The sequence below is a fragment of the Sphingomonas yabuuchiae genome, from assembly GCF_014199595.1.
Lineage (GTDB): Bacteria > Pseudomonadota > Alphaproteobacteria > Sphingomonadales > Sphingomonadaceae > Sphingomonas > Sphingomonas yabuuchiae.
This window is the reverse complement of record NZ_JACHNX010000002.1, coordinates 115344-226120: the sequence shown is the minus strand read 5'-3', so window position 1 is coordinate 226120 and position 110777 is coordinate 115344. Positions and strand designations below refer to the sequence as shown.

Annotated in this window: 108 protein-coding genes and 1 tRNA gene (1 of these 109 only partly in view); 41 read left to right on the top strand and 68 right to left on the bottom strand. The window is 66.0% G+C overall.

All coding sequences use genetic code 11. The features are described from left to right. Together GGQ89_RS04235 and mazG are read left to right on the top strand one after the other, a co-directional pair. A protein-coding gene (locus tag GGQ89_RS04235; RefSeq protein ID WP_184104346.1) for a retropepsin-like aspartic protease family protein crosses the window boundary here: on the top strand, positions 1-109 show its end. Its footprint begins 449 nt before the window's first position; 109 of the gene's 558 nt are visible here — the last part of the coding sequence; its start codon lies off the left edge, out of view; the stop codon is at positions 107-109. Between the two features lie 66 nt (positions 110-175). Further along, positions 176-892, top strand: coding sequence for a nucleoside triphosphate pyrophosphohydrolase (mazG, locus tag GGQ89_RS04230; protein WP_240456506.1), 717 nt, complete (start codon positions 176-178; stop codon positions 890-892). Here mazG and hflX read toward each other — a convergent pair. The 7 genes from hflX to dusB form a co-directional block, all read right to left on the bottom strand. Continuing rightward, complete coding sequence (gene hflX / locus GGQ89_RS04225; RefSeq protein WP_184104342.1) at positions 873-2165, bottom strand: GTPase HflX; 1293 nt, start codon at positions 2163-2165, stop codon at positions 873-875. The two genes, mazG and hflX, sit on opposite strands and share 20 nt — an antisense overlap. After that, positions 2162-2716, bottom strand: a complete 555-nt coding sequence (hfq, locus tag GGQ89_RS04220; RefSeq protein ID WP_380773317.1) for an RNA chaperone Hfq — start codon at positions 2714-2716, stop codon at positions 2162-2164. Before hfq ends, hflX begins: the two co-directional genes overlap by 4 nt. Positions 2717-2781: 65 nt before the next feature. Beyond that, the gene (gene ntrX, locus GGQ89_RS04215) at positions 2782-4158 is read right to left on the bottom strand and encodes a nitrogen assimilation response regulator NtrX (RefSeq protein ID WP_056434891.1); all 1377 of its coding nucleotides are present in this window, start codon (positions 4156-4158) and stop codon (positions 2782-2784) included. 7 nt (positions 4159-4165) lie between these two features. Further along, positions 4166-6400 (bottom strand): sensor histidine kinase NtrY-like, encoded by a 2235-nt coding sequence (locus GGQ89_RS04210; RefSeq protein WP_338112333.1) that lies wholly within the window; start codon positions 6398-6400, stop codon positions 4166-4168. A 64-nt stretch (positions 6401-6464) separates the two neighbouring features. After that, positions 6465-7919, bottom strand: coding sequence for a nitrogen regulation protein NR(I) (ntrC, locus tag GGQ89_RS04205; protein ID WP_184104340.1), 1455 nt, complete (start codon positions 7917-7919; stop codon positions 6465-6467). A 24-nt stretch (positions 7920-7943) separates the two neighbouring features. Further along, on the bottom strand, positions 7944-9011 hold the full coding sequence (locus tag GGQ89_RS04200; protein ID WP_184104338.1) for a two-component system sensor histidine kinase NtrB: 1068 nt from the start codon (positions 9009-9011) through the stop codon (positions 7944-7946). Continuing rightward, the gene (gene dusB, locus GGQ89_RS04195) at positions 8995-9996 is read right to left on the bottom strand and encodes a tRNA dihydrouridine synthase DusB (protein WP_056435336.1); all 1002 of its coding nucleotides are present in this window, start codon (positions 9994-9996) and stop codon (positions 8995-8997) included. Before dusB ends, GGQ89_RS04200 begins: the two co-directional genes overlap by 17 nt. A 92-nt stretch (positions 9997-10088) precedes the next feature. On the opposite strand from dusB, the gene GGQ89_RS04190 reads away from it, so the two are divergent. Genes GGQ89_RS04190 through GGQ89_RS04180 form a run of 3 tightly spaced genes read left to right on the top strand, consistent with a single transcriptional unit; the run spans position 10089 to position 12272 of the window. Further along, positions 10089-11249: a bifunctional 2-C-methyl-D-erythritol 4-phosphate cytidylyltransferase/2-C-methyl-D-erythritol 2,4-cyclodiphosphate synthase gene (locus GGQ89_RS04190; protein ID WP_184104336.1), complete on the top strand. Its 1161-nt coding sequence runs from the start codon at positions 10089-10091 to the stop codon at positions 11247-11249. Further along, positions 11246-11770, top strand: a complete 525-nt coding sequence (locus GGQ89_RS04185; RefSeq protein ID WP_184104334.1) for a hypothetical protein — start codon at positions 11246-11248, stop codon at positions 11768-11770. Before GGQ89_RS04190 ends, GGQ89_RS04185 begins: the two co-directional genes overlap by 4 nt. A gap of 1 nt (position 11771) precedes the next feature. Further along, positions 11772-12272: a CinA family protein gene (locus GGQ89_RS04180; RefSeq protein WP_184104332.1), complete on the top strand. Its 501-nt coding sequence runs from the start codon at positions 11772-11774 to the stop codon at positions 12270-12272. Here GGQ89_RS04180 and GGQ89_RS04175 read toward each other — a convergent pair. Together GGQ89_RS04175 and lipA are read right to left on the bottom strand one after the other, a co-directional pair. After that, complete coding sequence (locus tag GGQ89_RS04175; RefSeq protein ID WP_184104330.1) at positions 12233-12691, bottom strand: type II toxin-antitoxin system RatA family toxin; 459 nt, start codon at positions 12689-12691, stop codon at positions 12233-12235. The genes GGQ89_RS04180 and GGQ89_RS04175 overlap by 40 nt on opposite strands. Beyond that, positions 12691-13614 carry a lipoyl synthase gene (gene lipA, locus GGQ89_RS04170; protein ID WP_076718178.1) on the bottom strand — a complete coding sequence of 308 codons (924 nt, stop codon included), beginning with the start codon at positions 13612-13614 and terminating at the stop codon, positions 12691-12693. Before lipA ends, GGQ89_RS04175 begins: the two co-directional genes overlap by 1 nt. Positions 13615-13766: 152 nt before the next feature. Between lipA and GGQ89_RS04165 the strand changes: the two genes are divergently transcribed. Next, on the top strand, positions 13767-14417 hold the full coding sequence (locus GGQ89_RS04165; protein ID WP_056434883.1) for a carbonic anhydrase: 651 nt from the start codon (positions 13767-13769) through the stop codon (positions 14415-14417). A 92-nt stretch (positions 14418-14509) separates the two neighbouring features. Here GGQ89_RS04165 and aspS read toward each other — a convergent pair whose 3' ends face one another. Next, positions 14510-16321 (bottom strand): aspartate--tRNA ligase, encoded by a 1812-nt coding sequence (gene aspS, locus GGQ89_RS04160; protein ID WP_076718179.1) that lies wholly within the window; start codon positions 16319-16321, stop codon positions 14510-14512. Between the two features lie 138 nt (positions 16322-16459). On the opposite strand from aspS, the gene rnd reads away from it, so the two are divergent. Together rnd and GGQ89_RS04150 are read left to right on the top strand one after the other, a co-directional pair. After that, positions 16460-17638 carry a ribonuclease D gene (rnd, locus tag GGQ89_RS04155; RefSeq protein ID WP_184104328.1) on the top strand — a complete coding sequence of 393 codons (1179 nt, stop codon included), beginning with the start codon at positions 16460-16462 and terminating at the stop codon, positions 17636-17638. Beyond that, positions 17635-17922 carry an I78 family peptidase inhibitor gene (locus GGQ89_RS04150; protein WP_184104326.1) on the top strand — a complete coding sequence of 96 codons (288 nt, stop codon included), beginning with the start codon at positions 17635-17637 and terminating at the stop codon, positions 17920-17922. Before rnd ends, GGQ89_RS04150 begins: the two co-directional genes overlap by 4 nt. On the opposite strand, the gene GGQ89_RS04145 is transcribed toward GGQ89_RS04150, so the two are convergent. Genes GGQ89_RS04145 through GGQ89_RS04130 form a run of 4 tightly spaced genes read right to left on the bottom strand, consistent with a single transcriptional unit; the run spans position 17909 to position 23452 of the window. Continuing rightward, the gene (locus tag GGQ89_RS04145; protein ID WP_184104324.1) at positions 17909-19381 is read right to left on the bottom strand and encodes a Ppx/GppA family phosphatase; all 1473 of its coding nucleotides are present in this window, start codon (positions 19379-19381) and stop codon (positions 17909-17911) included. The genes GGQ89_RS04150 and GGQ89_RS04145 overlap by 14 nt on opposite strands. Positions 19382-19398: 17 nt before the next feature. Continuing rightward, positions 19399-21567, bottom strand: coding sequence for an RNA degradosome polyphosphate kinase (locus tag GGQ89_RS04140; protein ID WP_076718181.1), 2169 nt, complete (start codon positions 21565-21567; stop codon positions 19399-19401). Between the two features lie 17 nt (positions 21568-21584). Continuing rightward, positions 21585-22193, bottom strand: a complete 609-nt coding sequence (locus GGQ89_RS04135) for an HdaA/DnaA family protein (protein WP_076716374.1) — start codon at positions 22191-22193, stop codon at positions 21585-21587. Beyond that, on the bottom strand, positions 22190-23452 hold the full coding sequence (locus GGQ89_RS04130; RefSeq protein WP_184104322.1) for a heavy-metal-associated domain-containing protein: 1263 nt from the start codon (positions 23450-23452) through the stop codon (positions 22190-22192). Before GGQ89_RS04130 ends, GGQ89_RS04135 begins: the two co-directional genes overlap by 4 nt. 59 nt (positions 23453-23511) lie before the next feature. Here GGQ89_RS04130 and purM point away from each other — a divergent pair, with 59 nt between their 5' ends. Genes purM through GGQ89_RS04110 form a run of 4 tightly spaced genes read left to right on the top strand, consistent with a single transcriptional unit; the run spans position 23512 to position 26093 of the window. Further along, the gene (gene purM / locus GGQ89_RS04125) at positions 23512-24645 is read left to right on the top strand and encodes a phosphoribosylformylglycinamidine cyclo-ligase (RefSeq protein WP_184104320.1); all 1134 of its coding nucleotides are present in this window, start codon (positions 23512-23514) and stop codon (positions 24643-24645) included. Further along, on the top strand, positions 24635-25213 hold the full coding sequence (purN, locus tag GGQ89_RS04120; RefSeq protein WP_184104318.1) for a phosphoribosylglycinamide formyltransferase: 579 nt from the start codon (positions 24635-24637) through the stop codon (positions 25211-25213). The genes purM and purN overlap by 11 nt, the downstream gene beginning before the upstream one ends. Beyond that, a complete protein-coding gene (locus GGQ89_RS04115) occupies positions 25210-25497 on the top strand; it encodes an MmcQ/YjbR family DNA-binding protein (protein WP_184104315.1) in 288 nt (95 codons plus the stop codon). The genes purN and GGQ89_RS04115 overlap by 4 nt, the downstream gene beginning before the upstream one ends. Further along, positions 25494-26093: a hypothetical protein gene (locus GGQ89_RS04110; RefSeq protein WP_184104313.1), complete on the top strand. Its 600-nt coding sequence runs from the start codon at positions 25494-25496 to the stop codon at positions 26091-26093. Before GGQ89_RS04115 ends, GGQ89_RS04110 begins: the two co-directional genes overlap by 4 nt. A gap of 148 nt (positions 26094-26241) precedes the next feature. Here the strand turns inward: GGQ89_RS04110 and GGQ89_RS04105 are convergent, their stop codons facing one another. From GGQ89_RS04105 to GGQ89_RS04090, 4 genes are all read right to left on the bottom strand, one after another. Next, the gene (locus tag GGQ89_RS04105; RefSeq protein ID WP_184104311.1) at positions 26242-26760 is read right to left on the bottom strand and encodes a GNAT family N-acetyltransferase; all 519 of its coding nucleotides are present in this window, start codon (positions 26758-26760) and stop codon (positions 26242-26244) included. Continuing rightward, positions 26760-27182 carry a nucleoside-diphosphate kinase gene (gene ndk / locus GGQ89_RS04100; protein ID WP_007403624.1) on the bottom strand — a complete coding sequence of 141 codons (423 nt, stop codon included), beginning with the start codon at positions 27180-27182 and terminating at the stop codon, positions 26760-26762. The genes GGQ89_RS04105 and ndk overlap by 1 nt, the downstream gene beginning before the upstream one ends. A gap of 219 nt (positions 27183-27401) precedes the next feature. Continuing rightward, entirely contained in the window at positions 27402-27842 is a 441-nt protein-coding gene (locus tag GGQ89_RS04095; RefSeq protein WP_184104309.1) for a DNA polymerase III subunit chi, read from the bottom strand. Positions 27843-27862: 20 nt separating this feature from the next. Further along, positions 27863-29329, bottom strand: a complete 1467-nt coding sequence (locus GGQ89_RS04090) for a leucyl aminopeptidase (protein ID WP_184104307.1) — start codon at positions 29327-29329, stop codon at positions 27863-27865. 181 nt (positions 29330-29510) lie between these two features. Between GGQ89_RS04090 and GGQ89_RS04085 the strand changes: the two genes are divergently transcribed. Genes GGQ89_RS04085 through rsmA form a run of 4 tightly spaced genes read left to right on the top strand, consistent with a single transcriptional unit; the run spans position 29511 to position 35003 of the window. After that, entirely contained in the window at positions 29511-31739 is a 2229-nt protein-coding gene (locus tag GGQ89_RS04085) for an LPS-assembly protein LptD (protein ID WP_184104305.1), read from the top strand. 13 nt (positions 31740-31752) lie between these two features. Further along, positions 31753-33180 (top strand): peptidylprolyl isomerase, encoded by a 1428-nt coding sequence (locus tag GGQ89_RS04080; RefSeq protein ID WP_172839666.1) that lies wholly within the window; start codon positions 31753-31755, stop codon positions 33178-33180. 1 nt (position 33181) lies between these two features. Beyond that, entirely contained in the window at positions 33182-34177 is a 996-nt protein-coding gene (gene pdxA / locus GGQ89_RS04075; protein WP_184104303.1) for a 4-hydroxythreonine-4-phosphate dehydrogenase PdxA, read from the top strand. A 1-nt stretch (position 34178) separates the two neighbouring features. Continuing rightward, a complete protein-coding gene (gene rsmA, locus GGQ89_RS04070; RefSeq protein WP_184104301.1) occupies positions 34179-35003 on the top strand; it encodes a 16S rRNA (adenine(1518)-N(6)/adenine(1519)-N(6))-dimethyltransferase RsmA in 825 nt (274 codons plus the stop codon). 260 nt (positions 35004-35263) lie between these two features. Here rsmA and GGQ89_RS04065 read toward each other — a convergent pair whose 3' ends face one another. Genes GGQ89_RS04065 through guaB form a run of 3 tightly spaced genes read right to left on the bottom strand, consistent with a single transcriptional unit; the run spans position 35264 to position 38463 of the window. Further along, the gene (locus GGQ89_RS04065; protein WP_156361155.1) at positions 35264-35767 is read right to left on the bottom strand and encodes a tetratricopeptide repeat protein; all 504 of its coding nucleotides are present in this window, start codon (positions 35765-35767) and stop codon (positions 35264-35266) included. Between the two features lie 32 nt (positions 35768-35799). Beyond that, a complete protein-coding gene (locus GGQ89_RS04060) occupies positions 35800-36987 on the bottom strand; it encodes an RsmB/NOP family class I SAM-dependent RNA methyltransferase (protein ID WP_184104299.1) in 1188 nt (395 codons plus the stop codon). Between the two features lie 18 nt (positions 36988-37005). Continuing rightward, positions 37006-38463, bottom strand: coding sequence for an IMP dehydrogenase (guaB, locus tag GGQ89_RS04055; protein ID WP_184104297.1), 1458 nt, complete (start codon positions 38461-38463; stop codon positions 37006-37008). 126 nt (positions 38464-38589) lie between these two features. Between guaB and GGQ89_RS04050 the strand changes: the two genes are divergently transcribed. Together GGQ89_RS04050 and GGQ89_RS04045 are read left to right on the top strand one after the other, a co-directional pair. Further along, positions 38590-39564, top strand: a complete 975-nt coding sequence (locus GGQ89_RS04050; protein WP_076716393.1) for an SPFH domain-containing protein — start codon at positions 38590-38592, stop codon at positions 39562-39564. Beyond that, a complete protein-coding gene (locus GGQ89_RS04045) occupies positions 39561-40016 on the top strand; it encodes an NfeD family protein (protein WP_184104295.1) in 456 nt (151 codons plus the stop codon). The genes GGQ89_RS04050 and GGQ89_RS04045 overlap by 4 nt, the downstream gene beginning before the upstream one ends. Positions 40017-40025: 9 nt before the next feature. Here GGQ89_RS04045 and GGQ89_RS04040 read toward each other — a convergent pair whose 3' ends face one another. From GGQ89_RS04040 to GGQ89_RS04010, 7 genes are read right to left on the bottom strand one after another with little or no spacing between them, the layout of a single operon-like run. Then, a complete protein-coding gene (locus tag GGQ89_RS04040) occupies positions 40026-40826 on the bottom strand; it encodes a TrmH family RNA methyltransferase (protein WP_184104293.1) in 801 nt (266 codons plus the stop codon). After that, positions 40826-41098: an HPr family phosphocarrier protein gene (locus GGQ89_RS04035; protein ID WP_056434862.1), complete on the bottom strand. Its 273-nt coding sequence runs from the start codon at positions 41096-41098 to the stop codon at positions 40826-40828. The genes GGQ89_RS04040 and GGQ89_RS04035 overlap by 1 nt, the downstream gene beginning before the upstream one ends. Further along, complete coding sequence (locus tag GGQ89_RS04030) at positions 41095-41502, bottom strand: PTS sugar transporter subunit IIA (RefSeq protein ID WP_042482384.1); 408 nt, start codon at positions 41500-41502, stop codon at positions 41095-41097. Before GGQ89_RS04030 ends, GGQ89_RS04035 begins: the two co-directional genes overlap by 4 nt. An 18-nt stretch (positions 41503-41520) precedes the next feature. Next, entirely contained in the window at positions 41521-42432 is a 912-nt protein-coding gene (gene rapZ / locus GGQ89_RS04025; protein WP_184104291.1) for an RNase adapter RapZ, read from the bottom strand. After that, complete coding sequence (locus GGQ89_RS04020; RefSeq protein WP_184104289.1) at positions 42432-42860, bottom strand: HPr kinase/phosphorylase; 429 nt, start codon at positions 42858-42860, stop codon at positions 42432-42434. The genes rapZ and GGQ89_RS04020 overlap by 1 nt, the downstream gene beginning before the upstream one ends. Continuing rightward, positions 42860-44425 carry a sensor histidine kinase gene (locus GGQ89_RS04015; RefSeq protein WP_184104287.1) on the bottom strand — a complete coding sequence of 522 codons (1566 nt, stop codon included), beginning with the start codon at positions 44423-44425 and terminating at the stop codon, positions 42860-42862. The genes GGQ89_RS04020 and GGQ89_RS04015 overlap by 1 nt, the downstream gene beginning before the upstream one ends. Next, positions 44394-45101 (bottom strand): response regulator transcription factor, encoded by a 708-nt coding sequence (locus GGQ89_RS04010; protein WP_184104285.1) that lies wholly within the window; start codon positions 45099-45101, stop codon positions 44394-44396. Before GGQ89_RS04010 ends, GGQ89_RS04015 begins: the two co-directional genes overlap by 32 nt. A gap of 210 nt (positions 45102-45311) precedes the next feature. Between GGQ89_RS04010 and GGQ89_RS04005 the strand changes: the two genes are divergently transcribed. Further along, positions 45312-46919: a phosphoenolpyruvate carboxykinase gene (locus GGQ89_RS04005; RefSeq protein WP_056434857.1), complete on the top strand. Its 1608-nt coding sequence runs from the start codon at positions 45312-45314 to the stop codon at positions 46917-46919. A gap of 331 nt (positions 46920-47250) precedes the next feature. Here GGQ89_RS04005 and GGQ89_RS04000 read toward each other — a convergent pair whose 3' ends face one another. From GGQ89_RS04000 to recR, 3 genes are all read right to left on the bottom strand, one after another. Next, positions 47251-48705, bottom strand: coding sequence for a DNA recombination protein RmuC (locus GGQ89_RS04000; RefSeq protein WP_184104283.1), 1455 nt, complete (start codon positions 48703-48705; stop codon positions 47251-47253). Between the two features lie 92 nt (positions 48706-48797). After that, positions 48798-49319, bottom strand: a complete 522-nt coding sequence (gene def, locus GGQ89_RS03995; protein WP_184104281.1) for a peptide deformylase — start codon at positions 49317-49319, stop codon at positions 48798-48800. A gap of 45 nt (positions 49320-49364) precedes the next feature. Next, positions 49365-49961, bottom strand: coding sequence for a recombination mediator RecR (recR, locus tag GGQ89_RS03990; protein WP_184104279.1), 597 nt, complete (start codon positions 49959-49961; stop codon positions 49365-49367). A gap of 54 nt (positions 49962-50015) precedes the next feature. Between recR and fmt the strand changes: the two genes are divergently transcribed. Both fmt and truA read left to right on the top strand, forming a co-directional pair. After that, positions 50016-50921: a methionyl-tRNA formyltransferase gene (gene fmt / locus GGQ89_RS03985; RefSeq protein ID WP_184104278.1), complete on the top strand. Its 906-nt coding sequence runs from the start codon at positions 50016-50018 to the stop codon at positions 50919-50921. Continuing rightward, positions 50918-51667, top strand: coding sequence for a tRNA pseudouridine(38-40) synthase TruA (truA, locus tag GGQ89_RS03980; protein WP_184104276.1), 750 nt, complete (start codon positions 50918-50920; stop codon positions 51665-51667). The genes fmt and truA overlap by 4 nt, the downstream gene beginning before the upstream one ends. On the opposite strand, the gene GGQ89_RS03975 is transcribed toward truA, so the two are convergent. From GGQ89_RS03975 to dapA, 12 genes are all read right to left on the bottom strand, one after another. Beyond that, the gene (locus GGQ89_RS03975) at positions 51649-52845 is read right to left on the bottom strand and encodes a class I SAM-dependent RNA methyltransferase (protein ID WP_184104274.1); all 1197 of its coding nucleotides are present in this window, start codon (positions 52843-52845) and stop codon (positions 51649-51651) included. The two genes, truA and GGQ89_RS03975, sit on opposite strands and share 19 nt — an antisense overlap. Positions 52846-52849: 4 nt before the next feature. Beyond that, complete coding sequence (locus GGQ89_RS03970) at positions 52850-54232, bottom strand: NAD(P)H-hydrate dehydratase (protein ID WP_184104272.1); 1383 nt, start codon at positions 54230-54232, stop codon at positions 52850-52852. Beyond that, positions 54229-54615: a hypothetical protein gene (locus GGQ89_RS03965; RefSeq protein ID WP_184104271.1), complete on the bottom strand. Its 387-nt coding sequence runs from the start codon at positions 54613-54615 to the stop codon at positions 54229-54231. Before GGQ89_RS03965 ends, GGQ89_RS03970 begins: the two co-directional genes overlap by 4 nt. Beyond that, positions 54602-56323 carry a dihydroxy-acid dehydratase gene (gene ilvD, locus GGQ89_RS03960; protein WP_184104269.1) on the bottom strand — a complete coding sequence of 574 codons (1722 nt, stop codon included), beginning with the start codon at positions 56321-56323 and terminating at the stop codon, positions 54602-54604. Before ilvD ends, GGQ89_RS03965 begins: the two co-directional genes overlap by 14 nt. An 88-nt stretch (positions 56324-56411) precedes the next feature. After that, positions 56412-56774 (bottom strand): response regulator, encoded by a 363-nt coding sequence (locus GGQ89_RS03955; protein ID WP_425326512.1) that lies wholly within the window; start codon positions 56772-56774, stop codon positions 56412-56414. Positions 56775-56801: 27 nt separating this feature from the next. After that, complete coding sequence (locus GGQ89_RS03950; protein WP_184104267.1) at positions 56802-59222, bottom strand: hybrid sensor histidine kinase/response regulator; 2421 nt, start codon at positions 59220-59222, stop codon at positions 56802-56804. An 81-nt stretch (positions 59223-59303) separates the two neighbouring features. Further along, positions 59304-61331, bottom strand: coding sequence for a M13 family metallopeptidase (locus GGQ89_RS03945; protein ID WP_184104265.1), 2028 nt, complete (start codon positions 61329-61331; stop codon positions 59304-59306). A gap of 63 nt (positions 61332-61394) precedes the next feature. Beyond that, on the bottom strand, positions 61395-63452 hold the full coding sequence (locus GGQ89_RS03940) for a M13 family metallopeptidase (protein WP_184104263.1): 2058 nt from the start codon (positions 63450-63452) through the stop codon (positions 61395-61397). Between the two features lie 95 nt (positions 63453-63547). Next, positions 63548-64123 carry a DUF2062 domain-containing protein gene (locus GGQ89_RS03935; protein WP_056434844.1) on the bottom strand — a complete coding sequence of 192 codons (576 nt, stop codon included), beginning with the start codon at positions 64121-64123 and terminating at the stop codon, positions 63548-63550. Continuing rightward, positions 64123-64602 (bottom strand): SsrA-binding protein SmpB, encoded by a 480-nt coding sequence (gene smpB, locus GGQ89_RS03930; RefSeq protein ID WP_007403364.1) that lies wholly within the window; start codon positions 64600-64602, stop codon positions 64123-64125. The genes GGQ89_RS03935 and smpB overlap by 1 nt, the downstream gene beginning before the upstream one ends. 79 nt (positions 64603-64681) lie before the next feature. Beyond that, positions 64682-65008, bottom strand: coding sequence for a hypothetical protein (locus GGQ89_RS03925; protein ID WP_184104261.1), 327 nt, complete (start codon positions 65006-65008; stop codon positions 64682-64684). A gap of 84 nt (positions 65009-65092) precedes the next feature. Beyond that, positions 65093-65992, bottom strand: a complete 900-nt coding sequence (gene dapA, locus GGQ89_RS03920; protein ID WP_184104259.1) for a 4-hydroxy-tetrahydrodipicolinate synthase — start codon at positions 65990-65992, stop codon at positions 65093-65095. Positions 65993-66072: 80 nt separating this feature from the next. On the opposite strand from dapA, the gene GGQ89_RS03915 reads away from it, so the two are divergent. The 4 genes from GGQ89_RS03915 (at position 66073) to GGQ89_RS03900 (ending at position 69891) form a co-directional block, all read left to right on the top strand. Then, complete coding sequence (locus GGQ89_RS03915; RefSeq protein WP_184104257.1) at positions 66073-68082, top strand: lytic transglycosylase domain-containing protein; 2010 nt, start codon at positions 66073-66075, stop codon at positions 68080-68082. A 30-nt stretch (positions 68083-68112) separates the two neighbouring features. Further along, the gene (greB, locus tag GGQ89_RS03910) at positions 68113-68595 is read left to right on the top strand and encodes a transcription elongation factor GreB (RefSeq protein WP_184104255.1); all 483 of its coding nucleotides are present in this window, start codon (positions 68113-68115) and stop codon (positions 68593-68595) included. A 112-nt stretch (positions 68596-68707) separates the two neighbouring features. Continuing rightward, the gene (locus tag GGQ89_RS03905) at positions 68708-69088 is read left to right on the top strand and encodes a DoxX family protein (RefSeq protein WP_184104253.1); all 381 of its coding nucleotides are present in this window, start codon (positions 68708-68710) and stop codon (positions 69086-69088) included. A gap of 26 nt (positions 69089-69114) precedes the next feature. Next, entirely contained in the window at positions 69115-69891 is a 777-nt protein-coding gene (locus GGQ89_RS03900; protein ID WP_076716427.1) for an NYN domain-containing protein, read from the top strand. 34 nt (positions 69892-69925) lie between these two features. Here GGQ89_RS03900 and GGQ89_RS03895 read toward each other — a convergent pair whose 3' ends face one another. Both GGQ89_RS03895 and ettA read right to left on the bottom strand, forming a co-directional pair. Next, positions 69926-71110, bottom strand: a complete 1185-nt coding sequence (locus GGQ89_RS03895) for a sensor histidine kinase (RefSeq protein ID WP_221238843.1) — start codon at positions 71108-71110, stop codon at positions 69926-69928. A 148-nt stretch (positions 71111-71258) separates the two neighbouring features. Beyond that, entirely contained in the window at positions 71259-72938 is a 1680-nt protein-coding gene (gene ettA / locus GGQ89_RS03890; protein WP_056434837.1) for an energy-dependent translational throttle protein EttA, read from the bottom strand. 106 nt (positions 72939-73044) lie between these two features. On the opposite strand from ettA, the gene GGQ89_RS03885 reads away from it, so the two are divergent. The 3 genes from GGQ89_RS03885 to GGQ89_RS03875 all read left to right on the top strand — a co-directional run bounded on the left by GGQ89_RS03885 (position 73045) and on the right by GGQ89_RS03875 (position 75136). Beyond that, the gene (locus GGQ89_RS03885) at positions 73045-74442 is read left to right on the top strand and encodes a M20/M25/M40 family metallo-hydrolase (RefSeq protein ID WP_184104251.1); all 1398 of its coding nucleotides are present in this window, start codon (positions 73045-73047) and stop codon (positions 74440-74442) included. Between the two features lie 192 nt (positions 74443-74634). Next, a complete protein-coding gene (locus tag GGQ89_RS03880; protein ID WP_056434835.1) occupies positions 74635-74901 on the top strand; it encodes a hypothetical protein in 267 nt (88 codons plus the stop codon). Between the two features lie 159 nt (positions 74902-75060). Then, a tRNA-Ile gene (locus GGQ89_RS03875) sits at positions 75061-75136 on the top strand. 1298 nt (positions 75137-76434) lie between these two features. Here the strand turns inward: GGQ89_RS03875 and GGQ89_RS20225 are convergent. Continuing rightward, a complete protein-coding gene (locus tag GGQ89_RS20225; protein WP_184104249.1) occupies positions 76435-77082 on the bottom strand; it encodes a PAS-domain containing protein in 648 nt (215 codons plus the stop codon). Positions 77083-77221: 139 nt separating this feature from the next. On the opposite strand from GGQ89_RS20225, the gene bfr reads away from it, so the two are divergent. Next, a complete protein-coding gene (gene bfr, locus GGQ89_RS03865) occupies positions 77222-77743 on the top strand; it encodes a bacterioferritin (protein ID WP_056437268.1) in 522 nt (173 codons plus the stop codon). A gap of 185 nt (positions 77744-77928) precedes the next feature. Here bfr and der read toward each other — a convergent pair whose 3' ends face one another. The 5 genes from der to GGQ89_RS03840 form a co-directional block, all read right to left on the bottom strand. Next, the gene (der, locus tag GGQ89_RS03860) at positions 77929-79299 is read right to left on the bottom strand and encodes a ribosome biogenesis GTPase Der (RefSeq protein ID WP_056437271.1); all 1371 of its coding nucleotides are present in this window, start codon (positions 79297-79299) and stop codon (positions 77929-77931) included. Positions 79300-79395: 96 nt separating this feature from the next. Then, complete coding sequence (locus GGQ89_RS03855) at positions 79396-80718, bottom strand: outer membrane protein assembly factor BamB family protein (RefSeq protein WP_056437274.1); 1323 nt, start codon at positions 80716-80718, stop codon at positions 79396-79398. Further along, positions 80715-81383 carry a tetratricopeptide repeat protein gene (locus GGQ89_RS03850; protein WP_240456488.1) on the bottom strand — a complete coding sequence of 223 codons (669 nt, stop codon included), beginning with the start codon at positions 81381-81383 and terminating at the stop codon, positions 80715-80717. Before GGQ89_RS03850 ends, GGQ89_RS03855 begins: the two co-directional genes overlap by 4 nt. Before the next feature lie 117 nt (positions 81384-81500). Further along, positions 81501-82379 carry a 3-methyl-2-oxobutanoate hydroxymethyltransferase gene (gene panB / locus GGQ89_RS03845; protein ID WP_184104245.1) on the bottom strand — a complete coding sequence of 293 codons (879 nt, stop codon included), beginning with the start codon at positions 82377-82379 and terminating at the stop codon, positions 81501-81503. 49 nt (positions 82380-82428) lie between these two features. Further along, a complete protein-coding gene (locus tag GGQ89_RS03840) occupies positions 82429-82773 on the bottom strand; it encodes an ArsC family reductase (protein ID WP_184104243.1) in 345 nt (114 codons plus the stop codon). Positions 82774-82918: 145 nt separating this feature from the next. On the opposite strand from GGQ89_RS03840, the gene GGQ89_RS03835 reads away from it, so the two are divergent. Together GGQ89_RS03835 and GGQ89_RS03830 are read left to right on the top strand one after the other, a co-directional pair. Beyond that, positions 82919-84976 (top strand): NAD(+) synthase, encoded by a 2058-nt coding sequence (locus tag GGQ89_RS03835; RefSeq protein ID WP_184104241.1) that lies wholly within the window; start codon positions 82919-82921, stop codon positions 84974-84976. A gap of 106 nt (positions 84977-85082) precedes the next feature. Then, positions 85083-85727: a GntR family transcriptional regulator gene (locus GGQ89_RS03830; protein ID WP_076716439.1), complete on the top strand. Its 645-nt coding sequence runs from the start codon at positions 85083-85085 to the stop codon at positions 85725-85727. Positions 85728-85733: 6 nt separating this feature from the next. On the opposite strand, the gene GGQ89_RS03825 is transcribed toward GGQ89_RS03830, so the two are convergent. The 3 genes from GGQ89_RS03825 to GGQ89_RS03815 form a co-directional block, all read right to left on the bottom strand. Beyond that, positions 85734-87014 carry an NAD(P)/FAD-dependent oxidoreductase gene (locus tag GGQ89_RS03825; protein ID WP_184104239.1) on the bottom strand — a complete coding sequence of 427 codons (1281 nt, stop codon included), beginning with the start codon at positions 87012-87014 and terminating at the stop codon, positions 85734-85736. Between the two features lie 16 nt (positions 87015-87030). Next, positions 87031-88035 (bottom strand): zinc-dependent alcohol dehydrogenase family protein, encoded by a 1005-nt coding sequence (locus GGQ89_RS03820; RefSeq protein ID WP_184104237.1) that lies wholly within the window; start codon positions 88033-88035, stop codon positions 87031-87033. A gap of 63 nt (positions 88036-88098) precedes the next feature. After that, on the bottom strand, positions 88099-89280 hold the full coding sequence (locus GGQ89_RS03815) for a chymotrypsin family serine protease (protein ID WP_338112330.1): 1182 nt from the start codon (positions 89278-89280) through the stop codon (positions 88099-88101). 132 nt (positions 89281-89412) lie between these two features. Between GGQ89_RS03815 and GGQ89_RS03810 the strand changes: the two genes are divergently transcribed. Beyond that, positions 89413-89637 (top strand): hypothetical protein, encoded by a 225-nt coding sequence (locus tag GGQ89_RS03810; protein WP_184104235.1) that lies wholly within the window; start codon positions 89413-89415, stop codon positions 89635-89637. Between the two features lie 122 nt (positions 89638-89759). On the opposite strand, the gene GGQ89_RS03805 is transcribed toward GGQ89_RS03810, so the two are convergent. The 3 genes from GGQ89_RS03805 to GGQ89_RS03795 form a co-directional block, all read right to left on the bottom strand. After that, positions 89760-90377, bottom strand: a complete 618-nt coding sequence (locus GGQ89_RS03805) for an alpha/beta hydrolase (protein ID WP_221238842.1) — start codon at positions 90375-90377, stop codon at positions 89760-89762. Between the two features lie 75 nt (positions 90378-90452). After that, a complete protein-coding gene (locus GGQ89_RS03800) occupies positions 90453-90869 on the bottom strand; it encodes a hypothetical protein (protein ID WP_184104231.1) in 417 nt (138 codons plus the stop codon). 199 nt (positions 90870-91068) lie between these two features. Then, entirely contained in the window at positions 91069-91677 is a 609-nt protein-coding gene (locus tag GGQ89_RS03795; protein ID WP_184104229.1) for a TetR/AcrR family transcriptional regulator, read from the bottom strand. 134 nt (positions 91678-91811) lie between these two features. Between GGQ89_RS03795 and GGQ89_RS03790 the strand changes: the two genes are divergently transcribed. The 3 genes from GGQ89_RS03790 (at position 91812) to GGQ89_RS19830 (ending at position 92653) form a co-directional block, all read left to right on the top strand. After that, positions 91812-92066: an MHYT domain-containing protein gene (locus GGQ89_RS03790; protein WP_184104227.1), complete on the top strand. Its 255-nt coding sequence runs from the start codon at positions 91812-91814 to the stop codon at positions 92064-92066. Positions 92067-92171: 105 nt separating this feature from the next. After that, positions 92172-92288 carry an MHYT domain-containing protein gene (locus GGQ89_RS03785; protein ID WP_184104225.1) on the top strand — a complete coding sequence of 39 codons (117 nt, stop codon included), beginning with the start codon at positions 92172-92174 and terminating at the stop codon, positions 92286-92288. 26 nt (positions 92289-92314) lie between these two features. Continuing rightward, on the top strand, positions 92315-92653 hold the full coding sequence (locus tag GGQ89_RS19830) for an MHYT domain-containing protein (protein WP_221238841.1): 339 nt from the start codon (positions 92315-92317) through the stop codon (positions 92651-92653). Positions 92654-92774: 121 nt separating this feature from the next. On the opposite strand, the gene GGQ89_RS03775 is transcribed toward GGQ89_RS19830, so the two are convergent. Genes GGQ89_RS03775 through GGQ89_RS03750 form a run of 6 tightly spaced genes read right to left on the bottom strand, consistent with a single transcriptional unit; the run spans position 92775 to position 101097 of the window. After that, positions 92775-94178, bottom strand: coding sequence for an amino acid permease (locus tag GGQ89_RS03775; RefSeq protein WP_184104221.1), 1404 nt, complete (start codon positions 94176-94178; stop codon positions 92775-92777). 37 nt (positions 94179-94215) lie between these two features. Next, a complete protein-coding gene (locus GGQ89_RS03770; protein ID WP_184104219.1) occupies positions 94216-94926 on the bottom strand; it encodes a GntR family transcriptional regulator in 711 nt (236 codons plus the stop codon). Beyond that, positions 94926-95858, bottom strand: a complete 933-nt coding sequence (locus GGQ89_RS03765; protein ID WP_201780610.1) for a dihydrodipicolinate synthase family protein — start codon at positions 95856-95858, stop codon at positions 94926-94928. Before GGQ89_RS03765 ends, GGQ89_RS03770 begins: the two co-directional genes overlap by 1 nt. 51 nt (positions 95859-95909) lie before the next feature. Next, positions 95910-97703: a DUF885 domain-containing protein gene (locus GGQ89_RS03760; protein ID WP_184104217.1), complete on the bottom strand. Its 1794-nt coding sequence runs from the start codon at positions 97701-97703 to the stop codon at positions 95910-95912. An 11-nt stretch (positions 97704-97714) separates the two neighbouring features. Continuing rightward, complete coding sequence (locus GGQ89_RS03755) at positions 97715-98710, bottom strand: Ldh family oxidoreductase (RefSeq protein WP_184104699.1); 996 nt, start codon at positions 98708-98710, stop codon at positions 97715-97717. A gap of 11 nt (positions 98711-98721) precedes the next feature. Then, positions 98722-101097 (bottom strand): glycoside hydrolase family 127 protein, encoded by a 2376-nt coding sequence (locus GGQ89_RS03750; protein WP_240456487.1) that lies wholly within the window; start codon positions 101095-101097, stop codon positions 98722-98724. A 104-nt stretch (positions 101098-101201) separates the two neighbouring features. On the opposite strand from GGQ89_RS03750, the gene GGQ89_RS03745 reads away from it, so the two are divergent. Next, positions 101202-103949, top strand: coding sequence for a DUF5695 domain-containing protein (locus tag GGQ89_RS03745; protein ID WP_184104215.1), 2748 nt, complete (start codon positions 101202-101204; stop codon positions 103947-103949). On the opposite strand, the gene GGQ89_RS03740 is transcribed toward GGQ89_RS03745, so the two are convergent. Further along, positions 103895-104359: a (deoxy)nucleoside triphosphate pyrophosphohydrolase gene (locus GGQ89_RS03740; protein ID WP_184104213.1), complete on the bottom strand. Its 465-nt coding sequence runs from the start codon at positions 104357-104359 to the stop codon at positions 103895-103897. The genes GGQ89_RS03745 and GGQ89_RS03740 overlap by 55 nt on opposite strands. A gap of 57 nt (positions 104360-104416) precedes the next feature. On the opposite strand from GGQ89_RS03740, the gene GGQ89_RS03735 reads away from it, so the two are divergent. Both GGQ89_RS03735 and GGQ89_RS03730 read left to right on the top strand, forming a co-directional pair. Then, positions 104417-104584 carry a Flp family type IVb pilin gene (locus GGQ89_RS03735; protein WP_240456486.1) on the top strand — a complete coding sequence of 56 codons (168 nt, stop codon included), beginning with the start codon at positions 104417-104419 and terminating at the stop codon, positions 104582-104584. 124 nt (positions 104585-104708) lie between these two features. Then, complete coding sequence (locus GGQ89_RS03730) at positions 104709-104882, top strand: Flp family type IVb pilin (protein ID WP_058744148.1); 174 nt, start codon at positions 104709-104711, stop codon at positions 104880-104882. Between the two features lie 102 nt (positions 104883-104984). On the opposite strand, the gene GGQ89_RS03725 is transcribed toward GGQ89_RS03730, so the two are convergent. The 4 genes from GGQ89_RS03725 to GGQ89_RS20215 are packed head-to-tail and all read right to left on the bottom strand — an operon-like array spanning position 104985 to position 108793. Beyond that, positions 104985-105935, bottom strand: a complete 951-nt coding sequence (locus GGQ89_RS03725) for an acetyl-CoA carboxylase carboxyltransferase subunit alpha (RefSeq protein WP_184104209.1) — start codon at positions 105933-105935, stop codon at positions 104985-104987. An 11-nt stretch (positions 105936-105946) separates the two neighbouring features. Beyond that, a complete protein-coding gene (locus tag GGQ89_RS03720) occupies positions 105947-106846 on the bottom strand; it encodes a tyrosine-type recombinase/integrase (RefSeq protein WP_184104207.1) in 900 nt (299 codons plus the stop codon). Then, a complete protein-coding gene (locus GGQ89_RS20220; protein WP_276208916.1) occupies positions 106843-108612 on the bottom strand; it encodes a hypothetical protein in 1770 nt (589 codons plus the stop codon). The genes GGQ89_RS03720 and GGQ89_RS20220 overlap by 4 nt, the downstream gene beginning before the upstream one ends. 46 nt (positions 108613-108658) lie before the next feature. Further along, positions 108659-108793: a hypothetical protein gene (locus tag GGQ89_RS20215; protein WP_257575576.1), complete on the bottom strand. Its 135-nt coding sequence runs from the start codon at positions 108791-108793 to the stop codon at positions 108659-108661. A gap of 81 nt (positions 108794-108874) precedes the next feature. Between GGQ89_RS20215 and GGQ89_RS03710 the strand changes: the two genes are divergently transcribed. From GGQ89_RS03710 to GGQ89_RS03700, 3 genes are read left to right on the top strand one after another with little or no spacing between them, the layout of a single operon-like run. After that, on the top strand, positions 108875-109417 hold the full coding sequence (locus GGQ89_RS03710) for a shikimate kinase (protein ID WP_056437338.1): 543 nt from the start codon (positions 108875-108877) through the stop codon (positions 109415-109417). Beyond that, a complete protein-coding gene (gene aroB, locus GGQ89_RS03705) occupies positions 109414-110514 on the top strand; it encodes a 3-dehydroquinate synthase (RefSeq protein ID WP_184104205.1) in 1101 nt (366 codons plus the stop codon). The genes GGQ89_RS03710 and aroB overlap by 4 nt, the downstream gene beginning before the upstream one ends. Then, the gene (locus tag GGQ89_RS03700) at positions 110514-110654 is read left to right on the top strand and encodes a DUF2256 domain-containing protein (protein WP_184104203.1); all 141 of its coding nucleotides are present in this window, start codon (positions 110514-110516) and stop codon (positions 110652-110654) included. The genes aroB and GGQ89_RS03700 overlap by 1 nt, the downstream gene beginning before the upstream one ends. Positions 110655-110777: the final 123 nt, after the last annotated feature.

Genomic DNA, 110777 nt, shown 5'->3' with positions numbered 1-110777 from the left:
CGTGTCGTCGAGCTTCGGCGACCAGGATATTATCGGCATGAACGTGCTGAGGCGGTTGCGCTCATGGCGAGTGGAGCGAGGACTACTGATCCTGAACACCTCGCCCTAAGCATATTTTACATAATATATATTATCAATTTGAAGGAATACCGAGTTGGAACGCCTGCTGGCCATCATGAAACGCCTCCGCGACCCGCAGACCGGCTGCGAATGGGATGTGGCGCAGAGCTTCGAGAGCATCGCGCCTTACACCATCGAGGAAGCGCATGAAGTCGCCGACGCGATCGCGCGCGGTGACATGGCGGACCTGAAGGACGAACTCGGCGATCTGCTCCTGCAAGTGGTCTTCCATGCCCAGATCGCCGAGGATCATGGGCAGTTCGCCTTTCCCGATGTCGTTGCGGCGATCAGCGACAAGATGGAGCGGCGTCACCCGCATATCTTTGGCGATCAGGCCGAAGGTGGTCATCACCTATGGGAGCAGATCAAGGCCGAAGAACGTCAGGCCAAGGCGGCGGGCGGTACGCTGGATGGCGTCGCGCTTGGCCTCCCCGCCCTGATGCGGGCGGACAAGCTTCAGAAGCGTGCCGCCCGGGTCGGGTTCGACTGGCCCGATGCCGAAGGATCGCGCGCGAAGGTAGACGAGGAAATTCAGGAAATTACCGAAGCCCCGCCCGAGACACTGGCGGAGGAATTTGGCGATCTGCTATTCTCGGTCGTCAACTGGGCGCGCCATTGCGGCGTCGATGCCGAAGCGGCGCTCCGTTATGCCAATGGCAAATTCGAGCGCCGCTTTCGCGCGATGGAAGCCGAGGCGGGCGATGGTTTCCCCGCGCTCGAACTGGACGCGAAGGAAGCCCTATGGCAGGCCGTCAAGCGTCGCGACGGGTGAACCGCTCATAATCGGACTCGGCCAGGCGGACATCATAGACCGCCTGATCGCCCTCGATCACCTGATCCAGCACTTCGCCATGCGCGTGAAGCCAAGCGGCCCCCGCCCCGTCGCCTGCGTCCAGCGTGACGCGATACCGCCGATGCCCGGAGGTCAGCGCAGCCGCGACCTGCTCGATCAGGTCGTCAATGCCCTCCCCCGTCATCGCCGACACTGCGACGATGTTAGGACGGCGTTCGGCGTCGACCAGCACATCCTGGCGCGCATCACCCTCGATCAGGTCGATCTTGTTCCACGCCTCAAACCGCGGCGTTTCGGGATCGACACCGATCTCGGTCAGCACCGCTTCGACATCGGCGCGCTGCGCCTCCGTATCGGGATGCGCAATGTCACGGACATGGATCAGCAGGTCGGCCGATACCACTTCCTCCAACGTCGCCTTGAATGCGGCAACCAGCTGGGTCGGCAGGTCGGAGACGAAGCCCACCGTGTCGGACAGGATCGCCTTGTCGATGCCGGGCAATGAAATCTGGCGCAAGGTCGGATCGAGCGTGGCGAAAAGAAGATCCTTCGCCATGACATGAGCGCCGGTCAACCGATTGAAAAGCGTTGATTTTCCCGCATTGGTGTAGCCGACCAGCGCGATGACCGGCCACGGCGCGCGCTGACGCCGCTCGCGATGAAGCCCACGCGTCCGGCTGACCTGATCCAGCTCGCGCCGGAGCCTTGCCATGCGATCGCGGATCATCCGGCGATCGGCTTCGATCTGCGTTTCACCGGGACCGCCGAGGAAGCCGAAGCCGCCGCGCTGCCGTTCCAGGTGGGTCCAGCTGCGCACCAGACGACCCGCCTGATAGTCGAGATGCGCGAGTTCGACCTGCAACCGCCCCTCGGCAGTGGCGGCGCGCTCGCCAAAGATTTCCAGGATCAGGCCGGTGCGGTCGATGACCTTGGCCTCCAGCGCGGTTTCGAGGTTACGCTGCTGCACCGGGGTCAGCGAGGCGTCGAAGACCACCAGCTGGGCTTCTTCCATCCGCACCTGCTGGGCGATCTGCTCGACTTGGCCGCTGCCGATCAGCGTGGCGGGCTTGGGCGCACGAACGCGCAGCGCCACGCGCTCGACCACGTCCAGGCCGATCGCCATGGCAAGTCCGGCGGTTTCCTCCAGCCGCGCCTCGGCGTCACGCGCGGCATCGCCCTGGTCGGGCAGGACGATGACCGTGCGGGCACCGCGGGCGAATTCGCCGCGGTCGCGATCGAAACCCGTACTCAATCCTCGGCCGATCCCGCCTGCTCTTCGGCCAGATTCAGCGGACGGGCCGGCTGAATGGTCGAGACAGCGTGCTTGTAGACAAGCTGGGCCATGCCCTCACGCTGAAGCAGCATGCAGAACAGGTCGAAGCCCGCAATCTGCCCCTGCAGCATGACGCCGTTGATCAGGAACATGGTAACGGGGTCTTCGGACTTGCGCACCGCATTCAGGAAGATTTCCTGCAAAAGCGGGTTCTTGCGCTGCTGTTCGTTCACGCCGTCGACGATCGCGGCAACGTCCAGCGGGCCCGAGGGCATGATGGTCGAGATGGCATGCTTATAGATCAGCTGCGACTGACCGTCGCGGCGCAGCAATACCGAGAAATTGTCGAACCAGGTGACGATACCCTGGAGTTTCACGCCCTTCACGAGGAACATGGTCACCGGCGCCTTGGAGCGGCGCAGTGCATTCAGAAACAGGTCCTGCAGTGAACCCGATTTGTCGGCCATGGTCGAGCCCTTGTTCTTGGCGGGTCCGTGCCCGCAAGTAGCGCCGTTTCCCGGCGTCGGAATTGCGCCCGTGTACCGGGCGCGACCGATATCTATGGTCTCGACAGGCGTTCGTCCAGAGGTAGCGATCAATCCTCTCGCGTCTCGCTGATACCCAGCAGCTTCAGCTTGCGGTGCAATGCCGAGCGCTCCATCCCGATGAAACTGGCCGTGCGTGAGATATTACCGGAAAAACGCCGGATTTGGACACGCAGATATTCACGCTCCCAGCTTTCGCGGGCCTCACGGAGCGGAGCGCCCATGATCGCCGTCGCACCGCCGCCGCCCATATCGGCCCCCTCCCCCAGCACCTCGGCGGGCAGCAGGTCCAGGTCGATCCGCCCGACCCGGTCGCCCGGCGCCAGGATGATCGTCCGCTCGACGACATTGCGGAGCTGGCGAACATTGCCCGGCCAATCATAAGATTGCATCGCAACCATGGCGTCGGCCGCGATCTCAGGCGTGCGGACGCGGCGCTCGCTGGCGTAATGGGCCATGAAATGCTCGACCAGCGGCGGAATGTCCTCGCGCCGTTCCGCCAGCGACGGGATGGTCACGGGCACCACATTGAGGCGGTAGTAGAGATCTTCCCGGAAGCGCCCCTCGGCGATTTCCTGGGTCAGGTCCCGCGCGGTGGCGGAGACGACGCGGACATCGACCTTGACGACGCGGGTGCCACCGACGCGGGTAAAACTCTGGTCGGTCAGCACACGCAGGATACGTGCCTGGGTCGCGATCGGCATGTCCGCGATCTCGTCGAGGAACAGCGTGCCGCCATGTGCCTGTTCGAGAAGGCCGGTACGGACCAGATCGCCTCCCTCCTCCACGCCGAACAATTCTTCCTCGACCCGCTCGGGCGTCATGCGCGCGGCGCTGACCACCACGAATGGCGCATCGGCGCGGTTGCTCCAGCCGTGGAGCAGGCGTGCGGCGACCTCCTTGCCGACGCCTGCCGACCCCATGATGAGCACCCGGCTGCCCGTTGCGGCCACACGCTTCAGGGTCGCGCGAATGCCGTTGATGGCGCTCGATGATCCGGTCAGATCGGTCTCCCGCCCGGCCGACGCCCGCAGCGAGGCGTTTTCGCGACGCAGCCTTTCGGTCTCGGTCGCGCGTGCGACCATCAAGAGCAGGCGTTCGGCCTCGAACGGCTTTTCGATGAAGTCGGCCGCACCCTTTCGGATCGCGGCGACGGCCGTGTCGAGATTGCCATGACCGGAGATGACGAGGACCGGAATAGACGGATCGCGCCGCTTGATCTCGTCGAGCAGCTCCAGCCCGTCGAGCTTCGACCCCTGTAGCCACACGTCGAGAAGAACGAGCGACGGACGTCGCACCGCCACCGCCTCCAGCGCGGAATCGCTATCGGCCGCGACGCGGGCGTCATAGCCCTCGTCCTCCAGCACGCCCGCGACAAGTTCGCGGATATCGAGTTCGTCGTCGACGACGAGGATGTCCAAAGCCATGATCTTTTTACGTCCGGGTACGAGTCAATGCGGTGAGCTGGCCCTCCCCAGCCAGTTCGGGTTCGGCGCCCCCCTGATCCAGCGCCGCCAGGGCACCGGCGTCGAACATCATCGAAACGATGGTCCCACCGGCGGGATTGTCGGAAAAGCCGATCGTGCCGGCATGTTCCGCAATGATCTTGTTGACGATGGCGAGGCCCAGTCCGGTGCCGCGCGCGCGCGTCGTCATATAGGGCTCGATGATGCGGTCGCGCTCCGGCGGCAGGCCGATGCCATTGTCGGTCACCGTGATCGTGACCATGCCGCCCTGCTGGCCGACGGTCATCACAACCTCTCCGCCCGTCAGGCCTTCCGGACGGGACTCGATGGCTTCCACCGCATTCTTGACGATGTTCGTCAGCGCCTGGCTCATCTGACGACGGTCGCAGACAAGGGTCGGGGCGGGCTCCTCCTGATCCAGCTGGAACCGGACCTCCGGATGCGCGACTTCGTGCAGGAACATCGCCTGGGCGCAGATATCGGCGATGGCCTCTTCGCGGAACACGGGCTTGGGCATCCGGGCGAAGGATGAGAATTCGTCAACCATGCGGCGAAGGTCGCCGACCTGACGGACGATGGTCTCGGTCAGGCGGCCAAACGTCGGATCTTCCGGCCCGACGACCTTTCCATAGCGTCGCTGGAGTCGTTCGGCGGCAAGCTGGATCGGGGTCAGGGGGTTCTTGATCTCATGCGCGATGCGGCGCGCGACGTCCGACCAGGCGGCTCGGCGCTGGTCGAGCAATTGCTGGGTGATGTCGTCAAAGGTCAGGATCGGACCGTCGCCGGTCTGCGCAATGCGCACCGCGAGGGTGCGCATGTCGCCATGGAGCGCCACCTGCACCGTCGCTTCACGCCGTCCCTGGTCGAGAAGCTCGTCAAGCTCGGGCGCGACCTCGCCCAGCTTGCGCCCGACCAGACCTCCCTGATCGGCACCGAGCAGTAAATCCGCGGAGTTGTTCGCGATCCGCACCTGCCGATCCCGTCCGATCGCAACGACACCAGCGGAAACGCCTGCCATCACCGCCTCGATCAATGCACGACGATTGTTGAGCTGGGCATTGGCGGTAACCAATTCCGTGTTCTGGCGCTCCAACTGGCCGGTCATCTGGTTGAAGGCGTTGGCGAGCGTCCCGACCTCGTCGCGGGTCTTGGGATCGGGCACGCGGGCGGTCAGGTCACCGCCCGCGATCCGCCGTGCAGCGTCGACCAGCTCGCCCACGGGGCGGACGAGACGGTCCGCCACGGCCAAGGCGATCCAGACCGCAATGCCGACGATCAGAAGCGCGATCGCGAACAGGACGAGGTTGAATTTCAACTGGAGCGACCGGGCACGCCCCTGAAGCGCACGATAATCGTCGAACACGTCCTCGGCGGCGAAATGCTGCTTGCTGAGGAATTCGGCATTCACTGGCGTGCCGATATAGAGCATCAGGCCACTACCCTCAGGCAAAGGCGTGACCACCCAGACGCGCTGCTCGTTGATGCCCACTTCGGGCCGGCTCAGCTTGCTCGCCTGCTGGATCATTTCCGGCGTCACCAACTCGCGAAAGGTCGTGTCCGACGGCTGGTTGAAGAAGTCGTAGAATTTGAAGCCCTGCTTCCGATCGTAGGAGAAGAGGACCGACTCCACCGTATCGCGCACGACCGTCTGCTGGACGAGATAGTCGTGGAAATCGCGCCGGTTCTCGCGCAGCGCGGGCAGGTTACGGCCGAGGTCCTGCGACATGGCACGGCCGGTATCGACCCAGCGCTTGATGATCTGCTGCTGCGACTGGCGGGCAATGTCCATGGCGTCACCGAACGCCTGGCGGGCGCGATCGGAAATCCAGAATTCGGCCGAGGACTGGAACAGAACCGAAGCGGTGACGACGGTCAACAGGATCGGAATGCTCGCGGTCAGCGAGAACAGCGCGACCAGTCGCACGTGCAGACGCCCACCGCCGCCGACCGCCGACTGGGCCGCCCGTCGCATCGCGACCCGCCGCCCGAGCAACATCAAAAGAAGCACGCCCGGCACCAGATTGAGCGCGAGCAACCCCGCCATCACGGGCGGTGCGATAAGCCCCTGCGCATCATGGCGACTGTCGATATAGACATAGGTCCCGACCGCGATCACGACCGCCCCCAGGACGACCGCAACCTCCATGACCGGAGTGACCGCGAAGCGAGAGCGCGGCCCTTCGGCAGGTTCAGCGGGCTTCACGGACGCCAACATCGTTGCAATCGTACAACGTGAAGCGTGTCCTGCAAGCCACAATTCGTGAAAATTATCCCAAGGCCTCTCCACCCTCGTCATCGCCATTGACGGGGATGTTCAGCGTATCGAGCCGCTTGCGAAGCGTATTGCGGTTGATGCCCATGGCGCGCGCTGCACGAAGCTGGTTGCCGCCGTGGCGTGCGAGCATCGCCTCGATCAGGGGGCGTTCGACCTCGCCGATGATCCGGTCATAGAGCGTGCCGTCATCCAGCGATGTCGGCTGCGACATGGCGAGACGCGCGATATAAGCACGCACCGCCGCCGACAGGTCGCCATCCGCAGCCGCAGCGCCGACCGCTGCGGAAGACGAACGCGCCTCCCCCAACATCGTCCGCACCGCTTCGGCATCGATCACCTCGTCGCGCGCGAGCACGGCGAGGCGCCGCATCATATTCTCAAGCTCACGGACATTGCCCGGCCAGTCATGGGTGACCAGCACATCGAGCGCATGGGTATCGATCCGGCGCTTGGGCAGTCCCTGTAGCGCGGCATTCTCCAGGAAATGCCGGGCGAGCAGCGGAATATCCTGCCGTCGTTCGCGAAGGGCCGGCAAGGCGATCGGCACGACGTTCAGGCGATAGAACAGGTCCTCGCGGAATTGCCCCGAGGCCACCTGCTGGCTGAGATCGCGGTTGGTCGCCGCCACGATGCGGACATCGGTGCGGATCGTCCGCGCGCCGCCGACCGTCGTGAACTCACCCGATTGCAGGACGCGGAGCAGCCGCGTCTGCGCCTCCATCGGCATGTCACCGATCTCGTCGAGGAACAGCGTACCGCCCGCCGCCTGCTCGAACCGGCCAGCATTGCGCTGGGCCGCGCCGGTGAAAGCGCCACGTTCGTGCCCGAACAGCTCGGCCTCGATCAGTTCGCGGGGGATCGCGGCCATGTTGAGCGCGACGAAGGGCGCGGCGCGGCGGGGGCCAAGGTCGTGGATCGCCCGCGCGACCAGTTCCTTGCCGGTCCCCGACTCGCCCGAGACGAGAACGGTCAGGTCGGTGGACACGACACGGGCGATCACGCGGTACACGCCCTGCATCGCCTGCGACCGGCCGATCAGCGGCAGCGCACGGTCATCTTCGCCCAACCCGTCCTCGACCAGCACGCCGCGCCGGGCGAGCGCGCCGGCGACGGCATGGGTCAGCGCATCGAGGTCGAAGGGTTTGGGAAGATACTCATACGCCCCGACTTCCGCCGCGCGGACGGCGGTGGTCAGCGTGTTCTGCGCCGACAGGACGATGATCGGTAGGGCAGGAAACCGCTCGGCCACGCCCCGGATATGATCGATACCGTCGCCGTCCGGCAGGATCACGTCGGTGACCAGCACGTCCGGCGCGCCACCCGCAAGGATACGGTCGAGCCGCGCCAGCGTCTCGACCGTCGTCACCTCGTGCCCAGCCCGCCGCAGGGCCTGACCGACGACGGTACGGATCGCGGCGTCGTCATCGACGACGAGGACATGACTCATGATTGGGGGCTCATGGATGGGCTCTCATGGGTGGGCTCTGGGTAGAAGCAGGCGGAAGACGGTCATTTCCGGCGTGCCCTCCCTGGCATATTGGATGATCCCGTTCATGTCGCGAACGAGCTTGTCGACGAGCGCGAGGCCAAGCCCCTGCCCCTCGCGCCGCCCCGACACGAACGGGTCGAACAAATGGTCGACGATATCGGCGGGCGCGCCGAGGCCATTGTCGATCACGCAAATCTCGATCGGCAGCGGCAGACGGGGCTGCCCCTCTCCTGCGCTGACCGACATGCCGTGACGATAGGCGGTGGTCAGGACGATATGCGGGTTGCGAACCGCACGGACGGCCTCTCGCGCATTCTTCAGCAGGTTGATGACGATCTGGAGCAGCGCGTCGCGATTGATCCGTGCCGGCGGCAGCGAAGGGTCGAACCGCTCCTCGATCGGAATGCCCCGCGCAAAGCCTGCCAGGGCAACACCACGGGCATGGCCGAGCAACGGATAGATATTCTCCGACGCCAGCGGCAGCGGCCGGGTATCGCTGAAATCCTGCATCCGGTCGATCAGCGCGGCGATGCGGTCGACCTCGGTCGTGATGAGCGTGGTCAGCTCGCCGCCATTGAGCAGCTGCGCCGCGCCTCGGATGCCCGACAGCGGGTTCTTGATCTCATGCGCCAGCATCGCGGCGGCCCCAACCGCCGCCCGCGCGCCCGCGCTGCGATCCGAAGCATGGGCCAACCGACGCGAAGGCCCCGCACTATGCAAGGTGATGGCGCGCCAGCCGGGATAGTCGGGGATCTGCGCCTCGACGAAATCGACCCTGATCTTCGGACCGTGCGGTATGGCGATCACCGTGTCGTAGACGGCAAAGCCATGTCCATCGCGACTGCGCGGCGCATCGGGCGGCGGCAGGATCGCGGCGAGCGGCTGCCCGGTCATCAACCGCTCGGACAGGTTGAGCAGTTGCTCGGCCAATCCATTGGCATGGCCGATACGATCGTCGGGATCGACCACGACCACGGCGACCGGCAGCGCGCCGAACAGCGCGCCGAAACCGGGTCGACCGTGACCGGCCGTGTCAGGCAGCCGCTGCAAGCTCGATCTGCGGCATGTAGAAATCGTACAGCATCGCCTTGACCCGCTCGGCGCTGGCTTCGTGGTTCACCGTGTTGCGGAACTCGGCCGAGCCATGCAGGCCACGGGTGTACCAGCCGATATGCTTGCGGGCCATGTTGACGCCCGTCTCGGTGCCATAATGATCCAGCATCGCATCGTAATGCTCGGTAACGGCGCGATATTGTTCGTCGAGCGCCGGGTCCTCGCGGCGTTCGCCGGTGGCGAACCAGTGCATCACCTGCCCCAGCAGCCAGGGACGGCCATAGGCTCCGCGCCCGATCATGATGCCATCCGCCCCCGACTGCTCAAGCGCCTTGTCGGCGTCGTCGATCGAACAGATGTCGCCATTGGCAATGACTGGGATCGACACCGCGTCCTTGACGTTGCGGATGAACGCCCAGTCGGCGCTACCCTTATACATCTGGTTGCGGGTGCGGCCGTGGACGGTGATCATCTTGACGCCGATATCCTCGGCGATGCGCGACAGTTCCGGCGCGTTCAGGCTGTCATGGCACCAGCCCATCCGCATCTTCAGCGTCACCGGCACGTCGACCGCCTTCACCGTCGCCTCGATGATCGCCGAGGCCAGCTTCAGGTCGCGCATCAGTGCCGAGCCCGCATCGCCATTGACGACCTTGCGCACCGGGCAGCCCATGTTGATGTCGATGATCGCGGCCCCGCGATCGGCGTTCAGCTTGGCCGCCTCGCCCATTTCATAGGGCGTGCAGCCGACAAGCTGCATCGACACCGGCTCTTCGAGCGGATGCCAGGCGGCCTTCTGGATCGACTGGCGCGTTTCGCGGATCGCGGCCTGGCTGGCGATCATCTCGGTGACGTTGAGGCCCGAGCCGTAACGGCGAACGAGTGTGCGGAACGGCATGTCGGTGACGCCGGTCATCGGTGCCAGCACGACGGGGCTGTCGATCGTCACCGGACCGACCTGGATGGGAGCGAGATTACGCATCATACTGCCTGAAAATTAAGCAGTCGCCATACGGGAAGTGGGCCGCCATGGCAAGATTGGCGACTGAGCCGAAAAGCCGCTAGGCGGACCCTATGAGCCAGGATGGAAAGATCGCCGCACTGATCGTCGCGGCGGGCGGGGGTTCCCGCATGGGCGGCGGCGTGCCGAAGCAGTTTCGCGATCTCGGTGGTCGGCCGATGCTCGGCTGGAGCCACGCCGCCTTCACCTCGCACCCGGCGGTTGACATCATCCTGACGATGGTCGCGGAAGAGCAGATCGATCATGCGCGGTCATTGCTACCGGGCGCCTGGGTGGAGGCGGGCGGTGCCAGTCGTCGGGAATCGGTGGCACGTGGCCTGCGCCATCTGGCGCTGGCAGGTGTCACGCAGGTGTTGATCCATGACGCCGCGCGCCCTTTCCTGTCGGCGGACGTCATCGACCGCGTGCTGGCGGGGCTTGGCTCGGCCGATGGGGCGATGCCCGTCCTGCCCGTGGCCGACACACTTGCCCGGTCCTTGGACGATGCCCTGGGCGAGACCGTCCCCCGCGACGGCGTGGTCCGTGTCCAGACGCCGCAGGGTTTCCACCTGCAAGCCGTGATCGCCGCGCACGCGGCCTGGCCCGCCGAAGCGGAAGCTACGGACGACGCACAGATGGTGCGACGGCTTGGCGGGCGCGTCGCTTTGGTGCAGGGCGATGCCATGCTCGAGAAAATCACCTATCCCGACGACATGACCGGAGCCGATATGCGCCTGACCTGGGAAACCCGGACCGCGATGGGCTATGACGTCCACCGGCTGGAGGATGGCGAGGAATTGTGGCTGGGCGGCGTGCTGATCCCCCATCATCAGGGCCTGTCGGGGCATAGCGACGCCGATGTCGCGCTACACGCGCTGACCGATGCGCTGCTCGGCACGATCGCGGCGGGCGATATCGGCACGCATTTCCCGCCCAGCGATCCGCAGTGGAAGGGTGCCGAGTCGGGCCAGTTCCTTGAGCACGCCGCCAAGCTGATCGCCGACAAGGGCGGCCGGATCGATTTCGTCGACCTGACCATCATCTGCGAAGCGCCGAAGATCGGCCCGCACCGCGCCGCCATGGTGGAGCGGATCGCCGGGCTGTTGAACATCGACCCGAGCCGGGTCAGCCTGAAGGCCACAACCACCGAACGGCTGGGCTTTACCGGGCGTGGCGAGGGGATCGCGACCCAGGCGGTGGCGACCGTCCGCCTGCCCGGCGGGGCGGCGGCATGAAGCGGCTGGGCCTGATCGTCGCGCTGGTCGCACTCGCCGCCCCCGAGGTCGCGACGGCGCAGCAGGCCTGCATCACCGCGCCCGAGGCGGAAGCGATGACGCTGGTCGCCATGCCCGACATCCTGCGCGAGACGGGCCGGGTGTGCGGCGCACGGCTGCCCGCCAACAGCCTGATCCGGGGCGGCGGTTCGCTGATCTCGAAATATGAAAGTGCGGCCGACCAGGCATGGCCCGCCGCACGAGCCGCGATCGTCAAGCTGTCCGATCCCGCGATCGATACGCTGCTTCAGTCGGACTATGCCCGGCCGCTGCTGACCTCGCTGTTGGTGCCGTTCATCGTCGGGCGTATCGGCCTGGAGGATTGCGGGACGATCGACCGGCTGGTGACGCAGTTGGCCCCCCTGCCCCCGCGCAACATGGCCGGGGTGGTCGTGACCGCCCTACAATATCTCAAGACCGAAAAGGCACGGGGGCGGCAGGTGGCCGTGCCCGACCTGCCGCTCTGCACCAACGGAAACTGATATGGACGTCCTTCTTCCTCGCGAGCTGATCGAACTGGCGGAGCGCGTCGTCGTTGCCAACCGCGCGGCGGGTCGGCGCGTGGCGCTGGCGGAAAGCTGCACCGGCGGTCTGGTCGCGGCGGCGCTGACCGAGATCCCCGGATCGTCCGATGTCGTCGAGGCGGGGTTCGTGACCTATTCGAACCAGGCCAAGATCGGCCTGTTGAAGGTCAATCCGGAAGTGATCGAGACCTTCGGCGCCGTCTCGACCGCCACCGCCTGGGGCATGGCGCAGGGTGCGCTGGCCGCCAGCGAGGCGGACGTGGCGGTTGCGATCACCGGCGTCGCGGGCCCGGGTGGCGGCACGGCGAAGAAGCCGGTCGGAACCGTCGTCTTTGCCCAGGCGCTACGCGGCGGCGACCCTGAGGATGTGAAGGCCGAGCGCCACGAGTTCGGCGATATCGGTCGCGGCGGTATCCGGCTTCAGGCGGCGCTGTTGGCGTTGGAGTTGCTGCTGCCGTAAAGCTTGGCAGCGCGATCCTCGAACGCGCCGATCATGCGGCGGAGTGCGGTGCCGAACACCTGCCCCGCCAGCATCTCGAACACCCGGTTCTTGAACGCGAAGTCGACGGTGAAGTCGACCGCGCAGCCCTGCTCCTCCGGGCGGAAGCGCCAGTTGTTGCGCAGATACTTCAGCGGACCGTCGAGATATTCGACATCGATCGATCCCGGCCGGTCCTTGGTGACGCGGCTCGTGAACGTCTCGCGCAGCCCCTTGAAGCCGACGATCATGTCCGCCACCGTCTCGGTCGGCGTGTTCGAGCGGACCCGCATTGCCGATACCCAGGGCAGGAACTCCGGGTAGCGGGCGATATCGGCGACCAGATCGAACATCTGCTCCGGCGTATAGGGCAGATGCCGCGTCTCGCTATGCTTGGGCATCAGCGCGCGCTTGCGAGCTTCGCCTCGCGGGCCGACCGCAGCCGCTCGAAATCGTCGCCCGCATGATAGCTGGACCGGGTCAGCGGCGAGCTGGCGACCAGCAGGAAGCCCTTGGCCCGCGCGATCGCGGCATAGGCATCGAACGCCTTGGGCGTGACGAACTCGGCGACCTTCGCATGGCGCGGCGTCGGCTGAAGATACTGGCCCATGGTCAGGAAATCGATATCGGCCGAGCGCATATCGTCCATCACCTGATGGACCTCCAGTCGCTCCTCACCCAGGCCCAGCATGACGCCCGACTTGGTGAAGATCGACGGATCATGGCGCTTCACGCTCTCCAGCAGGCGCAACGAGGCGTAATAGCGCGCACCGGGCCGGATCGTCGGATAGAGCCGGGGGACCGTTTCCAGATTATGGTTGTAGACGTCCGGGCGCGCCTCGACGATCGACTCGATCGCGGCCTGCGCCTTGTTACGGAAGTCCGGCGTCAGGATCTCGATCGTCGTGTCGGGCGTCGTACGACGCAGCGCCTGGATCACCTTCACGAACTGCGACGCACCGCCATCGGGCAGGTCGTCGCGGTCGACCGAGGTGACGACGATATGCTTCAGCCCCATCTGCGCGGCAGCATCGGCGACGTTCTGCGGCTCCATCGCGTCGACCTTGCGCGGCATGCCCGTCTTCACGTTGCAGAAGGCGCAGGCGCGGGTGCAGGTGTCGCCCAGGATCATGACGGTCGCATGCTTCTTCGACCAGCATTCGCCGATATTCGGGCAGGCCGCTTCTTCGCAGACGGTCGTCAGGCTCTTGGCACGCATCAGCTCGCGGGTCGCGGCGAAACCGGCGCTCGTCGGGGCCTTGACGCGGATCCAGTCCGGCTTGCGCGCGCGCACCGGCGCGGCCAACGGTGTCAACTCGTTCATGCCCGCGAAATAGCGATGCTGTCCGCCCGACACAATGCCCACGAGCATGGCGAACATAAGGGTAGACAGACACATTTTGATATGGAACCGAAACGGCCATGCTCGGGTTCGCCTGCTACAGCATCGTTTCCTTCACTGGATAAGAGAGAGCAATGACCGACTTTAACGACCTCGTGGATGGCTATCAGCGCTTTCGGACCTCCGATTGGCGTCGCCAGCGCGACCGCTGGGCCGAGTTGAAGGAAGGCCAGAGCCCCAAGGTGATGGTCATCGCCTGCTCGGACAGCCGTGTTGATCCGGCGCAGATCTTCGACACGCTGCCGGGCGAAATCTTCGTCGTGCGCAACGTCGCCAACCTCGTCCCCCCGTTCGAGACGGGCGGCGGTCATCACGGTGTCTCGGCCGCGCTGGAATTCGCGGTGACGCAGCTGGAAGTGACCGACGTCGTCGTCATGGGCCATGGCGCCTGCGGCGGCTGCAAGGCCGCGCTGACGCAAGGGTTCGCCCATGCCCCGCAGGGCGAAGGCGGCTTCGTGTCCGATTGGGTCAGCCTGCTCGACGGCGCGCGTGAGAAGGTCATCGCCAAGCATGGCGACGGTCCGGACGCGATGCGTGAGATGGAACTCGAGTCGGTCCGCACCTCGATCGCCAACCTGCGCACCTTCCCCTTCGTCACCAAGCGTGAGGAAGCCGGTACGCTGACGTTGCGCGGCGCCTATTTCGCAATCGCCGACGGCGTGCTGCACCTGATGGACGAGAGCGGCGAGTTCAAGCCTGCCGCCCCGGCGCTGGTCGCGGCGTAAGGAAGTCGGTCCGGGCCAGGGGCCCGGACACGACATGCGAAAGGGCGGACGCCGCATCCGGCGCCCGCCCTTTTTTACCCTGTAATCCGGGATCAGCCGGCCGAAGCGACGACCTGATCCACGTCCTTCTTGGCTTCCGCGGTCGAGCGGAGCGACAGTTCGCGCATCTGCTTGTTGCTGGGCAGGCTGGGCGCGCCCATCAACAGGTCTTCGGCGCGCTGGTTCATCGGGAACAGCGAGATTTCGCGCAAATTCTGCGCACCGCAGATCAGCATCACGATCCGGTCGACACCGGCCGCCATGCCACCGTGCGGCGGTGCGCCGTACTGGAAGGCGCGGTAGAGGCCGCCGAAGCGCTCCTCGACATCCGCCTTGGACAAGCCGACCTTCTCGAAGGCGGCGACCATCAGCTCGGGCGACTGGTTGCGGATCGAACCCGACGCGATCTCAAAGCCGTTGCAGACCAGATCATATTGATAGGCCTTCAGCGACAGCGGATCGGCGGAGTTCAGTGCCTCCATGCCACCCTGCGGCATGGAAAAGGGGTTGTGCGCGAACTCGACCTTCTTCTCGTCCTCGTCCCACTCGTAAAAGGGGAAGTCGACGATCCAGCACAGGCGGAACGCACCCTCCTCGATCAGGCCGAGCTGCTCGGCGACGCGGGTGCGTGCGAGCCCTGCCAGCTTGGCCGCCGCCTCGACCTTGCCCGCCGCGAAGAACAGGCCGTCATCGGGGCCGAGGCCCAGGGCGGCGTAGAGCGCTTCCATGCCCTCGGTGCCATGATTCTTGGCGATCGGACCGCCGAACTCGCCGCCCTTGCGGGTGACATAGCCCAGGCCCGCATGACCTTCGGCGCGCGCCCACTCGTTCATCTCGTCGAAGAACTTGCGGCTCTTCTCGGCGGTCTTCGGTGCCGGGATCGCTCGGACGACCCCGCCCGAGCCGACGATCTTCTCGAACAGGCCGAAGCCCGAGGTCGTGAAATGCTCGGAGACATCGGTGATGATCAGCGGGTTGCGCAGGTCGGGCTTATCGTTGCCGTACTTCAGCATCGACTCCGAATACGGGATGCGCGGGAACTGGCCGATCGGCGTGACGGTGCGACCGTCGGCGAACTTTTCGAAGATGCCGCCGATCACCGGCTCCATCGTCTCCCACACCTCTTCCTGGGTGACGAAGCTCATCTCGAGGTCGAGCTGGTAGAATTCCCCCGGCAGACGGTCGGCGCGCGGGTCCTCGTCGCGGAAACAGGGTGCGATCTGGAAATAGCGGTCGAAGCCCGCAACCATCAGCAGCTGCTTATACTGCTGCGGCGCCTGGGGCAGCGCGTAGAACTTGCCCGGATGGATACGGCTCGGCACCAGGAAGTCGCGCGCGCCCTCGGGCGACGAGGCGGTCAGGATCGGGGTCGAATATTCGGTGAAGCCGCCCGCTTCCATGCGACGACGCATGTCGGAGATCACCTGCGTGCGGCGCACGATATTGGCGTGCAGCGTCTCGCGGCGAAGGTCGAGGAAGCGATAGCGCAGGCGGATATCCTCCGGATATTCCTGCTCGCCCGCCACCGGCATCGGCAGCTCCTCGGCCGCCGACAGCACGGTCGCGCCGCGCGCGAACACCTCGATCTCGCCGGTCGCCAGATTGGCGTTGACGGTACCTGCCGAGCGCGCCTTCACCACACCGTCGATCGTCACGACCGACTCGACGCGGACGCTCTCCAGGATGGCCAGCGCGGGCGTGTCGCTGTCGGCGACGATCTGGGTGATGCCGTAATGGTCGCGCAGATCGACGAACAGCACGCCGCCATGATCGCGCTTGCGATGGACCCAGCCGGACAGGCGGACCGTCTCGCCGACCGCCTCAGCAGTCAGCGCGGCGCAGGTGTGGGTACGATAGGCGTGCATGGCGGACATTCTCTGTACGTCTGGGGAAAGTGCTGCCGCTTCCCCGCCCACCCCCAATTTGTCAATCCCAATGTGCCCAGGGTGGGCGTTTGCGCGTTCCTCTTTGTCAACCTGCATGAGCCGGGCTATGTGCATGCGATGCACGTTCATCCGTTGATTACCGACAGCGCCACGCTCGCCAATCTCTGCGCCCGTCTCTCGCAGGCCGACTATGTGATGGTCGATACCGAGTTCATGCGGGAAAGCACCTATTGGCCAGAGCTCTGCCTGATCCAGATCGCCGACACCGAAGAGGCCGCCGCGATCGATCCCAAGGCGCCGGGGCTGGACATGACCCCGCTGCTCGATCTGCTGGTCAACAATGATCAGGTGCTGAAGGTCTTCCACGCGGGCGGCCAGGATATCGAGATCATCTACAACCTGACCGGCAAGACGCCGCATCCCCTGTTCGACACCCAGATCGCGGCGATGGCGCTGGGTCAGGGCGAGCAGATCGGTTACTCCAACCTGGTCGACAGCTGGCTGGGCATTTCGGTCGACAAGGGCGCGCGCTTCACCGACTGGTCGCGCCGCCCGCTCGACCAGCGCCAGGTCGACTATGCGATCGGCGACGTCACCCATCTCGCCGCGATCTTCCCCAAGATGCTGGAGCGTCTCCGCAAGACCGGGCGCGGGGCGTGGCTGGACCAGGAAATGGAGCGGCTGGCCGACCCGGCGCACTATGCCAACGATCCCGATGTCGCGTGGAAGCGTGTCCGCGTCTCGGGCCGCAAGCCCGATATGCTCGGCCGCCTGAAGGCGCTGGCCCGTTGGCGCGAACTGGAGGCGCAGGCCAAGGACCTGCCGCGCGGTCGCATCGTCAAGGATGAGACGCTGGCCGACCTCGCCGGGCATCCGCCGCGCAAGCAGGCCGATCTGGCCAAGGTCCGTGGCCTGTCCGCGACCTGGGCGGGCAACGACATCGGCGCGCGCCTGATGGACGCGCTGGAGGCCGCCGAACCGCTCAGCGCCGACGAACTGCCTGCGCGGGACGATCGCAAACCGGGACTGGGTCGCGAGGGCGCGCTGGTCGCCGATCTGCTCAAGCTGCTGCTGAAGATCCGGGCGCGCGACATCGATGTGGCACCGCGCCTGCTCGCCCGCGCCGACGATCTTGAAATGCTGGCGGCGGGAGTCCGCTCCGACCTGTCGGTGCTCGACGGCTGGCGGTTCGAGCAGTTCGGGCGCGACGCGCTCGATCTGGTCGAGGGCCGCACTGGCTTCGTCGTGAAGGGCGGCAAATTGAAGATGGTCCGTACCGCCGAGGACCCGGCATGACCCGCTGGGCTATCCTACTCGCCATACTGCCGCTCGCCGCCTGCGTGACGACACCGAAAGCTCAGGGGCCTGCCGATGTGTCGGGATGCGGTGACGGCAAGGCAGCCGACCTGATCGGCAAACGCTGGACCGAGGCGCTGCGCGCGCCGACGCAGAAGCGCACCGGTGCGCGGGACCTCCGGGTCATCGCGCCTGGCGATGCCGTGACGATGGATTATCGACCCGACCGGCTCAACATTGAAACCGATGCCGAGGGCAAGGTCGTCCGGCTCAAGTGCGGGTAAGCCGCACCGGAGTCTTGCCCAGGGCAGTGGCGAGCGTTGCATGGCGACGCTCCACGGCTTCGCCATAAAAGCCCCGATCTGCTTCGAGCATTTCCAGGCCGAGACGGGTGTCGTCCAGCACGAGCCCCGTCCGTTCCAGCGGCCCGGCCAATCCGCCGCTCAACCGCTGGCCCAGCCGGATCGCCAGACCCCAGCTGGTCGCCAGCTTCAACTGCGCAGGGCTGGCCAGTTCGGCGAGCGGTGACGGCACGTCCAGGCCGCCGCCCAGGCTGGTGTGGAGTGCCTGCGCCAGCATCGCCCGCGCCTCTGCATCGATGCCGACCCAATTGCCGTGAAGCGCGATCTCGACACCGCGTTCGGCGCGGAATTCCGGGTTCGCCCGCCAGCCCACATCGGCCAGCAGACAGGCCGCGTGACGCAGCCTCGCCTCCGCCGCCGCCTCGCCCGCGAAGAGCGGCGCGATCCAGCTTTCCAGCAGATCGCCATGCTCGGGAAAGCGACCCAGCAGCCGCCCTTCCTCGCGCGCCGCGACGATCAGCGGATCGAGCGCCCGCGTCTTTGCGTCCAGCCCGCCATAGAGCAGCCCCTCCCGAAGGCCGAAGGCGGACACCACGGTCGTACTGCTGCCCAGATGCTTGAGCAGCACGCTGAGCAGCGCGGTCGCGTCCGCCAGCGTCGCGGCGCGGCTGGACGACAGCCCCTTCACCTCGCGCAGGCGGGCCTTGCTAAGATGCGGGATGGTCCGCGACAGGCGCAGAATGTCGAGCGGCGTCAGTTCGTAATGATGGATGATCGGCAGCGGATAATCGGCCAGCGTCATGTCCAGCCGCGCCAGCGCCCGCCACGAGCCGCCGACGAGGTAGAAGGGCAAACCACGCCCGCGCCCTTCCCAGCCAGCCTCCTCGATCAGGCGGCCGATCAGCCGCTCGAACGCCTTGCTGCCCTTTTCGCGCAGCGCCGGGATACGCAACACGCCGAGCGGGAAGGATACGCGGTCCTCGACGCCGCCGTCCCGGACCCGCACCAGTTCCAGGCTGCCGCCGCCCAGATCGCCGACGATCCCATCGGCATCGGGAATGGCCGAGAGAACACCCTCTCCCGCTGCCTTGGCCTCCTGTTCCCCGGACAGAAGCTCGACCGCCAGCCCCAGCGACTCGGCACAGGCGATCAGTTCGCCGCCATTGGCCGCGTCGCGCACCGCCGCCGTCGCGACCGTGCGGAGCGTGGTGACGCCCATTTCGCGCGCGAGACTAGCGAAACGGGCCAGCGCGACCTGTGCCTTGCTGAGCGAGGCCGGATCGATCGCCCCGGTCGCCGCCAGTCCGCGTCCCAGACCCGCCATCACCTTCTCGTTGAACAGGATCGCGGGGAGACGCGGCGGCCCCTGATAGACGACCAGGCGGACCGAGTTGGAGCCGATATCGATGATCGCCGCGCGCGGCGAGCGGGAACCTGCCATTTCTCAGCGCGCGCCCGTCAACGCTGCCGCCGGAGCGACAGGGTCGGCACCGCCTTACTGGTGTCGAGCGCGGCACCGCGCCCCGAAAGCGAGGGATTGGTCATGAAATACCGATGCAGGTTGAAGGGGCGCTGATCGCCGGGCTGATCGCGGACATAGCTGCCGTCCGGCTCCAGTTCCCAGCTCTGTTCGTTGTCGAGCAGATTGGCGACCATCACCTGATCGAGGATCTGGTCATGGACGGTCGGGTTGAGGATCGGCAACATATATTCGACCCGCCGGTCGAAATTGCGCGGCATCCAGTCAGCCGAGGAGATGAAAACCTTGGCCGCGTCATGGGGTAGCGCCTTGCCGTCGCCGAACGCCCAGATACGGCTATGCTCCAGGAAGCGGCCGATGACCGACTTCACCCGGATATTCTCCGACATGCCCGGCACGCCGGGGCGCAGGCAGCAGATGCCGCGTACAATCAGGTCGATCTCGACCCCTGCGCCGCTCGCCTCATAGAGCTTCTCGATGACCTGCGGATCGACCAGCGAGTTGACCTTCGCCCACAGGCTGCCGGTCCGTCCGGCACGGGCATGGGCGATCTCGGCATCGATCAGCGCCATCAGATTGTGGCGCAGATCGCGCGGCGACAGGCTGACCCGGTTCATGGCCACGGGTTCGACATAGCCCGTGATGTAATTGAACATCTGCGCCGCATCGCGCCCCAGCAGAGGGTCGGCGGTAAAGAAGCTCAGGTCGGTATAGATGCGCGCGGTGATGGGGTGATAATTGCCCGTGCCGAAATGGCAGTAGGTGCGGAAGTCGCTGCCCTCGCGCCGGACGACCATCGACACCTTGGCATGCGTCTTCCAGTCGATGAACCCATAGACGACCTGCACCCCCGCCCGCTCCAGCGCGGAGGCCCAGTACAGATTCTGTTCTTCGTCGAACCGCGCCTTCAGCTCGACGATCGCGGTGACCGACTTGCCCGCCTCGGCCGCCGCGATCAGCGCGTTGATGATCGCCGACTGCTTGCCCGCACGGTAGAGCGTCTGCTTGATCGCCACGACATCGGGGTCCGCGGCCGCCTGTTTTAGGAAGGCGATCACCACCTCGAACGTTTCATAGGGGTGATGGACGACGATGTCCTTGGCCTTGATCGCGGCAAAGCAATCGCCCGCAAACTCCCGGATACGCTCGGGAAAACGGGGGGAATAAGGCGGGAATTTCAGGTCCGGCCGATCCTCGTCGACCAGCATGTCGAGATCGCCGATGCCCAGAAGATTGCCGCTTTCGGTGATGATCGCATCGGACCCGCCCAGTTCCCCGCGCAGCACATCGGCGAGCTCGTCGGGCATGCCGGTCTCCAGCTCCAGCCGAATCACCCGCCCGCGCCGCCGCCGCTTGATGGCGTTGGCGAAATAGCGGACCAGATCCTCCGCCTCTTCCTCGATCTCGATATCGCTGTCGCGCAGCACACGGAAGGTGGCAGCACCGTTGACGACATACCCTGGGAACAGCAGCCCGGAGAAGCGACGCAGGATCGTCTCGATCGAGACATAGCGGGCGCCCTCGCCCGGCAGGCGGACGAAGCGCGGCATGGTCGACGGGATCATGACGAGTTCGCGAATCGGCGCCTTGTCCGACACGCGGGTCAGGTCGAAGATCATCGACAGACCCTTGTTCGGGATGAACGGAAACGGGTGCGCCGGATCGAGCGCCTGCGGGGTCAGGATCGGGAAAATCTGTTCGCGGACATGCGTTTCCAGCCAGGTGCTCGCCTCCTGGTCGATGGCGTCGCGTCGCAGAACGAAGATACCCGCCTCGTCGAGCAGGTTGCGCAGGTCGCCCCAGACCTCCTGCTGGCTGGCCATCAGGCGATCCGCCTCGGCAACGATGCCGCTCAGCTGCTGCCCCGGTGTCAGGCCATCGACCGACCGTTGTTCGACATCCTGCGCCTGCTGGCCCTTCAAGCCCGCCACGCGGACCATGAAGAACTCGTCGAGGTTCGATCCTGAAATCGACAGGAAGCGCAACCGCTCCAGCAGCGGGTGCGCCGTATTGCACGCCTCTTCCAGCACACGGCGGTTGAAGGCCAGCCATGACAGCTCGCGGTTGAAGTACCGCCCGTTCGGCTCCGTCGCGAAATGATCGTCGTCGGGTTCTGACATTTGCGCGATATGGGCAGGACGGGTCATCATGTCTCGCTTAGGGCTTACGGCTCGGCGATCAGACCGGCCGCGATCAGAGTGGATCGTGCAAGGGGAATGGACAAGCGCGCGCGCCGTTCCATCGCCCCCTGGTCCAGCATATCCACTGCGCGGATGACAGAAAGGTGACTCCGTTCGATCCGAAGCGTCAGCCACTCGATCAGATCGGGACGGGCATCCAGGCCACGCCGCTCGAACAGATGCTCGAACAGCCCGGCGACCAGTTCGTCATCGGGCGCGCCGATCTCCGCCAGGCTGCTGTTCGCCAGGCGCGACCGGAGGTCGGGCAACTTCACCTGCCAGCGCGGCGGCGGCGAATCGGCAACGATCAGCAACGGCAGCCGGTCGGCCTGCGCCCGGTTCCAGGCGTGGAAGATCTGCACCTCGGGCACGCGCTCGGCATCGTCGATAATCGTGCCCCCGCTCTTGGCCGCGAAGATGCGCGCCAGCAGCGACCGGCCCGACTTGCGCGGGCCGGTGAGGATCGCGGCCATGGTCGGCCACGCTTCCCATTGTTCGAGCATCCGTGCCGCCAATCGGTTGGAATCGGTCAGCAGGAACGCATCGGATCGGGGGTTCGCCGGCCATTGCAGCGGCAACGCCATCTGGTTCATCCGGTAATCACAGTATCCGCAGGAGGCACCGGCGCGGGCACTTGCGGTGCGCGCCGGATGCGAAGGGTGGTGCCCGATCCGGACACCTGAAGACCGCGCTGCTCAAGCGCGCGGCGAAGCTGATCGGGGTCGCCGTCATAGGTAACGGCCATGATCGACACGCCGCCCAGCGCCAGGCTGGTCGTGCCTGCGCGCACCACGCCCGGGATGCCCCGGATCAGGCTTTCGGCATTGGCGACGGCACTGGCGGTCGGAGCATCATATTGCAGCGTGACGGCGATCCCCGCGCCCGGCGACGACGCAATGGTGGCATCCAGCCCTGCAATCGGCTCCTCGCCCGGCGTCGTATCGTCGATGACCACAGCCTGCGGCTTGGGCGGCGGGGCAAGCGTCGCATCGGGGTGCAGCGCACCGCTGGCCAGCGCCTTTTGATACAGCCCATCGAGTCGCGCGACGCCGGTATCCAGCAACTGCGACAGTCCATCGGTGCTGCCGACTCGCAAGGTGATCGTGCCGAGCAGGCTATTGTCGGGCCCATGTCGGGCCTCGAACACGCCGATCACCGGACCGCCGGGCCATTGCCGATAGAGGTGCACGACGGGGATCAGAATGTCCGACGCGCCATATTGGTCGAGGATCGAGCGCCACCAGCCACGCGGGCGCCGCCCGATCTGCCCGGCATTCATCAGCAGCGGCTCTGCCCCGGTACCCGAGGGGCGGATATAATCGATCGTGCTGTTGCCGGTGCGAAACCGGGCCCAGGCCTGTTGCCAGGGGGTACGAGCCTCGAACATCTGCGACACGCCGCCCGAGACTTGCAGCGGCATCACCAGCATCGGCGGCGAGCGATCGGCATAGGCCGATACGCCCAGCACCGAGGCCGCGCGAACCCGGTCGAACAACACACCCAGCTTGGCGACATAGCGGGTCGGGCCGATCTGTTCATTCTCGACCACGATGCCGCTGACCAGCGAATCGAGCAGCCCGTCCGACGCTGCGGTGCCGCCGCGCCCCAGCCGCTGCGCCAATATCGCCCATGCCTTGCGCTGGGCGATCCGCCAGCCGCCGAGCCGCGCGGCCTCGGGCGTCTGGCCCGACACGTCGACCGCGACGCCGGTGACTTCGTAGGACCCGCCATTGTCGACCGGCGCGACGCCGCGCGTCTGCCCTTCGATCTGGGCAAGCACCGCGCCGCCCCCTATGCCAAGCCCGGCAAGGGCGGCCAGACCGGCCATGATGGAGGGCAATCGCAAACGCATCGCGGCCTTTTGGCGAAGCAGGCGTGGAAATCCAAGCGCGATATAGCTAACGGGCAAACATGACCGACAACAGCACGCCGTCCACCAGCCCTTCGCCCTCCGATAAGGGCGCGTCCTACACCTATGCCGATGCTGGCGTTTCGATCGCCGCCGGTAACGCGCTGGTCCGCGCGATCGGCCCGCTCGCCAAGGCGACACGGCGGCCCGGCGCGGATGCCGACCTGGGCGGCTTTGGCGGATTCTTCGATCTGAAGGCCGCCGGTTTCACCGATCCGCTGCTGGTCGCGGCCAATGACGGCGTCGGCACCAAGCTGAAGCTCGCGATCGAGCATGACCGCCATGACGGGGTGGGCATCGACCTCGTCGCCATGTGCGCCAACGACCTTGTCGTGCAGGGCGCCGAGCCGCTGTTTTTCCTTGACTATTACGCCACGGCCAAGTTGGAAGGCGATGTGCCGGAGCGCGTGATCGCCTCCATCGCGGAAGGATGCCGCATCGCCGGATGCGCCCTGATCGGCGGCGAAACGGCCGAGATGCCGGGCATGTATGCACCGGGCGATTACGATCTGGCGGGCTTCTGCGTCGGCGCGGTCGAGCGCGACCAGGTGCTGACCGGCGCGACGATCGGTGATGGCGACGTGATCCTGGGTCTCGCCTCCTCCGGCGTGCATTCCAACGGCTTTTCGCTGGTTCGCCGCCTGGCCGCCGATAAGGGCTGGAAGCTCGATCGCCCGGCGCTGTTCGATCAGGACGTGCTGCTGATCGAGGCACTGATGGCCCCGACTCGGATCTATGTCCGCTCGCTGCTTCCCTCGCTCAAGGCGGGCACGATCAAAGGCCTCGCCCATATCACCGGCGGCGGCCTGCTGGAAAACATCCCGCGCGTCCTGCCCAAGGGTGCCCATGCCGTGGTCGATGCGGATGGCTGGGAACAGCCGCGTCTGATGGCCTTCCTCCAGGCGCAGGGCGGGATCGAGCCCGAGGAAATGGCACGCACCTTCAATTGCGGTATCGGCATGGCGGTGATCGTCGCAGCCGACCAGGCGGAGGCACTGGCCGAAACGCTGCGCGCGACGGGTGAGACGGTCGTGACCGTGGGCCGTGTCGAAGCGGGCGAGCGCGGCTGCACCGTCAAGGGATCGGCGGGTACGTGGAGCGCCAAGGCGGACTGGACCGCGACCCATGTCGGCTAAGGAGCCGGTCAAGGTCGGCATCCTGATCTCCGGCCGCGGCTCCAACATGCAGTCGTTGGTGGCCGCGTCCCAGGCCGCGGACACCGCCTATACCGTCGCCCTGGTTGCCTCCGACAAGCCGCAGGCGGCCGGACTGGCCTGGGCGCAGGAACAGGGGATCGCCACCTTTGCCCTGTCGCCCAAGGGGATCGGCAAGCCCGCCTATGAGGCGGCGATCGACCAGGCCCTGCGCGATGCGGGTGTCGAGGTCATCGCATTGGCGGGCTATATGCGGCTGCTGTCCAGCGATTTCGTCTCGCGCTGGCAGGGGCGCATCCTGAACATCCATCCCTCGCTGCTGCCGCTCTACAAGGGCCTCGACACGCATGAGCGCGCCATCGCGGCGGGCGATGCCAAGGCGGGATGCTCGGTCCATGTCGTGACCGAGGAACTGGATGACGGCGAAGTGCTGGGCCAGGCGGAGGTTCCGATCCTGTCCGGCGACGACGCAGCGGCACTTGCGGCGCGCGTGCTCGTTGAGGAGCATCGATTGTACCCGCAAATACTCACGGAGTTCGTGCGTCGATGACCGATTTCCTGTCCCGCATCCGCGACATCGCCCTATTGCTGCCCGGCACGACCGAACAGGCTGGCGATGGCGAAACCCGCTTTCTGGTCGAGGGTGCGCCCTTCCTCCGGGTGAGCCGCAAGTCGTCGGCCATCCATCTGTGCGTCGCCGATGAAGGACAGGAACCGCACTGGACCGAAGTAGTGCTTGAGACCGACAGCGACTGGACGCTGATCGAGGATCGTATCGCGCGCAGCTGGGAACTGGTCGCGCCGACCGAGCTGCTGGAGGCGGGCGGGCGATGAGCGAACCGGCGGGCACCGAAGCCGCCGACCGCGCCAAGTCGCGGCGGCGTCTGCTGACGCTGGCGGAGTTCGTCGCGGTCGCTGGGTTGATGGTGGCTGCGCTGACGCTGTACCTGAACTGGTCGCAGCGTCGCAGCGATGCCGAGGACAAGGCCGCCTCCGCCACCGCCCAGCGGCAGGAGCGCGCCCGGCTTGACCTGACTGCCACGGTCGAGGGGGATGGCCGCCGCCTGCTGCTGCGCGATCCGAATCATGACCTTCAGGATGTCGTGATCGACTTCCCCAAGGCGTCGGGCATCGGACGTCAGGCTCCCGTTGGCGATCCGGCCATCGAGGCGGAGCCGATTGCTGGGCCGATCCTTGCCCTGACCGACGGCAAAGCCGATACTCGCGAGGGTCGCCTGCCCGCGCTGATTACCGTGCGATACTGGGACGGCGATACTTCGCGGAGCGTCACCGGCCTTTACGACATCATCTGGAGCACCCATGGCCGCCTGCTACGCGGGCGGACGCTGCGAGTGGAAGGATTGCGGCTGCGCGACCGGAACGGTACGCAAGCCAAGCTCGACACTGCCTGGGCGGCGCGCCGAGGTTAAGGACGCGACATTCCTCCCCTTGCAGGCGAGGTGGCAGGGCGCCAGCCCTGACGAAGGGGGTGTTACCCTCTCGATAGCAGGACACCCCTCCACCAGCTTCGCTGGTCCCCCTCCCCTTGCAGGGGAGGAATGAGAGGCTGGCACGCCTTCACAACTCTCGCGCATAAACAACATCGTCGAAGACGGTGTCGCCGACCCGGAACTGCCGGGTCCCGGCAAGCCTGAAGCCTTCCCGCTCGTAAAAGCCACGCGCGCGTTTGTTGATGCCGAGTACGCCCAGAAGCATACGACGGCGGCCCAAGGCACGTGCGTCATCGATCGCCATGGCCATCAGCCTGTGACCAAGACCGGTGCCGCTCGTCAGGGACAGGGTATAGATGCGGCGAAGCTCGATATCCCGCGCATCCGTCTCGACCGGCAGATCAGGGGATGTGAGCAGCGTATAGCCGACCGGCGCCGCGCCGTCGGGATGCTCCGCCAGGGTCGCCACGCAGGCCGGATCCGAAATCCAGGCGTCGAACTTGGCGGGCGAGCTGTTCAGGGTGCAATGACGCACCATGTCGGGGCCGGCGATGGTCCCGGCAAACGTCTCGAGAAAGGTGGCGGCCGCGACGAGCGACAGCGCGGGCGCATCGCCCGGCACGGCCCGTCGCAGCCGCCATTCCATCAGCCGACGATTTCTTCCGGCTTGAAGAAGTACGCGATCTCGATCTCGGCATTCTCGTCCGAGTCCGAACCGTGGACCGTGTTGGCTTCGATCGACTCGGCCAGTTCCTTGCGGATCGTGCCCGGCTCGGCGTTCGCCGGGTTGGTCGCGCCCATGATGTCGCGGTTGCGCTGCATCGCGTTCTCGCCCTCGAGCACCTGCACGACGACCGGACCCGAGATCATGAATTCGACCAGATCGTTGAAGAAGGGACGCTCCTTGTGGACCGCATAGAAGCCCTCGGCCTGCTCGCGGGTCATCTGGATGCGCTTCGAGGCGACGACGCGCAGGCCGGCTTCCTCCAGCATCTTGGTGACGGCGCCGGTCAGGTTGCGGCGGGTCGCGTCGGGCTTGATGATCGAAAAGGTACGGTTCGCGGCCATGATGGTCACGCAGCTCCTGAATAAATGAGTTGGCTGGAAGTGGCGCCGCCCTAGTCGGGGCGGAAGGCCAATGCAATGTCTTATGGTAAGCTGATCCTCCCCGGCACGGGGAGGTGGCAGACCGCAGGTCTGACGGAGGGGGGCTTCCGCATAGGACGCCCCTGCGGCTAACCCCCTCCACCAGCTTCGCTGGTCCCCTCCCCGTACCGGGGAGGATTGTCAGGCCGCCTGTTCCCAGCGGCCCTGGTCGTTCTGCTTCCAGTAACGCCGCTCGACGCCTTCCCGGTCGGCCAATGCCTTCCATGCGGTACGCGCCTCACCGATGCGGTCGCCGTCGAAGAAGTGGAACGCCCGGTCGAAGGCCAGCGCCTCGTCGCGCCACACGCCGTCGGCCAGCGCGACATGACGGGCGCCATTGGTCGGCTGAACCTCGCCCGCGATCAGCACCGGCTGGGCGGCATCGTCGCCCTCACCCGCCTGGGCATGGGGAAGGAAGCCTTCCGCCGGGATCATCCAGAGCTGCCGGTCGAGCGCGGCGCGCTGGTCCGCGTCGCCGCTGACGATCAGCAACCGGCCGCCGCCCGCCATCACCCGATCGGCGATGACGGGCAGCAGACGGTCGAGCGGCGCGATCGTCAGATGATAGAAATCGACCTGCATCGCGCCGCCCCTTACCCGAGTTACGCCTCGAACCGGTCGGCGACGAACTGGTCGAGCAGGCGAACGCCGTATCCGGTCGCGCCCTTGTCGTGATTGACGCCCGGCTTGTCCGACCAGACCATGCCCGCGATATCCAGATGCGCCCAGGCAACGCCTTCGTTGATGTAACGCTTCAGGAACTGGGCCGCAGTGATCGAACCGGCGCCGCGCGGACCGACATTCTTCATGTCCGCAATCTGGCTGTCGATCAGCTTGTCATAGGCATCGGCCAGCGGGAAGCGCCACAGCTTCTCGCCCGTCGCGGTGCCCGCCGCCAGCAGCGATTCGGCCAGCGTGTCGTCATTGGCGAACAAACCGCCATGCTCGCTGCCCAGGCTGATGATCATCGCGCCGGTCAGCGTGGCGAGATCGACGATGGTCGAGGGCGAATGCGTCTTCTGGACCCAGGTCAGCGCATCGCACAGGACCAGGCGGCCTTCGGCGTCGGTGTTGATGACCTCGATCGTCTGACCCGACATGGAGGTGACCACGTCACCGGGACGCTGCGCATTGCCGTCGGGCATGTTCTCGACCAGACCCATGACGCCGACGACATTGGCCTTGGCCTTGCGCGCGGCGATGGCCTTCATCGCCCCCGCGACCGCGCCAGCACCGCCCATGTCCCACTTCATGTCTTCCATGCCGGCGGCCGGCTTGATCGAGATGCCGCCGGTATCGAAGGTCACGCCCTTGCCGACCAGCGCCAGCGTTTCGGCATCGGCCGCGCCGCCATTCCACTTCAGGACGAGCAGGCGCCCTTCGCGTACCGAACCCTGGCTGACACCCAGCAGCGCCCCCATGCCCAGGTCGCGCATCTGCGCCTCGTCCAGTATGGTGACTTCCAGGCCCAGTCCTTCCACGTCGTTCAGGACGCGCTCGACGAAGGTTTCCGGATAGAGCTTGTTCGGCGGCTCGGAAACGAGCGTGCGGGTCAGCTCCAGCCCGCCATTGACCGCATGGATACGCGCATAGGCCGCCTCGGCGTCGTCACCCGCGCCGACTATGGCGATACGGGTTAAGGTCGGCTTCGACGTTTCGGGCAGCTTGGTGCGGTACACGTCATGCCGCCAGCCGCGCTGCACGGCGGCACCGGCAAAGCTCGCCACCGCATCGGCGGCAGGCTTGGTCGACAGGCCGCTGAGGTCGACCGACGCCGAGGAAGCGTTAGTCAGCAGCTTGGCGGTCACCGCCCCGCCCGCCTTGCGCCAATCGGCCTCCTTGCCTTCACCGACACCCAGTAGCAGGACGCGGCGCGGCGTGCCCCCGACTGCGGCGAACAGTTCGACGATCGAACCGGCCTCTCCCTTGAAGCGCGCGGCGTCGACCGCCGCCTTGGCGAGCGCGGCCGCACCCTCCCCTTCGATCCGGCCGGTATCGACCGCATCCTTCGGGAAGGGAAGGACGAGCACGTCACCGGCTTCGACGGTGGAGGTAAAGGCGATCTGCATGGAAACCCTCTGCTGAACTGGTAACAGTTGCTATCATCTAGGCTCTTGGACCGTCGTGGCAAGCGCGCGATTGCAGCAAGCCGTCGGTGATGCGATAGGCAGGCCTTTCAAGGCGTCGCCCTGCCGGGGGAGGCTTCATCATCGTGTCGGCAAGGACGGAACAGCTATCATCGTGCGCAGAATGACGCTTCTGACCGGCAGCGCCCTGCCCTTCGCCCTGTTCATGGCCATGCCTGCGGTCGCGCAGGACCTTCAGGATCGCCCCGTCTCGCCGCCGCCCAGCGAAGGCCCGGCTCCGGCCAATCCCGATCAGGTCCGCTTCAGCGCCGACCAGCTGGAATATGACATCAACGCCGATATCGTGACGGCGACCGGCGAAGTCCGGATGCTGCGCGAGGGCGAGCGGTTGCGCGCCGACAAGGTCACATGGAACCGCAAGACCGGAAAGGTGCTGGCGACCGGCAACATCGCCGTCACCAACCCACAGGGCGACATCGCCTATGGCGATCAGATCGAGCTGACCGATTCTCTGAAGGACGGCGTGGTCGATAATATGCTGGTCGTGCTGGAACAGGGTGGTCGCCTGGCCGCCGTTCGCGGCACCCGCCAGCAGGACGGTACGGTCAATCTGGAGCGCGCCGCCTATACCCCTTGCGCGGTCGAGACGTCGGAGGGCTGCCCCAAGGAGCCGTCCTGGAAAATCACGGCGGTCCGCGTCACCTATCGCCCCGATCGCGAGCGCGTCTATTTCAACGGCGCCAAGCTCAACCTGTTCGGCCTGCCGACCATTCCGCTGCCGCGCCTGTCCGCGCCCGTCGGCCCTGGCGGCGACAGCGGATTCCTGACGCCTGACATCCGGCTGGACCGGGTGAACGGGGTCGAGGTCGCGGTTCCTTATTACTGGCGTCTGGCCCCCAATAAGGGCCTGACCGTCACGCCGCACGTATTCACGGCGGTGCTGCCGATGCTGGAGGCGCAGTATGAAGCGCTGACCACCAAGGGCGCGTTCCGCATCACCGGCTATGGCACGGCCAGCCGTCGCAGCGACGACCTGAACACGCTGAATCCGACCGATACCAGCCAGGCCTTTCGCGGCTATCTGGATGCGGTCGGCCGCTATCAGTTCTCGCCGGAATGGAGCCTGTCGGGATCGATGCGGATCACCACCGACCGCACCTTCCTGCGTCGTTATGACATTTCACGCGACGACCGGCTGCGCACCACCGCCAGCCTGGAGCATATCGACGCCACCAGCTATTTCTCGCTGACCGGCTGGTATGTCGAAACACTGCGCGTCAACGATCCGCAGGGGCAGCAGCCGATCGCGCTGCCCGAACTCGACTATCGTCGCCGGTTCGACGACGGGCTGCTCGGCGGCAAGTTCGAGGTGCAGCTCAACACGCTGGCCATCAGCCGGACGGCGGGACAGGATACGCAGCGCGCCTTTGCCAGCATGCGTTGGGACCTGCGCCGCCTGACCAACTGGGGTCAGGAGGTGACCTTCACCGCCTATGGCCGGGCCGACGCCTATAATGCCAACAACATCGCCTCGACGCCGTTGGTCTATCAGGGGCTGGCCGGGTTCCAGGGGCGCGGCATCGGTGCGCTGGCGGTGGACGTCAAATGGCCGTTCGTCGGCGAACTCTGGGGCGGTAGCCAGCGCTTCACCCCGCGTGTGCAGATCGTCGCCAGCCCGAAGATCAAGAATATCGAAATTCCCAACGAGGACGCACGCTCGGTCGATCTGGAGGATTCCAACCTCTTCGCGCTGAACCGCTTCCCCGGTTACGATCGATTCGAGGATTCGACGCGCATCACCTATGGCGCGCAATGGGCACTGACCCTGCCGGGCTTCACCTTCGATACGATCGTCGGGCAGAGCTTCCGCCTGAACGACCGGCCGACCATTCTCTATCCGGGCACCGGCCTGTCGGATCGCTGGTCGGATATCGTCGGGCGGACGGAGATGCGGTTCCGCGATTTCGTCTCGCTGACCCATCGCTTCCGGCTCGACAAGGACAGCTTCGCGGTGCGCCGGAACGAGATCGACGCGACGGTCGGATCGCGCACCACCTATGGTCAGATCGGCTATCTCCGCCTGAAGCGGAACATCTTCACCTCGATCGAGGATCTGCAGGACCGCGAGGAAGTGCGCCTTGCCGGCCGGGTTCAGTTCGCCCGCTTCTGGTCGGCGTTCGGATCGACCGTCATCGACCTGACCGACCGGTCGGAAGATGCCTTGTCGCTGTCGAACGGCTTCGATCCGATTCGGCACCGGGTCGGCGTGCAATATGAGGATGACTGCCTGCGGCTCGGCTTCACTTGGCGGCGCGACTATGTGCAGACGGGCGACGCGCGGGCGGGCAACAGCTTTCTGTTGACTCTGGCCTTCACCAATCTCGGTCGCTAAGCCGGTATTCAGCATGGGCGAAGCATATCGCGACGGTTACGCGCCTTCGTCGGGCGCGATGGGGATCACAGACACGGTGAAGCACGACATTCGTACCAAGGGCCGCGGCATCCGCGCGGGCGCAACGCTGATGCTGGTCGCACTGGCGACCGGCGCGCTGGCGCAGACCGTTCCGGATCAGGCCGTACCGGACACCGGCGGGCTGAACATCCCCTCGAACATGCAGCTGTTCGGCAAGCTGGACCCCAATGTCCGCAAGCCGACCGCGATCGTCAACGACACGGTGCTGACCCAGACCGATATCGACCAGCGCATGGCGCTGGCCATGGCGCTGAACAATGTGAACAACCTGTCGGCCGAGGATCGCGACCGTCTACGCATGCAGATCCTGCGTCAGCTGATCGACGAGACGTTGCAGATCCAGGAGGCCAAGACCGCCGAGATCACCGTCACGCCGGACGAGATCAACCAGGCCTATGCCCGCTTCTCGCAGCAGTTCGGCAAGACGCCCGCTGCGATGAACACGTTCCTGCGTCAGGTCGGCTCGTCGGAAAAGTCGATGCGCCGCCAGATCGAGGGCGAGTTGGCCTGGAGCCGCTATCTGCGCAAGCGGGTCGAGCCGTTCGTCAATGTCGGCGACGAGGAAGTGACCGCGATCCGCAATCGCCTGGAAGCCGCCAAGGGCACCGAGGAATATAACCTCAAGGAGATCTTCCTCTCCGCCAACGAGGCGACCGGGCAGCAGGTTTTCAACAATGCCCGCCAGATCATCGGCGAAATCCAGAAGGGCCAGCAGCCCTTCGAATATTTCGCACGCAGCTTCTCCGAGGCCTCGACCCGCGCGGTGAACGGCGACTTGGGCTGGGTCCGCGCGGCGCAGCTGCCGCCTGAACTTCAGGCCGCCGTGGGCCAGATGCAGGTCGGCCAGGTCGCTGGCCCGATCCAGATTCCGGGCGGCTTCTCGATCCTGTATCTGACCGACAAGCGTCAGGTCCTGACCGCCGATCCCCGCGATTCGCGCCTGTCGCTCAAGCAGCTGACGGTCAAGTTCCCGGCGGGCACCACCCAGGCGCAGGCCAGCGCCCGCGCGGCCGAGTTCGCCAAGGCGACCCAGGCGATCCGCGGCTGCGGCGACGTACAGCGTGTCGCGACCGCGCTGAAGGCCGAGGTGGTCGACAATGATCAGGTGACGATCCGCCAGCTGCCCGCCCCACTTCAGGAGATCCTGCTGAAGCTGCAGGTCGGTGAAGCGACGCCGCCATTCGGCTCGCCGGAACAGGGCGTCCGCTCGCTGGTCCTGTGCGGCCGCGAGGAACCGCGGTCGGGCAACCTGCCGACCAACGACCAGATCCAGAACCAAGTCGAGCAGCAGCGGGTGAACCTGCGCGCGAACCAGAAGATGCGCGACCTTCGTCGCGACGCGGTGATCGAATATCGTTAAGATGATCCGGCCGCTCGCGATCTCGATGGGCGACCCGGCCGGGATCGGGCCGGAGATCATCGCCAAGGCTTGGGCCGCGCGCCGGGAGGCAGGGCTGCCGCCCTTCCTGGCGGTCGGCGACTCGCGCGCGATCGCGCGCGTCTGGAACGGCCCGACCGTCCGTGTCTCGGACATGGCGGCCGCGGTGGCCGCGTTCGACGAGGCACTGCCGATCCTGTCGGTCGACGATGCGGGCGAAATCCGCCCCGGCCAGCCCGATGTCGAGGGCGCACGGTGCGCGCTTCATGCGCTGGAGCTGGCGGTCGGGCTGGTGCGCTCGGACGCAGCCAGTGCGCTCGTGACCGGGCCGGTCAGCAAGTCGCAACTCTACGATATCGGCTTCACCCATCCCGGCCAGACCGAGTTCGTCGCCGAACGCTGCGGCGTGGCGGGCGAGAATGCGGTGATGATGCTGGCGGGCCCGTCCTTGCGGGTCGTGCCGATCACCACCCATGTCCCGCTGGCGGCGGTATCGAGCCTGTTGTCGGTCGAACTGATCGTCGCCAAGGGCCGGGCGACCGCGCGCGGGCTGTGCAAGAATTTCGGCATTCGCGAACCCCGGCTCGTCTTTGCCGGGCTGAACCCCCATGCGGGCGAGAGCGGCGCAATCGGGCGCGAGGAAATCGACTTCATCGAACCCGCCATCGTACAACTCCGTGCGGAGGGCATCGACGCGACCGGCCCGTTCGCGGCCGACACGCTGTTCCATCCGCGTGCCCGCGCCCGTTACGACGCCGCGCTCTGCTGCTATCACGACCAGGCGCTCGTGCCGATCAAGACGCTGCATTTCGACGAAGGCGTCAACATCACCCTGGGTCTGCCGATCGTGCGGACCTCGCCCGATCACGGCACGGCCTTTGGCTTGGCGGGGCAGGATGCCGCGCATCCCGGTGCGATGATCGCCGCCATCGCGATGGCCGGTGACGCCGCCCAGCGTCGAGCCGAAGCGGCCGCCTGACATGGATCCCATCACGTCGCTTCCTCCCTTGCGCGACGTCATCGCGCGCCACGGCCTGTCTGCCGCCAAGTCGCTGGGTCAGAATTTCCTGTTCGACGGCCAGTTGCTGGCCCGGATCGCCGCCATTCCTGGCGACCTGACCGACAAGCCGGTGCTGGAGATCGGCCCCGGCCCCGGCGGCCTGACCCGCGCGCTGTTGATGGCGGGGGCCAAGGTCACGGCGATCGAACGCGACCGTCGCTGCATCCCCGCGCTGGCCGAACTGGCCGAAGTCTTTCCCGATAGGCTCAAGGTGATCGAGGGCGATGCGCTGCGCATCAACGCGCCCGAGTTGTTCGAGAGCAAGCCGCATATCGTCTCCAACCTGCCCTATAATGTCGGGACGCCGCTGCTGGTCGGCTGGCTGTCGGGCGCATGGCTCCCCTGGTGGCAGTCCTGCACGCTGATGTTCCAGAAGGAAGTGGCAGAGCGGATCGTCGCGGCGCCCGACCAGTCTTCCTATGGCCGTCTGGCCGTGCTGACCCAATGGCGGAGCGAATCGCGGATCGCGATGCCGGTCCACCGTTCGGCCTTCACGCCACCGCCCAAGGTCATGTCGGCGGTCGTGCACATCACGCCCAAGCCTGCGCCCGAGGGGGTGAGCTTCCGCACGCTGGAACGCCTGACGGCGGCCGCCTTCGGCCAGCGCCGCAAGATGCTGCGCCAGAGTTTGAAGCCGGTTGCCGGGGCCGTGGAGGCGATGGAGTCCATCGGCCTCGACCCGGCCCGTCGGGCCGAAACGCTGTCGGTGGACGAGTTCGTCGCTCTCGCCCGCGCTTTGGGGTGAACTATCTTTCCGTTTCGGGGAAGTGGCAGACCGAAGGACTTACGGAGGGCGCTTGCCACCAAGGACGTGGGCGAGAGCAGGATGACGTCAGGTTGATCCACCCCTCCCCTTCAGGGGAGGGGCCGGGGGTGGGGCGCTTCCGCAAACGCCGTGCCTGTGGTGATGCCCCACCCGAACCCCTCCCCTGAAGGGGAGGGGCTCGACTTGGGTCAACCCTATGTCATCCCGATTAAGCCCCCCACTGGTGAGGGGTAACAGCCTTACGGTGTCGGTGGCGTCTTGCTGTCGACCTGCGCCGTCGTCACCGGCGCGGGTGGCCCCTTGGCGATTTGCGCGGAGAGCGCGGTCGCGTCGGCACAGTCGGTTTTGCAGAGCGTCTTTATCTTGGCGAGATTGTCCTTGGCGCGCGCCACCGCGCCGCGCTGGACCAACGCCTCGCCCTGCCCCCGCAGCGCCCGCGTGTCGTTGGGATCGAGCAGCAAGGCTTCCCGATACAGGCGGATCGCCTTACCCGGCAGGCCGCGCGCATCCGCGACTTCGGCGAGCAAGATGAACGCCGCCCGATTGCGCGGATCGACCGTCACGGCCGTCTCCAGCATGTCGGTCGCGCCGTCCAGATTGCCCGCCGCCTTCAGCCCGCGCGCCTGTTCGAGCAACTGCATCGAGCGAGCATCGATCTGGCTGTCCGGGCGCTGACCGCTGAGCGAAGTGGAAAGCGAAACCACCGCCAATGCGGCGGCAGCAGCCAGGGACGACAAACGCATGAGGAACTCCGGACGTGGCACTAAGCCGAATGCTAGCATGGCGCCCGGAGGCAGGCGACAAAAAAGCCGTCCGTGCCATGGGTGGCCGGATCGAGTCGCTGGCCCAGGCCATGCAGTGTCCCGATCCCCGGTTCGATCGGCGCGGTTGACCAGCCGGGATGGCGTGACAGGAAGGCCGCCACCTGCTCGCTCCCTTCTGCATCGAGCAGCGAACAGACGATATAGACCAGCCGTCCGCCCGGCTTGACCAGACCGGCACCGATGTCCAGCACCTGCGTCTGCATCGCGCCGAGCCGGGCCAGCCGCTCCGGGGTCAGACGCCAGCGCGCCTCGGGATTGCGCCGCCAGGTCGCGGTTCCGGAACAGGGGGCGTCGATTAGGACGCCATCCGCCTTGGCCGCCCAGTCCGAAAGCATCTCGGCTTCGCGACCGGGGTTGAGCAGGCGGCTCTCGATGATCGTCGCCCCGGCCCGCTCGGCTCTCGGCGCCAGTCTTTGCAGCCTTGCACGGTCGATATCGCAGGCGAGCAGCGCACCCTGATTGTTCATCGCCGCCGCCAGTTGAAGGGTCTTGCCCCCCGCCCCGGCGCAAAGATCGACCAGCCATTCACCCGGCTTCGCCGCCAGCGCTTCGCCGACCAGCTGGCTGCCTTCGTCCTGCACCTCGACCAGCCCGGCGCGGTACAGGTCGGACTGCTCGACCGGCGTTCCGTTGGGCAGGCGGATGCCCATCGGCGCATGCGGCGTCACAGTGGCGTCGGGCCATTGCTCCAAAACCGCGTCACGGGTCGTTGCCAGGCCGTTGACCCGCAGGTCGAGCGGGGCCCGATCGACCAGGGCGGCCTGCTGCGCGGCATCCAGCCCGGAGGCGGTCAGAGCCTCGACCAACCAGGCGGGAGCAACGCCGCCCTCGGCACGCGGTTCGTCAGGAGTGATCGGCGCAGGCCCATGCCCCGTCCCGTCGAACGTTGCGGCAATCGCCGGATCCTGATCCGCCACCGCCAGCACGGCCGCACGCCCGGACGGCGGCACCGGCCCGGCCTGCCTGATCGCGGCATAGACCAGCTCACGCACCGCACGCCGATCCTTCGATCCGGCATAGCGGCGCGTGGCAAAATAGCGCGCGATCAGCGTGTCGGCCGCCGCGCCGCCGCTGGCGGCCGCGGCGACGATCTCATCCAGCAAGTCGATCGCCGCCTGGGTGCGGGCGCCGGGGGTCATGCGAAGCGCTCCGTCAGCTTAGCGGGTCGGGTAATTGGGAGCTTCCCGCGTGATCGTCACGTCATGGACGTGGCTTTCCTTCAGACCCGCACCGGTGATCTGGACGAACTGCGCCCGCTCGCGCAGATCTTTCAGCGTCGCCGAACCGGTATAGCCCATCGCCGCCTTGATGCCGCCCACCAGCTGATGGATGACGTCGCGCGCCGGGCCCTTGTAAGCGACCTGACCCTCGATGCCTTCGGGCACCAGCTTCATCTGGTCCTTGATGTCGCCCTGGAAATAGCGATCCGCCGAACCCCGCCCCATCGCCCCGACCGAGCCCATGCCGCGATAGGACTTATAGGCGCGGCCCTGATACAGGAAGGTTTCGCCCGGTGCCTCTTCGGTGCCAGCCAGCAGCGAGCCGACCATGCAGGCGCCAGCACCCGCTGCCAGCGCCTTGGCGAGATCGCCCGAGGTGCGCAGACCGCCATCGGCGATCACCGGCACACCGGCCTTCCAGCCTTCCTCCGCACAATCCATGACGGCGGTCAGCTGCGGCACGCCGACACCGGCGACGACGCGGGTCGTGCAGATCGAACCCGGCCCGATACCGACCTTGACCGCGTCGGCCCCCGCATCGATCAGCGCGCGGGTGGCAGCGGCGGTCGCAACGTTACCGGCGATCACCTGCACCGTGTCGGACAGCTTCTTGGCGGCCTCGACCGCACGCGCAACGTCACGGTTATGGCCATGTGCGGTGTCGATGATGACACAGTCGACCTCGGCCTCGATCAGCGCGCGGGTGCGCTCGAAACCCTTCTCGCCGACCGTCGAGGCGGCCGCGACACGTAGGCGGCCCGAGCCATCCTTGGTGGCCGACGGATAGGTGACGGCCTTTTCGATGTCCTTGACCGTGATCAGGCCAACGCAGCGATAGCTCTCGTCTACGACCAACAGCTTCTCGATCCGACGGGCATGGAGCAGGCGGCGCGCCTCGTCCTGGCCGACGCCGACCTTGACGGTCGCCAGATCCTCATGGGTCATCAGCTCGGAGACGGGCTGCTGCGGGTTCTCGGCGAAGCGCACGTCGCGGTTGGTCAGGATGCCGACCAGGCGACCGTCGAACTCGACGACGGGAATGCCGCTGATCCGGTGCCGCGCCATCAGCGCCTGCGCCTCGGCCAGCGTCGCGGTCGGTGAGATGGTGATCGGGTTGACGACCATGCCGCTCTCGAACCGCTTGACCTGACGGACGGCGGCGACCTGCTGCTCGACGGTCAGGTTGCGGTGGAGAACACCCATGCCGCCCAGCTGCGCCATGACGATCGCCATGTCGGCCTCTGTCACGGTGTCCATCGCCGCCGACAGGACGGGGATGTTGAGCGCGATCGAGCGGGTCAGTTGCGTCCGCGTGTCTGCGGTGCTCGGCAAAACGTCGGACTCCTGGGGTATGAGGAGCACGTCGTCGAAGGTGAGGCCGAGGCGGATATCCATGGGGCTGCCAAATCCTGCGGAGGGAACAAGTGGCGGGCCATGTAACCAAAGCAAGCCGTTCCCGCTAGGCCCTTGGTGCATCGCCATGCTAGAACACCGGCGGACCGATTATGGGGGAAGCCGTCCATGGGCCTGATTATCGCCGCGCTCGCCGTCCTGCTGGTGCTGATGTATCTGATGATGTCGATCAAGATCGTCCGCCAGGGCTATCAATACACGATCGAGCATTTCGGCCGCTACACGGGCACGGCGATCCCCGGCTTCAACTTCTACCCCGCCTTTTTCTATCGTGTCGGCCGCAAGGTGAACATGATGGAGCAGGTGATCGACATTCCGGGGCAGGAGATCATCACGAAAGACAATGCGATGATCTCGACCGACGGAGTCGTCTTCTTTCAGGTGCTGGACGCGCCCAAGGCGGCCTATGAGGTGTCGGACCTCTATGTCGCGCTGCTGAACCTGGTCACGACCAATTTACGCACCGTCATGGGTTCGATGGATCTGGACGAGACGCTGTCGAAGCGTGACGAGATCAACGCCCGTCTGCTCAACGTCGTCGATCACGCGACGACGCCTTGGGGGGTGAAGATCACCCGCGTGGAGATCAAGGACATCCGCCCACCGGTCGACATCGTCAACGCCATGGCGCGCCAGATGAAGGCAGAGCGCGAGAAGCGCGCCAATATTCTGGAGGCGGAAGGCTCGCGCGCCTCGGAGATCCTTCGCGCTGAGGGCCAGAAGCAGGCGCGTATCCTGGAAGCCGAAGGACGTCGCGAGTCGGCGTACCGCGACTCCGAAGCCCGCGAGCGTGCCGCCGAGGCGGAGGCCAAGGCGACGCGCGTCGTGTCCGAGGCGATCGAGTCGGGCGGCACCCAAGCCATCAACTATTTCATCGCGCAAAAATATGTTGAAGCGGTCGGCAAGTTCGCGACCAGCCCCAATGCCAAGACGATCCTGTTCCCCGTCGAGGCGACCCAGCTGATCGGGACGCTGGGCGGCATCGGCGAGCTAGCCAAAGAAGCGCTGGGCAGCGGCAAGTCCGACGCCGCTACCCCACGCGTCACCACCAAGCCGGGGCCGTTCGACCAGTCACCGTCATGACGATCGGAGACCTCGACCCCGCCGCACTCTGGCTGGCGGGGGCCTTGGCGCTCGGGATCGCCGAATTGCTGGTGCCGGGTGTATTCCTGGTCTTTCTTGCCGTGGCCGCGGGCGTAACCGCGCTGACGACCTGGGCGCTGCCGGACTTACCGGTCGGTCTGCAACTGGCCGATTTTGCGGTCTGGAGCGTGGTGTGCGTTGTCATCGGGCGGCGCTGGTATCGCGACTTTCCGGTGGAAAGCGATGCCCCCGTCCTCAACGAACCCGCCCGGCGGCTGCGCGGGCAGATCGTCACCGTCACCACCCCGATTATTGGTGGCGAGGGCCGCGCCCGGCTGGGTGACGGCGAATGGCCGGTGCGCGGGCCCGATACGGTCAGCGGGACGCGTTTAAGGATCGCCCATGTCGATGGCGGCACGCTGCTGGTCGAGCCGATCGAGCCGGAGGCCTGAACCGGCCGATCAGCCGCGCTGTTGGGCCAGCACCTCATAGGCCATGACTGCCGTCGCCACGGCCGCGTTCAGGCTGTCGGCCTTGCCCAGCATCGGAATCTTGACCAGCGTGTCACAGGCCTTGGCATATTCGGGCGGCATTCCCTGCGCCTCGTTGCCGGTCAGCAGGAAGGTCGGCGCGGCATAGCGTGCGGCGCGATAATCCGAGTCGGTATCGAGGCTGAGCCCGACTAGCTGACCCGGCCCCTGCCGTAGCCAGTCGAGGAAAGGCTGCCACTCGGTTCGCACGATCGGCACGGTGAACAGCGCGCCCATGCTGGCCCGCACTGCCTCGACGGAAAAGGGATCGACGCATTCGCCGATCAGGATCAGCCCCCCTGCCCCCACCGCATCGCCGGTGCGCAGGATGGTCCCCAGATTGCCCGGATCGCGCAGACGCTCGGCGACCAGCCAGATACCGGATGCATTGCGGTCCAACTCGTCGAGCGTGACGCCCAACTCCTCGAACACGCCGACGACCGCCTGCGGATTGTCCTTGCCCGACAGCTTCGACAGGATGTCCGGCGTCGTCTCGATCGCCTCGCCCTCCGACGCCTCGACCGCCTCGATCAGGTCACGGACCAGCGGATGGCCCGCCGACGGCCGAGCATAGAATAACAGGGTCGGCAGCCGCCCCGTCTCGCGCGCCTCGGTCAGGATGCGCAGGCCTTCCGCCAGGAACTGGCGGGATTGCTTGCGATGACGCTTGTCGCGCAGATCGCGGGCCCACTTGATCAGCGGGTTGGAGTAAGCAGTAATTTCCCGGGGCATCAGTCTTCGCCGAACTTCGCTTCCACCAGCGCGGCCAGCGCTTCCACCGTCTCGCCCGCGCCGTCACCCGCCGCGCTGATCGTGATGGTGTCGCCCATCGCGGCACCCAGCATCATCAGGCCCATGATCGACGTGCCCGTCACCGTGCTACCGTCCTTGGCCACCCGCACTTCGCAGGGCTGGGTCGAGGCGAGCGTCACGAACTTGGCGCTGGCACGCGCATGAAGGCCCCGGCGGTTGGTGATCAGGACGGATCGCGTCTGCTCCGTCATGCGGCGGCCTCGCCCAGCACTTCGGACGCGACCGAGATATATTTGCGCCCCGCCTCGCGCGCGGCGGCGACGGCATCGACGACCTGCATCGACTTGCGCGCCGAGCCCAGCCGGATCAGCATGGGCAGGTTCATTCCCGCAATCACTTCGACCCGGCCCCGCTCCATCAACGAGATGGCGAGGTTGGACGGCGTTCCCCCGAACAGGTCGGTCAGGACGATCACGCCGCGCCCGGCATCGACGGTGGCGATGGCGGCGGCGATGTCGGCACGCCGCTCCTCCATGTCATCCTCCGGCCCGATCGCGATGGTGGCGATCCGCTCCTGCGGGCCGACCACATGTATCATCGCGGTCACGAACTCATCGGCGAGCCGCCCGTGCGTCACCAGAACCAGACCGATCATGTCAGACACGCATATCCATCATTGTTTGGCCGGCCTGGCTTCCAAAGAGTCTTTCGGCACGGCACCCAAATCACGATGCACCACCGTGGGGGAAAAACCGCTCTGGCGCAACCGTCCCGCGATGCGTTCGGCGACATGGACCGATCGGTGTCTCCCGCCGGTACAGCCTATCGCGATGGTGATGTAGGATTTCCCGCTCGCGATATAACGCGGCACCAGCGTTTCGAGCAGCGTCTCGATCTGCCCCACGGCCGTCTCATAGGCCGGATCATGCCGGATATAGTCGATGACCCCCTTGTCCAACCCGGTGCCGGGACGCAGCTCAGCCGACCAGTGCGGGTTGCGCAGGAAACGCATGTCGAAGACCAGGTCGGCGTTGCGAGGCAGCCCCTTGGAAAAGCCGAAGGACATGACCGTCAGCACCGGCTCGCTCAGGCCGTCGACTGCGTAATTGGCGCGCAGCCAGTTGCCGAGGTCATTGCTGGTCATGTTGGTTGTGTCGAGCAGACGGTCCGCCATGTCGCGGACCGGGGCCAACAGGGCGCGCTCATGCGCGATGCCGTCATCGGCGGCCCGATCCATCGCCAGCGGATGGCGGTGCCGCGTCTCGGCATAGCGGCGCTTCAACTCTGCGCCGCCGCAATTCAGGAACAGCGTCTCGATGGCCAGATTGGGGCGCTCGTTCAGACGCCGTATGCTCTGGGTGATCTGGTCGGGCGCGAAGTCGCGGGTCCGCACGCCGATGCTGATCGCCAGCGGCCGGTTCTTGCCCTCCATGCCCTGGGGCGGCGCGGCCTCCAGCAGACCGTTCAGCAGGAAGAGCGGCAGATTGTCGACCACCTCCCAGCCCAAATCTTCTAGCGTCTTGAGCGTGGTTGAGGTCCCGGCCCCGGACATGCCGGTCACCAGCAAGATACGTTTTCGGTCCATTACGGGCATTCCTTGAGGCGAGACGCCAGCAACTCGACCTTGATCGGGGCCGAAGCGGGACGCGGATTAAGCCTGTATATAGGGAGTGAGACGCCCGCGATCACGGTCTGTCGTGCCTCGGGCAGACGTTCTTCGGCATCCGAGTCGACATGCAGTTCGACGACGAGGCCGATGGTCGCGCTGGCCCGGTACGGAAAAGGCAGGATGCCGACGCCCCGAACCTCGATCAGTCCGGCGATCCGCTCCGGCACGGTGACATGCAAAGTGCCGTCCCTGGCCGCCGCCTCGACATAATCGTCCCCGATCAGCACCGCTCCCCGGTCGATCAAGCGCAGCGCCAGATCGGATTTTCCGGTCCCCGACGGACCGCGCAGCATCACGCCAGTTCCGCCGATCGTCACGCAGGTGGCATGAATGAGCTCACACATCAGACGATCGCAGCCAGCGGCAGGCGCACCACGAAGCGCGCTCCGCTCATCCGGTCCTCGCGCGACTCGACATGGATGCGCCCCTGATGCGCCTCGACGATGGTCCGGGCGATGGCGAGGCCCAGCCCGGAATGGCGTCCGAAATTCTCCGAGCTCGGACGGATCGAGTGGAAGCGACGGAAGATCGCTTCGCGCGCCTCCTCCGGCACGCCCGGCCCCTCGTCCTCGACCCGCACGACCCAATCATCCGGCTCACCCGCAAGGCTGATCGCGACCACCGCCTCGTCGGGGGAAAAGGATAGGGCATTGTCGATGAGGTTCTCAAACACCCGCTCCAACCGTGCACCCTCGCCGGACACCATGGCCGGGCCCGGCTCTGTCGAATCAAAACGAAGGCGGATGCCCCGTTCGACCCCGCGTGCCTCGCGCTGCGCGATCAGCCCGGCGAGAAGCGCATTCAGATCCACGGGATCGAACTTGGCCCGGCTCAGCTGGGCATCGAGCCGCGAGGCATCAGAAATGTCGGTGATCAGCCGATCGAGGCGCCGCACATCGTCGCGAACGATCGCCAGCAACTGCGCCTGGAGATCCGGGTTGTGGACCGTCTCCAGCGTGTCAACGGCGGAGCGGAGCGAAGCGAGCGGGTTCTTCAACTCGTGCGTCACGTCCGCCGCAAAGGCCTCGGTCGCGTCGATCCGGGCACGCAGCGCCAGGCTCATGTCGGACAGCGCGCGGGCCAGCATCCCCAGTTCGTCGCGACGATCGGGCAGACGCGGCACCACGACTTCCCGCGCCCGGCCCAGCCGAACCCGCACCGCCGCGCGCGCCAGCCGCCGCAACGGGCGGACGATGGTCCGCGCCAGGAACAGCGACAACAGCACCGAAATCAGCGCCACCAGCGCCAGCAACACGCTCAAACGGAACCGTTCGATCCGAACCGTCTCGGTGATGAAGCGCGCATTCTCGGTCGCCATGAGCGCCCCACCGCTCGGCAGCGGCGCGGCGGCGGTGATGACCGGCGTGCGATCGGGCGCACGCCAGACCGAGGCGGAGACACGTCCGTCCCGCGCCGCACGGACGTCCGGCCATTCGGCACCGCCGCGACGCTCGCGATAGAGCGGCGGCCGGGCCGCGCCGACCACGGTGTCGATCCCGGCGTCCAGGAAGCGGGCGATCGCCTGCCCCCAATCCTGCTTGTCCGGATCGCGGAGCACGACGTTGCGAACACCCAGCGCCCGGCTGTCCGCGACCAGTCGCCCGGCGGCATCGAACAGCCGGATGCGCCCGCCCGTATCGCGCGCCAGCCGGACGACAAGCAGGTCGCGCTCCTCGCTGCGTACCGAACTCAGCGCCTCGCCCATCAGCCGCACTTCGCGCAGCGACTGGGCCTCCCGGTTGTCGAGCAGCCGGGCGCGATAGGAATCCAGATAGAAAAACCCGCCCGCCAGCAGCAGCAGCGCAAAGATGTTGAGCGCCAGAATCCGCTGGGTCAGCGAAATCTGACCCGACCAGCGCAACGCCAGGTCGGGGGCTTCACTCCTCGGAGAATCGGTAACCGGCGCCATAGAGCGTCTCGATGGCGTCGAATTCAGGGTCTACCTGACGGAATTTGCGGCGCAGGCGCTTGATATGGCTGTCGATCGTGCGATCGTCGACATAGATGTCGTCCTGATAGGCCGCATCCATCAGCTGGTTGCGGGTGCGCACGATGCCGGGTCGCTGCGCCAGCGTCTCGAGGATCAGGAACTCGGTGACGGTCAGCGTGACCGGCTCGCCCTTCCATGTCACACGATGCCGCGCCGGGTCCATGGCAAGCTGCCCACGGGTCAGCGGGCCCTGCACATCGGCGGCGGGCGTGCCCTGCGGGGCACCGACATATTCCGACCGGCGCAGGATCGCCCGGATGCGTGCGATCAGCAGCCGCTGCGAAAAGGGCTTGGCGATGTAATCGTCCGCGCCCATCGCCAGACCCAGCGCCTCATCCAGCTCGTCGTCCTTGCTGGTCAGGAAGATGACGGGAATCTGGCTCTTTTCACGCAGGCGACGGAGCAGCTCCAGCCCATCCATGCGCGGCATCTTGATGTCGAAGATCGCCAGGTCCGGCGGGTTGTCGATCAACGCCTTCAGCGCCGCCTCGCCGTCCGCATAGACGCGCGTGACGAAACCCTCCGCCTGAAGCGCGATCGATACCGATGTCAGGATGTTCCGGTCGTCGTCGACCAGCGCAATAGTGGCCGTCATGCGACCGCCCCCGGACCCGTGTCATGCGAAAAGACCGCCATGGCCCTCGGTTAAGCCAAAGTGAGACACGGCTCAACCATCTTCGCCATACAGCGTGTTTGACGTGTTTAACAAATGGCGTATGGGACGATCCAACGCATACGTATTCGCGTGCGGTGAAACAGCGCCGGGCCGTCAGGACCCGCCGCCTTGGGGAACGAGGAAGCTCTTATGAACGAACGGATTCCGGAGATCGGTCTGCAGGCCCAGGGGATCGAGACCCGCGCCACCCTGCATTGGAACCTCGTCACCGCACGGCTGATCGAAACCGCCGTCGCACGCGGTGAGGGCAAGCTGTCGGCCGACGGTCCGCTGGTCGTCGAGACGGGCGAGCACACCGGACGTTCGGCGCAGGACAAGTTCATGGTCCGCGACGACACGACGCGCGACACCGTCTGGTGGGGCAAGACCAACAAGCCGATGAGCCCGGACGATTTCGCCGCGCTGAAGGCCGATTTCTTCGCCGCGCTCGGCCAGAAGGAAGACCTGTTCGTCCAGGACCTGTATGGCGGATCGCAGCCCGAGCACCGCGTACGCGTGCGCGTCGTGACCGAGCTGGCCTGGCACAATCTGTTCATCCGCACGATGCTCGTTCGTCCCGAAGAGCATGAGCTGCGCAAGTTCGCCGCCGAATACACCATCATCGATCTGCCCAGCTTCCGCGCTGATCCCGCGCGCCACGGCTGCCGCTCCTCGACGGTGATCGCGGTCAACATGACCGAGAAGCTGATCCTGATCGGCGGCACGCGCTATGCGGGCGAGATGAAGAAGTCGGTCTTCGGCCTGCTCAACTATCTGCTGCCGACCACCGGCGTGATGCCGATGCACTGTTCGGCGAACATGGGCGCGGACGGCTCGACGGCCGTGTTCTTCGGCCTGTCGGGCACCGGCAAGACGACCCTGTCGGCCGATGCCAGCCGAACTCTGATCGGCGATGACGAGCATGGCTGGTCGGACACGGCGGTCTTCAATTTCGAGGGCGGCTGCTACGCCAAGATGATCCGCCTGTCGCCCGAGGCCGAGCCGGAGATCTTCGCGACCACCAAGCGCTTCGGCACGGTGCTCGAGAATGTCGTCATGGACCCGGTCACGCGCCAGCTCGACCTGAACGACAACAGCCTGGCCGAGAATAGCCGGGGTGCCTATCCGATCGACTTCATCCCCAATGCGTCGAAGGACAATATGGGGGGCGTACCGCGCAACATCGTGATGCTGACGGCGGACGCCTATGGTATCCTGCCGCCGATCGCCAAGCTGACGCCCGAACAGGCCATGTATCACTTCCTGTCCGGCTATACCGCCCGCGTGGCGGGCACCGAAATTGGCGTGACCGAGCCGGACGCGACCTTCTCGACCTGTTTCGGCGCGCCGTTCATGCCGCGCCATCCTTCGGTCTATGGCAACCTGCTGAAGGAGCGGATCGCCAAGGGCGGGGTCGATTGCTGGCTGGTCAACACCGGCTGGACCGGCGGCAAGTATGGCGTCGGCAACCGTATGCCGATCAAGGCGACCCGCGCGCTGCTCAACGCCGCGCTCGACGGCAGCCTGAACCAGGTCGAGTTCCGGACCGACCCGAATTTCGGCTTCCAGGTTCCAGTGTCGGTGCCCGGCGTCGATGCGGCGATCCTGAACCCTCGCGACACCTGGGCGGACAAGGCCGCCTATGACGCGACGGCGGCCAAGCTGGTCGACCTGTTCAACGAAAACTTCAAGCAGTTCGCCGACCATGTCGACGAAGGCGTTCGCGCGGCGGCGCCGAAGGGGACGGTTGCGGCCTGATGGATCGGGGGAGGCTTTCTATAAGAATGCCTCCCGTTCATTTGAAACTGGTATGCCAGTTATCGCGAGATAATCGCCAACCCGGCAACCGCCCCCACTTCCCTCTCCCCTGGATAGGGGAGAGGGGTAGCGGAGCTTGCCAGCGTGCTGGCTAGCGCAGCTTGGGTGAGGGGTTGAGCGAGCCTTTGGCTCGCGCGCTCGCAGAGCGAGCGCAACACCCCTCACCCAGCTTCGACTAGGCCTTTGCTTTCGCAAAGACCAAGTCTGCGCAACCCTCTCCCCTCTATGAGGGGCGAGGGGAAAGAACGTCGATCAGATTGACGGAAAAACCTTACTCCGTCTCCACCTCGGCCAGATCCGCCACCGGTAGCAGCTTGCTCAGTGGACGCACCGCCTGTTCGCCGATGGGTGGCGAGTCGATGCTCTTGCCGCCGGTGTCGATATTCAGCGCCTCGAAGCGTCGCGCGCTAGTCAGCACCTGGCTCTCCAGGCTGCCGACAAAGGCGTTATAGGCCGTCATCGCGGTATCGAGATTCTTGCCCAGCTTCGACACATGGCCGCCCATCACGGCAAGGCGGGCATAGAGTTCCTTGCCCAGCGCGCCGATCTGCCGCGCTTCCTGCGCCAGCTTCTCCTGTCGCCAGACCGCCGCAACCGTCCGCGCGATCGCGATCAGATTGGTCGGGGTCGCCAGCAACACACGCTTGTCGAACGCGAAATCCCACAGCGTCGGATCATTCTCGAGCGCCGCTGACAGGAAATGCTCGCCGGGGACGAACATGATGACATAGTCGGGCGCGTCCTCGAACTGGTTCCAATAGCTCTTGTTGCCCAGACCATTGACATGCGCGCGCATCGCGGCGGCATGGCGCGCCAGACCCAACTGCCGCTCGGGCTCATCGACCGCGCCAAAAGCATCCTGATAGTCGTTGAGCGACACCTTGGCGTCGATCACCAGCGCCTTGCCGCCCGGCACACGCACGATAGCGTCGGGGCGCAGGCGACCGCCCTCGCCGTCATCGACGCTGACCTCGGTCTGGAAATCGGCATGTTCGGACAGACCGCAGCTCTCCAGCACGTTGCGAAGCTGCTGCTCGCCCCAGCGTCCCCGCGCCTTGGGAGCGTTGCGCAGCGCATTGACCAGCTTGGCCGCCTCGCCCGAGACGCGCTCCTGGCCGATCCGCATCGCCTCGATCTGGCCCTTCAATTCGCCGAATGCGTCGCGGCGCTCGTCCTCGACCTTGCGCACGCCTTCCTCATAGCGCTGGAGTCGCTGATGAACCGGGTCGAGCAGCGCCTTGAGCGTCTGGCCGGACGCCTCCTCCGACTGGCGGAAGCGCGCTTCGGCGCGTTCCAGAAACTGGCGCTGGGCGACTTCCAGAGCGCGGGCGGCGGCCTCGCCGAACTGGGCGTTGATCTGTTCGCGTGCCTGCCCCAGCGCCTCCAGCGTCTGGGCATAGGCCGTTTCGCGCTCCTGCGCGCGAGCCCGCAACTCGGCCAGTTCGCGATGCGCGGCGTTGCGCTCGGCCTCGACGGCATCGCGCGCCGTCCGGATAACATCGAGATCGGCGGCGCGGCCGCGCAGTTCGGCCAGCGCCTGAAGCGCTTCGCTCCGGTCGCGCTCGGCGGCGTCGCGGGCGACGCGCAGCGGCTCCACTTCCCCCGCACGGGTCTTGGCGGTCGCCAGTTCGGCGGCCAGGCCGTCGGCCTTTCGCCGCGCGGCCATCCAGCCGACCACGCCCCCCAGCAATAGGGCGAGCAGGGCAACGGCGATCAATTCGGGCATTTCGACAACCTGTCAGACTAAGGGACAGGTCGGAACATAGAACGAACGAAGCCGGTCGAACAAGGTCATTCGACCGACCTAGCCGGGAAAGGTCAGCCCTTGCGCATCTTGTTCAGCTTGCGCATCAGCATGTCGCGCTTCAGCCGGCTGACATGATCGATGAACAGAACGCCGTTCAGATGATCGATCTCATGCTGCATGCAGGTGGCGAGCAGTCCATCGAGTTCCGCCTCATGCGCCTCGCCCTTTTCGTCCAGCCACTTCACACGGCAGGATGCAGGCCGCTTCACCTCGGCATATTGCTCGGGGATCGACAGGCAGCCCTCATTATAGGTGGACAACTCGTCGCTGACCGACAGGACTTCCGGGTTGATATAGGCCTTGGGATGCTTGACCGGCTTGCCTTCCTCATCCTCTTCCTCCTGCAGGTCGATGACGAGAATGCGCTGGTCGACGCCGACCTGGATCGCGGCGAGGCCGATGCCGTGCGCGTCGTACATCGTCTCGATCATGTCGGACACGAGCTGGCGGACGGTGTCGTCCACCGTCTCGACAGGCTTGGAGACGAGACGCAGGCGGGGGTCGGGAATTTCGACGATCGGAAGAATGGCCATGACGATTTCGCTACGGTCAGCGACCCGAACCGTCAAGCCAGCGGATCAGACCACCGGCCGCCGGGCGCGCAGCGCCTGGGCCAGCGTGCCTTCATCCAGATAGTCCAGCTCGCCGCCCACCGGCAGGCCATGGGCAAGCTGGGTCACGCGCACCGGGAAACGCTCGATCCGCTCGGCGATGTAATGGGCGGTGGTCTGTCCCTCCAGCGTGGCGTTCATGGCGAGGACGACTTCGTCGACTCCGCCACCCTCGATCCGGCGAACCAACGCGTCGATCGTCAGGTCCTCGGGCCGCACGCCCTCCAGCGCCGAGAGCCGTCCGCCCAGCACATGGAAGCGCCCCGGAAACAGCCGCGACCGCTCCAGCGCCCAGAGGTCGGCGACCTCCTCCACCACGCACAACGCGCCCGCATCGCGCCTGGCGTCGGCACAGATCGCGCAGGGATTGGCGGTGTCGATGTTGCCACAGGTCGAGCAGGTCTCCAGCCGCTCCTCGACCGCCCCCAGCGCGGTCAGCAGCGGCACCAGCGCTGCCTCCCGCTTTTTCAGCAGGTGCAGGACCGCACGACGGGCGGACCGGGGGCCAAGGCCAGGAATACGCGCCAGCGCCTGGGTCAGCGCCTCGATCTCGGGGGATGCCATGTGTGAACAGATAGGGGGTTGCGCGCCGTCCCGCCAGCGCAGAGAGGCGTTGCCATGCGGATCATCTTCATGGGTACGCCGGGCTTTGCCGTCCCGGTTCTGCAAGCGCTGGTCGAGGCCGGGCATCAGGTCGTCGCCAGCTATAGCCAGCCGCCGCGTCCCGGCGGGCGGCGCGGGCGGCAGCTGGTCCCCTCGCCGGTGCAGCAGACGGCGGAAGGTCTGGGCATAACGGTGATGACGCCGGTGTCTCTGCGCTCGGCGGAGGAGCAGGCTCGGTTTGCCGCGCTTGAGGCCGATGTCGCGGTGGTCGCGGCCTATGGCTTGATCCTGCCGCAGGCGATCCTCGACGCGCCGCGCTTGGGCTGTCTGAACGTCCATGGCTCGCTGCTCCCGCGCTGGCGCGGGGCCGCCCCCATCCAGCGTGCGATCCTGGCGGGCGATGTCGTGACGGGCGTAGGCATCATGCAGATGGAGGCGGGTCTCGACACCGGGCCGGTCCGGCTGGAAGGCTCGACGCCGATCGGACGCAAGACGACGGGTGACTTGACCGCGGAACTGGCGGCGATGGGGGCCGAGCTGATGGTCAAGGTCCTGGCCGACCCCGAACGCTACCCGGCGCGGCCCCAGCCTGCCGAGGGTGTCACCTATGCCGCCAAGATCGACAAGACCGAGACGCGGCTGGATTTCACCAGGAGCGCCATCGAGCTGGAGCGGCAGGTCCGCGCCTTTCATCCCGCCCCCGGTGCGTGGTTCGAATATCAGGGTGAGCGGGTCAAGCTGCTGTCGGCCCAGCCGGTCGACGGCCATGGTGCCCCCGGCGAGCTGCTGGACGACCGGCTGACCATCGCCTGCGGCGCAGGCGCGCTCCGGCCGGTCAGCGTCCAGCGGGCCGGGCGTGGCGTATCGAGCGCCGACGATCTGCTGCGCGGCTTTGCCATCCCGGCGGGGACGCGGCTTTGACGCGATTTGCGCTGACGGTCGAGTTTGACGGGCGGCCCTTCATGGGCTGGCAGCGCCAGTCGCATGGCCCCAGCGTTCAACAGGCGCTGGAGGACGCCGTCCATGCCGTCACCGGCGAGCGCACCGCGGTTCACGCCGCCGGACGGACCGATGCGGGCGTGCACGGTCTGGCGATGCGCGCGCATGTGGACATCGCCAAGGACATCGCCCCCTTCCGCCTGATGGAGGCGATCAACGCGCGGATCAGGCCGAACCCGGTCGCAGTGCTGAATTGCGTGACGGTGCCGGACGACTGGCATGCGCGCTTTTCGTGCATCCGGCGATCCTATGAATATCGCATCGTCAATCGCCGCGCACCGCTGACCCATGAAGCCGGATTGGCGTGGCAGGTGCCGCAGCCGCTCGACGAAGCCGCCATGGCGGACGCCGCCGCGCGGCTGGTCGGGCGGCATGACTTCACGACCTTCCGCTCGGTTCATTGCCAGGCGGACAGCCCGGTGCGGACGCTCGACCTGCTATCGGTCGAGCGGGTCGATACACGGCTGTACATCCGCGCCGCCGCGCGGTCCTTCCTCCATCACCAGGTGCGGTCGATGGTCGGGTGCCTGGCACTGGTCGGCATGGGCCGCTGGTCACCCGACGATGTCGAAGCGGCGCTGAACGCCCGCGACCGCGCGCAGCTGGGGCTGAACGCGCCGTCGGGCGGGCTGTTCTTCGTCGCGGCGGATTATCCGGACGAAGGCTGACGCGAAAAACGTGCTGCCAATTCGACATGGGTCGACCAGCGGAACTGGCCCACCGGCTGCACCCAATCGAGCTGCCACCCCTGATCGACCATCGCCTTGGCATCGCGCGCGAAGCTGGACGGATTGCACGAGACATAGGCGACCGCGCGTACCTCGGCGCTGGCCAGCGCATCCGCCTGATCCCGCGCGCCTGCACGCGGCGGATCGAGCACGATGGCGTCGAACCGGTCCAGCTCCGTCTTGGTCAGCGGGCGGCGGTACAGGTCCCGATGTTCGGCAAAGACCATCTTTCCTGCACCATTCGCCGCGCCCTTCAGCGACAGGATCGCATCACGCGCGCCCTCGGCGGCATAGACCTTATCCGGCAGCGCCAGTGCGAAGGTGCCGAGGCCAGCGAACAGGTCGGCAGTGGTGCGGGGATTGCCCACCGCCTCGCGCACGGCGGCGACCAAAGCCGCCTCGCCATCGGCGGTGGCCTGTAGAAAGGCGCCGGGCGGCAGGGGAACGCCGACACCGCCCAAGGTGATCGTCACGGGCTCGGGCTCCCAGCGGGTTTCCGCGCCCAGCCCGTCATCGACGGAGAAACGCGCAACGCCGTGCCGCTGGCAGAAGGCGATGATCGTCTCGGCCGCTTCCAATCCGTCAGGCGAGAAGCTGGTGACCAGGATGTCCGCCCCCTGATCCGCGAGCGCCAGATGCACGTCGCCGCGCCGCTTGAACCCCAGCCGCTGGAGCAAAGCGCGAAGCGGGGCGACCAGCGCGAACAGCGTAGGGTGAAGGATATGGCATTCGGCCATGTCAACGATGGCGTGGCTCTTTTCCGCCGAAAAGCCGATCAGCACGCGCCCGCCCTTCGCCTCGGCATGGAGGGTCGCGCGACGGCGGCTGTGCGAGGGCGAGCAATGCGCGGGGCGCAACGGCGCGGTCAGGCCCTGCGCGTCGAGCGCGGAGGCGATGCGGTCGGTGACGAACCCGGCATAGCTTTCGTCGTCCAGATGCTGGAGCTGGCACCCGCCGCAGCGCGGGAAATGGCCGCAGGGCGGGGTCTGGTGATGCGGGCCGGGCATGACGATGCCGTCGGCCGACAGGGTGTCGCCGGGTGCGGCAAAGGCGGCGTGGCGGCCGGTCGCGGTCACGCCGTCGCCCCGGGCGGCGACGCGGATGATGGTATCGCTCATGCGATCAGCCTCTGACGGCGGAAAGCGCGTCTGCCAAGTCGTCCGCGATGAAAGCCTTGCCCAAGCGTCGTGCGGCCTGGGCATGAAGCCATACCCCCGCCTCCGCCGCTGCAAGCGGTTCGAGCCCCGCCGCCAGCATTGCACCGATCGCTCCGGCCAGCACGTCGCCGGTCCCTGCGGTGGACAGCCAGGGGCTGGCCTCCGGGCAGAGGATTGCCTGGCCATCGGGGGCGGCGATGACGGTATCGGCACCCTTGTGCACGACGACCGCTCCACTTTGCCGGGCGGCGCGGCGCGTGGCGCTAAGCTTGTCGTCGGTGACTTCGCCGAACAGATGGGTGAACTCGCCGCCGTGGGGGGTGAGGATCTTGGGGGCTTTGTGCTTGGCCAGCGTCCCAAGCTCGACCAGTCGGAGGGCGTCGCCATCAATGATCAGCGGCCGTCCGCCGGAAAGCGCCGCCTCAAGCCGTGCGGAGGCGTCGGCGTCCCGACCGAGGCCGGGGCCGATCACGACCGCACCGATCCGATCCTCGTCCAGTGCGTCTGCCGTATAGTCCCGGCGCACGACGGCGTGCGGGGCAGCCGAGCCGGATACCCCAGCCGATGCAAGGTGAAGCACATAACCCGCCCCCGCCCGCAAAGCTGCGAGTGCCGTCAGTTCCGAGGCGCCCGACATGCTGCCCGCGATGACGGCGACCATGCCACGGCTATATTTGTGAGAGTTCGCATCCGGCTCAGGCAGGTGCCAGCGTGTCAGGGTGCGGGCGTGCGAACGGGTAGCAACGCCGATATCCAGCAAGCGCACCTGACCCATGAGGCTGGCGGCGGGTTGCAGGAGATGCGACGGCTTCACCGCCCCCAACGCAAGCGTGACGTCAAAGCGCGGCACCTTGCCCAGCGCCTTGCCGTTATCCATCGCCACGCCGGTCGGGAGGTCGACCGCGATGCGCAGCCATGCCGCCTCGGCAAGTCGGGCCAGCGCATTCTGGATTTCGTCGGAAGGCGACCGCGACAGACCCGTTCCGAAGATCGCATCGACAAAGACAGGTGCAGGCTCCGCCCTATCCAGCGCTTCGACCGCGCCGCCCCAAATTGCGGCTGCCCGGCAGGCTCCGGTACTGCGCGGAGCGTCGCTGGCAGCCACCCGTACCGCCAAACCCTGCCGCTTGAGCGCCGCAGCCGCGATATAGCCATCGCCGCCATTATTGCCCGGGCCACATAGCACCAGTATCTCGCGCCCGGCGGCCAACCGGGCCACCGCCTGTGCAATGGCAGAACCGGCGCGATCCATCAGGGTCGCCTCGGTCACCTCCCCGACCATTGCCGCCTGTTCGGCCGCATGCATCTCGGCCGCGGTCAGGACCGGCAGGCCATCGATCGGGATCACTGCGTCGCTACCGTGGCAGGCAGGCGATAGCGGTCGCCACCGACTGCTATCTCGATCATCCGGTCCCCGGCGACCGTTACCGATGCGGGCTGGGCGCCGTCAGCTGCCTCTACGCCGCGCCCGTCACGCGTCACCTGAAGCCGCCGGAACCCACCATCGGGATGCCGCACGGTCAGCACTACCGCATTCCCCGCACCCGATTGCTCCACCGTGCAGTCACTGGCGAAGGCTTGTGCCCCCGCCAGTGCGCATTCGATGGCCAGACCGGGTTTCTGTTCGGCGGCGGGGCCGTCCTGGGCCGCCGCCTGCCGCTCTTCCTGTCCGCCCGAGCAGCCGGCCAGTGCCAAGGCGCCGACCAGCCACCACGGATCAGATATCCGCATAGACATGGCGCTCGGACTTCGCGCCGGGGTGCGTGACCGCGCCCTGATGCGCGGGGCCGACATTCTGGGCATAGCGCCACAACACACCGGCCTGATAATCGTTCACGCGCGGGGTCCAGCGCGCCCGGCGCTCGTCCAGCACAGCGGGCTCGACCAGCAGGTCGATCGTGCCCGCCTCGGCATCGATGCGGATGGAGTCGCCATTCTCGACCAGCGCGATCGGGCCGCCATCGGCCGCTTCGGGACCGACATGGCCGATGCAGAAGCCGCGCGTGCCGCCCGAAAAGCGGCCATCGGTGATCAGTGCGACCTTCTCGCCCAGCCCCTGGCCATAAAGCGCGGCGGTGGTCGACAGCATCTCGCGCATGCCCGGACCGCCCTTCGGCCCTTCATAACGAATGACGACGACGGTGCCCTCGGTGATGGCGCGCGCCTCGACGGCGGCGAAGGCCTCTTCTTCGCAGTCGAAGACCTTTGCAATGCCCTCGAACTGAAGGCGCTTCATGCCCGCCACCTTCACGATCGCCCCCTCGGGCGCCAGCGACCCGCGCAGGCCGACCACGCCGCCCGTCGGGCTGAGCGGCGTCTTCACGTCGTAAATGACCTTCTGGTCAGGGTTCCAGGTGACCTCGTCGATATTCTCGGCCAGCGTCTTGCCGGTCACGGTGATGCAGTCGCCGTGCAGAAACCCGCCCGCCAGCAGCGTCTTCATGAGCATATAGACGCCGCCCGCCTCATACATGTCCTTGGCGACATAGCGGCCACCGGGCTTCAGGTCGGCGATATAGGGCGTGGTCTTAAAGATCTCGGCCACATCGAACAGATCGAAGTCGATCCCCGCTTCGTTCGCCATCGCGGGCAGATGGAGCCCGGCATTGGTCGACCCGCCGGTTGCCGCCACGACGCGCGCGGCATTCTCGAACGCCTCGCGGGTACAGATGTCGCGCGGACGGATGTTGCGCCCGATCAGCTCCATCACCTGCTCGCCCGCCGCCTCGGCGATGCCGTGGCGGTCGAGGAACGGCGCGGGCATCATGTTGCTGTTGGGCAGCGACAGGCCGATCGCCTCGCCGACGCAGGCCATGGTGTTGGCGGTGAACTGGCCCCCGCACGCGCCGTGACCGGGACAGGCCACCTTTTCGAGCGCGATCAGGTCGTGGAGCGGGCAATTGCCCGCCGCATGCTGCCCAACCGCCTCGAACACGTCGACCACGGTCACGACGCGATCGTGATGACGGCCGGGCAGGATCGAGCCGCCATAGACGAAGATCGACGGCACGTTCAGGCGCAGCATCGACATCATCATGCCGGGCAGCGACTTGTCGCACCCCGCAAAGCCGACCAGCGCATCATAGCAGTGGCCGCGCACCGACAGTTCGACCGAATCGGCGATGACCTCGCGGCTGACCAGCGAGGACTTCATGCCCTGATGGCCCATCGCGATGCCGTCGGTCACGGTGATGGTGTTGAACCGGCGCGGCATGCCGCCACCGCGAATGACCCCCGCCTGTGCGGCATCGGCCTGTGCATCGAGCGTGGTGTTGCAGGGGGCCGAATTGTTGCCCGCACTCGCCAGCGCGACGAAGGGCTTGGCGATATCTTCTTCCTGAATGCCCATCGCATAATAATAGCTGCGATGGGGTGCGCGCTCCGGGCCGACGGAAACGTGGCGGGACGGCAGGCGAGACTTGTCGAATTGGCGTGTCATGGCGCAGGCCTATGTCGCCAGACAGCCCCCAGACGCAAGCAAATTTCGCAATGACCCGCAATCCCGGGCCTTTGCGGGCGTCAGCGGGTCAGAGCGAACCCAATGCTTTCGCCACGCCGTCCATGGTAAACGGCTTTTGCAGGCGGGGACGGTCGCGGAACCGCTCGTCCACCGCATCGTCGGCGCCGCCGGTGGCAAAGACGAACGGCACGCCACGCTCGGCCAACGCTTCGGCGACGGGGGTGCTCTTCTGGCCGCCCCGCAGGTTGACGTCGAGAATGGCGGCATCGATACCGCCCTGCGCCACCCGCGCAAGCGCGTCGTCGACGCTGTCCACGGTGCCCGCGACCTGTTTGTCGAGGACGTCCAGGAAATCCTCGAGCATCATGGCGATCAGGGGTTCGTCCTCGACGATGAGGATCTGCACGGGCTCTGTCATCAACATCGCCATAACATGCTTTGCGCCCCGCGCCAGCCGCTAGTTGCGATCAGGCCCCTGCCCGCCATCTTGCGTCAGCGCCGCCTGCGTCGCCTCGGCCAATTGCTGGACCGAGAAGGGCTTGGGGAGAAAACCGACATTGGGCAGCGTGATCGACTTGCGCAGCTGTTCCTCGGCATAGCCCGACATGAACAGCACGGCGAGGTCGGGATAGCGTTTGCGGACGAGCCCGACCATCGTCGGCCCATCCATGGTCGGCATGACCACGTCGGAGATCAGCAGGTCGGGCTTGCCATGCTTGTCGAGCATCTCCAGCGCCGCCTCGCCATTCTCGGCGGAGATGACGGTATAGCCCTGTCGCGACAGCGCGCGTTCGGCGACGGCGCGGACCATATCCTCGTCCTCGACCAGCAGGATCGTGCCCGAGCCCCAGGGGGTCGTGACCTTGGCCGGTGGCTTTGCCGGACTTGCCTTGGTGGGCGAGACGGCGGGCGCGGCATGGACCGGCAGGTAGATGGAGAATTTCGCTCCGCCGCCCGGCGGCGAATCGGCGAAGATATAGCCGCCCGATTGCTTGATGATGCCGTAGACGGTCGACAGACCCAGGCCGGTCCCCTTGCCCAATTCCTTGGTGGTGAAGAAGGGCTCGAAAATCTTGCCAAGGATTTCGGGCGGAATGCCGGTCCCGTTGTCGCTTATGATGAGGGCGGTGTAATCGGCGGCGGGCAGAATATCGTTGTTGAGCGCACGCGCATCGGCCATCGACACGGCGCGCGTCTGGATGGTCAGGATGCCGCCGCCAGCCGGTTCATTCTCCAGGATCGCGTCGCGGGCATTGACCGCGAGGTTGACGACCACCTGCTCCAACTGCCCCGGATCGGCGCGGACCGGGCCCAGATTGCGGCCGTGGCTGACGTCCAGCCGCACCCGCTCGCCGAGCAGCCGCTTGAGCAGGTTCGACACTTCCGACACGACATCGGGCAGTTGCAGGATCTGCGGCCGCAACGTCTGCTGGCGCGAGAAGGCGAGCAATTGGCGGGTCAGGCTGGCGGCGCGATTGGAGTTGGTGCGGATCTGCTGGATATCGTCATAGTCGCTGTCGCCCGGCGAATGGCGCATCAACATCAGGTCGCAATGTCCGATGATCGCGGTGAGGATGTTGTTAAAGTCGTGCGCGACGCCGCCCGCCAGCTGGCCGACCGCCTGCATCTTGGTCGCCTGCGCGACTTCGCGCTTCAGGCGGCTCTCCTCCGAATTGTCCTTCAGGCTGAGCAGCACCGCCGCCTCGCCCAGCCCGCGCGCGCCCGCGATGGTCAGCGCGACCGGCTCTTCGGGATGATCCTTCAACCGCACCGCCATGTCGGCCGAATGCGTCGCCCCGCTGGCGAAGCGCCGGATCGCGTCCGCCACCGCCGCCTTGTCCTCGCGCACCACCAGATCGCCCGGATAGAGCGGCGGCGCGGTGCCGTTGACCCCGGCGGCGCGCATGAAGGCCGAGTTCATCTGGATGAAGCGCCCGTCGCGGTCGACCAGCGCGATCCCGAAAGGCATCAGCGAGACGAGGCCACGGACATGACTGCCCGCGCTCGTGCCTGTGGGGGCGACCAGTTGCTCATCCTCGTCGAGCAGCGCGACCAGCATCGGCGCGGCCTCCCCCTCGACGAAGGGAATTTGCAGGATGCGCAGGGGCTTGCCTTCGCCCTTCGCCAGTTCGGCGGCGAAGCGGACCTGGCCACCCGGATCATGCGCCAGGAAGGTCGCAAAGTCGCGGCCGACGATCGAGATCATCTCGCCGCCCATCGCCCGGGCGCATAGCACGCGGTTGGCGGCCCGCACCCGGCCGTCGGGCGCGATCAATGCCGCCATGATGCCCGCCGTGCCCAGTCGGTCGCCATGGATGCCGCCAATCAGCCGCTCGACCGTCTCGGCCAGGTCCTGTTCCTCGGCGATGGCGAAGCGCCAGACCAGCAAATCGGCCTCGTCACCGGCGCGCGTGACCATCACCGACAATTCGGTGCCCATCACCGCGATCCGGTCCGCCCGGCCCAGCCCGTCGCGCCAGGCGGTCCGCCCCGCCTCCGCCAGCGTCTCCACCGACGCCGCATCGAGCGGAACGCCCGGCGGGGTCGGCATCGTCGGGAAGAGCGAGGCATAGGCGTCATTGGCGCAGACCAGCCGCCCGGCCCGGTCGGTGACGGCAATCGCGTCCAGGCTGGCATCCGCCACGACGCGGGCAAAATCCCAGTCGACGCTGCGTCGGCTATGCTCGACCTTCGGCGTCAGGATGCGCCAGACCAGGATGACCCCAAAGGCCAGCAGCGCGGCCGCCATAAACCCCGCCGCGACGACCCAGCTGCGGATCGCCACGAACAACAGGGCGGCCGCGCCCGCTCCGCTCGCGACCGATACGACGGCCGCAACGCGGGTGGGGTGAAATCTTTCGAGGGACGCGATCGCCATCGCTAACCCATCATCCGGCAACCCGGCATGGTCAAGCCCGATCCCTCGGACGGACGGTCCATGCCGGGAAGTGGATGCTGATTACCAGATCCGGACGCGCTGTTCCGGCGTCAGATACAGCTTCTCGTCCGGCTTGGGGTTGTAGGCCGCATACCAGGGATCGAGATTGCGCACGACCCAGGCGCGCTGCTGCGACGGCGAGTGCGGATCGGTCAGCAAGCGGTTGCGAAGGTTCGCCTCGCGGTAATTGCGGCGCCAGACCTGCGCCCAGCCCAGATAGAAGCGCTGGTCGCCGGTAAAGCCGTCGATCACCGGCGCCGCCTTCCCCTTTAGCGAGGCGTGATAGGCATCATAGGCGACCGACAGGCCCGCCAGATCGGCGACATTCTCGCCCAGCGTCAGTGCCCCCTTCACATGCAGGCCGGGCAAAGGCTCATAGGCGTCATATTGCTTCACCAGAGCGCCGGTGCGTTCCTTGAACGCCGCGACGTCCTTGGCCGTCCACCAGTCAGTCAGCTGACCGTGCGCGTCAAACTTCGATCCCTGATCGTCGAAATGGTGGCTCAGCTCATGGCCGATCACTGCGCCGATACCGCCATAATTGACCGCCGGATCGGCCTTCGGATCGAAGAAGGGCGGTTGCAGGATCGCGGCGGGGAAGACGATCTCGACCATGCCGAAATTGGCATAGGCGTTCACCGTCATCGGCGTCATGCCCCATTCCCAACGCTGGATCGGCTTGCCGAGATGGCCGATATTGTCCTCGTGCCGCCACTGGGCCGCGCGCAGGGCGTTGCCGAAGGCGTCGCCGCTGACGATCTTCAGGCCCGAATAGTCCTTCCAGCGATCGGGATAGCCGATCTTGGGGGTGAAGGCGGCCAGCTTGGCATGGGCCTTCGCCTTGGTTTCCGGGGCCATCCAGTCGAGCTGGTCGATCCGCTTGCCCATTGCGGCCAGGACGTTCTTCACCAGCGCATCGGCGGCCAGCTTGGTCGCTGGCGGAAAGTAGCGCGCGACATAGACCTTGCTCACCTCGTCGCCGAGCGCGCTGCTGGTGAAGTCGACCGCCCGCTTCCAGCGTTCCTGCTGCTGCGGGGTGCCCGACAGGACGGTGCCGTAAAAGGCGAACTGCTCGCGGTCGAACTGGGCGGGCAGGACATCGGCGAACTCGTCGAGCGAGCGGAGCAGCAGCTGGTCCTTAAGCACCGCGATCGGCGTCGACTGGATCAGCGCGGCGATACCCGTCACCGCCGTCGGCTGGGCGACGACCAGCGTATCGACCGGCGTGCCCACGCCCTTCAGATAGGTCGCGAAGTCGAAGCCCGGTGCGCTCTTCGCCAGATCGGCCACGGTCATCTTGTTGTAGGTCTTGGTCCGGTCGCGGCTGTCGATCCGGGTCCAGTGGACCTTGGCGATCTCCGTCTCGAAGGCGACGACCGCTTGGGCCCGCGCCTCGGCATCGGGTTCGCCCGCCATGGTCAGCATCTTGGACAGATGTGCCTGATAGGCCGCGCGCTGGGCGGCGATCTTCGAATCGTTGCTGAGGTAATAATCGCGGTCCGGCATTCCCAGACCGGCCTGACGCAGGCCGACGGTGTAGAGATCGGGCTGGCGCGCATCCTGCCCAACGCCCGAGCCGAAGGGGATGCCGACGCCGTTGCGATCCGCCTCGGCGAGCAGGGTGGCATAGCCCGACTTGTCGGTCAGCCCCTTGATCCGGTTCAGCCAGGGCTGGATCGGTGCCAGTCCCTTCGCCTCGATCGCGGCAGTGTCAAGATAGGTGGCATAGGCGGTGCCGATCTGGTTCCGCTGGCCCTTGGCCTGTTCCAGGATGGTGTGGGTCCGCTCCCGCGACAGGTCGGCGAGTTTGTCGAACGCGCCATAGCTGGACTTGTCGGCGGGGATGGCCGTGGTCTTCGCCCATTCGCCATTGGCAAAGGCATAGAAATCGTCACCGGGGCGGACGGACTTGTCCATGCCCTTTTCGTCGAAGCCGAACTGCCCATAGGTCGGGCCGTTGGCAGCGGCGGGGCGGTCTTGCGCATTCAGCGCCACGGTCCCCGTGATCGCGGTCGCGCCAAGCAGCGCGGCGATGGCCAGACTTTTCATCATTCTCTCCAAAACGCAAAAAAGGCCCTCCGGTGGGTGCCGGAGGGCCTGTCATTCGGTCGATTACCAGATGCGGACGCGCTGCTCGGGCGTCAGCGCCATCTTGTCGGTCGGCTTGACGCCGAACGCCGCATACCAGGGATCGAGGTTGCGCACGGTCAGCACCCGCTCATGACCCGGCGAGTGCGGGTCGGACAGCAGCGCCTGACGCAGTGCCGGTTCGCGCCACTTGGTCCGCCACACCTGAGCCCAGCCATAATAGAAACGCTGGTCGCCGGTCGTGCCGTCGATCACCGGCGCGGCCTTACCGCCCAGCGACTTGTGATAGGCGTCGAGCGCGACGGTCAGGCCCGCCAGATCGGCGATATTCTCGCCCAGCGTCAGGCCGCCCTGGATATGCTGGCCGGGCAGCGGCTCATAGGCATCATATTGCTTCACCAACGCGTCGGTGAAGGTCTTGAACCGCGCCACGTCCTGCGGCGTCCACCAGTCGGTCAGCTTGCCGGTCGCGTCATACTTGCGGCCCTGATCGTCGAAGTGGTGGCTGATCTCATGCCCGATCACCGCGCCGATACCCCCATAGTTCACCGCCGGATCGGCCTTCGGATCGAAGAAGGGCGGCTGCAGGATCGCCGCCGGGAACACGATCTCGTTCATCGGCGGGTTGGCATAGGCATTGATCGTCATCGGCGTCATGAACCATTCGCCGCGATCGATCGGCTGGCCCAGCTTGTTCAGGTCCCGCTGGAACTCGAAGGCATTGGCGCGCGCGACATTGCCGACCAGATCGCCGCGCTGGATCTGCAGCGCGGAATAATCCTTCCACTTATCGGGATAGCCGATCTTGGGCGTGAAGGCGGCGAGCTTGGCCAGCGCCTTCTGCTTGGTCTCGGGCGCCATCCATTCCAGATTGCGCAGCCGGTCGCCCATGGCCGAGATCAGGTTCTTGACCAGCGCATCGGCGGCGGCCTTCGACTCCGGCGGGAAATACTTGGCGACATACTGCTTGCCGACTTCCTCGCCCAGGCCGTTGGAGACGAGGCCGACGCCGCGCTTCCACCGCGCCTGCTGCTCGGGCGTGCCCGACAGGGTGGTGCCGTAGAAGGCGAAGTTGGTCTTGTCGAAATCGCTCGACAGATAACCCGCATAGCTGCGCAGCACCTTCAGCATCGCATAGTCCTGGAGGACGTTCAGCGGCGCTTCGCTGTACAGCTTTGCCTCGCCGGTGATCGCGCTCGGCTGCGCGACCAGATAGGCGGGACGGCCCAAGACGCCCAGCGTCTGCATATATTGCGCCCAGGGGAAGCCCGGCGCCTTGGTGGTGAAATCCGCCGCCATCCACTTGTTGTAGGTCTTGTCCGCGTCACGGCTCTCGATGCGGGTCCAGTGAACGCCCGCCAGCCCCTTTTCGAAGTTGAACACGGCCGCCGCGCGCGCCTCGGCATTGGGCTCGCCCGCCAGCGTCAGCATCTTGGCGAGATAGGCCTGATAGGCGGTCCGGATCGTCGCCAGCTTGGCGTCGTCCTTCAGATAATAGTCGCGGTCGGGCAGGCCGAGGCCGCTCTGGCCGAAGTTCGGGATATAGGTGTCGGGCGCCTTGTCGTCCTGGCCGATATAGACGCCGAAGGGCGCACCGACGCCCTGACGCTGGAGCTTGGCCATCTCGACCGCCAGCGCGTCACGGCTCTTGGTCGCCTTGATGGCGCTCAGCCACGGCTTGACCGGGGTCGCACCCTTCGCATTGACGGCGGCCTCATCCATGAAGCTGGCATAGAAGTCGCCCGCCTTGTTGCCCGGCTGCTGGGTCGCCTCGTCCAGGATGGTGCGCGTCTGCTCCAGCGAGCGGTCCTGCAGGACGTGGAACATGCCGTAGGACGAGCGATCGGCGGGGATCGTCGTGCCCTTGTACCAGGTGCCGTTCGAGTAATCGAAAAAGTCGTCGCCCGGCTTCACCGCCGTATCACGGCCCGCCATGTCGAAACCGAAATCGCCGATCTCGGGCCCGTTCTTGGCATTGGGCTTCACCGGGCCCACGGCGGCCTTGTCGACGGGGTTCGCAGTCTGAGCCATGACGGGGGAAATGGCGGTCGTAAGAAGAGCGGCGATCAGCAGAGAGCGCATCTGAATTCCCGAAAAGGAGATGGATGCCGCTGTTGTAGCGAGCCGATACGCCCAGTCAAACCGTTAGAAAGTCACGTCAAACCGCGATACCGCTATCAGATTGCCACGCTTTTCCGTCGGTTGCGCCATTTGCGCGCGATCCAAACGCGCCAACCGAGCGCCGAGGCGGCATAGCCGATCACCGCGCATCCGCCGGTCAGCACGCACAGGCCCAGGCCGAAGGCAGGCCCCTGCTCCCAAAGCCAGTGAAACGCGCTCAACGCCCATTGCAGCCAACCGGTCGCGGCTTCGGCGACCGGCTGGGTGTTGATCGGCGTTTCACTGCGCAACAGGAAGGTGCCGATGCGATAGGCGATGACCCAGATGATCGGCGTGGTCAGCGGATTGGTGATGAAGGTCGTCAGCGCCGCGACCGGCACATTGGCGCGGAACGGCAGGGCGAAGACCGCTGCGATCGCGATCTGCGCGACCGGGAACAGGAACCCCGCGACCACGCCCAGCGCGACGCCGCGCGGCACCGACCGCCGGGTGAAGCGCCACAACTCGGGCGCCAGGACACGGTGGGCGACCGGCCGGAGCAGCCTGTTGTTTTCCATCGAATCGCGGGTCGGCATATTGCGCCGGACCCAGGCCAGGGAACGGCCCCACAGGGTGGGCACGGCCGAGGCCATCAGCCGCGATCGCGCAGGATACGGCCCTGCTCACGCTTCCAATCGCGTTCCTTGATCGAATCGCGCTTGTCGTGCGCCTTCTTGCCCTTCGCCAATGCCAGCTCCACCTTCGCGCGGCCGCGCGAGTTGAAATAGATCATCAGTGGCACCAGGGTCATGCCCTCGCGCGCCACCGCACCGTGGAGCTTGTTTATTTCGCGCTCATGAAGGAGCAATTTACGAGGGCGCTTGGCTTCGTGATTGAAGCGGTTGCCATGGCTGAATTCGGGCACGTTCGAATTGACCAGCCACACCTCTTCGCCGCGCACCTCGGCATAGGATTCCGCGATCGACCCCTCGCCGAAGCGAAGCGACTTCACCTCGGTCCCGGTCAGGGCGATACCGGCCTCATAGGTCGTCTCGATGGCATAATCGAAGCGGGCGCGCCGGTTCTCGGCGACGATCTTCTTCTTGTCGAACGTTTGGGGTTTCGGGCGCATGGACGGGCCGATGTAGGCGCTGAATGCCGTCATGAAAAGCCGCTGATGACGGCATCATCCCGTTTCTGGAACGGGGCGTTCAGGGCTTGCGGCGGCCGCCCAGCGGGATGGTCATCCGGATCATGGCCCGCTTGCTCGGCATGCCGCCGACATCGACCTGCTCGGCCTCCGCGGAAACCGTGCCGACGCCCGCTATTTCCGTGCGCGCCTTGGGCAGGGTCATGGGTTTGGAATAATCGGGAATGGTGCCGATCCGGTCCGCATCGGACGAGCGGCCGCAGACCACCACATCGTCGCCCGTATCGCCGGGCGGACAACGCCGCGCCGTCGACGGCTTGCGCGGCATGGGCAGGACGGGTCCGGCCACGGCACCCGCCTGCAAAGCGATCATCACCACCGTCCACATCGGCCGACTCTCCCGTGCCCATCGATCACGCCGATGGTCGACCGGGATTGCGGCCGAAGAAAGGCCCGGAAAAGAAGTTTGGCGTCAGATCAGCCCGGCATGGGCCAGCGCCGCATCGACCTGCGCGCGCGAAGCCTCGGACGGCCATGTCATGGGCAGGCGCACGCCTTGCGGGAAGTACGGCATGATGCGGCTGAGCGCGTACTTGACCGGGCCCGGCGAGGCGTCGGTGAACATCGCCTCGTGCAGCGGGAACAGCCGGTCGTGCAGCTCCAGCGCCCGCGCCATGTCCCCGGCCGCACAAGCCGCCTGGAAGTCGGCGCACAGGCGCGGGGCGACATTGGCCGTTACCGAGATACAGCCCACCCCGCCCATCGCGTTGAAGGCGAGCGCCAAGTCGTCATTGCCCGAGAGCTGACAGAAATCGGCGCCCAGCGCCCCGCGATGATGCGACACGCGCGCAAGCGCCCCGCTGGCGTCCTTCACGCCGACGAAGACTTGCGGCGCCGCCTTGACGACGCGGATCAGCGTCGCGGGCTGGATGTCGGTGACGGTGCGGCCGGGTACGTTATAGAGGACGATGGGCAGCGGCGCGTTCTTCGCCAGTTCGGCGAAGTGGAGCGCGATACCCTCCTGGCTCGGCCGGTTATAATAGGGCGGTACCATCAGCGCGGCGTCGGCACCCGCTTCCTGCGCGGCCTTCAGATTTTCAATCGCGACGATCGTGTCGTTCGAGCCTGCGCCCGCGATCACCGGCACCCGGCCGCGCGCCTGGTCGACACAGACGCGCACGACATGGAAATGCTCGTCCTTCGGCATGGTCGCCGCTTCGCCCGTCGTGCCGCAGGCGACCAGCGCCGTCGAGCCCTCGGAAATCTGCCATTCGACGAAATCCCGAAATTTCGCCTCGTCGAACGCTCCGCCGACATGACCGCCCTGATCGTCGAACGGCGTCACAAGCGCCGGAATGGACCCTGAAAACATGAGAGGAAATGCGCTCCTGCTGCGCCGAGTGGGACAATTTGTTCAGGACATGTACGGGTAGAGTCCCTATTCTGTCCACCATGATGGCATTGACGAAGGCGGGGGCGCTCCTCGCGACATTGGCTGGATCGATGATCACGCCGGGCGGGCAGGACCAGCTCGACCGGTATCGCACGCAAATGGCGAATATGAGCCCCAACCAGGCGACGCAGGGGATGCCCGCCCCCGCCGACGGGGCGATCGCGGCGGCGCTGGCCCAGTGGCGCGCGCTGCAACAGACCGATTCGCTGCCGTTCGACAGCTATGCCGGCTTCCTGATGGCGCATCCCGGCTGGCCCGGCGAAGCGGGCAACCGCCGCGCGGCCGAAAAGCAGGCGGCGAACTTCACCGCCGCACCGTCGAGCATCGTCGCCTATTTCCGTCGCTTCCCACCCCAGTCGGCGGCGGGCGGCGTGGCCTATGCCCGTGCCCTGCTGGCGACCGGCGCACCGGCGGACGCGGCGCAGGCCGCGCGAACGGCCTGGCGGCGCGGCGCGCTGTCGCCGAATGACGAAGCGCTGGTCATGTCGACCTTCGCCTCCGCACTGACGCCGGAGGACCAGGATGCACGGATGGATGCGCTGCTCTGGTCGGGGCAGACAAGTGCGGCGGCGCGACAGCTGAATTATACCAGCGTGGCGCGGCGTCCGATCTTCGCCGCGCGGCTGGCCTTCCGCTCGAAATCGGCGGATGCCGCCAGCCTGTCTGCGTCGACGGCGGAAATCTATGCCAATGATGCGGGCTATGTCGCCGACCGCGCCAGCTGGCTGCGCGACACCGGTGACAGCCTGACCGCGCGGTCCTGGCTCGCCCGGACGCGGCAACTCGCGACGCGACCCGGCAATGTCGAAAAATTCTACGAGGCGTTACTGGTCAACGCGCGGGCGGCAGCGGCCGACGGCCAGTTGCAGACAGCCTATGACATCGCACGGCAGGTCGACGATGCCTATCCGGCGGGCACCGACGTCTCGACCAAGCCTTATGGCGAGCGCGACGATTATACGAGCCTGGTCTGGCTGGCCGGCCAGAGCGCGATGAAGCTGGCACGCCCCGCCGATGCGATGACGCTGTTCGACCGGTACGGCCGGGGCAGCCAATCGCCGCAGACCCGCGCCAAGGGCTTTTACTGGGCAGGTCGCGCGGCCGAGGCGGCGGGTCGGTCGACCGAGGCGGCAGGTTTCTACGGCCGGGCCGCGCAATATCGCGACCAATTCTATGGCCAATTGGCGCTGGAGCGGACCGGTCGCCCGCTCGTCGCGCCGCCCGCGATCGCCGCGACCAATGTCGCGCCTGCCGTGCGCGCCGCCTTCGATGCCCGCGAAACCGTGCGCGCCGCCAAGTTCCTGGGCATGATCGGCCAATGGCAGGACCAGAGCGCCTTCATTCGCCAGATCGCGGCCGATGCGGAGGACGAGAACGACCATCTTCTCGCCGCCGACCTGTCGCGGAACATCAACCGCCCCGACCTGGCCGTCATGGTCGGGCGCAGCGCGATGCAGAACGGGCTGACCGATTATTCGGCGGCTGGCTTCCCGACCATCCCGGTCCCGACCGGCTATGAGCAGAGCTGGACGATCATCCATGCCATTGCGCGGCAGGAAAGCCAGTTCGACCGTGCCGCCGTCAGCCATGCGGGCGCGCGTGGCCTGATGCAGCTGATGCCCGCCACCGCCGCCGAGCAATTGGGCAAGATCGGCCTGTCCTACTCGCCCGCCGCGCTGACCACCGATCCGAACCTGTCGATCCAGCTGGGTGCCAGTTACTTCGAGAGAATTCGCAACAATTATGGCAGCTATCCACTTGCGATTGCTGCCTATAATGCGGGAGGCGGCAATGTGAACAAGTGGTTGCGCGCCAATGGCGATCCGCGCACCGGCACTGTCGACATCGTGGATTGGATCGAGGCGATCCCTTATTCCGAGACCCGCAACTATGTGCAGCGGGTGCTGGAAAATGCCGTGGTCTACGACCTGATGAACCCCGCCCGCGCGACTAGCCGGGGGCCGACGCCGCTCAGCTGGTATCTAGGCAAGTCGTCGCGGCCGGGTTGATCGCGGCGGCATAGGGAATAGAGGGGGACGATGGATCGTCCCAACTATATCACCCCGGCGGGCTATGCCGCGCTGCGTCAGGAATATGAGGCGCTGTTTGGGGTCGAGCGGCCCAAACTGGTCGACACGATCGCCTGGGCGGCGGGCAATGGCGATCGCTCCGAGAATGGCGACTATATCTATGGTCGCAAGCGCCTCCGCGAGATCGACCGGCGGCTGGGTTGGCTGTCCAAGCGGATGAAGGCGGCCAAGGTCGTCGATCCTGCCCGGCAGGAGGATCGCAGCAAGGTGTGGTTCGGCGCGACCGTCACCATCGCGGACGAGGATGACAATGAGCGCGTCCTGACGCTGGTCGGCGATGACGAGGCCGATGCGGGCCAGGGACGCGTCGGCTGGAACGCCCCCCTCGTCCGGGCGCTGCGGGGGGCGTCGGTCGGCGATCTGCGGCGCGTGACGCTGCCCGCGGGCGAGCGCGAATATGAGGTGATCGCCATCGCCTATCCCGATCCGTAACCGCATTCGCAACGGTTCGTTTCGCATCCGGTTCTTGTTGAGGATTGGGCAAACGGCAAAATATGCTCGACGGACGGCGATCCTCGCGGTCCTTCGTGAATGAGTATCGGCCATGCCCGTCCCCACCCGTTTCTCCGCCCCGCTTCTGTCGCTGTTCCGCGCCGTCTTCGGCCTGATGTTCCTGGCGCATGGCGTCTCGAAATTCTTTGGGCTTCCCCCCTTCCCCATGCCGCTCAATCCCTTGCTGACGGCGGCGGGCGTGTTGGAACTGGTCGGTGGGGCAATGCTGTTCGTCGGGCTGTTCACGCGACCGGTGGCCTTCCTGCTCTCGGGCCAGATGGCGGTCGCCTATTTCATGGCCCATGCACCACAGGGTTTCCTGCCATTGGCCAATGGTGGTGAGGCGGCGATCCTCTATTGCTTCGCCTTCCTGTACCTCGCGGCGGCGGGTGGCGGTTCGATCGGCGTCGATGCGATGCGGCGTGGCGGCTGATCCGCAGCTCTGATAGTCAGGGCGCCATGAACGCCCTGACCCGCAACATCGCGCTGCTCATCGATGCCGACAATGCCCAGTCGGCGGCCATCGACCCCGTCCTCACGGTGCTTGCCGAGCTGGGCACGGTCAATGTCCGCCGCGCCTATGGCAACTGGTCGAAGCCCGGCCTGAAGGGCTGGCGCGACGTCATGGTCAAGCACGGGATCGAGCCGCAGCAGCAGTTCGACTTGACCAAGGGCAAGAACGCCACCGACATGAAGATGACCATCGATGCGATGGACCTGCTGTTCCGGGGGCGGATCGACGGGTTCGGCATCATGTCGTCGGACAGCGACTTCATGCCGCTGGCGACGCGTATCCGGCAGGACGGCTTTCCCGTCTATGGCTTCGGCAACAGCCGCACGCCCGAGGCATTCAAACAGGCATGCAGCCGCTTCATCGATGTCGGCGCGCTGATCGGCGAAGCGACCCGCCCCGCCAGCGCCAAGCCGGTTTCGGCCGATGTTCCGCTGGCCGACTCGCTACCGCCCTCGATCGAACAGGCGAAGCGCACGGCGGGTACCCCGCGCCCGATTGACGAGGAACTGCTCAAGCTGCTGGTCGACGCCTATAATTCCGTCAAGCGCGACGAGCGCGGCTTTGCCAGCCTGTCGGCGATGGGCCAGCTGGCGGGCAATCGGTCGAGCTTCGACACGCGCAATTTCGGCTTCAAGCGGCTGTCCGACCTGATCGAGGCGGTCCCCAATTTCCAGACCGAGCGGCGAGAGGATGGCCGGACCTTCGTGAAGCGGGTGCGGTGAACGATCAAATTCCCCCCGTAAGGGAGGAATCAAGTCAGTCCCTCGGATCGGGCATGGTCAGCGTCGCGCAGGTGCCCGGTGCGGCGTCGTCGAACCGCACTTCACCCCGCAACTGCCGGGCCAGGCTGGTGATCATCCGCATGCCCAGGCTGTGGCGGGAGGCGACCTTCATGTCGAAATCAGCGGGTAGCCCCTTGCCCTTGTCGCGCACCGACAGGACGATCTGCCCGTCGCGCGCGTGGAGGCATACATCGATCACGCCGCCTTCCTCGCCATAGGCATATTTGATCGCGTTGGTCAGTAGCTCGGTCAGCATCAATCCGATGGGGATCGCGGTATCGGCGTTCATCTCGATCGTCTCGATATCGCAATGTACCTCATGATCCTTGGCCTGCTGGGCCAGCTGATCCGCGATACCGCAGGCCAGATCGTCGAGCGCCACCATGCCGACCCGCTCGCTGCGCCACAGCCGGTCATGGGTCTGCGCAATGGCCGCGATCCGCGCCTGCGCATCGTTCAGCATCCTGAGGACACGGGGATCGTCATCCTCCTGCTTCTGGAGGTTCAGCATGGCCGACACTAGGGCCAGGCTGTTCTTGACCCGGTGGCTGGCTTCGCGGGTCAGGAGCTGCTGATGCTCCACCGCCTCGGCCAGACGGCGCTCGGCCTCCTGCCGCTCGATGGCAACGCCAATCAGATTGGCGAAACCCTGCATGAAGGCGAGGTCGGCCTCCTCGAAACGGCCTTCGTCCGGGCTGTCGACCTCCAATACGCCGTAACGCTGGCCGGATGCCTCGACCAGCACGTTGATCGCCCGGCGGATCTTGTGGTCGGCCATGAACTGCGGCGTCCGGAACCGCTCTTCCTGGTCGAGATGGTTGGAGATGACCCCCTGCCCCGTCTGGAGCGCAAAGCCCGCGGGCGAGCCCATGTCGGTGCGCATCTCGGTCGAGCCGACGACACCCGGCCCCCAACCCACGCCCGTGCGAACCAGAAGCGTTTCCCGGTCCGCCTTATATTCCAGGAACTTGCAGAAGGAAGATCGCATCCCCTCTGCACAAAGCTCGGTCGCCCGCTGCAGCATCGGGTCCAGGTCGCGGGCGCGCAGTGCCTCGATCCCGAAGGCGGCGAGGACCGATTGTTGGCGGAGCCGATAATGCAACTGCCCTGCGCCGGCGATCCCACGATCCTCGCCTTGCGCCTGCTCCACTACCGCCATTCCCAACCGCGCCCTTTGTTACCCTGTCGTTATAACGGTCGAGATGGGAATTGGCCGCATCGGTTTAAAGCCGTGGGCCAGCATCCGATACGACAACGTCCTCCCCGATCGCTCGGGAAGGGCGCCACCAAAACCGGCATTTTTGGGATCAGCGGGTCAGCTTCTTATAGGCCAGACGGGTCGGACGATCGGCGGCATCGCCCATGCGACGACGCTTGTCCTCTTCATACGACTCGTAATTGCCTTCGAACCATTCGACATGGCTGTCGCCCTCGAACGCCAGGATGTGCGTGCAGAGACGGTCGAGGAAGAAGCGATCGTGGCTGATGACCACGGCGCAGCCCGCGAACGTCTCCAGCGCCTCTTCCAACGCACGCAGCGTTTCCACGTCGAGGTCGTTGGTCGGTTCGTCGAGCAGCAGGACGTTGCCGCCCTCCTTCAGCATCTTGGCCATGTGGACGCGGTTACGCTCACCACCCGACAGCTGGCCGACCTTCTTCTGCTGGTCGGGGCCACGGAAGTTGAACGCGCCGACATAGGCGCGCGTGCCCAGTTCCTGCTTGCCGAAGCGGAAGACCTCCAGTTCGTCGGAGATTTCCTGCCAGACATTCTTGTTGGGATCGAGTTCGTCGCGGCTCTGGTCGACATAGCCGAGCTTGACGGTCGAGCCGATCTCGATCGTGCCCGCGTCGGGCTGTTCCTGGCCGGTGATCAGCTTGAACAGCGTCGACTTGCCCGCGCCGTTCGGCCCGATCACGCCGACGATACCGCCCGGCGGCAGCATGAAATCGAGACCTTCGAACAGCAACTTGTCGCCGTACGACTTGGTCAGCCCCTTGGCCTCGATCACCTTGCCGCCCAGACGCTCGGGGATCTGGATCAGGATCTGCGCCTTGCCCGCGACGCGGTTCTCCTGCTTCTCCATCAGCTCCTCGAACGCGCGGATACGCGCCTTCGACTTGGTCTGACGGGCCTTGGGCGTCTGACGCATCCAGGCCAGCTCGTCGGCGATCGCCTTCTGCTTGCCCGCCTCGTCGCGCTCTTCCTGCTCCAGGCGCTTGGCCTTCTTTTCCAGATAGCCGGAATAGTTGGACTCATAGGTGTAGTAGCGGCCGCGATCCAGCTCGAGCACCCAGTTGACGACGTTGTCCAGGAAGTAACGGTCGTGGGTGACGAGGATGACGTTGCCGGTATACTCCTTGAGGTAATTCTCCAGCCACGACACGCTCTCGGCGTCGAGGTGGTTGGTCGGTTCGTCGAGCAGAAGGATGTCGGGCTTTTCGAGCAGCAGCTTGCAGAGCGCCACGCGACGCTTCTCACCACCCGACAGGCGGGTGACGTCGGCATCGCCCGGCGGGCAGCGCAGCGCTTCCATCGCCTGTTCCAGCTGGCTGTCGAGCGACCAGCCGTCGACCGCATCGATCTTGGCCTGAAGCTCGCCCATCTCTTCCATCAGGGCGTCGAAATCGGTGTCGTCCTTCGGATCGCCCATCTCGGCCGAGATGGCGTTGAAGCGATCGACCAGATCGGCGATCGGGCGTACGCCGTCCTTGACGTTGCCCATCACGTCCTTCGACGGATCGAGCTGCGGCTCCTGCGCCAGATAACCGACGCGGACACCCTCGGCGGCCCAGGCCTCGCCGGTGAAATCGGTGTCCATGCCCGCCATCACCTTCATCAGCGTGGACTTGCCCGCGCCGTTCGGGCCGATGATCGCGATCTTCGCGCTCGGCAGGAACTGAAGGTGGATGTTGTTGAGGACAGGCTTGTTGGCGCCGGGGAAGGTCTTGGTCAGACCCTTCATCACATAGGTATATTGGACGGCCATGGCGGCGCGGAGCTCCGTGCTTTTTCGACTGTGGGATATTTGCCCGCCCATGTAGTGGTTGCGCGGGCGGTTGGCAAACGGGACCGGCTGCGTAACACTCCGGCCCATGAAGCGCTTTCTTCTCGCGGCCTTGACCGCCTCCGCCCTGTCCTCCCCCACCTTGGCACAGCGGACCCCTCCGCCCCCGCCCGCCACCGTCGCACCCGAGGTCGAACGGCTGCGCGATGCGGCGCTGAACGATACGGTCGCCTGGGATATCGTCGAGGGACTGACGACCGAAGTCGGCCAGCGGCTGGCGGGCACCGAAGCCGAGGCACGCGCCCGGGCATGGTCGGTCGCCAGGCTGACGGCGCTGGGGTTCAAGAATGTGCGGATCGAGCCCTATCGGATGCCGGTGTGGGAACGCGGCGCGGAGAGCGCGGAAATCCTGGCCCCCTTCCCGCAGAAGCTGACACTGGCCGCGCTGGGCAATTCGGGTGCGACACCGGCGGGCGGTCTGACGGGCGAGGTCGCGGTCTTCCCCAGCATGGCGGCGTTCCAGTCGGCGCCTGATGACGCGATCCGCGGCAAGATCGTCTATATCGGCAACGCCATGCCCCGGACCCAGGACGGATCGGGCTATGGCGCCTATGGCACGGCGCGCTTTACCGGCCCCGCGCTGGCGGCCAGGCGCGGCGCGGTCGCGATCGTCATCCGGTCGATCGGCACCGACCATCATCGCTTCCCCCATACCGGCACGACCAACTTCCCCGAAGGCGTAAAGCCCATCCCGGCGGCCGCCCTTTCCGTCCCTGACGCCGAGCAACTGGAGCGAATCGCCAGCCGGGGCCAGCCGGTCCGCATGAAGCTGGTCCTGACCCCGCGCATGGTCGGCACTCGCGAATCAGGCAACGTGATTGCAGAGGTGCCCGGCAGCGATCCGTCGGCGGGTATCGTGCTGGTCGGTGGCCATCTCGACAGCTGGGACCTGGGGACGGGGGCGATCGACGATGCCAGCGGGATCGCGATCACTGCCGCGGCGGCCAAGCGGATCATGGATGCAGGGCAGCCGCGCCGCACCATCCGTGTCGTCTGGTTCGGCGCCGAGGAAGTCGGCGGCATGGGCGGCGAGGCCTATGCCAAGGCCCATGCCGGTGAGCGCCACGCCACGGCATCGGAAAGCGACTTCGGCGCGGACCGGGTCTGGCGGTTCGAGGTCAACCTGCCCACCACCGCCAAGCTGGTCGCGGACCGGCTGCAGACCGCCCTGGCACCGCTGGGCATTACGCGGGGCAGCGGCCTGGGCGGCGACGGCACCGATATCGGCCCGACGATCAAGCTCGGGACCGCCGGGATCGACCTGAACCAGTCGGGATGGGATTATTTCGATTCCCACCATACGCCCGACGACGTATTGGACCGCGTCGATCCGGCGGCCCTTCGCCAGAATGTCGCCGCCTGGACCGCCATGCTTGCGGTGGTCGCCAACGCGCCCGAGGCCATCGGCCCGGTCACCCCGCGCTGAACCGTCGGTCTCGCGGTAACCGTTTGGTAACGCCAACGCCTTGAAAAAGCCCGATCCGCGCCATCGGTTCGTCGCGAACCTTGCGATCCGATGAATTTTGCGGATTGACCGCGATGAACCGCACGTTATTTGAGCCGCTTCGCGACGGCATTCGGGCCGGCCGCGATTTTTGCTTTGCTTGGGAGCATTCGAATGAAGAAGATCGCTTTCGTTCTCGCTGCCGCCGGCCTGATGTCCGTCGCCGCCTGCAACAAGTCGCCGGAAGCTGCCGCTGTTGAGAACAACGCGGACATGCTGGCTGACAACATGGAAATGTCGGCTGACAACATGGATGCCGCTGCGGACAACACCTCGAACGCTGCTGCTGCCGCGACCCTCGAGAACGCTGCCGACAACATGAACGCCGCTGCCGACAACGTCCGTGACGCTGCCGACGCCAAGGCGGACAACATGCAGTAATAGTCGCGTCGGACCTTCGGGTCCGAAGCGCCGACTGCTATGTCGGAAAAGGGCGCTTCCCATGCGGAAGCGCCCTTTTTCTTTGGCCGATTTCCTGTGCAAAGTTGTCGCACGACGCTTGCGAAGTCCGGCCGCATCACGCTAACGACATTCGCGGTGGGGCCTGTAGCTCAACGGTTAGAGCTGGCCGCTCATAACGGCTAGGTTGCGGGTTCGAGTCCTGCCGGGCCCACCAAATTCTCACTATAAGCCTCTGTATTTATTAAATTATTTGGCACCGCCTTAACTTATCGGGACTGCAACCTGCGGTGGAAGTCCGAGAGCCAAGGGGCTAATGACGGCTTTCACTGAGGCACTCGGCACCGCAACGGCTCGGACCAGTCCGTGAAGCAAATGCGTCCGAACTTTAAATTAAGCCAACCTATGTTAGTTAATGGACATTCTGACTTGGCATGCAGTTGTATGCAAATGCCCACATATTCTATCGAAATAGCCGATAATCTACCTGTACAGGCGGACGGTTTCGAAGCGCCTGACTTTGACCGAGCCCTCGCGGTACTGGTCCGGGTAGCGGGTGAAAGCCTAATTCACGAAAGCCATAGAGAGCCTACCATTTCGCTCTTTAGGAGCTTCGACTTGATGGATGAGAGAGGTTTGATCCTGTACTCCCTTTCGATTCAAGGTTACCGGTCAGCGGCAATGGGACGGCGGGGGTGATATGCCCCGAGCTTGCGCGCTACTTAAGAATTAAACCCGTCTCATACTGCTGCCTTGTCGAACAATAGTGTCAGCTAAAAGCTGCTGTCTGGAGGAACGCAAAAAGATCGTTAATCTTTAAATAATGGTCGATGCAGCTTGAGGTTAACTTTTTGCAGCTACACAGGACTAATGGATCAGACGCTCGCCGAACATCATCGGAAAATAACAGCAGGCATAGCTGAAATTCGAGACCATTGCAGCCGGCCCAGCCCTGATGTGGCCGCGCTCGGGGTAGCCCGCCTTCGTCTGAGTCGGGCAAGCTGGGCACGGTCGCAGTACATACACGACGTATTGCTTCCAAAGCTGAAGGTCGGAGCTGATAGCGCGCTGCTATCGCGGCTTGACGACATGCAACGTGCGTTTGCGGCGAAACGGCTCGCATCGAGTGAGCACGTCACGAAGTGGAGCAGCAAGACCATCGTAGACGATTGAGAGGGATACCGCCAAGCCGCTCGTCGCATCTGGGCTATGATGGAAGACCAAATGGATCGCGAGCGCGGTATATTTGGATAATTATTCCTCCATCGTCGGAGATAAAGTGATCGATATAGCGGTAAATTGGGTACCGCTGATCGCCCGGCGGTTTGGTGCCCCCCCCAAGTAACTTAACGCCGCGCTCATGCGTAGGTCGAGCCCTTAAAGGTTAGACAGTTTTTTCTCAAACAGAGAGGCAACGGGACCTGATGCGCGTCAGTTAGGCAAACTATATATCTGTTTTTATTAGCTTATTTAAATCCTGCCGGGCCCACCAACTTCCCGTATCGATCTTCCCCGTTACCGATCCTTGTCTTCGGCAAGTTCGAGCGACGCCGCGTTGATCCGGCTGATCTCCACCAGCACATCCGACGTCTCGACCGAAAGGTTGCGCACCTCTTCGGCGACGACCGCGAAACCGCGCCCCTGGGCACCGAGCCGTGCGGCCTCGATACTCGCATTCAGCGCGACCAGCCGGGTATTGGCCGATATCCGGCCGACCCGTTCCAGCATGGCCACGGTCTCGCGGTTCAGGTCATTGCGTCGCCGAATCACGCGCGTCAGATCGCGCTCATGCGTCACGTCGACAAAGGTCAGCACCGCCCCAAGATCGGGTTGCGGGTGATAAGTAATTTCCAGCACATGACCGTCATCGAAATGATGATCGAACTGGCGCCGCACCCCCTCGCGGGCCCATTGCCGATGATTGTCAAGGATCGTCGCCTTTCGGACATCCGACCAACCTACCGCATTGCCGACATGGTGCAGATAATCCGCCAGGCTCGACCCTGCGGTCACGGCACTGTCCGACAGGCCGAAGATGCGACTGACATACTGATTGATCAGGAGAATCCGCTCGTCCCGATCATAGATCACGATACCGTGCCGGACATGTTCCATGACAAGGGCCAGCTGCTCCGCCGCACTCACCGACACCGTTAACCTCATTTTTGATAACTTATGTTGCCCCTAGCAGCTTTCGCCCAAGATGAAAGCGCGACGCATTTTTACTTATGAAATCGGCCTTGTCGGGGTCACCTATGGTCTTCTAAGGTGCCGCCAAACACGTTCACGAAAGGCGAGATCAATGGCAGTTAAGGGCGATCCGAAGGTCATCGAGTATTTGAACGAGGCGCTCAAGAACGAGCTGACCGCGATCAACCAGTATTTCCTGCACTACCGGCTGCTCGATCATTGGGGCGTCTACAAGCTCGCCCAGTTCGAATATCACGAATCGATCGACGAGATGCGCCACGCCGACTGGCTGGCCGAGCGCATCCTGTTCCTGGACGGGCTGCCCAATTTCCAGCTGCTGGGCCGCCTGCGCATCGGCGAGACCGTCGAGGAAGTGCTCAAGGGCGATCTGGCCATCGAGGTCGAGGCCGTTGCCCAGCTCAAGGAAGCCATCGCCTATTGCGAGGAAGTCCGCGATTATGTCAGCCGCGACCTGTTCCAGCGCATCCTGGCGAGCGAGGAAGAGCATGTCGACACGCTGGAGCGCCAGTTCGAGATGATCGCACGCATGGGCATCCAGAACTATATCCAGCTGAACGCCATGGCGGAGAACGACACGCCCAAGTCGGGCGCGGCTCCGCACCTTCAGGGCTGAGAATGCGGGGCGGGTCTGATGGCCCGCCCCTGTTTCCGGAAAATTGTCCACCTAACCCGTTCAGCCTGAGCGAAGTCGAAGGCCACGGGAATTATATCGGTCATGGCCCGGACTTGGCGTCGGCCCTCGGCCTTCGACTTGGCTCCGGCTGAAGGGCGATTAGGAAAAAGCGCGCCCGCCGCCCCTCAGTCCTTCTTGCCGAACGGGTTCTTCGGCGCCCGCAGCGTCAGACGCACCGGCACTGCACCAAAACCAAGCTCACGCCGCATCGAATTGACCAGATACCGCTCATAGCTGGCGGGCAATTGATCCACGCGCGTACCAAAGATCACGAAGCTCGGCGGACGCGACTTCACCTGGGTGACGTAGCGCAGCTTGATCCGCTTGCCGCCCGGTGCGGGTGGCGGATTGGCCTCGACCGCACGCTCGAACCAGCGGTTGAGCTCGCCGGTCGGCACGCGCTTCGACCAGGCGGCGCGCGTCTCGAACGCCGCTTCGATCAGCGTGTCCAGCCCCTTGCCGGTCGCGGCCGATACCGCCAGCAGCGGCACGCCCTTGACCTGGCTGAGCCCGTCTTCCAGCGCCTTGCGCACACCGTTGAACAGCGACGACGGATTTTCCGCGACGTCCCATTTGTTGAGCGCGATCAGCAGGGCACGCCCCTCTTCCAGCACACGGTCGGCAATGCGCAGATCCTGCGATTCCAGCCCCAGCGTCGCATCGAGCAATAGCACCACGACCTCGGCGAAATCGACCGCGCGCAACGCGTCGGCGACGGACAGCTTTTCCAGCTTGTCCTGAACCTTGGCCTTTTTCCGCATGCCCGCGGTGTCGATCAGGCGGACCTGCCGCACCTCGCCGTTGCGGTCGTGCCATTCCCAGTCGATCGCGATCGAATCGCGGGTGATCCCGGCTTCCGGCCCGGTGATCAAGCGATCCTGACCCAGGAAACGGTTGATCAGCGTCGACTTGCCCGCATTGGGACGCCCGACGATCGCCAGCTTCAGCGGAGCGAAGGGGTTTTCGAGATCGACTTCCTCTTCTTCCTCGACTTCACGGTCGATGAAGGGGAGCAGCGCTTCGAACAAATCGCCCACGCCTTCGCCATGCTCGGCGGACAATTGCACCGGATCGCCGAAGCCGAGCGCCAGCGCCTCCAATATGCCCTGTTCGGCCGCACGGCCCTCCGCCTTGTTCGCCGCGAGCACGATCGGCGTATCGGAACTGCGCAGCCAGCGAGCGATCTCCTCGTCCAGCGGCATGACCCCGGCGCGGGCATCGACCAGGAACAGCGCGACATCGGCCTCGCTGACCGCCGCCTCGGTCTGGCGGCGCATCCGGCCCGGCAATGTGTCGGGGTCTTCGTCTTCGTAACCGGCCGTATCGATGATACGGAAATCCAGGCCCAGAAGATGCGCGTCGCCTTCGCGCCGGTCGCGCGTCACGCCGGGCCGGTCGTCGACCAGCGCCAGCTTCTTTCCGACCAGACGATTGAACAGCGTCGACTTGCCGACATTGGGACGGCCGACGATCGCGACGATAGGGAGATTAGCCATCGCCGTGCGTTAGCGAAAGGCGGGGCTTTCGTCACGCCTATAGCGGTACGAAATGCACCGCCCCGTGGAACAAATGTCCCACGGGGCAAAACCGCATCACTTATAGGCCGCGATCCTACCCTTCTGGTCGAGGACATAGAGCACGTTGTTGGCGACGATCGGCGGCAGCGCGAACGGCGTCTTGGTGTCGACCGTTGCCTGGACCGATCCGTCACCCGGATTGGCGTAAACGATCTGCCCTTCCGAGTTGGTCAGGATCAGGCGGTTGCCCGCCAGCACCGGGCCGAACCAGGTGATCGCGCCGGTCTTCTTCTTTTCCTTGTGGAAGCGCTGCAGCTGCGCGATCCAGCGGGCCTTGCCGCTCGACCGGGCCAGCGCGACCAGACGCGCATCGTCGGTGACGAGGAATATCCACTCGCCCGCGATCCATGGCGTCGAAAGCCCGGCGAAATTCTGCTCCCAGAGACGCTGGCCGGTCGACAGTTCCAGCGCAACCATTCGGCCGCCCTGGCCCAGCGCATAGACGCGGCCCTGGTCGATCACCGGCGCGGCGTCGATATCCGACAGCGTCGACACCGAGGTGGAAATGCTCGTCCGCGACAGCGCGTCCTGCCACAGCAGACGGCCGTTTTCGTAACGATAGGCGTTCAGCTCGCCGCTCGAGAAACCGGCGACGACCGTACCCTGGCTGGCCGATGGAGCCGCGACGCCGTACACGCCCTGCGTCTCCAGCGTGCCCTGCCCGGCCCAGACGATCTTACCGTCCGTCTGGTTGATGGCGTAAAGCTGATTGTCCTGGGTCAGGACATAGACATTGCCGTTGGCGATGGTTGGCGATCCGCGCAGCGGGCCGCTGGGCTTGGCACGCCACAGCACCTTGCCGTCGGCGGCGCTGGCCGCGATCACATCGCCCAGACCGTCCGATGCGAACACCGTGCCGCTATCATAGCTCGCCCCGCCGCCGAAGCGGGCCAGGCGGTTCGCGTCACCTTCGGTGATACCGGTCGACCACAGGCGCGCGCCGGTATCGGCGTTCATCGCGACGAGATTGCCCTCGACATCCACGACGAACAGCTTGCCCTCGGCCACGACCGGGGCGGCGCCCAGCGGATCGCGCGCCGAACCACCGTTGATCGTCGCGCTCCACAGGCGCTGCGGCTGTTCCGCCAGTGCGAGCTGCCCCATCGACTTGGCGGCATTGCCGCCAGGCTGCGACCATTCGGGGTTCGCTTCGGGCGCGGGCAGCAGGACCTGTACGTCGGCGATCGTCTTGTCCGCCTCGACCCCCGTTTCCGAAACCAGGATCGGCACGCGGTTGCCCACGGTCGGCGTCTTCTTGGGCGCGCTCTTGAATACCCCGCAGGCGCCCAGCGCCATCAGCGCGGCAAGCGCCGCCGAGGTGCGGAAATGCTTCGTCATTGGGTCTTGGTGTCCTCACTCTGGCCGACCGCGTCGACCCCCAATACGCCGGCCATCTGAACCGCACGTTGCCGCAACGTATCGGGCACATCCTTGTCGCTGGCAATCTGGCCGAACAAACGGCCCGCCTGGTCACGCTTATTCATGCGCAGATAAGCCACGGCGACCATCTCGCCCGCGCTACCGAAATAGGCGTTGCCGGGCACCGCCATGTTGCCCAGTCGCGCGACGACCGCCTCGGGCTTCATCGTGTCATATTCGGCCATGGTCTGGCGAACCAGCGCCAGGTCGCGGAACGGCTGGGCGAGCGAGGCATCATTGGCGATGGCGGCGAAGCGTGCCGCGGCACCCTTCATGTCGTCACGCTGGAGCAGGATATCCGCCTGGGTGAACTCGGCGAGGGCACGATAGGCGTCGACATTGGTGTCGGACAGCGCCTTCAGCTTCTCGCCCGCCGTCTTGGTGTCGTTCTGGCCCAGCGCGTCATAGGCGGCCTGCAACTGCTCGCCATCGACGCCCGCCGCCTGATGCTGGCGGTGCTGCCAATAGAGATAGCCGCCGAACGCAGCGAGCGCGACGACGATCGCCGCGCCGACGATAAGGCCCCACCGGGTCCAGAAAGACGTCAGCCTTTCGCGACGCAGTTCGTCGTCGACCTCGCTCAAAAAGGCCTGGCTGGATTGGGGCGTTAGGGCCAAGACGGGCTCCGCTATTCTGGATCAAGGCAAGATAGAAGCCGCGACCTTTAGCGAGGAGCGGCCCCTGTGGGAAGCGGGCTTGGCTTATCCCCCATCGCGGTTGGCTTGCCGGGGGGCATAGGTCTGCTCCGGCCCGGGGAAGCGGCGGGCGCGCACATCCTCGGCATAGGCACGCGCCGCCTCGCCGATCCGCTCGCCCATCGTCTCGTAACGGCGGACGAAGCGGGCGGTACGGTCGAACAGACCGAGCATGTCCTCGCCCACCAGCACCTGACCGTCGCACTCCGCCGACGCACCGATACCGATCGTTGGGCAGGCGATACGCTTGGTGATCTCGATCGCGATCGGCTCGACCACGCCCTCAATCACGACCGAAAAGGCACCCGCCTCCGCCACGGCGACCGCGTCGGCGATGATCTTCTCGGCCTCCTCAGGCGTGCGGCCGCGCGCGCCATAGCCGCCCAGGACGTTCACCGCCTGGGGCGTCAGGCCGACATGGCCCATGACGGGAATGCCGCGCTCGACCAGGAAGCGCACGGTCGGCGCCATCGCGACGCCGCCCTCCAGCTTGACCGCCGCCGCGCCGGTTTCCTTGAGCAGCCACGCGGCATTCTCGAACGCCTTTTCCGGGCTCGCTTCGTAACTGCCGAAGGGCAGGTCGATGACGACGACCGCATGATAGCTGCCCCGCCCGACCGCGGCGCCATGCGCCGCCATCATCTGAAGCGTGACCGGCACGGTCGAGGGCAGGCCGTAGATCACCTGCCCCAGGCTGTCGCCGACCAGCAGCATGTCGCAATGCGGATCGAGCAGCTGCGCCGAGCGCACCGTATAGGCGGTCAGCATGACCAACGGCGTCTCGCCCTTGCGGCGACGGATGGCAGGTACGGTCAGACGCTTCATCGGCGCAGGCGTGGGATTGGCGCGGCTGGTCGCGGTGTCGAGCGTGTAGGTCGTGGACATGGCCAAACCTCTAACCCGTGTACGCCGTGCGCTCCACCCCCTTGGTCCGTCAGAAGATTTCGGCGTACACCTCGGGCTTGAACCCGACCGTCAGGGCGCCGTCGCGGTCGAGCACCGGCCGTTTGATCAGTGAGGGCTGGGCCTGCATCAGCCGGATCGCCTTGTCGGCATCGATGTCCTGCCGGTCGGCCTCGTCCAGCTTGCGGAAGGTCGTGCCCGCGCGGTTGAGCAGCTTTTCCCAGCCGACATGATCGACCCAGCGGCGAAGCGTAGCTTCGTCAATGCCGTCGGTTTTGTAGTTGTGGAAGCGGTATTCGACGCCGTGCTGGTCGAGCCAGACACGGACCTTCTTCATCGTGTCGCAGTTGGGGATGCCGTAGAGGATGATGGTCATAGAGCCTCGAACTTCGGGAGCGTCCGGCGCTTAGCGGAATGCACCAGGATAAGGGAAGTCGAAGGCCAGGGGAAACCCTCACATCCTAACCCGTGGCAACCCACACAGGCTAGCGCCCCCCTTCCCGCGTCGCTATCCCGAGAGGATGCAGGATCACCCCTTTTACGCACTTCACACCCATGGCCTGATCCGCGTCGCCGCCGCGACGCCCGCCGCATCGGTCGGGGATGCTTATGCCAATGCGCAAGCCATGCTCGATCTGGCGCGCAAGGCGGATGAAGACGGCGTCGACCTGATCGTCTTTCCCGAATTGTCGCTGACCTCCTACGCGATCGACGACCTGCATTTGCAGGGCGCGATGCACGCGGCGACGCTCGCGGCGCTGGGCGAGATGGTGGATGCCAGCGCGGCGCTGTCGCCCGTCATGCTGGTCGGTGCCGCGCTGCCCCGTAATGGGCGGCTCTACAACTGTGCCGTCGTCATTGCGCGCGGGCGGATTTTGGGCGTCGTGCCGAAGACCTTCCTGCCCAACTACCGCGAATATTACGAGAAGCGCTGGTTCGCGAGCGGCGCGGGGCTGACCGGCCTGACCATCGAGCTGGATGGCCAGAGCGTGCCCTTCGGCACCGACCTGATCTTCGCGGCCGAGGATGTGCCGGGCTTCGTCGTCCATGCCGAGATTTGCGAGGATTACTGGGCCCCCACCCCGCCCTCGACACTGGGCGCGCTGGCCGGGGCGACGATCTGCTGCAATTTGTCGGCGTCGAACATCGTCATCGGCAAGGCGCGCGACCGGGCGATGCTGGCCGCCGCCCAGTCGGCCCGCGCGGCCTGCGCCTATGTCTATTCGGCGGCGGGCATAGGCGAGAGCACGACCGATCTGTCCTGGGACGGCCAGGGCCTGATCCACGAACTGGGCGAGACGATCGCCGAGTCCGAGCGTTTCCTGCGCGAACCCGCGCTGACCACCGCCGATATCGATGTCGAGCGGATCGAACAGGAGCGCCTGCGCTTCGGCACCTTCAACGATGCCGCCGCATTTGCGGGCCATCCCGAACATCGTTTCCGCCGGATCGGCTTCGTCCATGGCGCGGAGGCGAGCGATCGCGGCCTGCGACGCTCCGTCTACCGCTTTCCCTTCGTACCCGACGATCCCGCCCGGCGGGATGCCGACTGCTACGAAGCCTATAACATCCAGGTCGAGGCACTGGCCAAGCGGCTCGATGCCAGCCGCGCCAAGACGCTGGTGATCGGCGTGTCCGGTGGGCTCGATTCCACCCATGCGCTGATCGTCGCGGCCAAGGCGACCGATCGGTTGGGCTGGTCGCGCGACCGTATCCTGGCCTTCACCATGCCCGGCTTCGCCACCGGCGCGGGCACCAAGGCCCATGCCTGGGCACTGATGCGTTCGCTGGGGGTAACGGCAGAGGAAATCGATATCCGTCCCGCCGCGCATCAGCTGCTGGAAGACATGAAGCACCCCTTTGCGCAGGGCGAGCCGGTCCATGACGTGACCTTCGAGAACGTGCAGGCGGGCCTGCGCACCGATTATCTGTTCCGCCTCGCCAATCAGCGCGGCGGCATCGTGCTGGGCACCGGCGACCTGTCGGAGCTGGCACTGGGCTGGTGCACCTATGGCGTGGGCGACCAGATGAGCCATTATGCGGTCAATGCGGGCGTGCCCAAGACGCTGATCCAGTTCCTGATCCGCTGGTGCATCCGTACCGGGCAATATGATGAGGCGACGAACAAGGTTCTGGCGGCGATCCTGGCTCAGGAAATCTCGCCCGAGCTGGTACCCGCCGACGCCAGCGGCGCGATGCAGTCCACCGAGGCGATGATCGGCCCCTATGCACTCAACGACTTCTTTGCGCATTACGTCATCCGCTATGGCCTGAAGCCGTCGAAGATCGCTTTCCTCGCCTGGCACGCATGGCATGATGCGGAAGCGGGCGGCTGGCCCGAGGACCTGCCGCAGGACGCGCGCGTCGCCTATGACCTGCCGACGATCCGGCACTGGCTGGAGCGATTCCTGACTCGCTTCTTCCAGACCAGCCAGTTCAAGCGCTCGGCCCTGCCCAACGGTCCCAAGGTCTCGGCAGGCGGCGCCCTGTCCCCGCGCGGGGACTGGCGGGCGCCATCGGACGGAACGGCAACTGTCTGGCTGAACGAACTTCGGGACGCCCTGCCGCCCGGTCTGTGACACAGACTTGGCAGGCTGTGGGGAACAGGGCTATGCTGAAGGCTTGTTCGTTACATTTCCCCCTAAATTACAGGCTTCTCCCCGGCCTGTCGGCACGAGAGAATCCATGAGCCTTGTCGTTCGCACCCTGTCGGAGCAGATCTTCACGATCATTCGCGAGCGGATCATCAGCGGCGACCTGCCAGAGGAACAACCGATCCGGCAGGACGCGCTGGCCAATGAGCTGGGGGTCAGCAAGATTCCGCTGCGTGAGGCACTTGCCCGGCTGGAACAGGAAGGGCTGCTGACCAGCCAGGCCAATCGCGGCTTTTTCGTCCGCTCGCTGGGCGCGGGCGAGGCGGAGGAGATTTACGAACTTCGCCTGGCGCTGGAACCCGATGCGGCGGCGCGTGCGTCGCGTGTGGCGACGGCGGAGGATCAGGCCGTCGCGCGTGAGGCGCTGACCGCATTGGACGTCGCGGCGCGCGACGCATTGCACGAGGTCGCGCACCGCAACCGCGCCTTTCATCTCGCGCTGGTCCGCCCGCTGGGTGCCGCGCTGACCTTCCAGCTGATCGAACGGTTGCAGGTGCTGGCCGAACGCTATGTCGTCCAGCATCTGAAGCCTGCGGGTCGCGAGGACCGCGCGCATGAGGAGCATCATGCGCTGCTCGACGCCTGGCTGGCACGGGACGAGGCGCGGGTGGCCGGTTTCCTGACCGAGCATATCGGCGCGACGCTGGTCGACCTGCGCGCCCAACTGATCCGCTGATCCCCGTCAGCCGGGCGGGCGGCCAATAGGCGTGGTGATGATCCGGGCACCACGCCGATAGGTCAGATAACGCCACAGCCATTGCAGGCTGACGCGGATACGCTGCGCGAAATTGACCAGCAGCACGACATGGACGATCGCCCAGAGCATCCAGGCCGGATAGCCCTTCATCCGGAACCGGCCGAAGTCGAAGATCGCGGCGTGACGCCCGATGATCGCCGCATTGCCGCGATTGTGGAAGCGGAAGGGCTTGGGCGCCGCTCCGCCCGTCAGTTGCCTCCGTAACGCCTTGCCCAGATACTCGCCCTGTTGCTGCGCGACCTGGGCCAGGCCGGGCAAGGGCTTGCCGTCTTCGTCCAGGCAGGCGGCGACATCGCCCAGCGAATAGACATTCTCCAGCCCCTCGACGCTCAAATCCGGCCGCACCGCCACGCGTCCGCCCGGTCCCGGCGCTATGCCGAGCAGCTTGGCGGCCCCCGTCGGTGCCACGCCTGCGCCCCAAAGGACGGTGCGAGCCGGGATGAATTGTCCGCCGGCGGTCAGCCCCTCGGCCTTGATCGCCTCGACCGGCATGTTCGTCATCACCTGAACCCCCAGCCGCGCCAGCGCCCGTTCGGCATAGGTGGCAAGTGAGTCCGGGAAAGCCGCCAGTATCCTCGGCCCGCCCTCGATCAATATGATCTTCGCCGTCTCCGGCCGGATCCGGCGAAAATCGGAGGTCAAAGCATAGCGCGCCAGCTCGGCGACCGACCCGGCCAGTTCCACGCCGGTCGGGCCGCCGCCGACGATGACGAAGGTCATCAGCGCCTCGCGGTCCGCGGCCCCGTCGCGTTCCGCTTCCTCGAATGCGCCCAACACGCGCGAGCGGATGACCCGCGCTTCCTCGATCGACTTGCAGGCGGGGGCATGGCGGCGCCATTCGTCATGGCCGAAATAGCTGCTGGTCGATCCCGTCGCGACGACCAGCCGGTCATATTGCAACGTCTCGCCCGTGGCCAAGGCGACGTGCCGGGCATCGGTATCGACCTGCGTCACCTCGCCCAGCACGACCCGGATATTGGGGTAGCGGCCCAGGACATGGCGGATCGGCTCGGCGACATCGGCGGGCGACAGGGCGGCGGTCGCCACCTGATAGAGCAGCGGCACGAACAGATGGTAATTGTTGCGGTCGACCACCGTCACCCGCACCGGCGCACGCGCCAGTCGCTGCGCCACCGCAAGCCCGCCGAACCCCGCGCCGACGATCACCACATGCGGCCAATTGGGATCGACGCCTGCTCTCGTCATGTCCTGTCCCCCGTCATCAGAAGGTCACGGCGATCTTGCCGAAATGGTCGCCGCTTTCCTGATAGCGAAATGCATCGGCCAATTCATCCAAGGCGAAGGTGCGATCGACCACCGGCCGGAACGCCGCATCGTCCAGCGCGCGGACGAATTCCGTCTGCATCCGGCGGCTGCCGACGATCAGGCCCTGCAACCGCGCCTGCTTGCTCATGAGGGTGGCGGTCGGCACGTCGCCCGCGAAGCCGGTCAGCACTCCGATCAGCCCGATATGTCCGCCGATCCGAACCGCATCGATCGACTGGGCCAGCGTACCAGGCCCGCCGACCTCGATCACATGGTCGACACCCTCGCCCGCCCAGTCATGGACGAGCTTCCCCCATTCGGGGTGGGTGCGATAATTGATCGTATGCGCGGCCCCCAGCGAGCGGGCCCGTTCCGGCTTCTCATCGGAGGACGAGGTGACGACCACCTGAGCGCCCATCATCCGCGCGATCTGAAGCGCCCAGATCGACACGCCGCCGGTCCCCAGCACCAGCACGCGGTCCCCCGGCTTCAACCCTCCATCGACGACTAGGCTGCGCCATGCGGTCAGTCCGGCCGTGGTGATGGTCGCTGCCTCGGCATGGCTGTAGCCCGTCGGCGCGCGGGTAAAGGCGGTTGCGGGGGCGACCACCAGTTCGCACGCATAGCCGTCGATCCCGTCGCCCGGCACGCGCGAGAAGTCGCCGATCCGGGGCGGCCCTTCCTGCCAGTCGGGAAAGAAGCAGGAGACGACCGCATCGCCCGCCACGAAGTCCTGGACGCCCTCGCCCACCGCCTCGACGATGCCCGCGCCATCGGCCATCGGAATACGACCATCCTGGGTCGGCATGCGGCCCGCCACGACGCCATAGTCATGATAATTGAGTGACGTCGCGTGCAGCCGTACCCGGATCATACCCGGTCCCGGCGCACCGGGATCGGGGCGGTCGACCAGTCGCAGACGGTCCAGCCCGCCAGGTGCATCGAGGATCATCGCCTTCATGCCGTCGCCTTCATCGCTGTCTGTCGATGAAAAACCAACGCTGCTGCAATGCGATGCGATCCCTCAGCCGGTCGCCAGAGACCACCCGTCGGGCAGGAAATCGACTGACATATAATAGTAAAAGGTGCAGCTGCCGTCGCCGCCGCGATAGCTGCCGCCCTTGACGATGCCGTAAGCCATACCGCCGAGGAAGACCGGCCCGCCGCTGTCCCCGCTACGACAGGTCGGCCCACGCACTGCAACCCAGGTCGGGGTACAGCCGCCGCCGCACAAATCCCCGGCAGGCGCAAAGTCGGGTATCCACACCTCGGCGCAGCTATAGCCCGTCCGTTCGCCGCGATGGCAGACGATGTCGCCCGCGCGGGTCTGGTCGCGGGTCCTCTGCCCCGTGACGCGGCGGCTTATCGTCTTGGCCGTGTCGCTCCAAAAGGCGGGCGACAACGACACTGGGCTGCCATTCACCTGTACATCCTGATAGCCCCATCCCCATTGCCCCAGAAAGGGCAGCGGATGCTCGCGCCGCTCGGCATCGGTCCAGACCAGATTGTCGGGACAATGGGCGGCCGTCACGACCGCGCTGGCACTCCCGCGCTGGACGACGAACCCGCTGGTGCAGGCATAGCGGCGACCATTGCCGGGATCGATACCGGTCAGCCGCGCACCACCTTGAACGTCGGCCAGGTCGCTGTCGGGCGCACCCAGCGTCGCGATCCGCACCGGCACCCCTGCGATCCGGGCGATCCGATCCCGCAGGGCATCGCCCGGCTCCGCCTCGGCATCCGCGCGGGCCACCATCACGACCAGCGCCCCGATCCGGGGATCGACACCGATGCCCGGCGGCTGGGTCAGGCTGGCGCGAATTTCGGTCTGATGAAGCGCGAGTGCGACGACCAATTGGCGGTGTGTGGCATAGGCGCCAGTCCGGAAGCGAACGAGCACCGGACTTCCCGCCACCTGCACGACCCGGTCCGCGACGGGCGCATCGCCGGTCAACAATATGTCGATATGGAAAGGCGCATGACCGACCGACAATCCCGCGAGGCGGTCGGCGAACTCCGCCTTGAGCGAGTCGGTCAGCGGCACCGACGCCTCCTGCACCGCGAGTTCGTGCGCGGCCGCCATCGGCGTCTGCCCGGACAGGCTGGCATATTCCGCCGCATCCAGAGCAAGGGCGGCATTTCCGTCGAGCGGCGCCACGGCCTGCGCCCATACGCCTCCCGGAATCGTGACAAGCAGGGCCGCCACCAATCGCGGGAAAGCCCATCTATCCCGCCGACAAGATTTGCGCTGGTTATATCCCATCGATTTAGTATGTATTACCTATGAGAAGCCGATAAGCGGCGATACACGGCATAAACGACCAAGGGGACCGAATTGATGTTGCGACGCCATGCCCTTCCGCTGCTTCTGATCGCATCGGCCGTCCCGCTCGCCGCGTGCTCCAAATCGGAGCCCGCCAACAGCACCGCCCTCGACAATGGCGGCGTGGCCAATGACGAGCTTCTGGCCAATGATGAAGGGCCCGTCGACGGCAATGCGACGTTCGGCAACGACGTGCTGCTCGACAATGAAGCGGCGCCGGGCGGTACGAACGCGAGCTAAAATTTCCTTCGGTGGCATGGGCCCCCTTTCGGGCTGTGTCACCGCTCCTGCCTCGCCAAAGGAAGCTCCCTGTGGCGATCGACTGGTCCGGCGGTTACGCAAACCGCCGGACCGTTTTTATGTCAGCGCTCGGGAATGCCCAACGTGCGCAGGACGCGCATATCCTGTTCGACCACCCCGGCCGAGAAGCGCTCGATCAGCCGCTGAGCCTGACGCCACATGCCGGTCGGCGCAGGCGTGGCGCGCGGCGGGGCCAGCAGGCGACCACCGCAGATGCTGGCCAGCGCCGGGCCGTGATTGGCACCGTCGACGACCAGCGAGGGAAAAGGCAAGGCCGCCTCGGGCGAGGCGAAGAGCTGGCCGCCCTGCCGGTCCAGCGAATCGGCGGCGGGCGGCTGGAAGAACAGCGCCCCCGCGACCTTCGACACATAATGGCTGGGCGACAGTCGCGCCCACCAGATGCTGGCCAAGCAAGCCGCGCCCTCGGCCACCAGCAGCACCGCCTTGTCGGCATGGGCCACCGCATGGTCCAGCCGAGTCGCCCAGATATCGCGTGCCTCTCGCGATCCGTCGTCAAAGGGAAGTTGCAGATCGCCCTGCCGGGGCCAGGCGAACAGGCTTTCCCACGGCATGGCGCGCTCGCCGACGGGTTTGCCCATGTTAGGCTCCACCACCGGCAGGGTGATGATCGAGAAGGGGTCGCTCAGACGCAGTTCGGCCGCCATGGTCTTCTCCGTCACTGATCCCCACAAGGTACGTCAGTTTCGGGGAAGGGCAAGGGGTGACGGACGCACCCCCGCCTCACCTCATCTTTACTAGGCCGCCATGGGCCGGGCCAGACGACGCGAATCGCTGAGCGCGGTCGCGATGCTGTCGACCATCAGCTCATACTGGTCCGGCGTGTAGCCGGCAGCCAGGAAGGCACGAACCTCGTGCGATGGCACGCTATAGCCATGATGCCAGCTCAACACCGCCATCCGGCGCAACGCCTCCAGCGAGGGATCGGCCAGGCGCGGGTTGCGGGTTTCGCCGGAGATGCTGCCGATTGCGCGGATCAGCTTGGTCGGCTCGCGCAGGCTGGACAGGCGGTCGCGGCGGGCGAGTGCGACCACCTGCCATTCGAGGGCCGACAGACGGGCATCCGGACGGATGGCCGCCGCGCCCTGCTGTGCGATGGCAGCATCGACGGCGATCCGTGCGGCACCGATTTCCTGAAAAGCGACATAGGCCATGATGCAAACCCCTTTTTGCGCGGGACATCCTGCCCCGGCCAGCATCACGCTCGCTCGAGGAAGCGGCACCGGGCCGCCTTGCCTGCTGTCTCGCCATTTCAATCACGAAGGTGAGGATCACCTTCCATACCGGCTGGTATATTAATGCGCCGTACAGGCGTCAATAAATTTCATACCAACCGGTATTAAAAAATTCTGCTTAGCGCGAAGGCCATAGCGCCAATGCCGCGTCGACCATCGATTGCAGCTGCTCCGAAGAGACACCGCACCCGGCCTGGACGCCCATGCCCTGCAACACGGCGAAGATCAGATTGGCCAGTCCCGCCGGGTCGACACCGGCAGGCATATCCCCCTCATCCACCGCGCGCTGGAAACGTCCGACGATCGCCGCCTGGGACGAAGCCCGCCGCGCGACCACTTCCGCCTTGATCGACTCGGCTTCCGATCCGCAGGCGACCGAGTGGATCACGCCCAGGCAGCCCTTCGGCTCCCATTGGCTGGTCATGGCCTTCAGCGCACCGCGCAGCAGATGCTCGGCGACGCCACGTGCCGTGGGCTGATCCAGCGCTTCGCGAATATAGGCGAGCTTCTCCGCCTCGTAGAGGTCGAGCGCCTTGTGGAACAGCGCCTCCTTGTTGCCGAACGCGGCATAAAGGCTGGGCTTCGTGATGCCCATCGCCTCGGTCAGGTCGGCCATCGACGCGCCCTCATAGCCCTTGCTCCAGAATACTCGGAGCGCGGAGGCCAGGGCTTGGTCGGTGCAGAATTCACGCGGGCGGCCCTTACACACGGGCAGAGCATTTTCCATAACGTTCGGTATAGAATTTCGGAGGCGGTTTGGAAAGCCCTTCCCACACGAAAGGACAATGGTCCGCTTTCGGACCTATATTAAGTTTTTTGCAATGGCCTTCCGAACAAAGTGTCGCCGGGGGAATGGCGTATATGATGCTCGAAATCATGGGGTGCATTATCGGGCAGCGTGATCCCTGGTTGATGCTGCCCGCTCTGGGCGTGTGCCTGCTGGGACTGATTGCTTTGTTCCTGCTGCACGACCGGGCCGAGGAGTGCGTCGAGGTCCGCCGACGCAATTGGGTGGCGCTGGCCGCGATCACGGGCGGCGTCAGCATCTGGTGCACGCATTTCCTGTCGATGCTTGCCTATCGGGGTCCGTTGCCGCTGGGCTTCGATCTTCCCTGAACGCTGACGTCGATCGCGGCGCCCTGCCTAACCATCTGGATCGCGCTTGGCCATATCCGGCGAAGGCGTGACCTGGCCCGCTGTCTGGCCGTTGGCGCGCTGACCATGATCGGGATTGGTGCCATGCATCTGATCGGCATGGCCGCGCTGATCGTCCCGGCGCAGATCCGCTATGGCCCTTGGGGCTGGCGGCCGCATTTCTGGGTGCCAGGCTGCTACTGACGGGTGCATTTCATATCCATGTGCGGATGCCTGGACGGGGCCGTACCGCCTTGTCCGTCGGCGTCGCGGCACTGGGGATCGTCGTCCTGCATTTCGGCGCGATGACGGCCACGACTTTGGTGCCCGGAGGCGTGGTCATGAATCCAGGCCTTCACCCGGTACAGCCACTCAACCTGGCGCGCGTGGTGGGCTTGGTGACGGCGACCATTGTGGTTGCCCTTGTCGCGGCGGCACTGCTGGACCGACTTCTCACCGACCTGCGTGGCCTGACCCAGGCGACGCGCAAGGGGATCGCGTCGAGCGTCGCCACCGATGCCGCCGCGCGCTCGATCGTCCGGGCGATCGTCGGGCGGGGCAGAGCCTGAACCTGCCCGTCGCCGCCGAAGGGGTCGAGGCGGCTGAACAGCATCGCATGGTGCTGGAGGAAGGATGCCCCCAGGCCCAGGGTTATCTGTTCGGCCGCCCTGCCCAATCTCTGGTCGGAGTTCAACCCTTGGCCAGAGCGCTACGCTGACGCCCATAGGCGAAGTAGAAGGCCAGACCCGCCAGGTTCCAGATGATGAAGCGGACAATCGTCGCGCTCGGCAGGCTGAACAGCAGGTAGATGCAGCCCAGAATGGCGAGCGTACCGACCAGATAGGGCTGCGGGCAACGGAACAGCCGCTTGGCCTCCGGTGCCCGGCGCCGCAGGACCATCAGACAGGCCCCGACCGCGATAAAGGCGAGCAGCGTGCCCGCATTGGCCAGCTCGGCAATCTCGTCGAGGCGGAAGATGCCCGCGACGATGGCGATCGACACGCCCGTGACCAGCGTGATGCGGGTCGGCGCACCGCTGCGCTTGCTGACCACCGCCAGCGCCTGTGGCAACAGGCCGTCACGCGCCATGGTGAAGAAGATGCGGCTCTGGCCATACATCATCACCAGAATGACCGAGGGCAGCGCGATGACGGCGGCCAGCGCGATCAGGTGCGCCGCGGTAGGCTGGCCCAGCGAACGCAGGACGAGCGCCAGCGGCTCGGGCGAATTGGCGAGTTGCAGGAAGGGCAGCGCGCCCACCGCCGTCACCGCCACCGCCATATAGATCAGCGTGCAGACCAGCATCGACCCGACGATGCCGATGGTCAGGTCGCGGCCGGGGTTCTTGGCTTCCTCGGCCGATGTCGCCACCGCGTCGAAGCCGTAAAAGGCGAAGAACACGATCGCGGCGGCCGCCATCACGCCGCGCTTGGCACCGTCCACTTCGGTCGCGCCAAAGCCGTACGGCATGAAGGGATGGAGATTGGCGTTGTTGAACGCCGGAAGGGCAAAGGCGACGAACACGCCCAGCGCGACGAGCTTCACGACGACCAGGATGATGTTCAGCGTCGCGCTTTCCCGCGTACCCGCCACCAGCATGCCCATCACCGACAGCGCAACCAGCACGGCGGGCAGGTTGATGATACCACCGCCATGCGGGCCCGACAGCAGCTCGGGCGGCAGATGCACCCCCGCCGCCTGGATCCAGCCGACCAGATAACCCGACCAGCCGACTGCCACGGTCGAGCAGGCCAATGAATATTCGAGGATCAGGCTCCACCCGACGACCCATGCGAGGGTTTCACCGAGCGCGGTATAGCTGAAGGTATAGGCGCTGCCCGCCGCCGGGATCAGAGTGGCCAGCTCGGCATAGGCGAGCGCGGCACAGGCACAGACCGCGCCCGCAATGGCGAAGGCCAGGATGACGGCAGGTCCCGCCCGCTCCGCCCCGACGCCGGTCAGCGTGTAGATGCCGGTGCCGACGATCGCGCCGACCCCCAATGCGATCAGGTGCGGCCAGCTGAGCGTCTTGGCCAGCGCCTGCCCCTCCGCATGCTGGGTCACGCTGCCCAGCGATTTCCTCGGTCCGAACATCGTCGAAAAATCCCCCCGCCCCATGGGCTTGTCATTGTCACTCGACGGGCGCGAACCCGCCTTTCAGGTCCATCAGGGTGGACCGGATATGCGTATCAAGCAATGCTTTAACCCGGTCGGTGTCACGCGCAAGAAAGGCATCGAGCTGTTCGCGATGCTCCAGATGCGCCCGCGCGTCGCGTCCGGCGGGCTGCAGATGCGCGACGACATAGCGTTCGGCAAGCAGCGCGAGTTGACGGATCAGCTGGATGGTCAGGGGCTGCCGCGTCGGGCGGACCATGGCCATGTGAAAGCGACGATTGCAGATGGCGACCCGCGCCAGATCGCTGGCCGCCGCCTGGTCGAGCGCCTCGAATGCCGCGATCAGGGCGGCGCGGTCATCAGCATCGGCGACGAACGCAGCGCGCGCGGCGGCCGCCGGTTCCAGCTTGAGACGCAGGCCGTAAATATCCTCCGCCTGCGCGGCGGACAGTGCGCTGATCATATAGCCGCGATTGGCGACGCCGTGGAGCAGCCCCTCCTGCTCCAGCCGAGCCATCGCCTCGCGCAGCGGTATCTTGCTGACGCCCAGTTCGGCGGCCAGCGCATCCTGGCGGATCGTTCGATCGGCGGGGATGGCCCCCGCAATGATCCGTTCACGTATGATCGCGAAAATGCGATCCGCCAAGGTCTGCACGACGATGACGCCCTCGCCCCGATGACGCCCGTCATCCAGGGCGCCGTCCGGTAGCGAGAGCGCCGTCGCCATCAGGCGGCCTTGGCCTGGCCCAGGTCCGGGCGGGTCGCGGCGGCCTTTTCGACCATCGCGATCACCTCGGCGCGGCGCTCGCCTTCCAGGACATAACGCGGCGGCAGGACGCGCTCCGAACCACGGCCCATGACCTGCTCGGCCAGCTTGATCGACTGGACCAGGTCATGCTCGGCATCGAGGTGGAGGAGCGGCATGAACCAGCGATAGATTTCCATCGCCTTGGCATGATCGCCACGGTCGAACGCCGCGACCAGCTCGACCGACTCCTTGGGGAAGGCATTGGTCAGGCCCGAAACCCAGCCCTGTGCGCCCAGATACAGCCCTTCGAGCGCCACGTCGTCCAGACCGGCGAACAGGGTGTAGCGATCGCCGAACGCGTTGCGGAAATCGGTGAAGCGGCGCGTGTCGGGGGCCGATTCCTTGACCGCGACGATGTTCTTCACATCGACCAGCGCTTCGAGCACCGACTGGTCGATGACCGTGCGGTACGCGGGCGGGTTGTTGTACAGCATGATCGGCAAGCCGGTCTGGTCGGCCACGCCCTTGAAGTGGTTCACCAGCTCATGCGCCTTGGGCACATAGACCATCGGCGGCAGCAGCATCAGGCCATCGGCCCCGGCCTTTTCGGCCGCCTGCGCGTAACGCACCGCACGGCGCGTGTCATATTCCGAGCAGCCGGTGATCACGGGCACGCGGCCCGCCACCGCCTCGACGATCGCGGTCAGGACCGTGACCTTCTCGTCATAGTCGAGCGAGTTGTTCTCGCCGACCGTGCCGAGTGCAATCACGCCGGTCACGCCGTCATTGACCAGATCGTCGACGACGCGCTGCGTGTCGGCGAGATCGATCGACATATCCTCGCGGATCTGGGTCGTCACTGCGGGGAATACGCCGCGCCAGCCGATGCTCACTATTTGTTTTCCTGCCATTGTTTTAGATATCGTATACTGTTTAGCGCGTCACATCCGCGTGGTCAATCGTCATTCCTCATCGGGATATGGTCCCTTGCCCCCTTCGGCGATGAAGCGATCGGTCCGCTGGTCGATGACCGGCAGCGGAACATAGCCCAGTTGCAGCATCGCATCGTGCCAGGCGCGGATATTGAACTTCGGCCCCAGTGCCTTTTCGGCCTTGGCCCGTGCCCGCTGAAAGGCAAGCTGCCCCATATAATAGGACAGCGCCTGACCCGGCCATGCGATATAGCGATCGACCTCGGTCTCGATCTCGTGATTGGACAGGGCGGTGTTGTCACGCAGATAGGCCTGCGCCTTTTCGCGGCTCCAGCCCATGGCGTGGACGCCCGTGTCGACGACCAGCCGCGCGGCACGCCACGCCTGATAGGACAGCATCCCGAAGCGGTCGTAGGGATTCTTGTAGAACCCCATTTCCTCGCCCAGCGCCTCGCAATAGAGCGCCCAGCCTTCGCCATAGGCCGACAGATAATTGTCGCGGCGGAAGGCAGGCAAATTCTTGTTCTCGGCGGCCAGCGGCATCTGGAAGGCATGACCCGGCGCGCTTTCGTGCAGGGTCAGCGCGGGCAGCGCGTAGAGCGGGCGCGAGGGCAGGTCATAGGTGTTGACCAGATAGATGCCCGGCCCGCCACGCCCGGAGGTATAGAAGGGGGCCTGATCCGCAGGCACGGGTTTGATCGCAAAGCGGCTGCGCGGCAAATGGCCGATCCATTGGGCCGCGACCCCGTCAAAGCCCTTCGCGATCCAGGCGGCCTTGTCGAGAAGCTCCTGCGGCGTCTTCGCATAGAAGCGCGGGTCGGTGCGCAGGAAGGTCAGGAACGCAGGCAGGTCGCCCTGGAACTTCACCTCCTTCATCACCCCGTCCATCCGCGCGCGGATCCGCTGCATCTCGGACAGGCCGACCGCATGGACCTGTTCGGGCGTCATGTCGGCGGTCACATATTCGCGGATCTTGGACCGGTAATAGGCCTGCCCATCGGGCAGGTCATAGGCCGCCGTGCTGGCCTGGGCATGGGGGATATAGTCCTCGCGCAGGAAGGTCAGCAGCCGCCTATGCGCGGGCAGCACGTCATCCCGGATCGCCACCAAGGCGTCGGCCCGCAGCGCCGCGACGGTGGCGGGCGCCATGCTGGCGGGCATGGTCTTGAACGGCTCGTAAAAGGGCTGGGCATCGCCGGTTCCGGCATCGACCACCTGCGCGACGCCGATCTCGCGTCCCTTCAGCGTGACACGCGGCACGGTGAAGCCGCGCGCGAGACCGGCCCGCATGTTCGCGATCTGCTGGTCGTAGTAGCGCGGCATCTGGCGGAGCATCGCGATATAGTCGCGATACTGGCTTTCCCTGGTAAAGCTGCCCCGCGCCCAGCTGGCCAGATTGCCCCAGAAGCTGGTGTCCGAATTGAGCGGCTTTTCATATTCGCGGAACCGCTGCGCCGCGAGCAGCGCGTCGATCTGGCCACGATAGACCATATAGTCGGTGCGCACATCGGGAGAGAGCCTGGCCGGATCGATCGCATCCAGGGCCTTGGCGGTCGCTTCCCAACGCGCCAGCCGCGCGGCCTGGGCGGCGGGGCCGACATCGGGCAATTGCCGCGAGCCCGCGCTGCCGCTGTCGTCGTCGGCGGCACTCTGGCTGATCCGCCACTGATATTCGGCATCCGACAGCGCGCGGAACCGCGCGTCCGGCGTAGCGGCCTGCTTGCTTGCGACCTGGGGGCGGCCCTTGGCCTGTGCGGCACCCAGCGGCATCGCCGTCAGAGCGACCCCCGCCAGCAGCCATCCGATCCGGTTCGTCATGCTCATAACCCCCTTGCTCAACCCTTCAGCGCCGTCACGTCGCGGTGAAGATCGGCCGAAATCTCGACCCCCTCGACCAGCGACACCTGACGCGCGGTATAGCGGCGGGCGGAGGGCAGCCGTGCCCCCTGCCCCGTGATCGCGGCGAACATCGCCTCGGCCCGATCCTGATTTTCGGGAAGAAGGTCGCCCAGGAAGCCTTTGGGATCGATGGCAATAATCAACTCGCCACCCAGCGGAGAGCCGCCGCGCCCGCCATCCCATTCGATCGACTCGCGGCTGGTCATATCGCCGATCAGCGGCCCGGCGAGCAGTTCGACCATCGCCGCCAGCGCCGATCCCTTATGCCCGCCAAAAGTGCGCATCGCGCCCGACAGGATCGCGGCCGGGTCGGTGGTCGGCCTGCCATCGGCATCGACGCCCCAATCATCGGGCACGCTCTTGCCCGCCCGGCGATGGAGTTCGATCTCGCCGCGCGCGACCATGGAGGTGGCGAAGTCGAAGACGAAGGGCGGCCCGTCCGGGCGCGGCCAGCCGAAGGCGATGGGATTGGTGCCGAACACCGGCTCGGCCCCGCCCGAGGGCGCGACCCAGGCATGGCTGGGCGTGAAGGCCAGCGCGACCAGTCCCGCCTCGGCCAGTTCCTCGACCTCGGGCCAGAGCGCGGCGAAATGCACGACATTGTTGAGCGCCAGCGCGGCGATGCCGTTAGCCTTCGCCTTTTCGATCAGCGCGGGTTTGCCGGTCTGGAAGGCCAGTTGCGCAAAGCCGCCGCCGCCGTCGACGCGGACCAGCGCGCGGGCGGGATCGGACAGCACCGGCTCGGCATCGGGGACGACCACGCCCTTTTGAATGCTGGAGACCGCGACCAGCAGGCGGTAGATACCGTGCGAGGTGCATCCATCGCGCTCGCCCGCCACCATCGTCTCGGCCACCGCTTCGGCATGGGCAGGTGCCAGCCCCGCGCCCAGCAGCTTGGCCCGCGCCAGCGTGCGCAATTCGTCCAGGGTCATCCGCACGCCGCTCACGCCGTCGCCCCCGCCTTGGCCGCGAACAGCCGCATGCCGAAGATCGGTCCCGCCGTGCTGCGATCATGCGGCACGATCCGCACACGCACGCTCTTCTTGCCCGCCGTCAGCGCGGGCGGCAGCGGGTATTCGACGTCGAAGAACGCGCCCGGCTTGTCATTCTCCAGATGCTGGGTGGCGACCTTCACATTGTCGACCAGAATGTCGAAGTCCCGCGCCCGCTCCTCACCCCAATAGGTGCCTTGCAGGATCATCGGGCCGGGGCGCACCGCCATGGTGAACTCGAAATAGCCCCCGGATCGCGCGTCCCGCCCCTGCCGCCCGCGATAGGAAACGGGGTAGGAGATGTCGGAGGTCAGGCCATGGTCACGCTCCGGCTGCATCTCGCCCAGATGCATGACATCGACCGAGCGCGCGGCGATATCGCGTGCCCGGGCCTGATCGGCCAGGAACGCCGCCTCCTGCGTCTTCCACCCCGCTTCGGTGAAGCGCTTGAAATAGACGGCGCTGCGCCGGTCATATTGGCTGTAGAACGGGACGAAGCTCAGGTCCGCCGGACGGAAGACCCCTGCCGTCCTGTATCGCGCGGTCGCCGGATCGGCAGCGGTGAAGCCCGCCAGCGGGTTGACGCCGACCAGCACCGGGTCGGGTGAGTCCCACTTGTCCTCGCGCCCGCCCAGATCGGCCGCCATCACCATCGGTCCGCGCAGGACCGCCACGACGCTATCGTCGCCGGGCGTCGTCTCGACCCGCAGGTCGAGCGGCAGGCGGATCGAAACCGTGTCCCCGGTCTTCCACCGGCGATCGACCACGGCATAGCCTCGCTCGAAGCGCGGGGACACGGCCTGACCATTGACCTCGACCTGCGCCTGCCCGTTCGCCCAGCCCGGCACACGCAGCGCCAGCGGGAAGCGACCCGCCCGGTCGAGCCGCGTAAAGCTCAACGTCGCCTGCCCTTCCATCGGATAGGCGGTGTCGAGCGTCACGACCGCGCTGCGCTTCTCCCACCGCGCCTCGGCCGGGATGTAGAGATTGACGAGGAGGGTATCGCCGCCCTGCCAGAAGATGGACTCGCCATGCTTGGCATGCGCCTCCATCCCCGACCCGACGCAACACCAGAAGGCGTCATCCTTGTCGGTCGAGAACTCGCGCGCCACGCCGCTCATCAGCGGCGTCATATAGGTGAAGCCGCCATTTTGCGGATGCTGGGCGGCCATCGCGTGGTTCAGATGCGCACGTTCGTAATAGTCGAAATAGCGCCCGTCCGGCTGCCATCCATAGAGATGCCGGGTCAGCTTCATCATGTTATAGGTGTTGCAATGCTCGCACGTCTGGTCGGTGACGTGCCGCGCGATCGTATCGGGTTCGGAGAAATACTCACGGTCGGCATTGCCGCCGATGACATAGCTGTGATGGCCGGTGACGGTTTCCCAGAAGAAGCTGGCCCCCTTGGCGGGTTCGGGCTTGCCGGTGATCTCATGGATACGCGCCAGGCCGATCAGCTTGGGCACCTGCGTATTGGCGTGAAAATTGGCCAGCTTGTCCTCGCCCGCGACCAGCGGGTCGAGCACCTTGCGGTCATAGATACGCTCGGCCAGCGCCAGCCACTGACGGTCGCCGGTCCGCTGGTAAAGCTCGGCATAGCTTTCGTTCAGCCCGCCATATTCGCACCCCAGCACCGTCTGCATCTGCGCATCGTCGAGCGCGGCAAAGACGCGTGCGAAATAACCGCCCAGCTTGACTGCAACGTCCAGCGCCTGCGCATTGCCCCAACCGCCATGGATGTCGAGCAGACCCGCGAACAGCTTGTGCACGGTATAGAGCGGCGACCAGGAACCATTGAGGTCGAACCCGCCCGACTTGATCTTGCCCGCCATGATCTCGGGGAAGATTTCCTCGCCATCGACCACCTTGCCGTCGGCCCGCTTGCGCCCCAGCGCGCCGACATAGCCAGTGCCGCGCTTGGCCTGCGCCTCGGCCAGTTCGGCGACGATATAGTCGGCGCGGCGACGCATCTCGGTGTCGCCGGTCTGCTGCCAGGTCAGCACCAGCGCCGACATGTAGTGGCCCAGCGTATGGCCCGCGATCGTGTCGCTCTCCCAGCCGCCATAGATTTCGGCCTTCGGCTCCAGCCCGGCATAGGCGCGGAAATTGTGGAGCAGGCGATCGGGGCTCAGACGGTAAAGATAGCGGCGGTTGGTCTCGACCGCGGTCGCATAGACCGAGGGGCGCAACCGCACCGCCGACAGCGGCAAGGGCTCGGCCTTGGCCGGAAGAATCGACGGCGCAGCCCCCACCGCGCGGGTCGCCATTCCCATCAACGCGACGCCTGCCGCCCCCTGCATCCATTCGCGTCTGCTCGACCGCAGCATCTTGCTCTCCTGGTAATACTGTATACCAATATAGACAGAACGGGAGGGGGGTCAATTGCGATGGTCCCGCAGAGGAGCTTCCCGAGGTCAGGGATTTTATCGTCATGCGCCAACGCCTTATCCGCCTTTTGCCCGTCACGTTGGCCACGCTTTCGATCGCGGCGAGCGCGCATGACGCGGGCGGCGCTGCCCCCCGAAAGACAGCCAGTGCCTCGCAGAAGGCCGCGACTTCCCGTTTCCGGGTCGGTGCGTTCCACCTGATCCTCGACCCCGTCAGCCAGACCGCGCGTGGCCTTTCGCCGATCGCGACGCCCGATTTCGACTTCCTGCCCATCGGCCGCGCCAAGGAACGCGCGGGCAATGGCTATAATCATCTGGGCGACATCCATCTGCGCCTGCGCCAGGGCGGAGGTGCGTGGCGGGACTATTCGTCTTCGCGCGAACGTCGACCGGTGCGGGCGCTGCCCGTGCGCGGCGCGGTGCTGGCGGCGGCGGACATCGGCGGGTCGATGGGCACCGGCATGCCGCTGCGGATCGTGCGGGAATGGGTGAACGACAAGGGCACCCCTGCCCTGCGCTTCACGCTGACGAACACCTCTAACGCGCCGGTCGAGGTCGGCGGGCTCGGCCTGCCGATGGTGTTCGACAACATCATTTCCGACCGGACACTGGAACAGGCCCATGCCAAGGCCAGCTTCGCCGATCCCTATATCGGTCGCGATGCGGGCTATGTGCAGGTCACGCGGTTGAACGGCGCAGGCCCCGCCCTGCTCGTCCTCCCCGAACGCGCCACGCCGCTGGAGGCCTATGTCCCGATCCCGACGCTGCGCGAGACCAAGAGCCAGGCGGTAATCTCGGAGGCGAGCCCGCGCACACAGACCTCGGAAGGCTTTTACGACTGGACCATCGCCAGCGCCGCCTATGCCCAGACCGATTGGGCCAAGGCGGGTGCGCCCTGGAACGAGGCGACCAGCTTCACCCTGGCTCCAGGGCAGAGCCGCAAGATCGGCCTGCGCCTCGTCACCGCGCCCAGCATTCGCGCGATCGAACCGACGCTGACGGCGCAGAGGCGTCCCGTGGTGGTCGGCGTGCCCGGCTATGTCGTACCGACCGATCTGGAGGCGGCGCTGTTCGTGCGGTCTCCCTCCGCGATCACCGGCATGGCCAGCTATCCGGCGGGGGCGCTCGACATCACGAAGACACCCGGCAAGCCGGGCTGGACCCGACTGTCGGTGCGCGGGCGCCAATGGGGTCGGGCGCGCCTGACCCTCAGCTATGCTGATGGCACCGTCCAGACGGTCCAGTATTTCGTCACCAAGCCGCTTGAGCAGACCATGGCCGATATCGGCCGCTTCTCGACGACGAAACAATGGTTCGAAGGCAAGGGCGATCCGTTCGGCCGCTCCCCCGCCATCCTGACCTATGATCGCGAGGCGGATCGCATCGTCACCGCCGACCCGCGTGTCTGGATTTCGGGAATGAGCGACGAGGGCGGCGCGGGCAGCTGGGTCGCGGCGGTGATGAAGCAGCTCGACAATCCCGACGCGGCCGAAATCGCCCGGATTGAGGAGCTGGTCGACAAGACGATCGTCGGGCGGCTCCAGGTCGCGAGCGGACCCCAGGCCGGAGGCGTGAAGAAGAGCCTGTTCTATTACGACCCGGCCGCTTTCCCCGATCTCTACAAGCCGGAAACGGACTGGAAGAGCTGGACCTCATGGAAGAGGGATCAGGCCGACGACCTCGGCCGGGCGTACAATTATCCGCACGTCGCGGCGGGACATTGGGCGCTGTACCGGATCGCGCGCAACCATGCCGGGCTGACGCGGGTGCATGACTGGTCATGGTATCTCGACCATGCCTATCAGACGATCGTCGCGATGATGCGCGATGCGCCGCATTATGCCCAGTTCGGGCTGATGGAGGGCGACGTCTTCGTCGACATCCTGACCGACCTGAAGCGAGAGGGCTGGACCGACAAGGCGGCCGAGGTCGAACGCCTGATGAAGGGCCGTGCGGATCACTGGCGCACCCTGCAATATCCGTTCGGCAGCGAGATGGCCTGGGATTCGACCGGTCAGGCCGAGGTCTATGCCTGGATGCGCTATTTCGGTTACGGTCCGCAGGCCGATGTCACGCGCGAGGTCATCTTGGGCTATGACCCGTCGATCCCGCACTGGGGTTATAACGGCAATGCCCGGCGCTATTGGGACTTCCTGTACGGTGGCAAATATCCCCGGCTGGAGCGGCAGATCCATCATTACGGATCGACGCTGAACGCCATTCCGCTGTTCGATTCGTTCCGCCGCAATCCCGCCGACATGCATTTGCTGCGTGTTGCCTATGGCGGGTTGCTGGGCGGCATCACCAATATCGACCAGAATGGCGCATCCTCGGCCGCCTTCCACAGCTGGCCCGACCGGATGGAGTGGGACCCGTATAGCGGCGATTATGGCATGGGCTTTTTCGGCCATGCCTATGCCGCGGCCACTTATGTAGTGAACGATCCGACGCTCGGCTGGCTGTCCTATGGCGGCAACCTGTCGCAAAATGGCGGACAGGTGCATGTCGAGCCGCATGACGGTGCACGCGCGCGGGTTTTCGTCGCCCCCGCCGGGCTATGGCTGACGCTGGAAGCGGGGAAGTTCAAGGCCGTCGATTATGAGCTGGCGACCGGTTCGGTTCGCCTGACCCTCGATCCGGCGACCGGCGACACGCCCGCTGCGCGTCTGTTCGTCGAGACGACGACGCCCGGCGGCCGTACCTATCGCCCCGAGCGCGGAACGTTCGAGCGGGGCGGCTATACCGTTCCGCTATCGGGCGCGGCATCCGAACTGCTGCTGTCCGCTAGATAGGCGGCGAGCTGGCGGACCAGCGGCCCATCGGCGGGCGGCATGGGCCAGGCATGCATATCGGCGGGCTGGCACCAGGTCAGCCCATCCGCCTCCAGCGCGACCGGCGTGCCCGACCAGGCCCGGATGACGTAAAGCAGCAGGAGCAGATGGCGACCGGGCAATGGCTCGGTCGCAAAACCCGCCGGTTCCAACGCTTCGGCTGCGACCGTGATCGCCAGTTCCTCCTGCAACTCGCGCACCAGCGCTGCCTCGGGCGTCTCGCCGGGCTCCAGCTTGCCGCCCGGAAACTCCCATAGCCCCGCCAGCGCCTTGCCCGCCGGGCGCTGCTGCAACAGCACCCGGCCATCCTCATCGACCAACGCGGCCGCAACAACGGGAAACAAAACAGGCAAAGTTGGACTGTCGATCATTTCTTAACCTTGGGCACTTACATGGCGAGCGTCATGGGAGTGCGTGCGATCACAAAGATGCTGCAACGCCTGCTGCCCGATACGCGCGGTGCGTCGGCGGTGGAATATGGATTGATCGTGGCGGCCGTGATGCTGGTCATGATCGTCGGCCTGTCCCAATTCGGCATTAGCCTGGAAAATCTGGCCATTCGTATCGCCACCGAACTGGACCTCGCAAACCATTAATTTCTTTTCGGAAACGGCCGTCTTCAAACCTTTTTAACCAGTGGCCCGGTAAAGCGCCGGAAGCTGAACCGGCGCTCCGGCTCAGCCGGGTGATCGATCAAATCAGGACTGAACGGAGACCGGAATGAAGACGTTTCGCAAGATGCTGAAGAACAACAAGGGCGCGACGGCCATCGAATATGGCCTGATCGCAGCCCTGATCGCGGTTGCGGCTATCGGCGCGATGAAGACCGTCGGCACCTCGCTGAGCGGCACCTTCAACAATATCTCGACCAAGGTGGCAAACCCGTCGAACTAAAATCCGACTGACGGGTGGCGTCCGATCGTCGCCTGTGACGGGTTTCAGGATATTGAAGGGGCGGGTCGATCCATTCGGCCCGCCCCTTTCCTTTTGGCGCCGTTACAGCCGCCCCATCGCCAGGAATTTGGCGGCCCGTCCGCGCTTCAGCTCGTCCCGGCCCAGGCCGCCCAACTCGCCCAGCGCCTTTTCGACCGCATCGCCCAGATTGGCAATCGCGCCTGCATGATCGCGATGTGCGCCGCCCACCGGCTCGGGTACGATCGTGTCGATCACGCCGAAATGCTTCAGGTCCTGCGCGGTGACGCGCATCGCCTCGGCCGCATCCGATGCCTTATCGGCGGTGCGCCACAGGATCGAGGCGCAACCCTCGGGGCTAATGACCGAATAGACCGCATGCTCGAACATCAGCACCCGGTTGCCAGCCGCCAGCGCCACCGCGCCGCCCGAGCCGCCTTCGCCCACGATGGCCGAGACGACCGGTACGCCCGCCGCCAGACAGGCCTCGGTCGAGCGCGCAATGGCTTCCGCCTGGCCGCGCTCTTCAGCCTGGATACCGGGGAACGCACCCGAGGTGTCGACCAGCGTCACGATGGGCAGACCGAACCGGTCTGCCAACTCGACCAGGCGAATCGCCTTGCGATAGCCCTCCGGCTTGCCCATGCCGAAATTGTGGCGGAGGCGGCTGGCGGTATCCTCGCCCTTTTCATGGCCCAGTACCATCACGCGCTGGCCACGAAACTGCGCGAAGCCGCCCATGATCGCCTGGTCGTCGCCGAATGCGCGGTCGCCCGCCAGCGGCACGAACTCTTCGAACAGCCCGGCGACATAATGCTTGAAGTGCGGGCGCTGCGGATGGCGCGCGACCTGCGTCTTCTGCCACGGGGTCAGCTTGGTGAAGGTATCGCGCAGCAGCTTGTCGGACTTGGCCTGGAGCTTGGCGATCTCCGCGCCGATATCGACCGTCCCTTCGGCAGTCGTATCGCGCAGCTCGTCGATCCGGCTCTGAAGCTCGGCGATCGGTTTCTCGAAATCGAGGAAGGTCGTTGACATGGCGCTATCGCCTAAGGGCGCTTGTCCCGAAAATCAACGAGCGGGTGTTTCGCATTGACGAGTTCGACCAGTCGGCTCGCCTCGACATGGGTGTAGATTTCGGTCGTGGCGATGTCGGCATGGCCGAGCATCGCCTGCACCGCGCGCAGATCCGCCCCGCCGCCGAGCAGGTGCGTGGCGAAGGCATGGCGCAGGACATGCGGGCTGACCCGGTCGGGTGGAACCCCCGCTTCCGCCGCCAGCGCCTTGATCAACTGATAGAGGCGGATGCGGGTCAAATGCTTTTTACCGCCGGGAAAGAGCCAGAGCTTGTCGGCCGGGACATGCACCCGCCACGCCGCCACCGCCGCCCGCGCCCGGTCCGAGATCGGCACCATCCGCTCGACGCCGCCCTTGCCCTTCAGGATCAGGAAGGGGCGGTCCGGGTGCACCGCATTGCGCGGCAGGGCGACCAGTTCGCTCGCACGAAGGCCCGAACCATAGAGCAGCTCGACCAGGGCCGCGAGGCGCAGATCGTTTGCGCTGGGATGCGCGGCCCCCGTACGCTCTGTGATGGCGGCGAACAGGCGGTCGATATCGGCATGGCTGAGTATCTTGGGCAATGCCCGCCGCTGGCCCGGGCGCGGCAGCACCGACGAGGGATCGTCGCCGCGCAGCCCTTCTTCATGCAGGAAAGCATAGAAGCGCCGCAGCGCCGCCGCCTTGCGCGCGACGGTGGAATTGGCCAGCGACGCCCAGCCTTCGGCCAGCCTTTGGAGCGCGCCCTCATCGGCCTCGCGCAATCCGTCCATCGCCTCGGCGGCAAGGCGCAGGTCTGAGCGATAGGCCGCCAGCGTATTGCCCGCCGCGCCAGCCTCCGCCGCCATCATCTCCAGAAAGCGGTCGACCAGCGCGGCATCGTGCATGTTCATGTCCGGGCGATCGCCTCCGCCGCGATCATCCGCGCCTCGCTATCCAACCCGACCGCGCGCAGTGCCTCGACGATGCGATAGAGTGCCTGGGGCGGCACGCCGCGCCAATCGCCGGTCTGCATCCCGACCGCGCAGAGCAGGACGACCATGCCGGTCTGCCCGTCCGCCACCGCCTGATCCAGCGCCTCGGTCCAGGCATTGCGCTGGCCGACACGTACGTCGAGCGCCTCGGCGCCCTTTTCGATATCGGTCCGCGACAGCCGCCCGAGCCCCGCCAGTCCGGCAAAGAACATGCGTTGTTTCAAGGCATCGGCGCTGTAGTTCGAGACCTGATCATAAGCCAGCTGGCCTTGCCGGTCGGGATCGCTCAACACGATCATCGCCCAGGCATCGCTGTTCTGCTTCGCCGCATCGCGCCAGCGCGCCGCGCTGCGGTCGAGCCCGGCGGACAGCATTGACGCGACCAGCCGGTCGGCCTCGCGCCCGTCGCTCGTCACCGGCAGCCGCGCGGCGGCGCGGGCCGTCAGGATCAGTCGGCCATAGGGCGTAGGCGTATCGTCGCCCCAGAGCGCGAGCATGGCCGACAATCGCTGCCCCTCGTCCCCGGCGGCATAGGCGTTGCGCAGGTCGTTGCCGGTCGCCGACTGGGTCCGGCTGGCCTGATCGTCATCGGCCAAACCGGAATAGAAATCGACCAGCGCAGCGTTGGAAAGAACGCCCAGTGTCGCCGCCTGGTCGGCCACCCCGGCCCGCTCGGTCGCGGGCACAGATGGCGAGGTCGCCAGCCAGCCGCGCACCTGCGGCCCGACATAGGAAAGATAATCCGGCGGCACCGTCACGCCCGTCGCCGTGGCCAGGCCGAACCGCCAGACCGTAAGGCGGTCGGCCCCACTCCAATCGACACTGACCGCCTTGCGCGCGGACCCCGCGCCCATCAGCTTTTCGGCAAGCTTCAGGTCGAAGTCGTCGGCGACCCGCTGACGGCGCATCTGGCGAACGGTCGCGGTGGCGCGCGCGCCATCCCCCGTCAGCGCCCCGCACCAGCCTTGCGCGAGCCGATAGCCGCCCAGTCCGGTCACCGCGCTGCCGCGATCGGCCAGCGGGCACAGCCCCGCCGGGTCACTGGAGGCCAGAAGCGCGTTCATCGCGACCTGATAGAGTTTGGGCGTGTAATTGACCGGATCGACCGACTGCACGACCGCCCGCGCTACCTGCGCTTCGCCCATGCGCAGCAGCAGCCAGGCTCGTTCGGCGGCGAAGTCTGCGCCGTTCACTCCGCGCGGCGTCTCGACGTGCGCGGCCAGGGCGCGACGCAGCAGGATCGAGGTCCAGCGCGACGGCAGGGGCGCGGACAAGCGCCGCATCAGCGTCTCGGCGACGCGACCATCGGCACCGGCAAAGATCGTCTGGTCCAGCGCTCCTTCGCGCGGCCCCGCAGGACCGACCACCGCCAGCGACCGCCGGGCCGAAGCAGGCAGTTCATATTCGGCCAGCGTCGCCGCATCCATGGTGGGCGTCGGCGAGGGCGTGGGCGTCGGGACCGGGGTCGCCAGCGTATCCAGCAGCGCTCCCACGGCGTCGGCGGGGGTCGGCGCAGGCGTCGGCGTGGCCAGGGGCGTAGCACCCGGCACGGCACCTGCGACCGGGCGCGCCGTCGACCGGGGGGTCGGCCGGGCACTAGGCTGCGCGGCAGGCTGGCCGAAGCCGGGGGGCAGCAGCGATTCGGGACGGTCCTGCGCCGCGGCAATGGCTGCGGCCCCGACCATCAGCAGGGCTACGGCCCTGGGCAGGTGGCGAAAAGCGCCCCCCCGCTTATTGCAGGTTGCCAAGCGAGACCGCCTTTTCGACCTGGGTGGTCGGCCGTTCGGTCGCCCGGCCCGAGAGCAGGAACAGCCCGCCGACGACGATGACGAGAAGGACGATGAGCGAAACGACCATACGGGACATGAAACGCAAAACCTTATAATGGACCCGTGAAAGCCCGGCCGGTGTTGCCGGGCGCGCGCCCGCTGTATAGCGCAGAGCGCAATGTTGCAAAGCCACAACCCTGTAGATGCAAGCTGGAACGGATCGCCCATCGTGCTCGTCGGTCTGATGGGCGTGGGCAAGTCGACCGTGGGCCGCCGTCTGGCGAATCGGTTGCGCGTGCCCTTCGTCGATGCCGACACCGCGATCGAACAAGCCGCCGGCATGAGCATCCCCGAAATCTTCGAACATTACGGCGAACCCTATTTCCGCGACGGCGAGCGCCGCGTGATCGCTAGGCTGGTCGATGGTCGCCCCAAGGTGATCGCGACCGGCGGCGGCGCGTTCATCAATGACGAGACGCGCGCGCTGATCCTGGAACAGGCGACCGCCATCTGGCTGAACGCGAGCCCCGAGGTCCTGGCCGAGCGCGTCAAGCGCCGCGACACCCGGCCGCTTCTGCGCGGCAAGGACCCGCTGAAGGTGCTGCGCGAGCTGTCGGCCGTCCGCAACCCGATCTACGCGCTCGCGCCCATCCATGTCTCCAGCAAGCGGGGGCCGCACGAGGCCACCGTCAACGCCATCCTGAAAGCCATCGGACGATGAAGACCGTCACCGTGTCGCTCGGCGACCGCAGCTATCCCATCCATATCGAAGCCGGGCTGCTGCCCCGCGCCGCCGAGTATCTTGCGCCCCTGTCGCGCGGGCGTCGTATGGCGATCGTGACCGATGAGAATGTCCGGCCGCATCTGGCGGTGCTCCAGGCATCGCTGGAGGCAGCGGGCGTCGCGAGCGAGGCGATCATCCTGCCACCCGGCGAGAAGACCAAGAGCTGGGCGATGCTGGAGCATGTCTGCGACCGGCTGCTCGAACTCGGCATCGAGCGGGCGGATCATGTCATCGCGCTGGGCGGCGGGGTGACCGGCGATCTGGTCGGTTTCGCCTGTTCGATCGTCAAGCGCGGCTGCCGCTTCGTACAGATCCCGACGACCTTGCTGTCGCAGGTCGACTCGTCGGTCGGCGGCAAGACCGCGATCAACACCTCGGCGGGCAAGAACCTGATCGGTGCCTTCCACCAGCCCGCGATGGTGCTGATCGACCCGGACGTGCTCGACACGCTGCCTGCGCGCCAAGTGCGGGCGGGTTATGCCGAGGTCGTCAAATATGGCCTGATCGACGACTTCGCCTTTTTCGAATGGTGCGAGGCTAATGCGCCTGCATTGCTGGCGGGGGATGCCGATGCGCGGGTATACGCCATCGCGCATTCGGTCGCGGCGAAGGCGCGGATCGTGGCGGCGGACGAGCATGAGACGAACGGCATCCGCGCGCTCCTGAACCTCGGCCATACTTTCGGCCATGCGCTGGAGGCGGAGGCGGGCTTCTCCGACCGGTTGCTCCATGGTGAAGGCGTCGCGGCGGGCTGTGCCCTCGCCTTCCGCTATTCGGTGCGCAAAGGCCTTTGCGAGCGGCAGGATGCCGAGCGGGTGGCGGCGCATCTCCGCGCGATCGGCCTGCCCGACGGCTTGGCGGCCGCCGGGATCGATGCCCCCTCTGCGACGTTGGTCGAGCATATGAAGCACGACAAGAAGATGGCGGCGGGCACCCTGCCCTTCCTGCTCGCGCGCGGGATCGGGCAGACCTATCTGGACAAGACGGTCGATCTGACGGACGTGGCCGCCTTCCTCGATTCCGAGCCGCGCTGATGCCCAACGGCGTCGCCAAGCAGAACCTGCCGAGCAAGACCTGCCCGGGATGTGGGCGGCCCTTCACCTGGCGCAAGAAATGGGCCCGGGATTGGGATCAGGTGGTGTATTGTTCGGATGCGTGCCGGAAGAAGCGGTAACCACCCCGCCGTTCGCATCGAGCGAAGTCAAGATGCCTTCCCTTGGCCTTCGACTTCGCTCAGGCTGAACGGAGCTTGTACTGAACCCCGTTCACGCTGAGCGAAGTCGAAGCGCACGCCCCG

Excerpts from the sequence above, each read along its gene's own strand:
- mazG (WP_240456506.1), top strand. The coding sequence starts at position 176 with ATGAAACGCCTCCGCGACCCGCAGACCGGCTGCGAATGGGATGTGGCG.
- ntrX (WP_056434891.1), bottom strand. The coding sequence starts at position 4,158 with ATGGCTTTGGACATCCTCGTCGTCGACGACGAACTCGATATCCGCGAA.
- ntrC (WP_184104340.1), bottom strand. The coding sequence starts at position 7,919 with ATGAGTCATGTCCTCGTCGTCGATGACGACGCCGCGATCCGTACCGTC.
- dusB (WP_056435336.1), bottom strand. The coding sequence starts at position 9,996 with ATGCGTAATCTCGCTCCCATCCAGGTCGGTCCGGTGACGATCGACAGC.
- GGQ89_RS04190 (WP_184104336.1), top strand. The coding sequence starts at position 10,089 with ATGAGCCAGGATGGAAAGATCGCCGCACTGATCGTCGCGGCGGGCGGG.
- GGQ89_RS04185 (WP_184104334.1), top strand. The coding sequence starts at position 11,246 with ATGAAGCGGCTGGGCCTGATCGTCGCGCTGGTCGCACTCGCCGCCCCC.
- GGQ89_RS04180 (WP_184104332.1), top strand. The coding sequence starts at position 11,772 with ATGGACGTCCTTCTTCCTCGCGAGCTGATCGAACTGGCGGAGCGCGTC.
- GGQ89_RS04175 (WP_184104330.1), bottom strand. The coding sequence starts at position 12,691 with ATGCCCAAGCATAGCGAGACGCGGCATCTGCCCTATACGCCGGAGCAG.
- lipA (WP_076718178.1), bottom strand. The coding sequence starts at position 13,614 with ATGAACGAGTTGACACCGTTGGCCGCGCCGGTGCGCGCGCGCAAGCCG.
- GGQ89_RS04165 (WP_056434883.1), top strand. The coding sequence starts at position 13,767 with ATGACCGACTTTAACGACCTCGTGGATGGCTATCAGCGCTTTCGGACC.
- aspS (WP_076718179.1), bottom strand. The coding sequence starts at position 16,321 with ATGCACGCCTATCGTACCCACACCTGCGCCGCGCTGACTGCTGAGGCG.
- rnd (WP_184104328.1), top strand. The coding sequence starts at position 16,460 with ATGCACGTTCATCCGTTGATTACCGACAGCGCCACGCTCGCCAATCTC.
- GGQ89_RS04150 (WP_184104326.1), top strand. The coding sequence starts at position 17,635 with ATGACCCGCTGGGCTATCCTACTCGCCATACTGCCGCTCGCCGCCTGC.
- GGQ89_RS04145 (WP_184104324.1), bottom strand. The coding sequence starts at position 19,381 with ATGGCAGGTTCCCGCTCGCCGCGCGCGGCGATCATCGATATCGGCTCC.
- GGQ89_RS04140 (WP_076718181.1), bottom strand. The coding sequence starts at position 21,567 with ATGACCCGTCCTGCCCATATCGCGCAAATGTCAGAACCCGACGACGAT.
- GGQ89_RS04135 (WP_076716374.1), bottom strand. The coding sequence starts at position 22,193 with ATGAACCAGATGGCGTTGCCGCTGCAATGGCCGGCGAACCCCCGATCC.
- GGQ89_RS04130 (WP_184104322.1), bottom strand. The coding sequence starts at position 23,452 with ATGCGTTTGCGATTGCCCTCCATCATGGCCGGTCTGGCCGCCCTTGCC.
- purM (WP_184104320.1), top strand. The coding sequence starts at position 23,512 with ATGACCGACAACAGCACGCCGTCCACCAGCCCTTCGCCCTCCGATAAG.
- purN (WP_184104318.1), top strand. The coding sequence starts at position 24,635 with ATGTCGGCTAAGGAGCCGGTCAAGGTCGGCATCCTGATCTCCGGCCGC.
- GGQ89_RS04115 (WP_184104315.1), top strand. The coding sequence starts at position 25,210 with ATGACCGATTTCCTGTCCCGCATCCGCGACATCGCCCTATTGCTGCCC.
- GGQ89_RS04110 (WP_184104313.1), top strand. The coding sequence starts at position 25,494 with ATGAGCGAACCGGCGGGCACCGAAGCCGCCGACCGCGCCAAGTCGCGG.
- GGQ89_RS04105 (WP_184104311.1), bottom strand. The coding sequence starts at position 26,760 with ATGGAATGGCGGCTGCGACGGGCCGTGCCGGGCGATGCGCCCGCGCTG.
- ndk (WP_007403624.1), bottom strand. The coding sequence starts at position 27,182 with ATGGCCGCGAACCGTACCTTTTCGATCATCAAGCCCGACGCGACCCGC.
- GGQ89_RS04095 (WP_184104309.1), bottom strand. The coding sequence starts at position 27,842 with ATGCAGGTCGATTTCTATCATCTGACGATCGCGCCGCTCGACCGTCTG.
- GGQ89_RS04090 (WP_184104307.1), bottom strand. The coding sequence starts at position 29,329 with ATGCAGATCGCCTTTACCTCCACCGTCGAAGCCGGTGACGTGCTCGTC.
- GGQ89_RS04085 (WP_184104305.1), top strand. The coding sequence starts at position 29,511 with ATGACGCTTCTGACCGGCAGCGCCCTGCCCTTCGCCCTGTTCATGGCC.
- GGQ89_RS04080 (WP_172839666.1), top strand. The coding sequence starts at position 31,753 with ATGGGCGAAGCATATCGCGACGGTTACGCGCCTTCGTCGGGCGCGATG.
- pdxA (WP_184104303.1), top strand. The coding sequence starts at position 33,182 with ATGATCCGGCCGCTCGCGATCTCGATGGGCGACCCGGCCGGGATCGGG.
- rsmA (WP_184104301.1), top strand. The coding sequence starts at position 34,179 with ATGGATCCCATCACGTCGCTTCCTCCCTTGCGCGACGTCATCGCGCGC.
- GGQ89_RS04065 (WP_156361155.1), bottom strand. The coding sequence starts at position 35,767 with ATGCGTTTGTCGTCCCTGGCTGCTGCCGCCGCATTGGCGGTGGTTTCG.
- GGQ89_RS04060 (WP_184104299.1), bottom strand. The coding sequence starts at position 36,987 with ATGACCCCCGGCGCCCGCACCCAGGCGGCGATCGACTTGCTGGATGAG.
- guaB (WP_184104297.1), bottom strand. The coding sequence starts at position 38,463 with ATGGATATCCGCCTCGGCCTCACCTTCGACGACGTGCTCCTCATACCC.
- GGQ89_RS04050 (WP_076716393.1), top strand. The coding sequence starts at position 38,590 with ATGGGCCTGATTATCGCCGCGCTCGCCGTCCTGCTGGTGCTGATGTAT.
- GGQ89_RS04045 (WP_184104295.1), top strand. The coding sequence starts at position 39,561 with ATGACGATCGGAGACCTCGACCCCGCCGCACTCTGGCTGGCGGGGGCC.
- GGQ89_RS04040 (WP_184104293.1), bottom strand. The coding sequence starts at position 40,826 with ATGCCCCGGGAAATTACTGCTTACTCCAACCCGCTGATCAAGTGGGCC.
- GGQ89_RS04035 (WP_056434862.1), bottom strand. The coding sequence starts at position 41,098 with ATGACGGAGCAGACGCGATCCGTCCTGATCACCAACCGCCGGGGCCTT.
- GGQ89_RS04030 (WP_042482384.1), bottom strand. The coding sequence starts at position 41,502 with ATGATCGGTCTGGTTCTGGTGACGCACGGGCGGCTCGCCGATGAGTTC.
- rapZ (WP_184104291.1), bottom strand. The coding sequence starts at position 42,432 with ATGGACCGAAAACGTATCTTGCTGGTGACCGGCATGTCCGGGGCCGGG.
- GGQ89_RS04020 (WP_184104289.1), bottom strand. The coding sequence starts at position 42,860 with ATGTGTGAGCTCATTCATGCCACCTGCGTGACGATCGGCGGAACTGGC.
- GGQ89_RS04015 (WP_184104287.1), bottom strand. The coding sequence starts at position 44,425 with ATGGCGCCGGTTACCGATTCTCCGAGGAGTGAAGCCCCCGACCTGGCG.
- GGQ89_RS04010 (WP_184104285.1), bottom strand. The coding sequence starts at position 45,101 with ATGACGGCCACTATTGCGCTGGTCGACGACGACCGGAACATCCTGACA.
- GGQ89_RS04005 (WP_056434857.1), top strand. The coding sequence starts at position 45,312 with ATGAACGAACGGATTCCGGAGATCGGTCTGCAGGCCCAGGGGATCGAG.
- GGQ89_RS04000 (WP_184104283.1), bottom strand. The coding sequence starts at position 48,705 with ATGCCCGAATTGATCGCCGTTGCCCTGCTCGCCCTATTGCTGGGGGGC.
- def (WP_184104281.1), bottom strand. The coding sequence starts at position 49,319 with ATGGCCATTCTTCCGATCGTCGAAATTCCCGACCCCCGCCTGCGTCTC.
- recR (WP_184104279.1), bottom strand. The coding sequence starts at position 49,961 with ATGGCATCCCCCGAGATCGAGGCGCTGACCCAGGCGCTGGCGCGTATT.
- fmt (WP_184104278.1), top strand. The coding sequence starts at position 50,016 with ATGCGGATCATCTTCATGGGTACGCCGGGCTTTGCCGTCCCGGTTCTG.
- GGQ89_RS03975 (WP_184104274.1), bottom strand. The coding sequence starts at position 52,845 with ATGAGCGATACCATCATCCGCGTCGCCGCCCGGGGCGACGGCGTGACC.
- GGQ89_RS03965 (WP_184104271.1), bottom strand. The coding sequence starts at position 54,615 with ATGCGGATATCTGATCCGTGGTGGCTGGTCGGCGCCTTGGCACTGGCC.
- ilvD (WP_184104269.1), bottom strand. The coding sequence starts at position 56,323 with ATGACACGCCAATTCGACAAGTCTCGCCTGCCGTCCCGCCACGTTTCC.
- GGQ89_RS03955 (WP_425326512.1), bottom strand. The coding sequence starts at position 56,774 with ATGGCGATGTTGATGACAGAGCCCGTGCAGATCCTCATCGTCGAGGAC.
- GGQ89_RS03950 (WP_184104267.1), bottom strand. The coding sequence starts at position 59,222 with ATGGCGATCGCGTCCCTCGAAAGATTTCACCCCACCCGCGTTGCGGCC.
- GGQ89_RS03945 (WP_184104265.1), bottom strand. The coding sequence starts at position 61,331 with ATGAAAAGTCTGGCCATCGCCGCGCTGCTTGGCGCGACCGCGATCACG.
- GGQ89_RS03940 (WP_184104263.1), bottom strand. The coding sequence starts at position 63,452 with ATGCGCTCTCTGCTGATCGCCGCTCTTCTTACGACCGCCATTTCCCCC.
- GGQ89_RS03935 (WP_056434844.1), bottom strand. The coding sequence starts at position 64,123 with ATGGCCTCGGCCGTGCCCACCCTGTGGGGCCGTTCCCTGGCCTGGGTC.
- smpB (WP_007403364.1), bottom strand. The coding sequence starts at position 64,602 with ATGCGCCCGAAACCCCAAACGTTCGACAAGAAGAAGATCGTCGCCGAG.
- GGQ89_RS03925 (WP_184104261.1), bottom strand. The coding sequence starts at position 65,008 with ATGTGGACGGTGGTGATGATCGCTTTGCAGGCGGGTGCCGTGGCCGGA.
- dapA (WP_184104259.1), bottom strand. The coding sequence starts at position 65,992 with ATGTTTTCAGGGTCCATTCCGGCGCTTGTGACGCCGTTCGACGATCAG.
- GGQ89_RS03915 (WP_184104257.1), top strand. The coding sequence starts at position 66,073 with ATGATGGCATTGACGAAGGCGGGGGCGCTCCTCGCGACATTGGCTGGA.
- greB (WP_184104255.1), top strand. The coding sequence starts at position 68,113 with ATGGATCGTCCCAACTATATCACCCCGGCGGGCTATGCCGCGCTGCGT.
- GGQ89_RS03905 (WP_184104253.1), top strand. The coding sequence starts at position 68,708 with ATGCCCGTCCCCACCCGTTTCTCCGCCCCGCTTCTGTCGCTGTTCCGC.
- GGQ89_RS03900 (WP_076716427.1), top strand. The coding sequence starts at position 69,115 with ATGAACGCCCTGACCCGCAACATCGCGCTGCTCATCGATGCCGACAAT.
- GGQ89_RS03895 (WP_221238843.1), bottom strand. The coding sequence starts at position 71,110 with ATGGCGGTAGTGGAGCAGGCGCAAGGCGAGGATCGTGGGATCGCCGGC.
- ettA (WP_056434837.1), bottom strand. The coding sequence starts at position 72,938 with ATGGCCGTCCAATATACCTATGTGATGAAGGGTCTGACCAAGACCTTC.
- GGQ89_RS03885 (WP_184104251.1), top strand. The coding sequence starts at position 73,045 with ATGAAGCGCTTTCTTCTCGCGGCCTTGACCGCCTCCGCCCTGTCCTCC.
- GGQ89_RS03880 (WP_056434835.1), top strand. The coding sequence starts at position 74,635 with ATGAAGAAGATCGCTTTCGTTCTCGCTGCCGCCGGCCTGATGTCCGTC.
- GGQ89_RS20225 (WP_184104249.1), bottom strand. The coding sequence starts at position 77,082 with ATGAGGTTAACGGTGTCGGTGAGTGCGGCGGAGCAGCTGGCCCTTGTC.
- bfr (WP_056437268.1), top strand. The coding sequence starts at position 77,222 with ATGGCAGTTAAGGGCGATCCGAAGGTCATCGAGTATTTGAACGAGGCG.
- der (WP_056437271.1), bottom strand. The coding sequence starts at position 79,299 with ATGGCTAATCTCCCTATCGTCGCGATCGTCGGCCGTCCCAATGTCGGC.
- GGQ89_RS03855 (WP_056437274.1), bottom strand. The coding sequence starts at position 80,718 with ATGACGAAGCATTTCCGCACCTCGGCGGCGCTTGCCGCGCTGATGGCG.
- panB (WP_184104245.1), bottom strand. The coding sequence starts at position 82,379 with ATGTCCACGACCTACACGCTCGACACCGCGACCAGCCGCGCCAATCCC.
- GGQ89_RS03840 (WP_184104243.1), bottom strand. The coding sequence starts at position 82,773 with ATGACCATCATCCTCTACGGCATCCCCAACTGCGACACGATGAAGAAG.
- GGQ89_RS03835 (WP_184104241.1), top strand. The coding sequence starts at position 82,919 with ATGCAGGATCACCCCTTTTACGCACTTCACACCCATGGCCTGATCCGC.
- GGQ89_RS03830 (WP_076716439.1), top strand. The coding sequence starts at position 85,083 with ATGAGCCTTGTCGTTCGCACCCTGTCGGAGCAGATCTTCACGATCATT.
- GGQ89_RS03825 (WP_184104239.1), bottom strand. The coding sequence starts at position 87,014 with ATGACGAGAGCAGGCGTCGATCCCAATTGGCCGCATGTGGTGATCGTC.
- GGQ89_RS03820 (WP_184104237.1), bottom strand. The coding sequence starts at position 88,035 with ATGAAGGCGATGATCCTCGATGCACCTGGCGGGCTGGACCGTCTGCGA.
- GGQ89_RS03810 (WP_184104235.1), top strand. The coding sequence starts at position 89,413 with ATGTTGCGACGCCATGCCCTTCCGCTGCTTCTGATCGCATCGGCCGTC.
- GGQ89_RS03800 (WP_184104231.1), bottom strand. The coding sequence starts at position 90,869 with ATGGCCTATGTCGCTTTTCAGGAAATCGGTGCCGCACGGATCGCCGTC.
- GGQ89_RS03795 (WP_184104229.1), bottom strand. The coding sequence starts at position 91,677 with ATGGAAAATGCTCTGCCCGTGTGTAAGGGCCGCCCGCGTGAATTCTGC.
- GGQ89_RS03790 (WP_184104227.1), top strand. The coding sequence starts at position 91,812 with ATGATGCTCGAAATCATGGGGTGCATTATCGGGCAGCGTGATCCCTGG.
- GGQ89_RS03785 (WP_184104225.1), top strand. The coding sequence starts at position 92,172 with ATGATCGGGATTGGTGCCATGCATCTGATCGGCATGGCCGCGCTGATC.
- GGQ89_RS19830 (WP_221238841.1), top strand. The coding sequence starts at position 92,315 with ATGCCTGGACGGGGCCGTACCGCCTTGTCCGTCGGCGTCGCGGCACTG.
- GGQ89_RS03775 (WP_184104221.1), bottom strand. The coding sequence starts at position 94,178 with ATGTTCGGACCGAGGAAATCGCTGGGCAGCGTGACCCAGCATGCGGAG.
- GGQ89_RS03770 (WP_184104219.1), bottom strand. The coding sequence starts at position 94,926 with ATGGCGACGGCGCTCTCGCTACCGGACGGCGCCCTGGATGACGGGCGT.
- GGQ89_RS03765 (WP_201780610.1), bottom strand. The coding sequence starts at position 95,858 with ATGGCAGGAAAACAAATAGTGAGCATCGGCTGGCGCGGCGTATTCCCC.
- GGQ89_RS03760 (WP_184104217.1), bottom strand. The coding sequence starts at position 97,703 with ATGAGCATGACGAACCGGATCGGATGGCTGCTGGCGGGGGTCGCTCTG.
- GGQ89_RS03755 (WP_184104699.1), bottom strand. The coding sequence starts at position 98,710 with ATGACCCTGGACGAATTGCGCACGCTGGCGCGGGCCAAGCTGCTGGGC.
- GGQ89_RS03750 (WP_240456487.1), bottom strand. The coding sequence starts at position 101,097 with ATGCTGCGGTCGAGCAGACGCGAATGGATGCAGGGGGCGGCAGGCGTC.
- GGQ89_RS03745 (WP_184104215.1), top strand. The coding sequence starts at position 101,202 with ATGCGCCAACGCCTTATCCGCCTTTTGCCCGTCACGTTGGCCACGCTT.
- GGQ89_RS03740 (WP_184104213.1), bottom strand. The coding sequence starts at position 104,359 with ATGATCGACAGTCCAACTTTGCCTGTTTTGTTTCCCGTTGTTGCGGCC.
- GGQ89_RS03735 (WP_240456486.1), top strand. The coding sequence starts at position 104,417 with ATGCTGCAACGCCTGCTGCCCGATACGCGCGGTGCGTCGGCGGTGGAA.
- GGQ89_RS03730 (WP_058744148.1), top strand. The coding sequence starts at position 104,709 with ATGAAGACGTTTCGCAAGATGCTGAAGAACAACAAGGGCGCGACGGCC.
- GGQ89_RS03725 (WP_184104209.1), bottom strand. The coding sequence starts at position 105,935 with ATGTCAACGACCTTCCTCGATTTCGAGAAACCGATCGCCGAGCTTCAG.
- GGQ89_RS03720 (WP_184104207.1), bottom strand. The coding sequence starts at position 106,846 with ATGAACATGCACGATGCCGCGCTGGTCGACCGCTTTCTGGAGATGATG.
- GGQ89_RS20220 (WP_276208916.1), bottom strand. The coding sequence starts at position 108,612 with ATGGTCGGGGCCGCAGCCATTGCCGCGGCGCAGGACCGTCCCGAATCG.
- GGQ89_RS20215 (WP_257575576.1), bottom strand. The coding sequence starts at position 108,793 with ATGTCCCGTATGGTCGTTTCGCTCATCGTCCTTCTCGTCATCGTCGTC.
- GGQ89_RS03710 (WP_056437338.1), top strand. The coding sequence starts at position 108,875 with ATGTTGCAAAGCCACAACCCTGTAGATGCAAGCTGGAACGGATCGCCC.
- aroB (WP_184104205.1), top strand. The coding sequence starts at position 109,414 with ATGAAGACCGTCACCGTGTCGCTCGGCGACCGCAGCTATCCCATCCAT.
- GGQ89_RS03700 (WP_184104203.1), top strand. The coding sequence starts at position 110,514 with ATGCCCAACGGCGTCGCCAAGCAGAACCTGCCGAGCAAGACCTGCCCG.